The 115,343-nt window shown below is 50.0% G+C and carries 109 protein-coding genes and 2 riboswitches (2 of these 111 cut by a window edge); of the genes, 27 read left to right on the forward strand and 82 right to left on the reverse strand.

The genetic code is table 11. The annotated features are described in order from the left end of the window. From ACQKPA_RS00575 to ACQKPA_RS00600, 6 genes are all read right to left on the reverse strand, one after another. Nucleotides 1–1,772, reverse strand: the 5' portion of a protein-coding gene (locus ACQKPA_RS00575) for an S-layer homology domain-containing protein (RefSeq protein ID WP_427488519.1). Its footprint begins 3,448 nt before the window's first position; 1,772 of the gene's 5,220 nt are visible here — the first part of the coding sequence; it begins with the start codon at nt 1,770–1,772; its stop codon lies beyond the left edge, outside the window. Nucleotides 1,773–2,528: 756 nt separating this feature from the next. Next, nucleotides 2,529–3,092 (reverse strand): DUF1697 domain-containing protein, encoded by a 564-nt coding sequence (locus tag ACQKPA_RS00580; RefSeq protein WP_427488521.1) that lies wholly within the window; start codon nt 3,090–3,092, stop codon nt 2,529–2,531. Beyond that, entirely contained in the window at nt 3,089–4,486 is a 1,398-nt protein-coding gene (locus ACQKPA_RS00585; protein ID WP_427488523.1) for a protoporphyrinogen oxidase, read from the reverse strand. Before ACQKPA_RS00585 ends, ACQKPA_RS00580 begins: the two co-directional genes overlap by 4 nt. Before the next feature lie 535 nt (nt 4,487–5,021). Next, entirely contained in the window at nt 5,022–5,765 is a 744-nt protein-coding gene (locus ACQKPA_RS00590) for a GTP pyrophosphokinase (RefSeq protein WP_100537787.1), read from the reverse strand. 229 nt (nt 5,766–5,994) lie between these two features. Continuing rightward, the gene (locus tag ACQKPA_RS00595; RefSeq protein WP_427488525.1) at nt 5,995–6,897 is read right to left on the reverse strand and encodes an EamA family transporter; all 903 of its coding nucleotides are present in this window, start codon (nt 6,895–6,897) and stop codon (nt 5,995–5,997) included. A gap of 158 nt (nt 6,898–7,055) precedes the next feature. Next, nucleotides 7,056–8,804: an RNA polymerase sigma factor gene (locus tag ACQKPA_RS00600; RefSeq protein WP_427488527.1), complete on the reverse strand. Its 1,749-nt coding sequence runs from the start codon at nt 8,802–8,804 to the stop codon at nt 7,056–7,058. A 338-nt stretch (nt 8,805–9,142) separates the two neighbouring features. Between ACQKPA_RS00600 and ACQKPA_RS00605 the strand changes: the two genes are divergently transcribed. Both ACQKPA_RS00605 and ACQKPA_RS00610 read left to right on the forward strand, forming a co-directional pair. Continuing rightward, the gene (locus ACQKPA_RS00605; RefSeq protein WP_427488529.1) at nt 9,143–9,712 is read left to right on the forward strand and encodes a thymidine kinase; all 570 of its coding nucleotides are present in this window, start codon (nt 9,143–9,145) and stop codon (nt 9,710–9,712) included. Nucleotides 9,713–9,764: 52 nt separating this feature from the next. Next, complete coding sequence (locus tag ACQKPA_RS00610; RefSeq protein WP_071220380.1) at nt 9,765–9,977, forward strand: hypothetical protein; 213 nt, start codon at nt 9,765–9,767, stop codon at nt 9,975–9,977. Between the two features lie 175 nt (nt 9,978–10,152). Here ACQKPA_RS00610 and ACQKPA_RS00615 read toward each other — a convergent pair whose 3' ends face one another. Next, nucleotides 10,153–11,019 (reverse strand): YitT family protein, encoded by an 867-nt coding sequence (locus ACQKPA_RS00615; protein WP_326094496.1) that lies wholly within the window; start codon nt 11,017–11,019, stop codon nt 10,153–10,155. 109 nt (nt 11,020–11,128) lie between these two features. After that, nucleotides 11,129–11,737: a TetR/AcrR family transcriptional regulator gene (locus ACQKPA_RS00620; RefSeq protein WP_427488532.1), complete on the reverse strand. Its 609-nt coding sequence runs from the start codon at nt 11,735–11,737 to the stop codon at nt 11,129–11,131. 340 nt (nt 11,738–12,077) lie between these two features. On the opposite strand from ACQKPA_RS00620, the gene ACQKPA_RS00625 reads away from it, so the two are divergent. Further along, the gene (locus ACQKPA_RS00625) at nt 12,078–12,914 is read left to right on the forward strand and encodes a CPBP family intramembrane glutamic endopeptidase (RefSeq protein ID WP_427488534.1); all 837 of its coding nucleotides are present in this window, start codon (nt 12,078–12,080) and stop codon (nt 12,912–12,914) included. 181 nt (nt 12,915–13,095) lie between these two features. Beyond that, nucleotides 13,096–13,749: a TVP38/TMEM64 family protein gene (locus ACQKPA_RS00630; protein WP_427488536.1), complete on the forward strand. Its 654-nt coding sequence runs from the start codon at nt 13,096–13,098 to the stop codon at nt 13,747–13,749. 388 nt (nt 13,750–14,137) lie between these two features. On the opposite strand, the gene mnhG is transcribed toward ACQKPA_RS00630, so the two are convergent. The 6 genes from mnhG to ACQKPA_RS00660 are packed head-to-tail and all read right to left on the reverse strand — an operon-like array spanning nt 14,138 to nt 19,964. Continuing rightward, nucleotides 14,138–14,533 (reverse strand): monovalent cation/H(+) antiporter subunit G, encoded by a 396-nt coding sequence (gene mnhG / locus ACQKPA_RS00635; protein ID WP_427490205.1) that lies wholly within the window; start codon nt 14,531–14,533, stop codon nt 14,138–14,140. Next, entirely contained in the window at nt 14,517–14,810 is a 294-nt protein-coding gene (locus ACQKPA_RS00640; RefSeq protein ID WP_427488538.1) for a Na(+)/H(+) antiporter subunit F1, read from the reverse strand. The genes mnhG and ACQKPA_RS00640 overlap by 17 nt, the downstream gene beginning before the upstream one ends. Beyond that, nucleotides 14,807–15,286 carry a Na+/H+ antiporter subunit E gene (locus ACQKPA_RS00645; RefSeq protein ID WP_427488540.1) on the reverse strand — a complete coding sequence of 160 codons (480 nt, stop codon included), beginning with the start codon at nt 15,284–15,286 and terminating at the stop codon, nt 14,807–14,809. The genes ACQKPA_RS00640 and ACQKPA_RS00645 overlap by 4 nt, the downstream gene beginning before the upstream one ends. A 4-nt stretch (nt 15,287–15,290) precedes the next feature. Continuing rightward, nucleotides 15,291–16,772: a Na+/H+ antiporter subunit D gene (locus ACQKPA_RS00650; protein WP_427490207.1), complete on the reverse strand. Its 1,482-nt coding sequence runs from the start codon at nt 16,770–16,772 to the stop codon at nt 15,291–15,293. Next, nucleotides 16,765–17,103 (reverse strand): Na(+)/H(+) antiporter subunit C, encoded by a 339-nt coding sequence (locus ACQKPA_RS00655; protein ID WP_071220369.1) that lies wholly within the window; start codon nt 17,101–17,103, stop codon nt 16,765–16,767. The genes ACQKPA_RS00650 and ACQKPA_RS00655 overlap by 8 nt, the downstream gene beginning before the upstream one ends. 2 nt (nt 17,104–17,105) lie before the next feature. After that, on the reverse strand, nt 17,106–19,964 hold the full coding sequence (locus ACQKPA_RS00660) for a Na+/H+ antiporter subunit A (RefSeq protein ID WP_427488542.1): 2,859 nt from the start codon (nt 19,962–19,964) through the stop codon (nt 17,106–17,108). 241 nt (nt 19,965–20,205) lie between these two features. On the opposite strand from ACQKPA_RS00660, the gene ACQKPA_RS00665 reads away from it, so the two are divergent. Then, nucleotides 20,206–20,415, forward strand: a complete 210-nt coding sequence (locus tag ACQKPA_RS00665) for a hypothetical protein (RefSeq protein WP_427488544.1) — start codon at nt 20,206–20,208, stop codon at nt 20,413–20,415. A gap of 17 nt (nt 20,416–20,432) precedes the next feature. Here ACQKPA_RS00665 and ACQKPA_RS00670 read toward each other — a convergent pair whose 3' ends face one another. The 3 genes from ACQKPA_RS00670 to ACQKPA_RS00680 all read right to left on the reverse strand — a co-directional run bounded on the left by ACQKPA_RS00670 (nt 20,433) and on the right by ACQKPA_RS00680 (nt 21,692). Continuing rightward, entirely contained in the window at nt 20,433–21,059 is a 627-nt protein-coding gene (locus tag ACQKPA_RS00670; RefSeq protein WP_427488546.1) for a DedA family protein, read from the reverse strand. A gap of 125 nt (nt 21,060–21,184) precedes the next feature. Next, on the reverse strand, nt 21,185–21,460 hold the full coding sequence (locus ACQKPA_RS00675; RefSeq protein WP_071220365.1) for a hypothetical protein: 276 nt from the start codon (nt 21,458–21,460) through the stop codon (nt 21,185–21,187). Nucleotides 21,461–21,488: 28 nt separating this feature from the next. Further along, nucleotides 21,489–21,692: a hypothetical protein gene (locus ACQKPA_RS00680; RefSeq protein ID WP_427488548.1), complete on the reverse strand. Its 204-nt coding sequence runs from the start codon at nt 21,690–21,692 to the stop codon at nt 21,489–21,491. A gap of 223 nt (nt 21,693–21,915) precedes the next feature. Here ACQKPA_RS00680 and ACQKPA_RS00685 point away from each other — a divergent pair, with 223 nt between their 5' ends. Further along, a complete protein-coding gene (locus ACQKPA_RS00685; protein ID WP_427488550.1) occupies nt 21,916–22,959 on the forward strand; it encodes a hypothetical protein in 1,044 nt (347 codons plus the stop codon). Between the two features lie 461 nt (nt 22,960–23,420). Here ACQKPA_RS00685 and ACQKPA_RS00690 read toward each other — a convergent pair whose 3' ends face one another. The 8 genes from ACQKPA_RS00690 to ACQKPA_RS00725 all read right to left on the reverse strand — a co-directional run bounded on the left by ACQKPA_RS00690 (nt 23,421) and on the right by ACQKPA_RS00725 (nt 32,177). Continuing rightward, entirely contained in the window at nt 23,421–23,900 is a 480-nt protein-coding gene (locus ACQKPA_RS00690) for a hypothetical protein (protein WP_427488552.1), read from the reverse strand. A 251-nt stretch (nt 23,901–24,151) separates the two neighbouring features. Beyond that, nucleotides 24,152–25,168 (reverse strand): hypothetical protein, encoded by a 1,017-nt coding sequence (locus ACQKPA_RS00695; protein ID WP_427488554.1) that lies wholly within the window; start codon nt 25,166–25,168, stop codon nt 24,152–24,154. Then, complete coding sequence (locus ACQKPA_RS00700; protein WP_427488556.1) at nt 25,155–25,517, reverse strand: PadR family transcriptional regulator; 363 nt, start codon at nt 25,515–25,517, stop codon at nt 25,155–25,157. The genes ACQKPA_RS00695 and ACQKPA_RS00700 overlap by 14 nt, the downstream gene beginning before the upstream one ends. 352 nt (nt 25,518–25,869) lie before the next feature. Next, nucleotides 25,870–26,670 (reverse strand): Cof-type HAD-IIB family hydrolase, encoded by an 801-nt coding sequence (locus ACQKPA_RS00705; protein ID WP_427488558.1) that lies wholly within the window; start codon nt 26,668–26,670, stop codon nt 25,870–25,872. A gap of 269 nt (nt 26,671–26,939) precedes the next feature. Then, on the reverse strand, nt 26,940–28,361 hold the full coding sequence (locus ACQKPA_RS00710; RefSeq protein WP_427488560.1) for a sucrose-specific PTS transporter subunit IIBC: 1,422 nt from the start codon (nt 28,359–28,361) through the stop codon (nt 26,940–26,942). Further along, on the reverse strand, nt 28,358–29,860 hold the full coding sequence (locus tag ACQKPA_RS00715) for a glycoside hydrolase family 32 protein (RefSeq protein WP_427488562.1): 1,503 nt from the start codon (nt 29,858–29,860) through the stop codon (nt 28,358–28,360). Before ACQKPA_RS00715 ends, ACQKPA_RS00710 begins: the two co-directional genes overlap by 4 nt. Nucleotides 29,861–30,039: 179 nt before the next feature. After that, entirely contained in the window at nt 30,040–31,032 is a 993-nt protein-coding gene (locus ACQKPA_RS00720; RefSeq protein WP_427488564.1) for a LacI family DNA-binding transcriptional regulator, read from the reverse strand. Between the two features lie 296 nt (nt 31,033–31,328). Then, nucleotides 31,329–32,177 carry a bifunctional 5,10-methylenetetrahydrofolate dehydrogenase/5,10-methenyltetrahydrofolate cyclohydrolase gene (locus tag ACQKPA_RS00725; RefSeq protein ID WP_427488566.1) on the reverse strand — a complete coding sequence of 283 codons (849 nt, stop codon included), beginning with the start codon at nt 32,175–32,177 and terminating at the stop codon, nt 31,329–31,331. Between the two features lie 64 nt (nt 32,178–32,241). Continuing rightward, a riboswitch (ZMP/ZTP riboswitch) is annotated at nt 32,242–32,321 on the reverse strand. Nucleotides 32,322–32,478: 157 nt separating this feature from the next. Between ACQKPA_RS00725 and ACQKPA_RS00730 the strand changes: the two genes are divergently transcribed. The 3 genes from ACQKPA_RS00730 to ACQKPA_RS00740 all read left to right on the forward strand — a co-directional run bounded on the left by ACQKPA_RS00730 (nt 32,479) and on the right by ACQKPA_RS00740 (nt 35,664). Then, the gene (locus tag ACQKPA_RS00730) at nt 32,479–33,489 is read left to right on the forward strand and encodes a permease (protein ID WP_427488568.1); all 1,011 of its coding nucleotides are present in this window, start codon (nt 32,479–32,481) and stop codon (nt 33,487–33,489) included. 97 nt (nt 33,490–33,586) lie between these two features. Continuing rightward, nucleotides 33,587–34,564: a TIGR03943 family putative permease subunit gene (locus tag ACQKPA_RS00735; protein ID WP_427488570.1), complete on the forward strand. Its 978-nt coding sequence runs from the start codon at nt 33,587–33,589 to the stop codon at nt 34,562–34,564. After that, nucleotides 34,561–35,664 carry a CobW family GTP-binding protein gene (locus ACQKPA_RS00740; RefSeq protein WP_427488572.1) on the forward strand — a complete coding sequence of 368 codons (1,104 nt, stop codon included), beginning with the start codon at nt 34,561–34,563 and terminating at the stop codon, nt 35,662–35,664. Before ACQKPA_RS00735 ends, ACQKPA_RS00740 begins: the two co-directional genes overlap by 4 nt. A 79-nt stretch (nt 35,665–35,743) precedes the next feature. Here ACQKPA_RS00740 and ACQKPA_RS00745 read toward each other — a convergent pair whose 3' ends face one another. Beyond that, a complete protein-coding gene (locus ACQKPA_RS00745; protein WP_427488574.1) occupies nt 35,744–35,995 on the reverse strand; it encodes a YolD-like family protein in 252 nt (83 codons plus the stop codon). Nucleotides 35,996–36,192: 197 nt separating this feature from the next. On the opposite strand from ACQKPA_RS00745, the gene ACQKPA_RS00750 reads away from it, so the two are divergent. The 3 genes from ACQKPA_RS00750 to ACQKPA_RS00760 are packed head-to-tail and all read left to right on the forward strand — an operon-like array spanning nt 36,193 to nt 37,624. Next, nucleotides 36,193–36,651, forward strand: a complete 459-nt coding sequence (locus tag ACQKPA_RS00750; protein WP_427488576.1) for a MarR family winged helix-turn-helix transcriptional regulator — start codon at nt 36,193–36,195, stop codon at nt 36,649–36,651. Nucleotides 36,652–36,678: 27 nt separating this feature from the next. Continuing rightward, complete coding sequence (locus ACQKPA_RS00755; RefSeq protein WP_113061100.1) at nt 36,679–37,317, forward strand: nitroreductase family protein; 639 nt, start codon at nt 36,679–36,681, stop codon at nt 37,315–37,317. Between the two features lie 10 nt (nt 37,318–37,327). After that, nucleotides 37,328–37,624, forward strand: a complete 297-nt coding sequence (locus ACQKPA_RS00760) for a putative quinol monooxygenase (protein ID WP_113061099.1) — start codon at nt 37,328–37,330, stop codon at nt 37,622–37,624. 184 nt (nt 37,625–37,808) lie between these two features. On the opposite strand, the gene ACQKPA_RS00765 is transcribed toward ACQKPA_RS00760, so the two are convergent. The 4 genes from ACQKPA_RS00765 to hxlA all read right to left on the reverse strand — a co-directional run bounded on the left by ACQKPA_RS00765 (nt 37,809) and on the right by hxlA (nt 40,922). Beyond that, a complete protein-coding gene (locus ACQKPA_RS00765) occupies nt 37,809–39,017 on the reverse strand; it encodes a GTP-binding protein (protein ID WP_427488578.1) in 1,209 nt (402 codons plus the stop codon). A 202-nt stretch (nt 39,018–39,219) separates the two neighbouring features. Then, nucleotides 39,220–39,636, reverse strand: a complete 417-nt coding sequence (locus tag ACQKPA_RS00770; RefSeq protein WP_427488580.1) for a winged helix-turn-helix transcriptional regulator — start codon at nt 39,634–39,636, stop codon at nt 39,220–39,222. 83 nt (nt 39,637–39,719) lie between these two features. Next, nucleotides 39,720–40,283 carry a 6-phospho-3-hexuloisomerase gene (hxlB, locus tag ACQKPA_RS00775; protein ID WP_427488582.1) on the reverse strand — a complete coding sequence of 188 codons (564 nt, stop codon included), beginning with the start codon at nt 40,281–40,283 and terminating at the stop codon, nt 39,720–39,722. A 6-nt stretch (nt 40,284–40,289) separates the two neighbouring features. After that, nucleotides 40,290–40,922: a 3-hexulose-6-phosphate synthase gene (gene hxlA, locus ACQKPA_RS00780; protein WP_427488584.1), complete on the reverse strand. Its 633-nt coding sequence runs from the start codon at nt 40,920–40,922 to the stop codon at nt 40,290–40,292. 395 nt (nt 40,923–41,317) lie between these two features. Here hxlA and ACQKPA_RS00785 point away from each other — a divergent pair, with 395 nt between their 5' ends. Further along, nucleotides 41,318–41,863, forward strand: a complete 546-nt coding sequence (locus tag ACQKPA_RS00785; RefSeq protein WP_427488586.1) for an AAA family ATPase — start codon at nt 41,318–41,320, stop codon at nt 41,861–41,863. A gap of 223 nt (nt 41,864–42,086) precedes the next feature. Here ACQKPA_RS00785 and ACQKPA_RS00790 read toward each other — a convergent pair whose 3' ends face one another. From ACQKPA_RS00790 to ACQKPA_RS00840, 11 genes are all read right to left on the reverse strand, one after another. Continuing rightward, nucleotides 42,087–43,106, reverse strand: coding sequence for an ABC transporter substrate-binding protein (locus tag ACQKPA_RS00790; RefSeq protein ID WP_427488588.1), 1,020 nt, complete (start codon nt 43,104–43,106; stop codon nt 42,087–42,089). Nucleotides 43,107–43,223: 117 nt separating this feature from the next. After that, complete coding sequence (locus ACQKPA_RS00795; RefSeq protein WP_427488590.1) at nt 43,224–44,192, reverse strand: ABC transporter permease; 969 nt, start codon at nt 44,190–44,192, stop codon at nt 43,224–43,226. Between the two features lie 34 nt (nt 44,193–44,226). Continuing rightward, on the reverse strand, nt 44,227–45,726 hold the full coding sequence (locus ACQKPA_RS00800) for a sugar ABC transporter ATP-binding protein (RefSeq protein WP_427488592.1): 1,500 nt from the start codon (nt 45,724–45,726) through the stop codon (nt 44,227–44,229). A gap of 133 nt (nt 45,727–45,859) precedes the next feature. Next, complete coding sequence (locus tag ACQKPA_RS00805) at nt 45,860–46,840, reverse strand: substrate-binding domain-containing protein (protein ID WP_427488594.1); 981 nt, start codon at nt 46,838–46,840, stop codon at nt 45,860–45,862. After that, a complete protein-coding gene (locus tag ACQKPA_RS00810; protein ID WP_427488595.1) occupies nt 46,837–48,633 on the reverse strand; it encodes a cache domain-containing sensor histidine kinase in 1,797 nt (598 codons plus the stop codon). The genes ACQKPA_RS00805 and ACQKPA_RS00810 overlap by 4 nt, the downstream gene beginning before the upstream one ends. Then, the gene (locus ACQKPA_RS00815) at nt 48,630–50,249 is read right to left on the reverse strand and encodes a response regulator (protein WP_427488597.1); all 1,620 of its coding nucleotides are present in this window, start codon (nt 50,247–50,249) and stop codon (nt 48,630–48,632) included. The genes ACQKPA_RS00810 and ACQKPA_RS00815 overlap by 4 nt, the downstream gene beginning before the upstream one ends. Nucleotides 50,250–50,368: 119 nt before the next feature. Next, a complete protein-coding gene (locus ACQKPA_RS00820) occupies nt 50,369–50,911 on the reverse strand; it encodes an NADPH-dependent FMN reductase (protein WP_427488599.1) in 543 nt (180 codons plus the stop codon). 103 nt (nt 50,912–51,014) lie between these two features. Continuing rightward, a complete protein-coding gene (locus tag ACQKPA_RS00825; RefSeq protein ID WP_427488601.1) occupies nt 51,015–52,727 on the reverse strand; it encodes a VOC family protein in 1,713 nt (570 codons plus the stop codon). After that, on the reverse strand, nt 52,724–53,284 hold the full coding sequence (locus ACQKPA_RS00830; protein WP_427488603.1) for an NADPH-dependent FMN reductase: 561 nt from the start codon (nt 53,282–53,284) through the stop codon (nt 52,724–52,726). Before ACQKPA_RS00830 ends, ACQKPA_RS00825 begins: the two co-directional genes overlap by 4 nt. Nucleotides 53,285–53,464: 180 nt before the next feature. Then, a complete protein-coding gene (locus ACQKPA_RS00835) occupies nt 53,465–54,130 on the reverse strand; it encodes a response regulator (protein WP_427488605.1) in 666 nt (221 codons plus the stop codon). Continuing rightward, entirely contained in the window at nt 54,127–55,827 is a 1,701-nt protein-coding gene (locus ACQKPA_RS00840) for a GAF domain-containing sensor histidine kinase (protein ID WP_427488607.1), read from the reverse strand. Before ACQKPA_RS00840 ends, ACQKPA_RS00835 begins: the two co-directional genes overlap by 4 nt. Before the next feature lie 440 nt (nt 55,828–56,267). Between ACQKPA_RS00840 and ACQKPA_RS00845 the strand changes: the two genes are divergently transcribed. Continuing rightward, nucleotides 56,268–56,549, forward strand: a complete 282-nt coding sequence (locus ACQKPA_RS00845; RefSeq protein ID WP_006211013.1) for a CD3324 family protein — start codon at nt 56,268–56,270, stop codon at nt 56,547–56,549. A gap of 140 nt (nt 56,550–56,689) precedes the next feature. Here ACQKPA_RS00845 and ACQKPA_RS00850 read toward each other — a convergent pair whose 3' ends face one another. The 3 genes from ACQKPA_RS00850 to ACQKPA_RS00860 all read right to left on the reverse strand — a co-directional run bounded on the left by ACQKPA_RS00850 (nt 56,690) and on the right by ACQKPA_RS00860 (nt 59,456). Next, nucleotides 56,690–57,226: a hypothetical protein gene (locus ACQKPA_RS00850; protein ID WP_427488610.1), complete on the reverse strand. Its 537-nt coding sequence runs from the start codon at nt 57,224–57,226 to the stop codon at nt 56,690–56,692. Between the two features lie 20 nt (nt 57,227–57,246). Further along, nucleotides 57,247–58,743: an amidase family protein gene (locus tag ACQKPA_RS00855; RefSeq protein WP_427488612.1), complete on the reverse strand. Its 1,497-nt coding sequence runs from the start codon at nt 58,741–58,743 to the stop codon at nt 57,247–57,249. Nucleotides 58,744–59,042: 299 nt separating this feature from the next. After that, the gene (locus ACQKPA_RS00860; protein WP_427488614.1) at nt 59,043–59,456 is read right to left on the reverse strand and encodes a DUF4183 domain-containing protein; all 414 of its coding nucleotides are present in this window, start codon (nt 59,454–59,456) and stop codon (nt 59,043–59,045) included. 222 nt (nt 59,457–59,678) lie between these two features. On the opposite strand from ACQKPA_RS00860, the gene ACQKPA_RS00865 reads away from it, so the two are divergent. Beyond that, the gene (locus ACQKPA_RS00865) at nt 59,679–60,473 is read left to right on the forward strand and encodes a DUF4183 domain-containing protein (RefSeq protein ID WP_427488616.1); all 795 of its coding nucleotides are present in this window, start codon (nt 59,679–59,681) and stop codon (nt 60,471–60,473) included. A gap of 58 nt (nt 60,474–60,531) precedes the next feature. Here the strand turns inward: ACQKPA_RS00865 and fucU are convergent, their stop codons facing one another. The 4 genes from fucU to ACQKPA_RS00885 form a co-directional block, all read right to left on the reverse strand. Then, a complete protein-coding gene (gene fucU, locus ACQKPA_RS00870; protein WP_427488618.1) occupies nt 60,532–60,960 on the reverse strand; it encodes an L-fucose mutarotase in 429 nt (142 codons plus the stop codon). An 82-nt stretch (nt 60,961–61,042) separates the two neighbouring features. Continuing rightward, the gene (locus ACQKPA_RS00875; RefSeq protein WP_427488620.1) at nt 61,043–62,554 is read right to left on the reverse strand and encodes a rhamnulokinase; all 1,512 of its coding nucleotides are present in this window, start codon (nt 62,552–62,554) and stop codon (nt 61,043–61,045) included. Between the two features lie 73 nt (nt 62,555–62,627). Then, nucleotides 62,628–63,287, reverse strand: a complete 660-nt coding sequence (locus ACQKPA_RS00880) for a class II aldolase/adducin family protein (protein WP_216532032.1) — start codon at nt 63,285–63,287, stop codon at nt 62,628–62,630. A gap of 25 nt (nt 63,288–63,312) precedes the next feature. Beyond that, on the reverse strand, nt 63,313–65,106 hold the full coding sequence (locus tag ACQKPA_RS00885) for an L-fucose isomerase (protein ID WP_427488622.1): 1,794 nt from the start codon (nt 65,104–65,106) through the stop codon (nt 63,313–63,315). Nucleotides 65,107–65,309: 203 nt separating this feature from the next. On the opposite strand from ACQKPA_RS00885, the gene ACQKPA_RS00890 reads away from it, so the two are divergent. Further along, a complete protein-coding gene (locus tag ACQKPA_RS00890; protein ID WP_427488624.1) occupies nt 65,310–66,167 on the forward strand; it encodes an AraC family transcriptional regulator in 858 nt (285 codons plus the stop codon). 96 nt (nt 66,168–66,263) lie between these two features. Here ACQKPA_RS00890 and ACQKPA_RS00895 read toward each other — a convergent pair whose 3' ends face one another. Continuing rightward, nucleotides 66,264–66,653: a 2Fe-2S iron-sulfur cluster-binding protein gene (locus tag ACQKPA_RS00895; RefSeq protein WP_427488626.1), complete on the reverse strand. Its 390-nt coding sequence runs from the start codon at nt 66,651–66,653 to the stop codon at nt 66,264–66,266. A gap of 230 nt (nt 66,654–66,883) precedes the next feature. Here ACQKPA_RS00895 and ACQKPA_RS00900 point away from each other — a divergent pair, with 230 nt between their 5' ends. After that, nucleotides 66,884–68,152 (forward strand): stalk domain-containing protein, encoded by a 1,269-nt coding sequence (locus tag ACQKPA_RS00900; protein WP_427488628.1) that lies wholly within the window; start codon nt 66,884–66,886, stop codon nt 68,150–68,152. Between the two features lie 229 nt (nt 68,153–68,381). Here the strand turns inward: ACQKPA_RS00900 and ACQKPA_RS00905 are convergent, their stop codons facing one another. After that, nucleotides 68,382–68,858 (reverse strand): C40 family peptidase, encoded by a 477-nt coding sequence (locus ACQKPA_RS00905; RefSeq protein WP_071220323.1) that lies wholly within the window; start codon nt 68,856–68,858, stop codon nt 68,382–68,384. Nucleotides 68,859–68,861: 3 nt separating this feature from the next. Next, nucleotides 68,862–68,992, reverse strand: a riboswitch (cyclic di-AMP (ydaO/yuaA leader). A 260-nt stretch (nt 68,993–69,252) separates the two neighbouring features. On the opposite strand from ACQKPA_RS00905, the gene ACQKPA_RS00910 reads away from it, so the two are divergent. Further along, nucleotides 69,253–69,780 (forward strand): hypothetical protein, encoded by a 528-nt coding sequence (locus ACQKPA_RS00910; protein ID WP_427488630.1) that lies wholly within the window; start codon nt 69,253–69,255, stop codon nt 69,778–69,780. Nucleotides 69,781–70,174: 394 nt separating this feature from the next. Here ACQKPA_RS00910 and ACQKPA_RS00915 read toward each other — a convergent pair whose 3' ends face one another. The 11 genes from ACQKPA_RS00915 to ACQKPA_RS00965 form a co-directional block, all read right to left on the reverse strand. Further along, entirely contained in the window at nt 70,175–71,128 is a 954-nt protein-coding gene (locus ACQKPA_RS00915) for an ROK family protein (protein WP_427488632.1), read from the reverse strand. Nucleotides 71,129–71,163: 35 nt separating this feature from the next. Continuing rightward, a complete protein-coding gene (locus ACQKPA_RS00920) occupies nt 71,164–71,850 on the reverse strand; it encodes a copper homeostasis protein CutC (protein ID WP_427490209.1) in 687 nt (228 codons plus the stop codon). Between the two features lie 29 nt (nt 71,851–71,879). Next, nucleotides 71,880–73,340: a leucyl aminopeptidase family protein gene (locus ACQKPA_RS00925; protein ID WP_427488634.1), complete on the reverse strand. Its 1,461-nt coding sequence runs from the start codon at nt 73,338–73,340 to the stop codon at nt 71,880–71,882. Nucleotides 73,341–73,386: 46 nt separating this feature from the next. Then, a complete protein-coding gene (locus tag ACQKPA_RS00930) occupies nt 73,387–74,376 on the reverse strand; it encodes an ABC transporter ATP-binding protein (protein WP_427488636.1) in 990 nt (329 codons plus the stop codon). After that, entirely contained in the window at nt 74,373–75,377 is a 1,005-nt protein-coding gene (locus tag ACQKPA_RS00935; RefSeq protein ID WP_427488638.1) for an ABC transporter ATP-binding protein, read from the reverse strand. The genes ACQKPA_RS00930 and ACQKPA_RS00935 overlap by 4 nt, the downstream gene beginning before the upstream one ends. 15 nt (nt 75,378–75,392) lie before the next feature. Then, entirely contained in the window at nt 75,393–76,301 is a 909-nt protein-coding gene (locus tag ACQKPA_RS00940) for an ABC transporter permease (RefSeq protein ID WP_113058831.1), read from the reverse strand. Between the two features lie 12 nt (nt 76,302–76,313). Next, nucleotides 76,314–77,240: an ABC transporter permease subunit gene (locus tag ACQKPA_RS00945; RefSeq protein ID WP_071220315.1), complete on the reverse strand. Its 927-nt coding sequence runs from the start codon at nt 77,238–77,240 to the stop codon at nt 76,314–76,316. 114 nt (nt 77,241–77,354) lie between these two features. Beyond that, on the reverse strand, nt 77,355–78,944 hold the full coding sequence (locus ACQKPA_RS00950) for a glutathione ABC transporter substrate-binding protein (RefSeq protein WP_427488641.1): 1,590 nt from the start codon (nt 78,942–78,944) through the stop codon (nt 77,355–77,357). 94 nt (nt 78,945–79,038) lie between these two features. Further along, the gene (locus ACQKPA_RS00955) at nt 79,039–80,043 is read right to left on the reverse strand and encodes an asparaginase (RefSeq protein ID WP_427488643.1); all 1,005 of its coding nucleotides are present in this window, start codon (nt 80,041–80,043) and stop codon (nt 79,039–79,041) included. 28 nt (nt 80,044–80,071) lie between these two features. Next, nucleotides 80,072–81,232: an ROK family transcriptional regulator gene (locus ACQKPA_RS00960; RefSeq protein WP_427488645.1), complete on the reverse strand. Its 1,161-nt coding sequence runs from the start codon at nt 81,230–81,232 to the stop codon at nt 80,072–80,074. 863 nt (nt 81,233–82,095) lie between these two features. Further along, nucleotides 82,096–82,332, reverse strand: coding sequence for an indolepyruvate ferredoxin oxidoreductase subunit alpha (locus ACQKPA_RS00965; RefSeq protein ID WP_015736133.1), 237 nt, complete (start codon nt 82,330–82,332; stop codon nt 82,096–82,098). A 288-nt stretch (nt 82,333–82,620) separates the two neighbouring features. On the opposite strand from ACQKPA_RS00965, the gene ACQKPA_RS00970 reads away from it, so the two are divergent. Continuing rightward, entirely contained in the window at nt 82,621–83,268 is a 648-nt protein-coding gene (locus ACQKPA_RS00970; protein WP_071220311.1) for a helix-turn-helix transcriptional regulator, read from the forward strand. A 221-nt stretch (nt 83,269–83,489) separates the two neighbouring features. Here the strand turns inward: ACQKPA_RS00970 and ACQKPA_RS00975 are convergent, their stop codons facing one another. Both ACQKPA_RS00975 and ACQKPA_RS00980 read right to left on the reverse strand, forming a co-directional pair. Then, complete coding sequence (locus ACQKPA_RS00975) at nt 83,490–84,575, reverse strand: PQQ-dependent sugar dehydrogenase (protein ID WP_427488648.1); 1,086 nt, start codon at nt 84,573–84,575, stop codon at nt 83,490–83,492. Between the two features lie 23 nt (nt 84,576–84,598). Continuing rightward, the gene (locus ACQKPA_RS00980; RefSeq protein ID WP_427488650.1) at nt 84,599–86,107 is read right to left on the reverse strand and encodes a UDP-N-acetylmuramoyl-L-alanyl-D-glutamate--2,6-diaminopimelate ligase; all 1,509 of its coding nucleotides are present in this window, start codon (nt 86,105–86,107) and stop codon (nt 84,599–84,601) included. A gap of 295 nt (nt 86,108–86,402) precedes the next feature. Between ACQKPA_RS00980 and ACQKPA_RS00985 the strand changes: the two genes are divergently transcribed. Continuing rightward, nucleotides 86,403–87,257, forward strand: a complete 855-nt coding sequence (locus ACQKPA_RS00985) for an SDR family oxidoreductase (protein WP_427488652.1) — start codon at nt 86,403–86,405, stop codon at nt 87,255–87,257. A gap of 187 nt (nt 87,258–87,444) precedes the next feature. On the opposite strand, the gene ACQKPA_RS00990 is transcribed toward ACQKPA_RS00985, so the two are convergent. The 10 genes from ACQKPA_RS00990 to ACQKPA_RS01035 all read right to left on the reverse strand — a co-directional run bounded on the left by ACQKPA_RS00990 (nt 87,445) and on the right by ACQKPA_RS01035 (nt 97,913). Next, nucleotides 87,445–88,185 (reverse strand): LutC/YkgG family protein, encoded by a 741-nt coding sequence (locus tag ACQKPA_RS00990; protein ID WP_427488654.1) that lies wholly within the window; start codon nt 88,183–88,185, stop codon nt 87,445–87,447. Further along, nucleotides 88,178–89,698 (reverse strand): LutB/LldF family L-lactate oxidation iron-sulfur protein, encoded by a 1,521-nt coding sequence (locus tag ACQKPA_RS00995; RefSeq protein WP_427488656.1) that lies wholly within the window; start codon nt 89,696–89,698, stop codon nt 88,178–88,180. Before ACQKPA_RS00995 ends, ACQKPA_RS00990 begins: the two co-directional genes overlap by 8 nt. Next, a complete protein-coding gene (locus ACQKPA_RS01000) occupies nt 89,685–90,422 on the reverse strand; it encodes a (Fe-S)-binding protein (RefSeq protein ID WP_427490211.1) in 738 nt (245 codons plus the stop codon). The genes ACQKPA_RS00995 and ACQKPA_RS01000 overlap by 14 nt, the downstream gene beginning before the upstream one ends. A gap of 105 nt (nt 90,423–90,527) precedes the next feature. Next, nucleotides 90,528–91,304: a DeoR/GlpR family DNA-binding transcription regulator gene (locus ACQKPA_RS01005; protein ID WP_071220495.1), complete on the reverse strand. Its 777-nt coding sequence runs from the start codon at nt 91,302–91,304 to the stop codon at nt 90,528–90,530. Nucleotides 91,305–91,334: 30 nt separating this feature from the next. Then, the gene (locus ACQKPA_RS01010) at nt 91,335–92,804 is read right to left on the reverse strand and encodes a rhamnulokinase (RefSeq protein WP_427488658.1); all 1,470 of its coding nucleotides are present in this window, start codon (nt 92,802–92,804) and stop codon (nt 91,335–91,337) included. A gap of 70 nt (nt 92,805–92,874) precedes the next feature. Further along, nucleotides 92,875–94,140, reverse strand: coding sequence for an L-rhamnose isomerase (gene rhaA / locus ACQKPA_RS01015; RefSeq protein WP_427488660.1), 1,266 nt, complete (start codon nt 94,138–94,140; stop codon nt 92,875–92,877). A 103-nt stretch (nt 94,141–94,243) separates the two neighbouring features. After that, the gene (locus tag ACQKPA_RS01020; RefSeq protein WP_427488662.1) at nt 94,244–96,313 is read right to left on the reverse strand and encodes a bifunctional aldolase/short-chain dehydrogenase; all 2,070 of its coding nucleotides are present in this window, start codon (nt 96,311–96,313) and stop codon (nt 94,244–94,246) included. A 204-nt stretch (nt 96,314–96,517) separates the two neighbouring features. After that, the gene (locus tag ACQKPA_RS01025) at nt 96,518–96,838 is read right to left on the reverse strand and encodes a DUF4176 domain-containing protein (RefSeq protein WP_427488664.1); all 321 of its coding nucleotides are present in this window, start codon (nt 96,836–96,838) and stop codon (nt 96,518–96,520) included. A 5-nt stretch (nt 96,839–96,843) separates the two neighbouring features. Next, nucleotides 96,844–97,044, reverse strand: coding sequence for a hypothetical protein (locus ACQKPA_RS01030; protein WP_071220301.1), 201 nt, complete (start codon nt 97,042–97,044; stop codon nt 96,844–96,846). 17 nt (nt 97,045–97,061) lie between these two features. Next, nucleotides 97,062–97,913: a WXG100 family type VII secretion target gene (locus ACQKPA_RS01035; RefSeq protein WP_427488667.1), complete on the reverse strand. Its 852-nt coding sequence runs from the start codon at nt 97,911–97,913 to the stop codon at nt 97,062–97,064. 358 nt (nt 97,914–98,271) lie between these two features. Between ACQKPA_RS01035 and ACQKPA_RS01040 the strand changes: the two genes are divergently transcribed. After that, a complete protein-coding gene (locus tag ACQKPA_RS01040; protein ID WP_427488669.1) occupies nt 98,272–99,165 on the forward strand; it encodes a hypothetical protein in 894 nt (297 codons plus the stop codon). 203 nt (nt 99,166–99,368) lie between these two features. Here the strand turns inward: ACQKPA_RS01040 and ACQKPA_RS01045 are convergent, their stop codons facing one another. The 3 genes from ACQKPA_RS01045 to ACQKPA_RS01055 form a co-directional block, all read right to left on the reverse strand. Next, nucleotides 99,369–99,692 carry a hypothetical protein gene (locus ACQKPA_RS01045; RefSeq protein WP_427488671.1) on the reverse strand — a complete coding sequence of 108 codons (324 nt, stop codon included), beginning with the start codon at nt 99,690–99,692 and terminating at the stop codon, nt 99,369–99,371. Nucleotides 99,693–99,793: 101 nt separating this feature from the next. Continuing rightward, complete coding sequence (locus tag ACQKPA_RS01050) at nt 99,794–100,879, reverse strand: redoxin domain-containing protein (protein WP_427488673.1); 1,086 nt, start codon at nt 100,877–100,879, stop codon at nt 99,794–99,796. A gap of 81 nt (nt 100,880–100,960) precedes the next feature. Beyond that, the gene (locus tag ACQKPA_RS01055; RefSeq protein ID WP_427488675.1) at nt 100,961–101,503 is read right to left on the reverse strand and encodes an N-acetyltransferase family protein; all 543 of its coding nucleotides are present in this window, start codon (nt 101,501–101,503) and stop codon (nt 100,961–100,963) included. A gap of 177 nt (nt 101,504–101,680) precedes the next feature. Between ACQKPA_RS01055 and ACQKPA_RS01060 the strand changes: the two genes are divergently transcribed. Beyond that, complete coding sequence (locus ACQKPA_RS01060) at nt 101,681–103,510, forward strand: DUF2334 domain-containing protein (RefSeq protein WP_427488677.1); 1,830 nt, start codon at nt 101,681–101,683, stop codon at nt 103,508–103,510. A gap of 137 nt (nt 103,511–103,647) precedes the next feature. Then, nucleotides 103,648–104,340, forward strand: a complete 693-nt coding sequence (locus ACQKPA_RS01065) for a pentapeptide repeat-containing protein (RefSeq protein WP_427488679.1) — start codon at nt 103,648–103,650, stop codon at nt 104,338–104,340. A 135-nt stretch (nt 104,341–104,475) separates the two neighbouring features. Here the strand turns inward: ACQKPA_RS01065 and ACQKPA_RS01070 are convergent, their stop codons facing one another. The 4 genes from ACQKPA_RS01070 to ACQKPA_RS01085 are packed head-to-tail and all read right to left on the reverse strand — an operon-like array spanning nt 104,476 to nt 108,625. Further along, nucleotides 104,476–105,582 carry a Gfo/Idh/MocA family protein gene (locus ACQKPA_RS01070; RefSeq protein ID WP_427488681.1) on the reverse strand — a complete coding sequence of 369 codons (1,107 nt, stop codon included), beginning with the start codon at nt 105,580–105,582 and terminating at the stop codon, nt 104,476–104,478. A gap of 20 nt (nt 105,583–105,602) precedes the next feature. Next, entirely contained in the window at nt 105,603–106,334 is a 732-nt protein-coding gene (locus ACQKPA_RS01075; RefSeq protein WP_427488683.1) for a ThuA domain-containing protein, read from the reverse strand. A gap of 52 nt (nt 106,335–106,386) precedes the next feature. Continuing rightward, complete coding sequence (locus tag ACQKPA_RS01080; RefSeq protein WP_427488685.1) at nt 106,387–107,547, reverse strand: Gfo/Idh/MocA family protein; 1,161 nt, start codon at nt 107,545–107,547, stop codon at nt 106,387–106,389. Nucleotides 107,548–107,572: 25 nt separating this feature from the next. Then, the gene (locus ACQKPA_RS01085; protein ID WP_427488687.1) at nt 107,573–108,625 is read right to left on the reverse strand and encodes a LacI family DNA-binding transcriptional regulator; all 1,053 of its coding nucleotides are present in this window, start codon (nt 108,623–108,625) and stop codon (nt 107,573–107,575) included. Nucleotides 108,626–108,797: 172 nt separating this feature from the next. Between ACQKPA_RS01085 and ACQKPA_RS01090 the strand changes: the two genes are divergently transcribed. Continuing rightward, nucleotides 108,798–109,841, forward strand: coding sequence for an ROK family protein (locus ACQKPA_RS01090; RefSeq protein ID WP_427488689.1), 1,044 nt, complete (start codon nt 108,798–108,800; stop codon nt 109,839–109,841). A gap of 29 nt (nt 109,842–109,870) precedes the next feature. After that, the gene (locus ACQKPA_RS01095) at nt 109,871–111,124 is read left to right on the forward strand and encodes an MFS transporter (protein ID WP_427488691.1); all 1,254 of its coding nucleotides are present in this window, start codon (nt 109,871–109,873) and stop codon (nt 111,122–111,124) included. Nucleotides 111,125–111,218: 94 nt separating this feature from the next. On the opposite strand, the gene ACQKPA_RS01100 is transcribed toward ACQKPA_RS01095, so the two are convergent. Beyond that, entirely contained in the window at nt 111,219–112,982 is a 1,764-nt protein-coding gene (locus ACQKPA_RS01100) for a glycoside hydrolase family 35 protein (protein WP_427488693.1), read from the reverse strand. A 192-nt stretch (nt 112,983–113,174) separates the two neighbouring features. On the opposite strand from ACQKPA_RS01100, the gene ACQKPA_RS01105 reads away from it, so the two are divergent. Then, nucleotides 113,175–114,089, forward strand: coding sequence for an AraC family transcriptional regulator (locus ACQKPA_RS01105; RefSeq protein ID WP_427488695.1), 915 nt, complete (start codon nt 113,175–113,177; stop codon nt 114,087–114,089). A gap of 130 nt (nt 114,090–114,219) precedes the next feature. Beyond that, entirely contained in the window at nt 114,220–114,612 is a 393-nt protein-coding gene (locus ACQKPA_RS01110) for a DoxX family protein (RefSeq protein WP_427488697.1), read from the forward strand. A 224-nt stretch (nt 114,613–114,836) separates the two neighbouring features. Here ACQKPA_RS01110 and ACQKPA_RS01115 read toward each other — a convergent pair whose 3' ends face one another. After that, nucleotides 114,837–115,343, reverse strand: the final stretch of a protein-coding gene (locus ACQKPA_RS01115; RefSeq protein ID WP_427490213.1) for an MFS transporter. The gene runs 735 nt beyond the window's last position; 507 of the gene's 1,242 nt are visible here — the last part of the coding sequence; its start codon lies beyond the right edge, outside the window — the gene reads right to left on this strand; its stop codon occupies nt 114,837–114,839.

Consider the following 115,343-nt stretch of genomic DNA (forward strand, 5'->3'; position numbering starts at 1 on the left):
GATGAAGTATCGTATGGCACCTGAATGGCTCGACCATCTAGCAGTGCCTCCACCTGTTCAACGCCGGATTCGCTATCCTGTGCAGTCACATCAATGGGAATGCTTCCCTTATAGCTCTTCCCTTCTTCAACGGTCACGTTAATTTCGGGTCCATTGTTATCTACCTGTATGTTGGCAAAGGCTTCAGACTTACCCTTTACATGCAAATCAACCTTGTGCAGACCGTCTGTAACCGTCGTGGTATCCCATGCGTAAGACAGGGCTTTTACCTTATCGGCAGAAATATCGAATTGAAACGCAACAAATGGCAGAAACCGTCCATCGTCCCCTAGGTCGTGAATAAGCGCAGGATCGCTGAATTGCGAATCCCGGATTTCTGTCCCGTCTCCTAACAACAGCCGTACGTTGCGGACATTAAAATCATCCATATTCCCCGTCGGCTTGTCATCCTCGAAATAGGTCTTCTCATTATCGCCGGCCCGCAGGGTAATTTCGTTTGTGCCGCTTGTCAGCCATTGCGGTTCGATGGGGACAACGATGGTTTGATAACCGTCAATATTCGGCTCGGTCTTGAACAGAATGTTCTTGCCAACGGTCACCGTGTTGATCCCATCGTCAATACCATCGCCTTCAAAAACAAAATATGCAGAATGCTCCATAACGGCTGTGCCTTGAACCGGCTGCCCGTCGATATGAAGCTCAAGATCGGCAGGTTCTACCCCATCTGCTGCCCCTCGAATATACGTTATCCCGGTGACGGTCTGTTGATCGTCAACATTCAGGCTGGCGCTGGCACCATCCCCCGTGAGGTCGACTTCATATTTAGGACTCTCTACTTTCTTAAAGGTGTTGGACACCGTGAAAAAGTACTCCAGCTTGGTGTGTCCCAGCAGCTCCAGATAAGAAATCGTATGACGAAGGCCTTGCTTCCCTTCCTGAAGCTGTACAACCTTGTAATCGTTCTGTCCATCGACACGATAAGATAGCGCAAGTGAAGTTACCATACGCTCATCGTGCGCTTCTGCCGTAATCTCCAGATTTTCGCCCGGCTCCACATTCGTTGTTGTCGTCCGGTTGGTGACCGTCGGTTCCTTGGTCACATCAATATGTACCGGCTCCGCAGGCACCTCGGAATGCTGCAGCGAACCCGGCGTAGCCTTATACTCCAGTTGGGAGATCCGCTGCATCTTCAGGCTGCCATCTTCGGGATACTTATAGAAGATCCCCTGATCAGCTTTGTTATGAACCTCCCCGTCATTGTAAAATGCGGACACGATCGGACGGCCGGTATTTGTTACAACCACGAGCTCCCGCATGCGTGAATTGGACATGCCGCCTGAGAATATTTTGACAACATCGGTGTTTTCAATCAGGTTGGTGCCGTAGTTTTTATTAAAATCAGCAATCGTGGATTTGCTGTTCTGAGCATTAATGATCCAGAACACCAGCGTGCCTCTGGATGGAATCATCACCTCATCGGGTACATGAGCCCAAAGGGTATCACTCTCCAAGTAACGATAACGAATTTTGTAATGGCTGAAATCGATGTCTTGATCGGTATTGTTATATACTTCAATAAATTCATATCCATCGGCGGTTCCTACATTCGTGGAATCAGGAACAAGCTCAGTGATCAGGAGTTCAGGCACGTTGTTAGGCGCGGTGGATGACTGGGCTGAAGCCTGTCCTGCGAATCCGGTAAACGAGGCCGACAACACGATACATAGGATCAAGAAGCAGGATATACATCGATTCAGGACGATCTTAGACAATGGAAAACCTCCTAGAAATGATTTTTTGAACAATCAATTCAGTTTCCCAATTCTCCAGGTCTCCATGGGATCTCCAAATTTTAATTAAAGCGCTTTCAACATCAAATCCCTCACGATATCAGATTCAGGCTATCCCCTTGAGAGATTCATTTAGCATCTCACCTCCTATGATCAATAATTGCATATTCCCTTCGTTTTTTAAACCACTTTATGTAAAATCTGATAAATGATACGCAAGTCCCGGCAATCAGCTTGTCATCTAGTAAAATAGGACAATATCTTAACAGACCTTCATCACTATATCTTAAGTAAGCATCCATATCTCAAGGTATGCAAAAAGCATCAGCATGACGTATAAAGATCATTACTTCCGAACTATTCACGTCATATCCGGTTCATCTTTGAGCAAGCAGCTTATTCTGCACAAAAAAAAGACCCCGCGAATGATATCGCAGGATCCTTATCAGTGGGAAGCGATTGGTTATTCATTATGCAGCAATTTTCCAATTGCTAGGGTGCCTTACCTGAAAAGAATCGAAGAAACTTCGCTCTCCTTCTCCTTTTACGAGTGTTCATGGCGAATCAACTGCCTTTCGGAATGACATGATGTTCTTCCGTCCGTCGATTGACAATACCACTTCCCACTTGTTCTATATTTACCCGGTCTTCTGGAAGTGAAACACTTTGACCCGAACTTTCTTTCGAATTTTGAGATCAGCTATGTACCCCTTCATTTGCATAAATGATTGCGGCTGCTCACACACTCTTCATCGTCTGGGACAGTTGTATTAGCTTGTTCATCGTTTTCCAATTCCGCATCGTCATCGGCACGCCGAGCTTCGATAACTGAACCGCCAGCTTGGAATTCCGAACGCTTTCCTTGAACAGTAAGTAAACCTCTTCACCGAGCACCTCGAAGATTTCCTTTTCGTTCACATAAAGCCTTAATTTCTCCATATCTTCAGCAGCAGGCGCTTCCGTCAGCATGGCAACATAAAGACTCTCAAACTCCGATGCTGCCTCCGCTTGACGCAGCGTTTCTTCCGAAAATGGACAGTTCCGAACGATCCCCTCGATTTCCTCGGAGGTTCTAATAATCACCGATATCGGAAAACCGAACGTTTCAAGTATGCCCTGCTCTATTTGAACGCGCAGCGTTTCCTTGGATTCCCCGGATTCAAAGAGCACGTTTCCGCTCTGGATGTAGGTCTGCACACGAGCTAGTGCCATCGATTCAAGCATCTTTCTTAAATCGGCCATCTTGATTTTATTGTGTCCGCCTACGTTGATTCCTCTAAGCAACGCAAAATAGATTGTCATCCAAGCATCCTTTCCAGAATCAGACCTGCCGTCTTCTCCCCGTTCGCGATGCAATCCGGTATACCCACTCCATAATAGGAGCATCCCGCGAGAATAACGTTAGGATACAGGTCATCCATTTTCTGTTCTAATGACTCCACGATTTGCCGGTGCTTCAAATGATAATTCGGCATATTGTCATGCCATTTGGTGACTTCACAAGAGATCGGCTCAGCCTTAATACCAAGGCTTTGGCTGATATCCCCCATCCCGATCTGTTTCAATTCTTCATCGGATAATCGGATCAGCTCCTCATAATGCGGATTGGAGCTCTTGTAGAATAATCGCATCAACAACCGCTTGTTCACGGAAGTATGCTCCCATTTCCGGCTCGTCCAGGTGCAAGCATCGCACTTCAACCGGGTTCCCTTAGCCGTAATGAATCCCGTTCCATCATAGGGAAGCTCTTCGTCTTGAATATCATAGGCAAGATACACGCTGATGAGCGATTTGGTATACAGCTGATCAAAGTCCTCATTAAGCAGCCGATCTTGCAGCAGATTCTTCGCGGCGGATCCCAGCGTGCTTAAAACAACAAAATCAGCTTCAAGCTTTTCGCCATTTGCCAACGTCACCTCGTAGCCGCTGGCTGTTTTCTCCAGCTTCTCTGCGGCAACGCCTTTGTATATCTTCGCACCTGCTTCTGTCAGTCTCTGTGCCAGTGCGTCAATCACAACCGAGACTCCGTCTTTGAAGGATAGAAATTTCTTATTGCCCGAGCTAAGGAATTTCTGTTTATTCTCGGCCAAACCACCCATGATGCTGCCGTACGTATTTTTGTACTCCAGCAAATAGGGAAACGTAGACGCAATGGTCAGGTCATGAAGCTCTCCGGAATAGACGCCCGATATGACCGGAGCGATCTGATTCTGAATGATTTCCTTACCAAGGAAGGCTTCAAGGAACTCCCCCAGAGAATCATCCTTGGTAAATGTCTCATTCGGCGTGTAGTAATCCTTGAGCGCCTCCACCTTCCCCTCGGAAGACACCAGCTCGCTTTCCGCCAAGGATTTCAGGCTAAGCGGTATGCCGAATACGCTCTCATCCGGGATTCTTTTCAAACCTGCAGTCGTATATATAAAAGAAGTCCCCGTAGCGTTATACACAACCTGGTCTGTTAACTGAAGCTCCTCCAGAAGTGGTGCCACATTCGTTTTCCGGGATACGATCGAATCCGCTCCGGTTTCCATAATAAATTCACCGTTCTGAACGGTTCGGATTTTGCCTCCCAGCGTTTCACTTGCCTCGATAAGCACCAGTTCCATATCCTGTTGATGGCGATTCAACTCTTTTTGCAGATAGTATAAGGTCGAAAGTCCGGTAATGCCGCCGCCGATGACTACGGTAGTTGTCACTGTACATACACCTCTATTATGTAGGTTCATAACCTCTTAATCATGATTGTTACCATTGTATCCAATTTCTAAGTATATCATAGAGCCCGTTCTTCCGAGGGACGCCATTCCCTCAATATTGTGAACAGAATCGTTCACCTAACTACCGACTTCCCGCCCCCCGGGAAAACACCATTAGTACATCAACGTACTGCCCCCTTTGTGCACGTGCGGGTTCCAGGGCATGCATGGATGGCTGTCGACAGCAAAAAACTCCGCGAGATCACTCGCAGAGTTTTTTTCGTGGGAAGCGGTCTTTCCTATTCTAACGCAATCGTTCCATTGCTTAAGGTGTACTTTGGAATAATTCAGATTGTGTCGTCCTTATTCCTCGTCATGTTGTACATGGGTATCAAATCCTTTCGGTAATTTCGACTTAACGTCTGATTATCCGTCTGGTGTTGATGTGTTTCCACTTCCCACTTAGGATATATATACCCGGTGCACGGTTGATGAAACAGGTGCGGCTATTCTTTTTCCAGCCACGGCGAGAACTTTATTTATCCTCGGTCAACACTTCAAGCAAGCCTGCCGGAAGCTCATACTTGCGGTTGTTGATCTGAATGCTCTTCAGTTCCTCCAGCAGCGAATCGTCGCTTTCCGAATCCTTAATGGCCTGCACTTCGTGGTGCAATTGCTCCATCTGACGGTCCAGCGCGTTAGCCGTATCCGCAGCCTTCTTAAGCTCTTCCAGCAGATGCTGAGGAACGGACTTATTATATTTGTAGAAAATTTTATGCTCCAGACTCGCCCAGAAATCCATGGCAATGGTTCGAATCTGGACTTCAACGCATACCTTCTCCACCCGGTCGGAGAAAAACACAGGCACTTCGACTAAGAGATGCAGGCTTTGGTATCCGTTCGGCTTCGGATTCTTAATATAATCTTTGACGTTTAACACCGTTAAATCGCTCTGCTTCTGCAGCATGTCGCTGATTTTATAGATGTCGGTAATGAATGAGCAGGTGATTCTTAGACCCGCGATGTCTTTAATATTATCTTCTATGGAACTGAGAGAGATGTTTCCGCCTTTTCGAAGCAACTTCTTCATGATGCTCTCCGGCGATTTCAGGCGGGATTTCGTATGTTCGATCGGGCTATAATCATGAAGAGCCTGGAACTCCTCTTTTAATATTTCCATTTTGGTTTCGATCTCATCTAAGGCGAATTTGTATTTCATCATGAATCGGGTTATTTCATTCCGAATGATTTTGAGCTGTTCGATTTGCAAAGAATTCATGGGATACTTCCTTTCGATTGTGTGATTCAGAGCCGTGATGACTCGAGTAGTAAATAAAAACAAAACACGCTGCTAACATTCTAGAAGTTCTGTTCCCTCTTTAAATAGTAGTTGATATTGAGGTGCAACTGCAACTTTAGTGCTATAACGTCAAAAAGACGCTGCACCCGAAGGTCGCAACGTCCTTTATCTTATGCCAGCATCGTGCTGCTTGATATCGTTGTTCGACCTACTGCTGTACCGCTGGCACACCGCCCCGCTTCTGCGCCGCCATCTGCGGATACGCAATGCCCAGCAGGATCACGATAACCCCGATCCACTGCAACGAAGTCACCTGCTCGCTCAGCACCAGCACCGAAGCGATAACGGCAACGGGCAGCTCTCCGGCACCAAGGATGGTTGCCAGTCCCGTGCTGATTTTAGGTGCTCCCAGTGCGAATAGCAATACTGGAAGAACAACACCGAATACGCCTAAGATTAAGCCGAACAGCCATAAGCCGTTGTCAAACAGGGATATCTTCGTGTACACTTTTGGCGTAAACAGGATCGTCAGCAGAATAAGACCACCCGTTGAGATATAAAAGCTCCGGGTAATGGGTGACATCTGCGTCTCGACCCGGCCGCTGAAGAAGACAAACAAAGCCATCATCAAAGCCGCGGTCAGTCCCAATAATGTCCCTTTCCAATTCAATTGAATCTCGCCTGCACCCATGATCCCCCCAGCCATAATCGTCCCGACGAATAGAATGATAACGGAGATGACGGTGGGTTTATCCGGCCATTGCCGTTTCACAATAGCTTCGATAATGACGCCGATCCAGGTGAATTGAAATAGAAGCACGACGGCGATCGATGCCGGAATGCTCTGAAGGGCAAGGTAATACGTGACGCCTGTAAGACATGTACATAACCCCACCCCAGCTAGCCTTAGGAATTGCTTGCCCGTGACCTTTTGTCGTCCAAAAAACAGCATCAGCAACAGCAGAATGAGCCAGCCTGTCCCGAATTGGCTGATCATCACCTCCTGAAACAGGAACCCTTCCTGGTAAGCGAGCTTTACAACCGTTGACAGAATTCCGAAACAGCAGGCTCCCAAAAATACGAAGAATGAATTTTTCAACAAATGCAACAACGTGAAACTCCCCCTTACGCAACAAAAAACCCCACTTTCACCTGTTTTGGAATCCAGAAAACAGTAAAAAGTGGGGTTGAATCTGTTTGATATTGAATTATGGTCTTATCTTAAGACAAAACCCCAACATTGTAAATACCAAATGGGTTAGTTTGTATTTAAGAAGACAACTTTGCAAAAATCTCTTTCAATTTAGCAACAGCCTCGATCTCCAGAGCCTTAATATCCTCTACCAGCGATATCGCCGTAGTTGCTTGATTCACCAAATTAGGCTCTCCGCCTACAGGAAATGGGAACATCTGCTGCAGGGCACAGTACTTCTCACACATTCCCGAATATAACACGCTGGCTTCTTTAAACTGCTGCGTGAGTTCCGGTCCTTCCGTATTCGCCTCCGGCCATGCTGCTATCAGTTCCTTGAAGAACTCAGCAGCGTAATACCGGGCATCTCTTAATACCTCGATGTTGTATGCATGGCCGTTCGGTTCAATCTTCCGCCCCTGCAGCGATTCGATCCAAGCATCATATGCAGCAATCCCCTTCACCGCCGTCGGTACCACGCTTTCTTTCCCCTCATATTGTTCGATGGCGGTTTCAAGCGCAAGTCGAAGCTGCTGCTGAAGCGTTAAATCGACCGATCCCTCAATGGCCAGAACGAACAGCTCTTCCATTACACTCCTTCCGAGATTCTCATAAGGGAGCGTATCCGCTTTTCCGCATACTTCCCCATAGAGGGTTCTGGTCTCATCGTCATAGCCATACAGCGTACCAAATTCAGGAAGGGAAATATCCCATGCCAGCACAGGGTATCCGCGGTCCAGCGAGCTATGAATCAAATCAAGGGCCCTTGGCAGCTCCTGATGAATGCTGCGCTTGCCCATGGCACTCTTCTCCAAGGCAGATGGATCCAGCAGATTGGCATTGGTACCGATACCGTCCGACATGCCGTCGATGCATTTGGAATGGAAGCCGATATTATGAAGACCGCGTGATAATACTTCACCAAAAAAATACGCGGTCGGACCTGCAATGTGAACCTGATCCGGAATGATGTTGATTCGGAATGCATGACCTGTAAGCCCCATAACCATCGGCAGGGATAGCTTCCGATCCGTAAATTGCAGCATTTTATACGTGGCATCCGCAGCGGTTGTCCAAGTTTTGATTTCTTTCAACGATCCTTCGTACTGTAGAATCTTCTTATTCATAATTCCCAAGTCCCTTCTCGTCTTAATATAAGAGTCAACGGTGACACGGATTTTTTCTTGGATCACTTTCTTCCGTGATCTCGAAATAATCTGATACACATTGGCCGAAGAGAGCTGAAACAAGTCAGCAATTTCTTGCGGGGACAGCTGATCGAAAAAATGGGATTCGAAAATAAGCCGTTCGCGTGGCTTCAGGCGTTGAATGATGTCCGTTAAAACTCGCAGCGTCTCTTGCTGGACGATTCGTTCCTCCGGCACGTTGAATCCTGCGGCCGCTTCGGCTGAAGAATGATGGAGCCTTCCCAGAATGCTGTCCAGATTATTCCACTGGTCTGCACTTCCGGCACTATCAAACCTTCCCCTGCCTTCAAGCTCGGTGAATGTCTGCTCTTTCATCGCGGAGCTTCCCTTAAGCCGGGTATAGGCCTGATTCCGTACGATCCGCTGCACCCAAGGCAGGAAACGCCGGGTATCGACCAGTTTGCCCAAGTGCAAAAATGCCCGGACCAATGCATCCTGTACAACGTCCTCTGCCAGGTAGGACTCCCGGGTTATAGCTCTGGCATAGCCATAAACCTTGGACCGATGACGCCGAACAAGCTCCCCGAATGCTTCCCGCTCCCCTGCCTGGGCATATTTCACCAACTCCTGATCTTCCATCTCATCCCACTGGACCGTTCTGTCCGCTGTCGTTTCCAATTGCTCAAACCCTCTTTCGTATCGTTGACTACTTATATGACCAGAGAAGTTCGTCATTTCTGACAAAGTAATTAAAAAATATTATACCTTTTTTTGATTAGCCTGGTGCCATGATGCGAAGATAACGTCGCCATATTGCGCGGAGTAGTCCTGTCCTTTTTTTCATTCCGCGCCTAAGTTATATATGTCAGAATATAGTCCTTACAGGCAATGGACAAATGCCGTCCAATAATGCGACAATATACTCTGCATGTCATATCTTATATAGTAAGAATAACGAATTTTGCACCACGACACTCAAAGAAGCAACATTGCACTTATAGGAAGGGAACGAAAGCATGGCTCAATTATTTTTCAAGTACGGCTCCATGAACAGTGGTAAATCCATCGAGATATTGAAAGTCGCCCATAACTACGAAGAACAGAACAAACCGGTGCTCCTCTTTACGTCCGCTATCGATGACCGGGATGCCGTTGGTTATGTATCCTCACGAATCGGCCTGCGCCGCGAAGCCATACCTATATCCGATACGACCGACATCTACGGGATCGTGAAGGATCATCAGCCTAAGCCATACTGCGTTCTTGTTGACGAGTGCCAGTTCCTGTCCAAGGACAGCATCCTGCAGCTCGTTCGGATCGTAGATGAGCTTAACGTGCCTGTCATGGGCTTCGGACTAAAAAATGATTTTCGCAACGAGCTGTTTGAAGGCAGCCGCTGGATGCTGATTTACGCCGATAAAATCGAGGAAATGAAGACGATCTGCTGGTTCTGCGAGCGCAAAGCGATCATGAACCTTCGCGTCATTGACGGTAAGCCCGTGTATGCCGGCGAGCAGATCCTGATCGGAGGGAATGATACCTACTTCCCTGTTTGCCGCAAATGTCATACCAATCCTCCTTTATAATAGGACGTTTTTACGAACAATCTACCATTCAATCGTAAGGAGTAGGTGATCCATGCCGATAGTCAGACCGCTATTAACCGACCAGGACTTTCAGGAAGTTATGGAGCAGCAGATCCGTATACGCATCTTCAAGGATAATCATCTGATTGATTCCGGCAGTCTCGTCATCCGCTTCACCGACGAAACCGTCATTACGCAATCCAGCGTCAGTTCGCTCGGCTATCATAAGCGGGACGAATGCGAATTTTTTGAAGTGCGAAAATGATAGATGGATTGCCTGAATGCTTTTAGATTGACGGCTTTCATAGAGCTTCGATCAGACACTCAGGCAATCCGATTTTTTCCCCACTATAAAAAAACAGCGGCCTTCTGCAGAACAAGATCTGCAAAAAACCGCCGTTCGTTAATCAACCTATTTCATCAATAAGGTGTGCTTGCACCTAGTGAATATCGGACTTCGCCATGCTCCCACCCAGCACATCCGCGACATTTTGAATCGAAATAAATGCGTTCTTATCAATCTCCTGCACAACCGTCTTCAGCTTCGCAATCTCCAGCCGGGTGATGACGCAATAAATCATCTGCGTATCCTCTTTCGAATATCCGCCCTTGGCATAGATCATCGTCGTGCTGCGACCCAGACGCTGCATGATGGCACTTGAGATTTCTTCATATTCATTGGATATTATCGTAACGGATTTGGACTCGTCCAAGCCCTCTACCACAATATCCATCACTTTCGCCGCTATGTAGTATGAAAAAATCGAATACATGGCCGAATCTGCACCGAATACAAACCCTGCCGTAATGAAAATAAACACGTTGATAATCATGATGATCTGCCCGACCGGCATGCGCAGCTTTTTGGACAGCAGGATAGCAACGATCTCCGTACCATCAAGAGCTCCGCCGTAGCGGATGACAAGACCTACCCCAAGACCCAGGATCAAGCCGCCAAACAGCACCGCCAAAATTTTCTCGTTCGTAAACGGGTCTACATGATGCAGGAAGGTTGTCGCCACCGACAATACCACGATCCCGTACAATGTGGAAAATGCGAACGTTTTGCCGATCTGCTTATAACCGATGAACAGAAACGGCAAGTTGATAATGAAGAGGAACACACCCAGTTTGATGGGCGTAATCGATGATAATACGATGGAAATACCGGTAATACCCCCGTCGATAATTTCGTTGGGCACCAGGAATATCTCAAGCGCCACGGCCATCAGAACTGCACCGATGGTAATAAAGATGAACCGTTTCAGAATTTCGCCGACTGTCAGATTTTTGTGTTTTTTGACCATGCCATTCTCCTTTTTGTATCTTTTTTCACACGAAGTGCCTGTCGAAGAACCATTGTATTAAAAAAAGGAATGACATGTCAATGTTGACACGCAAAGTGACATGGGTCTTTTAGGCCATTGTCTTGTCGTCCAAACATAAGGAACGCAGATGCTGATCGATAATCCTCTCGATCTTTTCTTTGGCGAGTTGCTGCGGCCTCATGATATGATGAATCGCTAATCCATCCACCAATGCGTATATTCGCTCCTTTTCATATTCAAGATCCAGCTCCGGTTTAGCCAGCTTATGGGCAACCAAGGTATCCACCACATAATGGCACGCCTTAATTAAGCCATCATACATATGATCGGTCATTATTCTTAACTCGGGATAGACGAGCGCTTTGGCAACAAACGACATCCACACCTCCATTTCCATCGTCCTATCCTCATCCATCGGCAGAAATTGCATCAACACTTGCTTTACATCCTCAAACACGGGTCCCTTCAAGGACAGAGTAGAAAAGCGTTCTTCAATCCTCTCGATAATCAGGTTCATACAGAAAGCCAATAGCTCAGCCTGGCTGGTAAAATAGTGTCTCAGCGAACCTACGGATAAACCCGCCTCTTCCGCGATATTGCGTACCGTCGCTTTTTCGAGTCCACCCCTCTGAATCACCCGCAGGGCAGCCTCAGCGACCCGTTGTCTTTGTTTATCATGATCTACGATTTTCGGCATAATCCCATTATACACTTCCGGTTTTTTTTAATACAACGTACTATAAACAACATTTCAGCATCTTTAGTTTGCTTCTTTACTGCCTACCTTCGTAAAAATAGGTTCTCTCTATGGAACACCTTGGTAGAAACAATACTATATATATTAATGTCAAAAAGAATAGGGAACACGGGCAGCGTGTTCTTAGGAGAGGAGCGAGTTCGTCATTCGCACATTAACTGAATCGAAGGCTAGGCACGGTGTCTCTCGGGCATTCCGTGATCGGGAGGGCCGTTTACACCTGTTCTGGCGTGTAGTCCTTGGGTGGCTGGCTTTTGTTACAGGGCTTGGACTAGCGGTTGTGATAGCCACGGTAGCGGGTTCCTACGGGATCCCCACACTCGGGCTGCAAATCCTCCTTGCGGTCGTAACAACAAGCGTATCCGTACCGCTGATTTATCTGCTTAGACGTTATGTCGACCAGCGTCCCTGGAGCGGACTTGGTCTTAGTTCTCCTCCTTCCGGTTTTCGTTATTTCCTTCTCGGCATCGGCTTCCTTGCCCTGGTCACGGCAGCAGCCTTGCTGATCGGCAGCGCCGCCGGATGGATCCAGATCGTGGCATTCCACTTCCCTGTAGTTACGATGCTCGTTATCCTAATCAACGTTCCCATCGCATTTTTTTATGAAGCCTTTCCAGAAGAAATCACCTTCCGCGGTTATGTATACCGGAACTTAAACACCCGTTTTCCGCGCTGGCTTGCTTTGATCCTTCAGGTCGTGTTATTCGTACTAGCACCTATTGCCGTCACGGGATTCATGGTAGCGATAGGAATAGGTACATGGGACCTGATTACGGTGGAGTATATCGTTAATTTAATCGCGTTCGGTACGGTTTTGCAGCTATGCCGCATCGTATCCAACAATCTATGGATGAGCATCGGCTTTCACCTTGCTTGGCTGGAGATGGTGCGATATGTCGTGGTGCCTTCGAGTTATGCATTCATCGAGATCGAATACCTTTCGGTCTGGGGCAATTATATGGTAACGATCGGTTCGGTCATCATCGGAATCATTCTCTTGGTCGTGTGGTCCCTGCGGAGCAAGAATCGAATCGATTGGAATGGGATCGAGCCGGATCTCCCCTCTGATTCGAAATCTGAAAGCAAGGGAGCTGCGCTGCCCCCCCATTCTGTATAACAGCAGTTAACGGTTAAAGCACAAACTCACCACTGTTTTCGGGGAGTTTGTGCTTTACTTGTATTCACCCATCATACTTGCGATTTATAATATTGGTTTCTGTTATGCTATAATATATTCCATCCGCGATCGACCGGAAAATACATAATTTTACCTAGGCATGGGAGAGGATTTATTCATCATGTTGGAATGGCTTCAGAATGTATGGACCCATATGAAAGAAATTGACATGGATCAAGTGCAGGAATGGCTTCAGCAGTACTCGCAGCTGGGTCCCATCCCGGGTATTTTGCTTCCATTTATAGAGGCGTTCCTTCCCTTTCTGCCCCTTATCGTGCTGGTGATGGGGAACTCCGCGGCCTATGGATTATGGTGGGGATTCTTGCTGTCGTGGATCGGCGTTTGCCTTGGATCCGTTACGGTATTCTGGATTGTTCGTAAGTTGGGAGGCAAGCTTGGATTGCTTATCCAAAAAAGAATGCCGGGATCCCAACGCTTCTTCCATTGGATTGAAGAAAAGGGCTTTACGCCGATCTTCATCCTGTACTGCTTCCCCTTCACGCCTTCCTCACTGATCAATATCGCATCCGGCATCAGCACGATATCGGCAACGACGTTCACGATAGCCGTTATGGCAGGTAAATCCGTGATGATCTTTATGGTGGCATTCATTGGACATGACTGGCAAGCCTTTATCCAGCAGCCTTGGCGCATTCTTATCGCGGCCGTCGTTCTCTGGCTGCTGTGGCTGGCTGGAAAAAAGATGGAAAACCGTTATCATCATGAAGATCAGCCGGGAAGTGTCGTGATCAGCGGCAAAAAGACGAAGCGTTAAATTGATAACAAGACCCGCCAGTCCCGTCTTCAGGGATAGGCGGGTTTTGTTAATAATTATACCGGAAATGTTCGAATACCGCGATGTATACCATGCTGCCTTCCTTGAACTCGGTCTTTCCTTCCACATAAACATATCCAAGAAAGGAAGATAGCTCTTTCATTTTATTTGAGCTTTATCCAACTTCATCTGTACCTATTCTCCTGTTCTGGATCCGCTATGTCTAGCGTTCATGTCCAAGCGTTTTGCGAACTCGTGTTGAGTAATTCTACCACAGTAAGCTGACACCCGCGAGCCATGCATGAAAAAAGAAAATGGGCTTCCCAAGTACATGGAAAGCCCCGCTTGTCATTCCTCTATATGTCAGTCTGGAACTCCCTGTTCACGGTTATCCTTCCTCGGAATGCTCCCGATTCCGGGAAGCGCGCATCCGCTCACGCTCGCGCTTCAGTTCAGGCTTAAGGTCATCGTGAACGCTGTTCTCCCACATGGACACGCCTGATCGATACGCCGCCCTCCCGTTCAAGTGACCCGCTACCGGCCCCGTAATGAATACGAACACGATGCCCAGCAGCAGTTTGGCACTGACATGCTCCAGATAGAAGGTGAAATACAGAAATGCGCCTGCAAGGATCAAGAGGACGCCCAGCGTAGCACTTTTAGTAGCTGCATGGGACCTCATGTAAACATCCGGCAGACGAATAAGGCCAAATGCACTCAATGCACCCAGCAAAGCTCCGAGCAGCACCATCAGCGCGATCAGAAACTCACCGATCTGACTCATCGTTTGTGCGTTCAATGACATCACCCCTCTCGATATATCTGGCAAGCGCAGTCGTTCCGATAAACGTAAGAATCCCAATCAGCAGAATGATATCGAAATAGACGGTTGTCCGGAACAGCATGCACAAGACAGCGATCATGGATAACAGTACAATTCCGATCGTATCCAGCGACATGATCCGGTCGTTCATGGAAGGTCCCTTGATTAATCGGTATAAGCAGCCCAGTATAGCAAGCGACAAAATCACCAAAGAAGCAATCAGGATGCCATCGATCATGTGCGTGTCACCTCCTTGATCGCGCGTTCGAAGGTGCCGCGGATCTGATTCGACAACTCCTCGACATCTTCAATATCCATCGCATGAATATACAGCGTCTGACTATCGCGAGACACTTCCAGGGTAAGCGTTCCTGGCGTCAAGCAGATCAGGCACGATAACACCGTAATCTCCCAGTCGGATTTCAGTTCGGTGGAATAGGCGAAGATGCCGGGACGAACATTCAGCTTCGGTCTTAGGATCTGTCCGATTACGGTGAAACTTGATTTTAACAGTTCCCTTAGGAACAATAGCAGCAGCAGAATGATGGACCACAGCTTGCGCAAATAGAAATCGTGCGGCCAGAAGCGTCGCAACAGATAAATCAGCAAGATACCAATCAGATAGCCGACTATCAATTGCTGGGGGGACCAGTTATTGTTCAGGAACATCCAGACAACGGCAATGATGATATTTAACAGGATTTGATGGCCCATACCACTACTCCTTTAGTACAGCATTAATATATAGTGATGGATCGGATAATACGGCGCCTGCTTGAGAGGTATAGGAATAAATCCACTCCGAACCCACCCCAAGGACAAACACCATAACCGTTAGCCCAATCGCTGCAGCATAAGCTGTCTTGTGGATTCTAACCGGTTTCGATTCTGGTAGTCCAGGTGATTCGCCCCAGAATGCCCCCATAAATACTTTGATCAAGGAATACAATACCGCCAAGCTTGATGCCAGTGCCAGTCCCGTTAGCACATAATGACCCTCGCTCAATCCGCCCCGAACGATTAGGACTTTGCCAAGAAAACCGCTTAGGGGCGGGATGCCGACCAGAGCAAGTGCAACGATAAAGAACATCCATCCCACCAAGGGATGGCGCTTCATCAGCCCGCCCATTTCGCTCAGCTTGTTCGCCCCTGCACTGGCCATGATGATACCGCCCAGAATAAAGAGCAGCGCCTTGGCAATCATGTCATGCATCAAGTAGAATACTGCCCCGTTCAAGGAGTCGGAAGAAGCCGACGCTATCCCGAAGGCGATAAAGCCGACGCTGATAATAATGTTATAATTCAGGATTCGTCCAAGATCCTTGTACGCAACCGCGCCCAAACTACCCAGAATCATCGTGGCCGCGGCCATCCAGCCGATGACGGCGTGGATGCCGCCGGTATCGTGATGGAAGATCAGCGTAAAGGTACGGATAATCGCATATAACCCAACCTTCGTAAGCAGTGCGCCGAATAGGGCCGTAACGGCCGCCGGAGGTGCACTGTAGGAACCGGGCAGCCAGAAGAACAGGAACAAGCCCGCCTTCAAGGCAAATACAATCAGGAACAACAGGCCGATGACCGATAATATTCCATCCTGCTGTACTTCTGCCACCCGCAGGGACAGATGTGCCATATTCAATGTCCCTACCGTCCCGTACAAATAAGCAACGGCTGCAACAAACAAGGTGGATGAAATAATATTAATCAGCATGTACTTTAAGGTTTCTCTCAGCTGACGCTTGGTGCCGCCCAGCACGATCAGCGCATAGGAAGCGATCAGCATGACCTCAAAACAGACAAACAGGTTAAACAAATCTCCTGTCAGGAATGATCCGATCACACCAGCTAGCAAAAATTGAAAAAAGGCATAAAAGTAATGCTTCTCTCTCTCTTCCCCGATGCTCCGAAAGGAATAGAACAGACAGGCAGCCGCCACAATCAACGTCGTGAGCACCAGAAGTGCCGCGAGCATATCGGCTACAAACACAATTCCGTACGGCGGCATCCATCCGCCCATGTGAAGCGTCTGAATGCCTTCGCTGTTTACCTGATTCACAATGAACAACGCCACAAGCAGGTTTAGTATGACACTGACCACACTGATCCAGCGCTGCGCGCGGATGAACTTGGAGCAGAAAATAAGAATAACCGCGGTAACCAGCGGAATAAGAAGGGGCAGAACAATTACATTATTCATCATCCATCCCCCTTAGCTCCTCCATGTTATCCGTCCCCAAGCGTTGATACGCCTTATAAGCCAGAACAAAGAAGAACGATGTAACCCCAAAGCTGATGACAATGGATGTGAGAATCAACGCCTGCGGAACGGGGTCAACATAGGATGAAGCCTTCTCGCCAAGCAGCGGAGCAGCACCGGTCTTCAGCCGCGACATGGTGAGCAGCAGCAGATGGACGCCATGGGTTAGCAGTGAAGTGCCTAGAATGATCCGCAGCAAGCTTTTGGATAGGATCTGGTAAATACCAACCGCGAATATAATTCCAATGGCTAGCGACATATATAGTTCCATGGTCAGTTATCCCTCCCAATCGAATTGATGATGGTCATCGTCACACCGACGACGGCTAAATAGACGCCGAGGTCGAAAAGAACCGCAGTAGCCAGCTCGGTTTTCCCGAGCAACGGCAGGGTGAAGTAATCGAAGGAATGACTTAAGAACGGTGTGTCAAAGGCAAAGGAGCCGATCCCTGTAAGCAGTGCAATGGCAAGTCCTGCAGCCGTAACCTTTCGGAATTCGAAGGGCACGATTTTCCGGGTCATGTCCATGCCGAAAGCCATCGATAACAGAACCAGTGCGGCTGAAGTCATCAGCCCCCCGATAAATCCTCCGCCCGGTTCATGATGTCCCGAGTTGAACAGGAACCATGAGAACGTTACGACGATAAAGACGACCACCTTGGAGATGGTTCGCAGAATAACATCATTGCTGTTGGGCAGATACGCGCCTTCATAACGATCCCCTTCACCTATAATCCCTTCACCCAAATCAACTTTTATCAAAGCATAGATTCCGAGGGACGCAATGCCGAGAACCATAATTTCCAGCAAGGTATCAAATCCGCGGAAGTCCACCAATATGACGTTGACGATATTCTTACCGCCTGCCAAGTGGTAGCTCTCTTTAATGAAGTAATCCGCAATGGAGTCGAAGGATCTGCCGCTGCTTGCGGCCAGCGCGATCAAGGTTACAACAGCACCGACGCCGACCGAGATGAGCAGATTTTTCCACTTCAGGCTCATCGGCACCTTCTCCCGCTTCAGCTTCGGCAGATGATAGAAACAGAGCAGGAACAGCATGACGGAAACCGTCTCGACAACCATCTGGGTCAACGCCAAATCCGGAGCTCGGAACAGGACGAAGAACAAGGTCACCATATAACCCGCGGCCCCGGTTAATATAATCGCCATCAATCGTGTCCGTACGAACGGGAGCACAATGACCGGGATGACCAGACCGAGTATGGCAACGGCCTCATAGAAGGACATCGGTGCGTACTCCGTCATATCGAATCCGATATGATCAACCAGTAGCAGTCCTCCGCCAAGAACGGCTATGAAAAATACAAAGATATAGATCACATAGTGACGCAGCGAACCTGTCATGTAGGTTGAGGTTAGGGATTTGCCGCCTCTTTCGAGAACGCGCAATCCCCCGTCATACAGATTGTTCAATGTAAATCGCTTGAAAAGCGTTGTGTTCAAGATGCGCACTCTGCTGTGAAGTTTATACAGAACAGTACCGAGAACAATGATTCCGATGGTCATAAAAATTTCCGTTGTCCAGCCGTGCCACATCTCGATATGCACGTGGAAACGATCCTCTGACGCGAGCAGACCCGGATGAATGGCGGCCATTGCCGGTTCAATGAGTGCATGAGACAGCAGGTTCGGAAACAGACCGAACACGATGGCCAGCGATGCCAGAATAACCGGGGGAATCAGCATCCCCAGCGGTGCTTCGTGCGGCTTCTTCTCCAGCTTCTCAGGCTGGTAGCGTCCGGTGAAGGTTTTGAAAACCAGGATCATGCTGTAAAGGAACGTAAACACGCTGGCGATCCAGGCAACGACCGGGATCAGCACACCCCAGGTCTCGGCATTCCAGAAATTCATCTGAGACGCTTGAAGGACCGCCGTAAAGAACATTTCTTTACTCAGGAATCCGTTAAACGGAGGCAGACCGGCCATGGAAAATGCGCCTATGACGGCCACGGTGAACGTGATCGGCATGAGCGACATTAAACCTCCGAGTTTGCGCAGATCGCGGGTGCCCGTCTCATGATCAACGATGCCGACGACCATAAACAAAGCGCCCTTAAATATCGCATGATTCATCAGATGAAAGATGGCCGCTGTCGTTGCTTTTGTATAGAGCAGCGTGTCCACGCCGCCTCCATAATAAGCCGCTGCAGAGCCAAGACCGAGCAAGCTCATGATCAACCCCAATTGGCTGATCGTGGAGAACGCGAGCAGTGCCTTCAGATCTGTTTGCTTGATCGCACGGATCGAAGCATAGATCAGCGTGGTCAAGCCCGTAATCGCAACGATCCAGAACCAGGAAGCTTGACCGGCAAACACCGGACTAAAACGGGCAACCAGATAGATTCCGGCCTTAACCATCGTAGCGGAGTGAAGATAAGCACTAACCGGAGTCGGTGCTTCCATCGCATCCGGCAGCCAGATGTGGAACGGGAACTGAGCGGATTTGGTGAATGCTCCCAGCAGGATCAGAATCATGGCCGGAATAAACAGCGCGTCTCCCGAAATGCTCCCCACATTAGCTACAATCTCCCGCACGCTAAAGGTGCCAGTCATGACATAAAGGAGAATAAACCCTGCAAACATGGCAAGTCCGCCGAATACGGTGATCAGCATGGATTTCAAAGCTCCGTATCTGGAGCGGTCGCGATGATGCCAGAATGCAATCAGCAGGAAAGACGAGATACTTGTCAGTTCCCAAAAACCGTACAGCACCATCAGGTTATCGGAGAGCACGACACCAAGCATGGCGCCCATGAACAGAAGCAGATAAATGTAGAATTTATGGACGGCTTCCTTGCTCTTATCCATATAGAAGATGGAGTACAGTACGACGAGTGAACCAATACCAGATATTAATAGTGCAAAAATCAAACTTAATCCATCCAAATAAACGGTAAAGTTTATTCCCACGCTCGGAATCCATTCCAGGACCGCTTGAAGCTGTTCACCTCCCTGAATGGTTGGGATAAGTCCTAAAAAATAGGCGAACAGGACAACCGGTACCGGCAAAATGACCCATCCGGTGTGGACACGGCCAATGAGCTTGTAGGTCAACATAACCACAAGCGCTACAATAAAAGGTGCCATTACGGCGATGTGCAGCAAAGACAAAGTCTACTCCTCCTATAGTCCGATTTTTCCTTCATTAGTAGTATTTCCCCATTATTTAGGTATAAGTCCAAAAAAACACAAAAAGAGCCCGTTGATGGCAGGCTCCTCCAGGTAAAACCATATGGTATTTTTTCGAATCACACTGAAAATCAGTATATCTTGAGATCAAAGCTTTGTCAAAGGTATCTTGGAATGAAAAGAGGTCTATTGGGAAATCACTGTATGTAAAGGAGTGGTTCCCATGATGATCAAAAAAGCGGCTGTTTGCGCTTTCATCTTTCTCGCGATTTTGGCAGCCGCCATCTTAACGAATATTCGTACACATCCCGGCTATCAACAGGACAACAAGTCAACCAGAGTTTATCAAATTCAAGAAACCCCATGGTTCTTACCCCGAGAATACGTAAAAATCATTCGAACGTCACCCGACCCCCTACCGGATGAACCCTAATTCACGGGATGCGGCATTTATCCGTGAATCTGAATTTCATTATTCTCCTTGCTTCGTTTATTTCTTCGAATCACCCATGAAATGATCAGAATGATAGCCAGCACCGCGACAATTCCCGCCGCATAATATCCATACCGGTCAATCAGGGCTCCAATATGATCGACGACCTGATCTCCGACAAACATGCCCAAAGAGAAATAACCGATGGTCCATACAAAGGACGCGGAATAAGAATACACCGCAAATCTGCGATACGGCATCCCCTTCATGCCAACCGCATAGGGAGTAACGTTGCGCAGGATGGGCAAAAAAGCGCTTATGCATATGGCGTAATTGCCATATTGACGGGTCAGCCGTTCGGATACATCGAGAAACTGGCGGATCTTTGACTTTTCCTGGGCGCGGTTTAACAGCTTGCTCGCGGTAAAGCGGCTAAGCATGTAACCTACCGTCGATCCCGAACACACGCCAAGAAACGTCATGATAAAAGACGGAACCGGCGTTAAAATCTCGGATGCCGCTAACGCTCCGCCTGTCATTGCCACAACTTCATTAGGCACAGGAAGACCGACCAATCCAAGGCACAATACGAGGAATAATGCGTAGTGCCCGATCTGTTCAATAAAATCTAAAAGCGTATCCACTCCTGTCCCCCTAATCCGTCCCTAGAATATAGTATCAGCTTATATGACAACGTGGCTTTCGCAAACGTGCTGTAGGCGAGGATATGAACTGGACCTGAGACCAGTTTTATTTATGGATCATGCCATTAGAGATTTTTAAATGCCGATATGAAAGAACCCGGATCATCCTTCACCGTGTACGAATACACTCCTTGCTGGGTATGCAAGTATAAGAAACCACCGCCGTCTCCCATAGGCCGGTACGACAGATCAAAGACCTGCTTGATCGGGAACTCCCGGTATTTCGTTACGATTCGATCCTCGTACAGGAACATCTCCCGCCCCTGCTCTTCCGTCCGTTGTTCGATACCATCCACCACTCGGTTGATTTTGTAGTACGGCTGTACGGCTACCCAATTCACAAGCTCCCTCCTTGCTGCCTTTGCATTTTTATTTGGAAGATCGCACTTCCCCCTTCTTCTTTCTGCGGCTCTTGATTCGTTCCAGCAGCTCCAGCGCCCCAATAAATAGTACGAATGCAACGAAAAGCGCTATCGCCCGACCGGGCTCGATCAGACCGGTAATAGACGCAACGATGCCGGTAATGCCTACAACAAGAATACCTAATACGGATAGTTTCCAACCTGTTAACATATGTATGCTCCTAAAGTAAACGTAATTGCCATCCATCGAGATCATGGCTCCATGATCAAACACTCGCTTGACACACACGGAATGTATCATAAAGAAGCCCCTAAATTCAAGTTATGATCTTCTCCAATTTCAATTGCCAACACGCATCACATTTGCCATAATTTACTCAGGAGTGAAATAATAAGCCGACCTCCGAACACTAAAAAGACAGGAGGAACATGTAATGAACTCAACAACCTGGATACTGATTATTTTATTTGTTGCGGTGGATGTATGGATTATTTCTTATTTCGTGAAACGCTCGTTACGCAAACACAGCAGTCAGCAGCTCCCTAAAGGCAATAAGCTCCGACGCAGGAAAATACCCGAGCTGCCGCCGATCGTCAAGGCAGGAAGCCCGGCGAGTGAGCTTGTCGGAAGACTTGAGGCTGCGCTGCCCTACACCTATCAGAACATGCTGAAGCAACGAGTAATGAGTGAGCATCCGAATCTGTCCGAACAGGAGTATGAATGGAGATGGCAGGAGCTTAAACGGTTCTTTATCATGTGCGCCGTGCTGGATCGTGTCCCGATGTTCAGCAAAGACGTGGATGAAATATGGCATGAAATGCTGATGTATACATACGAATACCAACAATTCTCGGAACGCTTTCTTGGCAAAATGCTTCACCACGCTCCAAACACCGGAAGCGAGCATGTGCCTATTCCGAATGAACGTGCGTGGTTTGATACGGTATATGTACAATTATTCGGCTGGCATGAATACAGCGCGAAGCTATGGGGAGCTTTCTTCCGCGTCCCGCTGCCACGCGAAGAACTGGAGGCCTGCACTTCCCGCCACTTCACCGTGAATCATGGACAGAAGCGCTTTAATGCCTGGACCTATGAGAAGATTCCTGCAGCACGTACGGCGATTGATGCGATCATCCAGGATCTGCAGGATCGGGTTCGAACCGCCCAAGAGAAGCCGGCGCGTCAAGATAAGTCGGTCAATTTCCAAAATAGCGATGTGCTCCTGGCAGCGGCCGTCTATTTTGCCTGGAACGCACCGGAACAATTTGGTGACCACATGATCCCTGATGAGCGCGAGCTTCATAAAAATAACAGCAGCTCCTCATGCACCTACGCCTCGGCATGCGGGTCCGGCGGATCCGATTCGGGTGATGGATCCTCAGGCGACGGATCTGGATCCTCTTGCAGCAGCGGCTCATCCTGCAGCAGCGGATCCTCTTGCGGGAGTGGCTGTGGCGGCGGCTGCAGCAGCTAAGTTACAAAATGAACAAGAACGCCTGCTTATTAATGAATCGAACAAAAAGCATGTACCTGAGAATTCAGGCCCATGCTTTTTGTTTTATCCGGCGCTCAAACCCCGCTATATACAACATGGCCTCGTCTTAACTTGATATCGCCAAGCCAGTTAATATTCCTTCACGCACACTGATCCCTGCTTTAAATGTGCATATAGGCTGTTCTCGATACCTACCACCTTCCCGCGGGCAGCAGCAAGAATCTCCTCTCCAAACGCGAAGTAACACTCATTCTTGGCTGTATATCTGACGAAATTAACCTGTATTTAAACAGGATCTTAACATTGGTTTAACTTTCAGTTCCTATAGGTACAGATGCCCGGAAAAACACTCTTCCTCTACAACTACAACAAAGAAGCACCTGAACCCATTCTTCAAGGTTCAGATGCTTCTATTCATAATAAAATTTAAATTCGGCCAATTAGTGGTTAGATGTGAGTACCAACCCGGAACGGGTTTGCGGTCCGACCTTACGCACGGAAACCTGGTTCCGCTCGGCCCAACGCGTAAGACTCCGAATCCCTTCACAATTCTTCTCTTCAAATTTAAAGCAGCAATACATCGGATTCACGTTCTTGTTCTTGAGGTTTATTTGGAATGCGGCTTTATGGCATCCGGAAACCTTGATCTCACGAATCTGATCGGCATGAATCTCTACGCCATGGATTGTTATCGTATCCGAATTCTCCTGAATATTCACTTCCCGTTTCACCAATCGGGCATACCCTTCAATCGCTAGTGCCGCAACAACAACGACATTCACCGCCATCTGCATATAGAATAGGACAGGATAGGAATATTGGGTCAAGGTAGCTACCTGAAACAGGATAATGCTAATGACAAAGGAAAATAAAATAACGTCTTTCATTCTCGTAGAGTAATGGATTGCGTATTTCATCATAATCAGCTCCGTTCATTCTGTAAGGGTTTTCATTTAACTCTTACCTTATTATAACACCATTGTACATAATTTTGACACATATCATTCACATTTTTGTCAAAAAATTATTTGCTATGTTCCTTATCCTATGCTTATCCAACAAGCTGCGTGTCGTTCATGGGAACAATTCGTATACGGAGTGTCTCCTAATAGCAAAAAAAGAGCATCCCTCCAGATCCAAGATCTTTTGGGACACCCTATGCTTCAAGTCTTTACTTGGTTAACGCTGTATTTCCTTCCTTCCGCCGAAACCGCTTCATCAGAACGGACACGGTATCAATAAGGGTAATGATCACAATGACGTAAATAAGACCATCTCTGGAGCGATCCCAAATTGATTTCACAGTCTCATACGCTTCATCTCCCGGTGTTACGAGCCTCGCTTGAACGAGCTGATCCATGAATGTCGGATTCCAAATCGTCATATCGGAGAACAGGATCACCGCAACAATAACGGAAGCAACGTTAAATATGACATGCATGACGGCAATCTGCGGCGTCCACTTTCTTGTGATTAATTTCCTGGCTTCATTGAATATGCTGAAGGCGGTAAGAAGCCATATCAGCGGCAAATACTTGGCAAAGGCAGCCTGTTCAAACACCGGAATGGCGATCGAGCTTTTATCGAATCGATGAACACCGATCAGGTCAATGGAAAACGTAAATAGCACAAAGAACAGCACGGAAAATAGAATGCCCAGCACCGGCTCGATCGGCTTAATCCGAACCGCTGGTTCCGGAATTACAGGCAAATCGGATGGTTTCCAAGCGTCTTTAGAAACTTGTCGAGCACCGCGATATTCGATATAGGCAAAAATAACGGTAACCCATGCGAACCCGTGAATAGCCACACTCAGCAATGAGACAAAGTACTCCAGAAGCTTCTCGGCGGTAGGATCCGAGCTTGTAAAGAAATCAACCATATACGCGATGCCAAGAGCGACGACAACCGAGTACAATACAATCCGCAGGACAGACCAATAACTGTCGATCAAACCGGGTCCAATGAGATACCGTTCTCTTCCTCTATATCTAGCTGCCATGTCCCCCGGTGGACCGAGCTCGAGCAGCACCTGTTCCACATCTTCAGTGCTTGCAATCCCGACGCCTGCTCCCCTGTCTTCCAGCATATCTTCGATGAGTCCATGAAGTTCCTTTTCAATATCGGCTCTTTGTGATTCGGGCAGCTTCTGCGTCACTGCATAAATATACCTGTTAATCAGATCCATTACTAAACATCCCCTTGTCAGCAACAAGCCCTTCAAGACTTGTCATCATATCTTTCCATTCATGGTAAAGCTGGCGATATATTTCTTTCCCTGTCTGACTTATGATGTAATATTTCCTCGGACGAGCTTCATTCGTATCCCACTCGCTATCCAGCAAGCCTTGTTTCTCCAACCGCCGCAGCAAGGGATACAGGGTACCCGCTTCCACGCTGATCCCCTTCTCCTGCAATATGGTCACCAATGAGTATCCATACTGAGGTTCCGACAATTGGCTGAGGACACCAAGTATGATGGTTCCTCGCCGAAGCTCCTGCACCAAACTGTTCAGAATATCTTGATCCTCTGACATATCATCAACTCCTGGTAATCATTATACTGTACGCCACACACTAATGTATATAGACAATTAATAATTATTTACAATTATTTTTTTGCTTATACTTGTTGCAAGGCTGCTAATCCAGGAAGTAGGCCAAGTGAAGACCTGCACTTTCATCTAAAAAAGGTTATCCTACGGCCGGGACTGTCCCAGGTCATAAGATAACCTTCTTAAATGCTCTCATCTCACAGCGATGTTGTTCCTTCGTTCCATCGTTAAAACTGCGCTTCTCGAAATGCACTTCAAACCGAAAACATGTCAGTCCTTATCGTCCCGCTGGAACGAAGACTGACACGCTGCATGACTTTCATCGTAAAAATAACTACACGATTTCCTGCGGTTCCTTGCCCAGTAGACCCAACATACGAAGGCCGTACTGTATACCGTCTTGATCAACATCCCTGGTTATATGCCTGGCCGCCTTCTTGACGATTTCCGGCGCATTGCCCATCGCCACACCGTGGCCCACGTACGACAGCATCTCCAAATCATTCAGATAATCGCCAAAGGCGATAGTATCTTCCAGATCGATGCGCAGCAGCTGAATCAATTGTTTGATCCCTTCGGCTTTGGATCCCCCGGACGGCAACACATCGATCCCATAAGGACCCCATCGAACGAAATCGAACCGGCCCTCGAATTTGTTCACGTAAGCTGCTTCCTCATCCTCCGTGCAGAATACAATGGCCTGATAAATATCTCTGCCCAAGTAGTATTCCGGATCATATTCAGGGATCGTGAGCTTTAGTTCCCCCCAGCTGGAATCGATATGAACATGCTCGGTTACGTTCATCTTCATGGCTTCACTGCCGGCATATATGATCGGATGATCAAACTCAACGGCCTGCTCCGTCAGCTTCTGCAAGGCATCTTGCGCCAATGGATTTCCATATATCGGTTTGCCTTCATGAACCACATACTGACCGTTCAAACAAACATAGGAATTGATACCAAGCTCCTCCCGCAGCTCTTCAAAATGATAGGGAGCGCGCCCTGTCGCTATGGCGACGATGTGCCCGGCACCCTTTAACTCCCGAATGGACTCCTTCGTTGTAGCCGGAACTTTCTTTTCATGATCCAGCAGCGTCCCGTCAATATCAAAAAATATGATTTTCTTATTCAATGAAACTCGCCTCTCTTCCGTATATTCTAGCCAGTAACCATATTGTAAATGATGAAAAGCATTTCAGAGCAAGCCATTATTTCAGCAAGGTCGTTCGGACACATCCCGATAACGCATAAAAAACCGCGCAGGAGCACGGTTTTTATGGTATTTAATATCGATGAATTCAAGATAACCCTCTACAATAACATTAGCGCAAGTTACCGTAATTTTCTTATCTAACGACAACAAAAGAGTCCGCCTTATGCAGACGGACTTCTTCTGTGGGCTTATTTCGCTTCCGAGCGAACATCATCGAGCATTTTATCATTGAATCCGAACAACCAAGTCAGCACAAAAGTTAGAGCCATCGCGGTTACGTTGCACAAAATATAGAGAGGAAGCTGGCTGTTCAAGTATAAGAGCGTACCAGGAATTACGGTAATCGCCATGCCTGTGGCCTCGAGCTGGAAGAGGGAAGCCATAAAACCGCCCACGCCACCGCCGATCAAGGCGATAACAAACGGTCTGACGTAGCGGAGGTTGACCCCGAAAATCGCCGGCTCCGAGATTCCCAGCATGGCCGAGAACGCGGATGGCAGGGATAATGCCTTCAGTTTTTTGTTTCTCGTCTTGAGCCCGACGGCCAGACATGCTGCCCCTTGTGCTGCCATGGCGCTAGTCACAATCGCATTGAACGGATTACTTCCCGTCTTCTCAAGAAGCTGAATTTCCAGGAAGTTGAAAATATGATGAACGCCGGTGACCACAATGATCTGGTTGAAGAAGCCGATCACAAGACCCGCAATGCCGAACGGAAGCTCCAGCAAGAAGGTCGTCGCGTTCAGAACCACCTCTTCCAGGGAGTGGAACACGGGTCCGATGGCGAACAGCCCGAGCGTAATCATTACAAGCAAGGTTAAGAATGGCGTAACGATCAAATCGATGGCTTCAGGAATGCGTTTTCGCAAAAATCTCTCGAATTTCGCGCCCAGTAGTCCAATGAAGAAGGCTGGCAGAACCGAGCCCTGATATCCAACAACCGGAATGAAATCGAAGAGCATGAGGGCTTCGGCCGAACCGTTCGCCACGCTATAAGCGTTGGGAAGAGCCGGGTTAACCAGCATCAAACCCAGCACGATACCAAGCACAGGGCTGCCCCCGAACACCCTGAATGCGGACCAGGCCACCAATGCCGGCAAGAAAGCAAAAGCCGTATCCGTTAGTACCTGGGTGTAGAGCAGAAAATTAGGCGAGATATCATCCGGTGCCGCTCCAAACCAGGCAAGCACGGTGTCCTGGGTCAGCAATCCCCGTAATCCCATGAACAAGCCAGTGGCGACCAGTACCGGGATAATCGGCACAAACACATCACCGAATGTACGAATCGCCCGCTGAAACGGATTCCCCGACTTTTTCGCCTGAGATTTCAGTTCTTCCTTGCTTGTGCTCTCCATTCCCAGGGATTCGACCGCTTCAAAAATCTGATTGACGGTTCCTGTTCCGAAAATGATCTGATATTGGCCGGAGTTGAAAAAAGCGCCTTTGACCTTATCAATATTCTCGACCTTCTTCTGGTCAATCTTCTTCTGATCGTGTACCATAATTCGCAGTCTCGTAGCACAGTGAGCAAAGGAAGCGATGTTCTCCCTGCCACCGATGGCTTCCACTACCTGCCTTGCAATTTTCCGATTATCCGCTGCCATGTTCATTCATCCCCTTCTATATCTTTTACGGCTTGGGCAAGATCCCACTTCTTGACCTTCAAGCCGACGCTGCCGTTTGTTGCGAAAAATCGTATATGACGGCTGTCCCGCTTTGGAAATATCCGACTCGAAAATACCTCTTCGCCATCATTAACGAACACCTCTACCGAAGAAATATCCACAAAAAGATGGAATTTGATCGAGTTTACTTTGGCATGCAGCATGCAGGTTCGTGTCGTTCCGTAATCACTCACAATCGTTGCACCCGATGATGAGCGATCCAGTGTAACCTTTTGCCTGAGAGCGTCATACCAGATGACCGTCCGCTCCGTTTCGCCGGCTCGAAACTCAATGCCAACAGCGTCCGCTTCGATCGCATGGAACTCGCATATCATCTCGAATACGGTCCCCTCAACTCCTGCATAACTCTTCACTTCGCTGTAAAGTGTATCCGCTGCTTCCATGGCCTTATCGCGGAGCACTTCCAACTCGGGGACCGGCTCCTGGATCAGCTTGCTCTCACGGAACGAGAGCGCACGCGGAATAGTCAAACAATGCGCCCAGCCATGCGAGTCGGTTGGATAGACGACCTCCGGCAAACCCATCCAGCCTACCATGATGCGCCGATCTTGCTCGTCCAGCATGGTCTGCGGTGCGTAGAAATCAAAACCTCTGTCCAGCTCGTAAAACGAGCCGTGTTTAAACTCCAGCGTGTCCCGATCCAGCGGCTTGCCCAAGATGTAGCCGGATTGGTAAATGTTCCGGTATTCGTCGTCTTGCGGACTCAGCCCCTGCGGCGAAAACAGCAGCACGCCCCGTCCTTCCAGTTCAAAATAATCGGGGCATTCCCACATATAACCGAAATGTTCAAGACGGGTTTGGATTTCCCCTTTGCATGTCCAATCCAGCAAATCCGGTGATTCATATACGACAGCCGTTCCTGTCTGATCGCCCCTTTGGGCGCCGATGACGAACCGGTACTTGTCTTCGTCTTTCCATACCTTCGGATCCCGAAAATGCTCGGTGTATCCGTCCGGTACACGGCCGATTAGCGGCTTATCGAGCTTCGTGATCAATCCATCGCGATTCATCACGGCCATGCATTGATAAGATTGCCTGTTCCATTCCTCATCCCGGGCATTTCCGGTATACATCAGATACAGTTTGTCGTCTTTCACGATTCCGCTGCCCGAATAAGCGCCATAAGCATCCTGCGGGTGGCCAGGTTCAATGGCGATGCCTTGGTTTTTCCAATGCACCAGGTCTTTCGAGGATGTATGGTACCAGTATTTCAAGCCGTGATACGTACCCAGCGGAAACCATTGATAAAATAAGTGATACTCCCCGTTATAATAAGAAAACCCGTTAGGGTCATTCAGCAAGCCCATGATGGGCTGTATGTGAAACCTCTGCCTCCATTCGCTTAATTTCACTTTCTCCTTTAAGGAGGAAAGCTCTTCGGGAGAAGCCTGATCCAGGCGTCGGTATTTCAGTTCTCTGTCCATATCTCTTCTCCTTATAAATGGGCTTACTAAAAAATCAAACTGATCATGCTATGCGTGAACATCTGCCTAATCCACCTGTAGTGGAACCGGTTCCAATCAGGAGTAAAAATAATGAACTCAGCTCCAATACCTATCAAAGGCAGTATTGGAACCGGTTCCGTTTTTTCAGTATAGAATACCTATTTTAGATTGTCAACGCTTTCCCGATGAATCATATCGCAACTCATGACCGTCAGGATATTCACAGGCTCGTCGTTGACCAGCTTCATTATATGCTGAGCGGCGAGATGGCCCGCTTGGGAATATCCATATTTAACCGTTGTCAATCCAGGATGAATCACCTCGGTTACGTCGTATCCGCCAAATCCGGTGACGGAGAGTTCGTTAGGAATTTGAATGCCCTTCATATTAGCCGCTTTCATAACGCCTAACGCGATGTTGTCAGTAGCGCAGACCACGGCAGTTGGCAGCGTTCGGTTCGACTCAAAAATGGACCATGCGGTCTTTACACCATCCGACATCTTAAATCCGCTCTCATAGAGATCCGCTTCCGCCTCACTATCCTCGCTTACTGCTTTCAGAAACCCTTCCTTCCGCTGAACTCCGACAGCAACGTCTTGTTCCGTCACCCCGATATAGGCAATATGGCGATGTCCCTTGGACAGCACATATCGGCCCATGTCATAGCCTGCGGCATAGTCGTTATAAATCATGCTGTGAACATCCTTATGCTGCTGTCCTAACAGGATGACAGGGATGCCGATCTCTTTAATCGCGGCAAGATGGGTTTCCGTCACTTGAGTGGCAAATAAAATAATGCCAGATATTTTTTGCCTAGCGAGATCATACAGCGCTTCAATCTCCCTGGATAAGTCCTGGCTTGCATTGATTATGAGAAGCTGATAACCGTGTTTCCTTAATTCTTCATCCATGCCGGCAACGGTCTGCGATGCTGAGAATGAATCCAGACGCGGTACAATGGTGCCGATCATGCTGGTTTTCTTCGCTTTCAAGCTCTGTGCAAACGAATTCGGAATATAGCCGGTTTCCTGAATGACCAGCTCAATTTTTTGGCGTGTTACATTGCTGACGGAACCTCCGTTTAAGAAACGGGAGACCGTGCTTTTGGCAACTCCGGCTTTTTTGGCAATATCTGCAATCGTGTTCTTCATTCGGTGCTCCCGGGAGCCGCTTGCGGCGCTGCAACGAACAGATTGTCCTCCACAGCTCCTAGTTGGGCAGCACAATTGATCATGTTTCGTTTGTGCATGAATCTCTCCCCTTCGTTTTCGCTTTTTCCTAACTATACCATGACGTCCAGGGATCCGTGAAATGGAGACTCCAAGCCTATCATTGCATGAGCCATATCTTTTCCATGTTCCAGACTCTTACTAGAAATGAAACGATTCGAAGGGGATTCTTCATGGGCGCACCCTTAATTCATATGCAAATGGTCTATGGCTTTCCTTTAGGCTTGCACGGTTCGCTCGGCCGATTCGACGGTATGCTTCAGCAATGTAGCAATCGTAACGGGGCCGACACCAGCCGGTACCGGTGTAATCGCAGATGCCACCTTCGCGCAGGCTTCATAATCGCAGTCGCCGATATTCCCTTTATTGTAGCCGGCATCCAATACAACGGCTCCCGGCTTAATCCAGTGCCCTTGAATGAAATTAGGCTTGCCTACGGCCGCAACCACGATATCCGCCTGGGACACAAGCTCCCCGAGGTTCTTGGTTCTCGAGTGGCAGATCGTAACGGTAGCATTGCGATTGAGCAGCATCATCGATACCGGCTTACCCAGAATCGGACTGCGTCCGACCACCACGGCATGCTTCCCTTCGATCGGCAGATCATAATAATCCATAATCGCAATAATCGCGGCAGGCGTACAAGACGGATAATCGGCAAAACCAAACGCATTTTGCGAGAAACCGAGCGTGGTTACTCCATCCACATCTTTTTCAATGGCAATGGCATCAAAAGCCGCCCGTTCATCGATATGATGCGGCACCGGATGCTGCAGCAGAATACCGTGGACATTCGGATCCTCGTTCAGCTCTTGTATCGCGGCGATCAGCTCCTCAGTCGAGGTCGATGTCTCCAGCACCACTTTCTTGGATATGATGCCAAGCCGCTCGCAAGCATTTCCCTTCATCCGCACATAGGTCGCCGAAGCTGGATCATCGCCAACTAGAATCGTTGCCAAACAAGGCGTTATCCCGTGCTGCTTCAATTCCTGTACCTTCACCGCCAGCTTTGCCTTAATATCATCGGATACCTTTTTTCCATCCAAAATTACGGGTTCCTTACTCATGCTAATCCGCTCCTTCGCCATTGTATTAAAAACATAAAGAGGCAAGGCGACTAATCGTCTCCTTACCTCTTGCCCAGGCGTACGGCATATGATCCTATGTGCTCCCTCTTGGTACCCCAAGCTACGCCAGTAACACACAGATAACTTTTTTTAAATATACCACGACTTTGGACTTCGCGCTACCGTTCATGAAGTTGACGTATCAAATCGTAATCTTTTTGATTAATTTGCAAGAATCTAGTATGTTGCCGATGGTACAAGCATAGAATGTCCTAAGAACAATTCGCTCCAGGAGGCCCGAATGAAATATCCGGTAATCTTCAAAATGCTGCCCTTCATGATTCCGCTTGTCTTCGTGATACCGGTCTTGACGATATGGCTGCAGAACGATTCAAGTCTAATATCAAGCCGTGACATACAGCAGGTAAAAACGGTTTTTACGGGCATTTTCCTTGAGGCGCTTCCTTTTGTGCTGCTTGGGGTGCTAATTTCGTCCCTCTTACAAATGTTTGTTAAAGAACAGTGGGTGCGTCGGATCACGCCCAAAAATCCGGTCATCGGCGTCCTGTTCGCTTCCATGTTGGGGATCGTGTTTCCCATCTGTGAATGCGGGATGATTCCGGTCGTCCGAAGGCTGATGCTTAAGGGGATGCCTGCCTACATCGCTGTAACCTTTATTCTCAGCGGACCTATCCTGAACCCCATTGTGTTCGCTGCAACGATCATGGCCTTCCGTTCGCATCCCGAAGTAACGATCGGCCGGATGGGACTGGCTTTTGCAGTCGCGGTAACGGTAGGTTTGCTCGTCTATGTTTTTTCAAAAAACAACCCGCTCAAGCGTTCCTTACAAGAGTTTACCGAACAAGATTCCGCCATTGGTGAACGCAAGCTGCACGAGCATCCCAAAACTTGGAGAAGCCTGTTTGTCCACGCCGGAGACGAATTGATCGAAATGGGCAAATACCTGGTTCTTGGCGCATTCCTGACAGCCTGCATCCAATCCTTCATCCCTAGAGAAGAGCTGCTGGCATTGGGGAACGGTCCCACCGCTTCTTACCTGTTCATGATGGGGTTTGCTTTCATTCTGTCCCTTTGCTCGACTTCGGATGCCTTTGTGGCATCGGCGTTCACTCACACCTTTACCGTAGGTCCGCTCGTATCCTTCCTCGTGCTCGGCCCGATGCTGGATTTCAAAAGCTTGCTCATGCTGTCGGCTACCTTCAAGACCAAATTCGTAATTGGTTTAAGCCTGCTGGTGATGACGCTTGTCTTTATCGGCTCTGTAGCCGTCAACGCTCTTTTGGGTGGATAGCTGCCTAAGGATGAAAGATTGACGAAATACCAAACGAGATTACCGGGACCGTTTAGGATCATCAGGTATCCGCTTGAGATTGGAGGTGATTGGGAGGATGAAGTCCAGTTTGAGGATACGGATTCACTATACGCTCCGGTCGCTGCTTGTTGCGGCTCTCGCCGCTTATATCATGCATCTGAATGCTTCAGATTCGCTCGAATATTACCTAGCGCCTCATATGCAGACCCTGCTGCTTCTCTGCCCGGTTCCGTTGTTGTTCATTGCATTCGGGATGATGTGGCATTCCCTTGCGGGCGATTCCGGAGAGGTGTGTGATTGCGAGCACCCCCTGCCTACCGGCCTTGTCAAAAACGTAACGGTATACGGGTTATTCACAGTGCCGCTGCTGTTTGGCCTGCTCCTGCCGGACCAGGCCCTGGGCAGCGATATGGCAGCCAAAAAAGGAATGATCTACACCTATCCGAATCCCGATGTACGGCGTAAAACCGAAGACCGCAACACTTCCGCCTTTTCAGGCACAAATAAGCGATTACCCGGCATTGATCAAGGAGCAGCAGCAGACATCGCATTGAACGAACGATTCGTTGCCAAGGACATCTATAGTGTGGAGTTTGCAGAGCTTGCCAAGCGCTTATATACACTGCCCGTCATTAAGGTAGAACCGGACATTTTCTCAGAAACCGTCGGGGCTATGGATATGTACAAAGAGCATTTTCAAGGAAAAACCATCACGGTGCAAGGTTTCGTCTTCCGCGACGTACATATGAATGAGGATACCTTTGCCGTCAGCCGATTCCTCGTGATGTGCTGCACGGCAGACGCCGTACCGTTCGGGGTTCTTGTGCGCGGCACGAATGCTGCGTCGTTCACTAATGATACGTGGGTCCAGATTGATGGCACGATCCAGGTCGCCACCTTGAATGGTAAAGAGACTCTGCAAATTCAGGCGGAGCAGATTCAGCCGATCGAACAGCCGGCATCCCCTTACATTTTCACGAATCTGGACTCCGTCGCGGAGTTTGACGAGCTGTATTCGAATGATAACGAGACCAAGGAGGTAACAAATAAATGAACAAGATACCCGTTGTACTGATTAGCGGATTTTTGGGGAGCGGCAAAACCACGCTGCTGCTCAGACTGCTAGAATATGCCGCCAAGCGGCAGTGGAGAACCGCTGTGCTTATGAATGAGATGGGCGAACAAGATGTGGATGGCGATACGGTTTCCGGCCAAATCCCCGATCTTCCGATTGAGAAACTGCTCGACGGATGTATCTGCTGCACCAGGCGAGACGAGCTGGGTCAAGCATTACAAACCCTATTAGATCAGAAGCCGGATCTCATATTCATCGAAACGACCGGCGTGGCGAATCCTGAACAGATTCTTGAGGATCTGCAGGATCCGTCCCTGGCTGATCGAATCTCGATCCAGCGCAAAATTGCCTTGGCCGACTGCGGCAAATTTCTCGAGTACAACAGCTTCTTTGCATCCAGTCGTGAACTGGTGCGTACCCTGCGGGGACAAATCAGCTTCGCGGATATGATCATCCTTAACAAGGCGGGGGACTGCGACGTTAAACAGATCAACAAAGTCATGAGCTCCATTAGAAAAATAAACACGACGGCAAGTCTGGCCGTAACCGACTACAGCCGTTTGGATGAAAATGAAGTGTTTTCGACGCTTCAGCTTCAGCTTGAGCCCTCTAAGGACCCGAGCCATTCGTTTCCAACTTCGCAAGGGAAGCCAGGAAATCCTGCGGATCGTACGCAAGACAAACCGTTGACTGATGATCACAGCAAGCATGCGCACCACCAACCAGAGAGATCTGTCAATGACCACCATAGTCATCTGCACGGAGAAGAGTCCGGACACAGCAGCACATCCTTCACGGGCTTGGATACCTTGACCTTATCTGCTCCATCCCCCTTCCCGCTTCAGTTGAGCGTGATCGAAACGTTTCTCGCTGCACTTGGCTCCAGCCTGATTCGGGCCAAAGGTTACATCCATCTCTCGACGGGTCCCTCTCTAGTTCAGTGGGCGGGTTCAGAGCTTGAATGTAAGCCAAGCACGCTGCAGCTGCAACGCGGATATCTTACGCTGATCGGCCATCGTCTGGACAAAAATCGCATGGTTCAGGAGTGGGAAGGCTTGCTCAGTGGCGTGGTACAATGACAGCTGGATGGATGGTTAGTTAGACAGAGATAAAGTAAAGGAGATCCTCGCAGGATCTCCTTTTTCGATATAATTCTGATTAGTCCCTTGGATAATTCACTTCCATAATGTCCATAAAGGGAACCTTCGTAATGACGCCATTCACTTTCATGTGCACCTTCCCTGTGCGAGAGTCCATTTGATCGATTTGTCCGCGGACTGCCTCTTCCCATCCCCAGACCGTCAGTACGATGACCGATTCCTCCTGGTAAGCTTCCGTAAGCTGATTTCCGAGCTCTTCCAGTACAAACTCATCTCTAGTGGGTCTCTTTGGAACTTTTGCTTTTGCCATAACCTTGTCCTCCTGATTTATGTTGTTCATGCGTTAGCATTACATTCTCCATGAAAACAAATCTTTCCTCAAATCTATGAATTAGGAATCTACTTCCTATTATACATGAAATCCGATTCAGTTTTTTATGCAAAAGACTTGATTTTCAGAAAACAAAGGTATATAGTTGACCCATCAAACATTGAGGAGTCAATGAATTGAAGGGGGTCTTTATAATCTCTACGTGCCATACGGAAGACCTGCTGTACTTGCTAATGCATTTAAACAAGCATATTTCGACCCGGTTTGAACGATGTGCTGGAGTTAGTCCCAATCGGCTCGAACTCCTATGCAAACTGACGGGGGGCCAAATTAGCCAATCGGATTTGCAGAAGGCAGTGTCTATTGATCCAGCTGCGGTGACCCGTCATGTTCAGCAGTTGGAAGCGGAAGGAATACTTCTCCGTACCAGATGTGAGAATGACAACCGGATTACGTTGGTTCAGCTAACTGAAGTGGGCAAAAGTAAAGTAGCAGCGTTTAAGGCGGAGAAAGATCGCTTTATGGAGGAACTGCAGGCAGACCTCACGGAATCAGAACGACTTGCGTTTGTTCAAACTCTACAGAAACTGAACAGCCAGATTCAACAAATGAAAGAACCAAGTAAGACCAATTAACTTATAGAGATTAAAGGAGAGAATATCATGACTGTAACTTCCCTAAACAATAATTATAAAGAAATTATTACTTCCCGGCGCTCTGTGCGGGTATACGACCCATCGGTCAAAATCAGCCGTGAAGAAATGACTGAAATTTTGGAAGAAGCGACTTTGGCTCCGTCATCCGTTAATCTTCAGCCTTGGAGATTTCTTGTCGTTGATAGCCCAGAAGGTAAAGCGACGCTTGAAGAGCTTGCACCAGGGAACAAAACGCAAGTTTCAACTTCTTCCGCAGTCATTGCTGTATTTGGAGATATGAACGCATTCGACAATGCAGATGAAATTATGGGTAGCGCTGTGGAACGTGGTTATCTGCCACAAGAGATTAAAGATCAGATGATGGCAAACTATACCGATCTGTTCGGACGTATTCCGGCACAGTCTTTCCGTGAAATGATCCTTATAGATAGCGGCTTGGTTTCCATGCAGCTTATGCTTTCTGCTCGTGCCCGTGGATATGACACTAACCCCATTGGCGGATATGACAAATCCCGAATTGCAGAGGCATTTGGTATGGAGAAAGAACGTTATGTGCCGGTAATGCTCATCTCTGTAGGTAAAGCTGCCAAAGAAGCGCGTTTGACGACCCGTCTTCCTATTGATCGTATTGCAGAGTGGAAGTGAGGTCATAGCGATGATTATTATTCATGCAGAAATGAAAGTAAACAGTGAACTAGAGGCAGAATTTCTGGAATCCGTAAAAGAACTTATTGAGGCATCCCGCGCGGAACAAGGAAATGAATCTTATAAGCTGCTTAAAGATACGGAGCAGGATAACACGTATCTCATGGTTGAACAGTGGAAAGACCAGGAAGCTGTGGGGCTCCACAATGCGAGCAGCCATTTTCAGGCATTTGTAGCTAAAGCTCCAAAATACCTGACAGCTCCGCTAAATGTCCAAGCATATGCAGGCCAACCGATAAACAAATAATTAACAGACTGCAGTCACTATTAAAAAGCCAACTCGTTCAGACGAGTTTGGCTTTTTTTATTAAATGATTATATCCCTATTATTTCGGATTCTTCTTTATAAACTTTCCATAAAAAAGTCCCCTTTAAGTAAACTGTAGCGCTCTTCTTCAGCACTGTCTACAAAGGGGAACATATCCTAAGCCTTACAGCGATAGCTCTTCGATTGCCATCCATGGCAGCGGATTGTTAAAGGTCGACCAATCCAGCTGCATTTCCTGATCAGTCAACAAACATTCGTCCAGCTCCCGCTCGATTCGTGACTGCTCCATCCGTATCCCGATCATCACAAGCTCGGTCATCCGATCTCCCCAGACGCCATCCCATTTTCGCTGCACATCCGGCTCACTCTGAAGCAGCTCCTGCTGCTCCTGCTCGGTTAAAGCAGCCACCCAATAACCTGCAGGCCCAAACTGAATGGAAGGTCCCGCCTGACTTAGACTTGCCGCAACATCCTCACGCACAGCCAGCCAAGCGATCCCTTTCGCGCGTACGACCTCTTCCGGCCAATCACTCATGAAATCAGCCAGCCGCTCCGGATGGAACGGTCTTCTTCTCCGATATACAAAAGAGCTGATGCCGTATTCATCCGTTTCCGGCACATGCTCTTCCTTCTGAAGCTCCTGAATCCAGCCGGGGGACTGACTGGCTTTTTCAAAATCGAATAAACCGGTATTCAGAATTTCCGCTGGGGCGACTTGTCCCTTCACAGTGCGTATGATTTTTGCGCTGGGCTGAAGCTTACGAAGTATGCCTTCCACTTTGGCCAATTCGTCTTCGCTTACCAAATCGCATTTGTTCAATAGTAGTACATCACACATTTCAATCTGATCAATCAACAGATCCACGACTTCCCGTGTATCCTCTTCGCCCAGCGCTTCCTTCCGATCGAGCAGGCTTTGACCCGAAGAGAAGTCTTTCCAGAAACGGTTCGCGTCCACAACCGTCACCATGCAATCCAGCCGGGCTAGGTCGGACAACTGGACACCGGACACCTCATCCGGATAGACAAAAGTCTGCGCAACGGGCACGGGCTCGCTAATACCCGTCGATTCAATGAGAATATAATCAAACCGTTTCTCCTGCACCAGCTTCTGAACTTCCTGCACCAGATCTTCCCGGAGCGTGCAGCAGATGCAGCCGTTAGACATTTCAACCAGCTTCTCATCGGTTCGGGACAGGCTTCCTTCCCCTCGAACCAAATCCGCATCAATATTCACTTCGCTCATGTCGTTCACAATGACCGCAACCTTCAATCCATCACGATTATGAAGCACATGATTGAGGACCGTCGTCTTGCCTGATCCGAGGTACCCGCTGAGTACTGTAACCGGAATCCTATTGTTACTATTCATCTATTGAACTTCCTCCATTCCTTAATCGTAATTATTACGATTTATACGGTATGATATTATATCTCCTCACTTAAATTGTCAATCCTTCCATTCAAAATAACTTTTCTTTTAAACAAAAAATAAACCTCCGGCATCTGTGTACCGGAGGTTTATTTTTAAGATGCTGCGCCCATACATTCACAACCATTATTCAAAAAAATCACTACTTCTGTGCGACTGGTTGCTCCGCTGCCTGTCCATCGTCTTTATGCTCAGGCAGCTCGCCGTCTTTCCAGATGACCTGTTCGCCGTAATCTTTTCCCCAATCGTACATCAGCTTCAAGATCGGCATTAGGCTTTCCCCGTAAGGCGTGAGTGAATATTCGACTCGAGGCGGAACCTCGGGGTAAACCACACGATGAACGAGCTGATCTTCCTCCAATTCCCGGAGCTGGTTGGTCAGCATTTTTTGCGTGATATGAGGAATCATTCGATTCAGCTCACCGAAGCGCTTAACGCCCTCTAAACCAAGATGCCATAGGATGATCAGCTTCCATTTGCCGCCGATGACCGCCAGGGTTAACTCCTTATGGCAGTTTATTTCCTTCAGATTGATTCGCTGCTTGACTTCACTTGCCATAATGCATCACCCCTTCTTCCCTACAGTATACAACGGTCGCGGTTATATCATCAAAGCGGCAACTTTACCCACACCTTGACCTCTTATTCCAAATTGGCGTGCAGCCCAAACATATTTTCCGAGTGAAGTTCCTTCATCTCCATTAATCTCAAGATAACGGCATCCAAGACGATCAGCATCGTTTGCTCAAATAAAGAGGCCATCGGTTGAACGGTGACAAGGGATTCTTGATTCTGCTCCTTCGTTGTGCCCGGAAGCCGAACGATCGCATCCGAAAGCTTACCGATACGAGATTCGGGGTTTACGGTTACCACCGCTACGGCAGAGCCTATACCCTTGGCCTTCTGAGCCATAGACACCAAGCTCTGCGTTTCGCCGGAGCCTGAACCGATAAGTAGTAAATCCCGCGAGCCGATGGCCGGAGTTACCGTATCGCCCACGACATGAACCTTATACCCCATCTGCATTAATCGCATGGCAAAAGCTCGGATCATCAGACCGGATCTGCCGCCCCCCGCTAAGAAAATGGCATCAGATTGCACGATCCGTGCAATCAATTCCTCAATCTGATCAGCATTGATCTGCTGCACGGATGCTGAGATCTCCTCGGCAATGACCGCTGCATGATGAAATATCTTTTTACTCATCGGAACTTAAACCTGTTTAACAAGCTGGTTCATTTGGGCCGCAACGGCTTTCTTATCGGATTGACCTGTGATTCCCCCTCCGACAATCACGAGATCAGGATTCGCTTGGATCACCTCAGGGAGTGTCTCCATTTTGATTCCTCCCGCAACCGCCGTCTTGGCATGTTTCACGACACGTTTGATCGCAGCCAATTCCTCGAATGAATTCTTGCCTTCCGCTTGGTGGTCGTAGCCGGAATGAACGCAAATGTAATCCACGCCCAAAGCGTCAATCTCCATTGCTCTACTCTCAATGTCCTTCACATTGATCATGTCGACCATCACTTGCTTGCCTTGCTTGAGGGCTTCCGCTACCGCGCCTTTGATCGTAGCATCGTCGGATACGCCTAACACCGTAATAATGTCCGCGCCGGCTTCGGATGCCTTCGCCACTTCATAACCGCCCGCATCCATAATTTTTAGATCGGCCAGCACGCGCAGCTGCGGGAAAGCCTCTTTAATTGCTTTTACGGCATGAAGTCCTTCGTTAATGACAACCGGCGTTCCGATCTCCACGATGTCGATAAACTCGGCTACCTCAGCCACCACTTGTTTTGCTTCCGGAATATTTACTAAATCCAATGCCAATTGAAGCTCCATATTGTTATTCTCTCCTTATGAACGTATTGGTTAATGACTACACGCCCATTGTAGAGCAGACAGTTTACTTTCCGGAAGTACGTACTTAGAAGTGAGATACTTACGTGGAAGTAAGTAATACGGCGGGACAAGGGTTTATGGGCTCCGTTTAATTAGCAATGTATACTGTCTCCAAGACGCTGGTAAAAAACAATTAAGCCCGTTTATTCACTGTTCGGCTCGCATCCCGCTGTGGTTTAATATAGTTGTCGGGCCGGACAAAATGATCGGAAAGGAGGCTGAACGAATTGATTCAGAATATGGAGGTGGCATCCGCATAAGCGGGTGTCACGTTTAGGGGAGCCCGTTATAGGGCTCCCTTTCATTTACAATCCGATAGAATTGGAGATATGATTATGTCACATTCACGTAAACCAGCCGTTATCGTTGTCACGGGCGTCATGGCTTCCGGTAAGTCGACGGTAGCCCAGCTGCTGGCCGAGAAGTTTGAACGCGGAGTCCATTTGCGGGGAGACTCGTTTCGGAGAATGATTGTCAGGGGAAGGGAAGAAATGCTTCCGGATGCTTCTGACGAAGCGGTAAGACAGCTTGCCTTGCGCTACAGGTTATCCGCCTCCACTGCCAGAACCTATGCCGAAGCCGGTTTTCATGTCGTTCTGCAGGACGTCATTCTCGGCCCGGCGCTGCAACAAATAACCGAAATGCTAAACGACCTTCCCGTCTTCGTTGTTGTGCTGAACCCATCCGAGAATGCCATCAGCGCACGCGAGTTGATTCGTGACAAAAAAGGCTACGGGGTATGGACCATCCATGAGCTGAATCGGCAGTTGACCGACGAGACGCCGAGAATTGGCCTGTGGCTGGACACCTCCGATTTATCTCCTGAAGAAACCGTTGAAGAGATTTGGAAGCGGATGTGGGACGAGGGGCAGATCCGTTAACATAAACCCGGTATCATTCTTGACAAGGCTTCCTGGTAAAAAACAATTAAGCCTGTTTATTCACTTCATTCCCAGCGCCAGCCATGGTTTAATATAGATGTCCGGCTGGACCAAATGCTCGGAAAGGAGGCTGAACGAATTGATTCAGAATATGGAGGTGGCATCTGCGTAAGCGGATGTCACGTTAAGGGGAGCCCCGTATAGGGCTCCCCTTCATTTCATTTTACTCATAGATCACGGCTTTGATCTCGTCGCTATCGATATTGTTTTTGTCGTACCAGTAGAATCCCGTATCGATCTGCGGCTCGACCTTCTCCCCTTTGACGGCCGCTACGGCGGCTTTTACCGTCTCATATCCGATGCCGACCGGATTTTGCGTGATGGCTCCCGCCATGGTTCCGTTCTTGATCGCGTCAATCTGCGCTTTTCCGGAATCGAACCCGACCACGATAATCTGGCCTTCCTTCTTCATCTCCGTTACCGCATTAATGACGCCGACTGCGGAGCCTTCATTCGCCCCGAATATCCCCTTCAAATCCGGATGTGCCTGCATCATGGCTTTGGCCAGGTCCGTCGATTTCAGATGATCGCCACCGCCATATTGAATGTCTACGATCTCGATATTCGGATACTTCTCTTCGATCTGCTTCTTAAAACCGTCGTGGCGGCTAACCCCGGTTACGCTGGTCTGATCATGGACCACCATCGCGATTTTACCTTCATTCCCGATGAGCTCCGCCATTTTGTCTGCCGCAAGCGCGGATGCAGCCATATTGTCCGTTGATGCCGTCGTGACCGGAATGTCGCTTTCCACGCCCGAATCGAAGGCGATGACCGGTATGTTGTTTTCTTGGGCTTTTTTCAGATAAGGTATGGAGGCCTGGCTATCCAGTGCGGCAAAGCCGATCGCGCTTGGTTTCTTGTCGAGTGCTGCCTGCAGCATTTCGATCTGCTTATCCACCTGGGATTCCGTCTCCGGTCCTTCAAAGGTAATCCGTACGCCAAGCTCTTCCCCAGCTTGCTCGGCACCGGCTTTTACCGCCTGCCAGAACTGGTGCTGAAAGCCTTTGGAAATGATCGGGATGTAGATTTCTCCTTCGGCTGCAGAACTGGAACCTGAACCCGATCCGCCCTCGCTTGGATTGTCGGTTCCTCCGGCAGCGTTATTGCCCGATGAACCGCAAGCGGCCAGCATACTTGCAGTCAGCATGAGAATCAGAGCCAATACGGATAGCTTTTTCATAATCTTAATCTCCCCTTGTTTATCAAAATAGTACATCTATAGAACTTCCATCCAAGGAAGCTTCTAACCCGTTAACATTCGGCTAACTTAGCGCGGAACGCAGCTCTAACAAAGGGCTTACGCTTTGCGTCTGCGCAAAATATCCGCATACACCGCGAGTATGATAACGAACCCTACGACAACGGTTTGCCACTCCTGCGGCACGGACAGAATGCGTAATCCATTCGTCAGCACGCTCATGATCAAAGCGCCGATCACCGTACCGATGATGGTCCCCTTCCCTCCGCTGAGCGAAGTTCCCCCGATCACGACCGCCGCGATGGCTTCCAGCTCATACCCGGCACCCAGGGCCGGATTGGCCGAATTCAGCCTCGATGCCATCATGACACCGGCCAAGCCGGTAAAGGCGCCGGTTAGGGTGTAAATGACGATTTTCCAGAAGCCCACATTGACGCCGGACAATCGGGTCGCCTCCTCGTTGCTGCCCAGTGCAAAGTTATATCGGCCGATGATGGTCTTCGATAAGATGAGGTAACCCACAACCGCCGCAATGAAGAAAATAACGACCGCATTCGGAATATCAAGGCCCGGTATCATCCAGCCCAGCACACTGCCTTGGGACACCTCGGCAAAGCTTTCAGCGTCGTTGAAATAGACCGGCTTGGCTCCGGAGATAATCAGTGCCAGCCCTTTGGCGATCATCATCATCGCCAGCGTTGCGATAAATGGCGGGATCTTCATCTTCGCCACCGCCGTACCGGATAGCAGCCCGCACAGCGCGCCCGTCAAGATCCCCCCAAGGATACCGACCGGAACCGGCAAACCCCAGAAGGTGATGCAGACGCCGGTCATAACGCCGCTCAGTGTCATGACCGTTCCGACAGACAGATCGATGCCGCCGGTAATGATGACAAAAGTAGATCCTAAGGCAAGAACGCCGATCACCGCGGTCGAGAGAAGAATGCCCACGATATTGGAGAATTGAAAGAAATTGCTGGATGAGAATGTAAAGAATAGTATGAGAACAACCAAGCTGGCTAAGGCCAGCACTTGCTGAAGTGCGCCCGATTTGATTTGAATGTTCATCTGTTTACTCCTCCTAACGTGTATGGATAACGGCTTACATCCTTGCTGTAGCCAGATGCATAATGCTTTCTTGGGTCGCCTCTGCTTGATCCAGCTCGCCCGTAATCCGGCCTTCACACATCACGAGAACCCGATGACTCATCCGTAAAATTTCAGGTAGCTCTGAGGAGATCATGATGATCGATTTGCCCTGTGCCGTAAGATCGTTCAGCAAGCGATAGATTTCGCTCTTGGCCCCTACATCGATCCCGCGCGTCGGTTCATCGAAGATCAGAATGTCGCAATCGCGGGTCAGCCATTTGCCGATAACGACTTTCTGCTGATTACCGCCGGAGAGGAATTTCACCTCTTGGTCCACATGAGGTGTTTTGATCTTCAATCGTTCAACCATATTCTCCGCCTGCTTGCGAATCCTGGTCGTATTCATCCAGCCGGCGGGGCCCAGGAAGTTACGGTATGAGGCGATAGCCACATTGCTCTTCACATCCAGATCGACGACACATCCATAGCGCTTGCGATCCTCGGATAAATAACCGATCCCTTGGCGCACCGCATCGTGGGGGCCCTTGATCGTTATCTTGCGGCCATGAACATGGATCTCGCCGGATTGAATGCGGTCGGCACCGAAGATCGCTCGGGCAAGCTCGGTCCGCCCCGCGCCAACCAGGCCTGCAATGCCAAGGATTTCTCCCTTTTTCAGAGTAAAGTTAATGTCCTTCAAAGCTCGGCCTTGATTCAGTCCTTTAACCTCCAATACCGTCTCACGTTCACCTGCGCTCTTCTCCGGTTTCGAGGTCTCGTAGATCTGACGGCCAACCATTTTGGAAATAATGTCCTGTGTGGTGACTTCATCCGTTGAAACCGTATCGATGTACTGTCCGTCACGCATCACCGTAATGCGATCCGTAATTCGCTTGATCTCATCCATCCGATGGGAAATGTAAACGATTCCAACTCCGCCTTCTCGAAGCTGACGAATGATGCGGAACAAATCCTCAATCTCGGTTTCGCTTAAAGCTGCAGTAGGCTCATCCATGACCAGCACGTCGGCGTTATAAGACAATGCCTTGGCAATCTCCACCATCTGCTGCTTGGCAACCGTTAGTTCCGAAACCTTGATGGATGGATCCATGTCCAGCCCCATCCGCTCGAACAGTTCCTTCACCTGTCGATTTAGCGCCTGATTGTCCAGAAACAACCTGAGCTTTCTGCGCGGCTCCCGCCCGATGAATATATTCTGAGCAACCGTCAGATCAGGCGCCAAGTTCAGTTCCTGATGGATCATGCTGATCCCTGCGTCTTGTGCCGCTTTCGGATTCGTTAACTCTACGGGCTGCCCTTTGTACCTGATCGTACCTTCGTCCTTCTGGTATACGCCGGTCAATATTTTCATCATCGTTGACTTGCCGGCCCCGTTCTCACCCATTAGCGCATGGACTTCACCGCGCAGCAGCTCGAATCGGCAATGATTTAATGCAAGCACGCCCGGAAATTCCTTCGTGATTCCTTCCATTTGTATCAATACTTCGCTCAAAGACCCTCACCTCTCTAGCTGGCACCTTTTATGAATCATTGTACAAATCGGTCTCCGATGGAGGAATGGAATATTCTCTGATCCGTGTTGAATAAACTATGATCTGTTAACAGGACCCCCATAAAGGAAGAAGCTACTCTTCCACAAAGGGAAAGAGCAGCTTCTGGTTCTCCTCGGTATACATATTGTCCTTGTTGATGACAACGGAATCGGTGTACACGTTGCGTAACACCTTGTCTCCTTCGATGATGGATATGGCTGTTTTGATGCCCAAATAGCCGATGTTGAAGGGCTTCTGAACAATGGTGGATTGAAGAACCCCCTCTTCGAGCAGCTTGACTTCCTTCACCGAGCTGTCGAATCCGACCAGCTTAACCTTGCCCGCCAGCCCCAGTTCTCGGATCGCTCTTCCTGCCCCGACTGTAGAAGGCTCATTCAGTCCCACGATTCCATTCAGGTCAGGTCTTTCCGACAGCAGCTTCTTCGTGATTTCATAGGCACGCTCCTCCTTGCCCTCGCTGTAGTAAGTGCCCACGATTTCCGTGCCGCTGCGCTGCTCCAGAATGCTTCGAACCCCTTGTTCCCTCTCGATCTGCGTAGAGGCCCCCCGTACGAAACTGATAATGGCGACCTCCGCATTTGCGGAGAGCAACGAAGAGAGCTCCTTGCCTGCCTTCTGTCCGGCATTCACATTGTCGGTCGCGATCAAGCTCTGCGCGTAATCGCCGTTCACGGCGGAATCAATCATGATAAGCGGGATGTCAGCCTTGCGAATGGACTCCGCTACAGGAACAAGGCGGTTATAATCACCTGCTGCCATGACAATCGCATCCGGCTTCTGCTTGATGGCTTCCTCCAGCAATTGAATCTGCAAGTCCACTTCGATTTCCTGAGTGGGACCTACCACCGAGACATCCACACCGAATTCACGAGAAGCCGTGTTCACCCCTTCAATCAGTACCCGCCAGAATTCATTCTCATCCAGCGCTTTAACACCCACGATAATCTTCTTGGGTCCGGGTTCTTCTTTGGACCATTGAAGGGCGATATAACCCAGGATGAATACCGGAATCAGCAGCAGTAAAATATATCGCAGTCTCATGTACGACTTCAAGGCACATCCCCCTCCATGCTCCGCCATTCATCCGGATGAACGGCCGGAATAAGCACCTTTACGTTTGTCCCCGCTCCGGGTTCGCTCGTATAGCTAAGACCATATTCCGCTCCAAAATATAACTGAATCCGCTGGTGGACATTCGCAATTCCAACGCTGTTCCTCGAATGTTGGCTCCCTGTAGAGATTAATAATGTCTCAACCTTGGACCGATCCATGCCGATGCCGTCATCCATGACTTGAAACCGAATCCGATCATCCTGAAGTCTCCCCGTAATCGTGATCGTGCCCGCCCCTTCCTTGTTCTTGATGCCATGATAAATGGCATTCTCCACCAGAGGCTGCAGCAGCACCTTCAACGTCAGATACGGATAAAGCTCGCGATCCATATCCAGAGTAAACCGGATTTTATCCTGGTATCGCATTTGTTGTATTTTTAAATAATTCGTTATATGTTCCACCTCGGTAGCAATCGGGATCATTTCCCTCCCTTTGCTGAGCGAAGCTCGAAACAGCCTTGCTAGAGCCGATGTCATCAGAATCACCTCATCATGCTTCTTGCTCTCGGCCATCCATATAATGGAATCCAGCGTATTGTAGAGGAAGTGGGGATTGATTTGGGCTTGCAAGGCATTCAATTCGCTTTTCCTCTTAATTTCCTGTTCTATCACGATCTGATCCATCAATTCCTTGACCTTCAGCACCATCACATTGAAGCTGCGGGCCAGGCCGGAGATTTCCCTGGAATGCCCTACAGGAACCCGGATATCGAAATTCCCCTTCTCCACTTCCATCATTTTTTCCTGGAGCTTCTTGATGGGACGCGTCAGGTTGCGGGAGATAACAACGGAGAACAGCACGCCGACGCCAAGGCATAACAACCCCGCTATAGCAAAAGAAAGCTGCATCTGCTTCTTATTGTCTACCAGCTCATTCTCGTAAAAGACGCCGACGATTTTCCAGCCGAAATCCGTGTCCTTGATGCTGTAAATCCGGCTTGCTCCGCCCTCCTTCACGACAAAACCTCCTTGCTTGTCCTGAAGCACCTGCTCTAATCTCTCCGTCTTCAAATTGCTGTAGAGCAGCTGCTGCTGCGGGTGATACACAATCCGGCCTTGACGGTCAATCACGAACACGTAACCCCGGTTCCCCAGATCGAGCTTGCTGAGCATATCGTTAATCACCTTGAAGTTGAGATCGATCAACAGGATGCCGAGCCCGTTAGAAGAATTCACGCCGCTGAGCTCGCGGCTCAGTGATACGACCCAGCGGTACTCTCCCTGGATAACCGGCTGTACATGCGACGAGGAGATCACCGTCTGCCCCTTGTTTTCCTTCGCCTGCCGATACCAGGGCTGCTCCGATAACACAATATAGGAATTCAGTTCGGCGTCCGTCCGATCGGAGATAAAGGTGTCGCCGGCTCCAAAAATATTAATCGACGCAATATCTTTGCGCGAAACCCGAATCGAGTGGAAATATTCCGATATCTTCGCTTTCAATATAGCCAGTTCCGCAGGCTGCAGTTCATCGGCCGAGGCGAGGTATTCCCTCACGTTCGGGTTGTTCATCGTCGCCAGCGAGATGTCTTTCATCCCGGTGATGTAGGTTTGGATATTCGCATTCACTTGATTGATCAGCTCGGAGGTATAACTCTCCGCCGTTTCGCGAACAGCCGATTCGGACAGCCGATAGGAGATGAAGATTAGCAGCAGCGCCGTAAACAATACAAGCATCACGAATGAGCTGGCAATGCGGGACTGAATGCTTTTGATCCGCTGCGGAGCCATCATGGCCTTACCCCGCCTGACGTCATTTTATTCCGGTACTCCGTCGGGGTATCTCCGGTATGTTTCTTAAACAGCACACTAAAATATTGAGGATCCTGGTAACCGGTTTTCGCCGCAATTTCATAGGTTTTCAACAAGGAATGCTTCAGAAGTTCCTTCGCTTTCTCCATGCGGACTTCCGTTACGTATTCAACGAAGGTCTTCCCGGTATGCGACTTGAACAAGGCGCTGAAATAACTCGTGCTCATGAAGATCCGGCTGCATACGGTCTTAATCGATAACTCGGCATCCTCATAATGCCGCTGGATGAAATCGACCGCCTCCAGCATCTGGGTGCGGGTAATATCCTTTCTCGTCTTGGCAACATCCCTTAACGCCTGCTCGCACACCTCGTTTAACCAGCGCTCGATCTCTTCCAAGGACCGAAAAGAATACAGATCGGACAGCAGCCTCTTTTCCTTGCCGATCAGCTCGTTCCCATTGCTGCCGATTTCCATCAAGGTTTGAAGCACGGCAAGCATGACCCTAAGGACCCGCACGTAACAGAGCTCGATTGAAATTGAAGCGCTTCCAAGTTCACTGATCAGCCGCCGGATGCACGCCTTTACCTCTAAGTCCATACCGGCCCGAATTGCGGAGATTAGCGCTGACTCGGTTTCAATCCCATCCTGGAGAGGAGCGTCCCCCCGCTTTTCAAGATCCGTGATATGAACCACCTGATCGCGGCCGATCAAAAGCCGGTATTCCAGTGCAGCTTCCGAAGCCCTGCAGGAATAACGGATTTCCTGAAGCTCGCGGCAAATCGTTCCGATGCCGAGCGTGACCGTGAATTTCATGAACTGCTTCGTAGATCTGCGAATGTCCTCCGCCAGCTCCTGCGCCCGAGCGTGCAGCTCCTCCTCGCCGGAGCCCGACAGGATGGTCATTACTTTGTTCTCCTTGTACCTAAAAATAGCTGTACCGGGCTCACCCGCCAATATCTCCTGCATGATATTGTATAAAGCAAAAGCATAGAGCTCATTATCGACATGCTGTTCATCCGTACGAAGCTCATCCATATCCGCTGCCATCGCGATATAAAGAGGCCCCGGAAGCCGAATATCAAAATATGCAAGCTTGCTCTCGATCTCGGATCGCTTCATCGGCGATGACGCCAGTCGTTCAAGAAATCGTTCCTTCAGCAGGACCAAGCTCTCATTCAACTGGTGTTTGAGCCTTTTCAAGTGCTCCGTATGTCCGCGCTCCTCATCCATTTCCAGCTTGAGTTTACCAAGCATCTCCCTTAACTCCGCCGAAGTAACCGGTTTCAAAATAAAATCCGTGACCTGGAGCTTCACCGCCTGCTGGGCATATTCGAAATCGTCAAAACCGGTCAGGATGATGATCTTCGTCTTGGGAAAACGTTCCGTAATATGGCGTGACAACTCTAGGCCATCCATGTACGGCATGTTGATATCCGTTAGCACCACATCGGGTTGATGGCGAGTTACAGCCTCCAATGCATCCCTGCCGTTCTCGCAATCCCCGATGCATTCAAAGCCATGATCTGCCCACTGAATCCGGTTTCGGATCCCTTCTCTTACAATCGGTTCGTCGTCCACAATAAGAATCGTATACAATTAAAGCCTCCCCCGTTCAAAAGCAATTCCCATTTGCTTAGGTTATACCGTGTTACGAGGTGAATATACAGGAAAAGCCCTTTGGCAGGCAACTGCCAAAGGGCTCCATGACTTTATATTTATTTACGGGTGTTCATCCACGTAATGAAATTGTTCACTACGATATCGAGAAAACCGATCGTCGGCTCATGAATCAGCTTGCCGGACTCATCCAGCTTCTCATGTACCGCGCCGATATATACCTCATTGTTAGGGAGCAGCGGCGAAGTAATGCCGACAGAAAACAGAATATCCCGGAGATGCTCTTGAGCTCGAACCGTTCCAAGCTGTCCCATCGACGCTCCCATGATCCATGAAGGCTTCCCGTTCATAACCTTATCAACGCGCGATAACCAATCGAGTGCGTTCTTGAGCACGCCCGGTATGGAGTAATTATACTCCGGCGTAATCCACAATACCGCATCAGCGGCTGCTACCCGCTCCTTGAAAACCTTGACGGTCGCGGGCGGATCCAATTCAATGTCTTGATCGTAGAACGGAAGATCGCGAAGCCCCAAGATTTCAAACGTGATCTGATCCGAGTACCGCTGCTTCAAATATTGCGCCAGTTTCATATTGTACGACTCTTTTCTAATGCTTCCTACTACGATTGCTACTTTCATGATACCCTCCAGTTTTATGCTTTCTTAGCACTTTTTAATCTATCATTGACAACTAATCTTTAGCCTAACACCATATTTTACCAATGTCAAAATATCGTGTGTCCTACTTCATCAACGAGAGCAGTTTACACACATCGCGCTCCATGTCTTCTCTCTGTTCAGGCGGCACATATTGGAGCAGAGCCAGTGCGGCATAAGGCACTTTGATGGCATGCGGATCTTCATACAGCTTATTCCAATAGGCCGAATCCGTTATCGATGCATCTTCTGCTGCCCGAACCCCCTGGTTCGAAAGCGTTTGAGGCTTTAAACGGTTGAGTTTCATTTGCAGCCGGTGATTGCCTTGACCAAGCTTGGCAAGCTGAACATATCCGAGCCGTTCCAGCTCAATCAGCGCGTGAGCGTGGGTAATGCCATGCTCGAGCTCACCGGCAAAAAAGTAATACTTGCCGTCTACGTGTTGATCCGGAAGCACGAGATCCAGCTCGGAAAGGGCGCGGAATGCCAAATCGGATGCATCCCGGTACAGCGGCAGGTCAGAGAGCGAGATTTCCGACCGATCCAGCTTGGTATAATCCTCGATTCCATAATACCTTGCAAGCTTATGTTCAACTGCTGCATCTTCCATCAACTTGAGTAAGCCTTGCACGATGGACGGAGTCAGTAAGTCCGGACGGTCCCGTAATGCTTTTAGTCCCAAGACGGCCAGGGTTACCCCGTGTCCGGAGGTGCTCAGATTCGTCAGGTTAGGCAGCAGCCCTTCAATGAGTTGATTCATTAATTCAGGCTGCGCAGACTCGGGAGGATAGGGTTCAAACCAATCTTCATGCTGACTACGCAAATGCCGACAATTGGCGACCAGGCCCTGCAGTACATCTTGCGGCAAATCAAACTCCTTCTGCATGTAATAAGCCGCTAAATACGCTCCGCCAACATGTCCTTCAAACCAGCCAACCTCGCCGCCGCGGCTCAATGCCGTAAGACCATCCCCCAAATACCGGTCACTAATGACCGAGTTCACCTCCTTCCCTTCGTTCGCACTCGGCAGATTCAGCCTGGCTGCAATGTCTTTGGGGAAGCTCGTTATCTTCATTCGGATGCTGTAACCATACATTCTAAAATGCAAGCCATCCTCGTTATCCGAAACCATCATCCGCCGATCCAGAGTGGACCGAACCCGGTCCAGAAACCGTTCGTCCGTTACTCCGTAAGTGATCTCCAAGGATGGTGCCAGCGCATTCATCGAAATCGGGATCCATTTGCGCTTCGTTGATACAACAACGGCATGAGCCGTTCCTCCAATGACAAAAGCGAATTGCTCCGAATCCTTGGCGATCGTTAATCCGAGGGTCCGCTGCATCCATAATCTTGCGGCTACCGGATCCTCCACAGGCAATCCCACCTCACGCAAATACAGGACGCCATAGGTGCCGTTCGGCGCCAATACCCCATCCTTCAGATCATCATGCGCGATAAACTCAAGCAAGTTTCCATCGCCATCCTTGAAGTACACGTTCACGCCGGAATCAAAGCGCTCAACCACTTCGCCATCAGGCCATTTCAACAGAGGTACCTGCTCTGCAAGCTTCTGGATCAAGGATTCAAACTGGGAAAAAGGCACCTCAAAGGCGATATGGGCAGGAGCTATTGGTTCATACGCTTCTTCAAAGGCGAGCGTGAAATCCGGTGTAGGCTGAAATACGATCTCAACCTCGCTTTCGCTAGCAATCGGGAAATGAAGTAACTCGTGGTAGAATTGTTTCACGCCCTGAATGGATACCGTTTTTAATTTCAGTCCGGCAAAATGAGTGATCATGAGGTTTCAACCTCCTCTTTACTGCTGATCTGCTTGACCAGTTCCAGAAAGATGGATAGCGCCTCTTTAGCCCGGTAATCCAGCACCATCGTGCCTTCTGCCGCTTCGGATTCATAGATGGCACGCTGAGAACCGCCAATTGAGATCCATTCCGGACTATTAATCCCGTGCAAATTGCGTATGGTAGCCTGCATTTGCTGCAGTGAGCTCACGCCGACAGCGCCTCCCGCCGAGCTTACCGATAGAACCGGTTTACCTGAGAAATGCATCTGACCCATATGATCCAGAGCATTTTTCAGAACTCCGCTCATCCCTCCGTGGTACTCCGGTGTCGTCAAAATAATGCCATCCGCCTCCATTAACAGACGCTGCAGCTCGCGCACGCCATCATGACGGTTGAATATTTCGTCTGGCGAATAGAACGGGAGCGATGTTTCATACAAGTTAAACAGCTTCACTTCCACGAACAACCGGTTCATTTGTGCTTCCAAGGCTTTGGCCAGTATGGTGCTTGTTGCTTCCTTGCGATTGCTGCCAGCTATAATCACGATCTTCATGGTACTGCCTCCCTTATTGGTATCGAATGTTTTGTTATGTACATTGTAGGGGAAGCAAGCCATGGAAATCGTCAACATTTAGAGTGATTTTACGTGCAAAAGCTCTCATGCCTTCGGCTGAGAGCTTCTACAACTTTAGTCTTAGATATGATCGTTATGTACGCCAAATACAGCAAATCCTTATACGATTCCATGCTTGAGCGCATAAATGGCCGCCTGGGTCCGGTCGGCAACCCCCAGCTTATCGAGCAGATGGCTGACATGCGTTTTGACCGTCTTCTCGGTGATGTAAAGCGCTTCGCTAATTTCCCTGTTGTTCATGCCCGATGCAATCAGCTGCAGTACCTCCTGCTCCCGGCGGGTAAGTTTATCAAGCTGCGCAGTCTCTTCCTGATGACCGGACCCGCTGGTCTCATCTGCCCCCACCGGCGATGTAACATGCGTCATGAGCAGGCCTGCCGCATCCGGATGCAGTTCGACCTGTCCTTCATACACGCGCCTGATCGCAGCTACCAAATCCTCCGGCTCAATATCCTTAAGAAGATAGCCGCGTGCGCCCGCCCGAATGGCGGGCAGAACATGGTCATAATCAATAAACGAGGTCAGCACGATGACTTTAATGTGAGGTTGTTCTTTTTTTAATCGTGCGGTCGTATCGATTCCATTGAGGATCGGCATATTCAGATCCATTAACACGACATCAGGATTTAGATGTTTGGCTGTCTCTAACGTTTCCTCGCCATTGGCGGCTTCGCCAACCATCTCGATATCCGGCTGCGTAGCCAGAAAAACCTGCAATCCCCGTCGTACCATGGCATGATCGTCAGCGATCAACAATCGGATCATCGGTTTATCCCCCCATTCTCTATTGATCTCACCCTTAAGGGCAGCGAAACCTCAATGATGGTTCCCTCTCTGTACACACTGTAGAGACGGAATTGTCCTCCGAGCGATTCCGCTCGTTCCCGCATGCTGGACAGCCCAATCGAATGTCTTGTCAGCTCGTTCAATCTTTGTTTGGTAATCCCTCGGCCATGATCTTCAATCCGAAGTTCAACTTCATTTTCCTGCAAGGTTAATACTACCGTTACTTCCTTTGTATCCGCATGCTTGCTTACATTGTTCAGCGCCTCTTGGCCGATCCTCCACAAGGTTTCTTCCACGATCCGGGGCAGCTCCTGCATCCCGCTGATATGTGAAGTCACATGAAGCTTCAATCGTTCGCCGTATTGTTTCAGGCCAGTCATAAGCCCCTCCTCAAGTCCGGGTGGGCGAAGCTGCATGATCAGTTCCCGCATTTCCTTAAGCGCGCTTTGCGATAAGGACTGTATATCATGGATGGTGTCCTGCAGCATGTTGGTATGCTCATGCGGCTCCGCGGCAAGCATTCCCCCCACCCCCTTGGACATCATGACTAGCGAGAACAAGGTTTGGCTTACCGAGTCGTGCAGGTCCCGGGCGAGACGATTTCGTTCATCCATTCTTGCGAGCTCCCGCCGGTTCTCCTCCAGGCGGATACGCTGAAGCGTCATGCCGATATGTTCAGCCAGTGCCTCGATCACATCCATATCCGCTCGGTACGAATCCCTGTAATGATCATACCCTACCATAAGCAGTCCGGATGCGGAGTCCCCGGCAACCGCCAGCGGAACAGCAACCGCGCGGGTGATGGATGATATCCATCCCTGTTCAACCAATTGATCAGCAAGCCGCTGAGCATCTTCGGCACTGATCGGATCCCCAGGGACCTTTCCCTTGCCAGAACGGGTTCGCGCGGCTTTAGCAAGCGGAAATTTGGCATGGGGCAGCGTCGTCTGCCCTCTGCTGTAAAGGGCACGCAGCGTCATTTCGCTGCCGATAGGTTCCAGCAACGCTGCAACCGGCCAGTCAAAGTAACGCCCCATTAAACTCATGACTTGCTTCGTTAATTCGGCCCGGTTAACCGCTTGGGAAGCATAAGCACCGAGTGCGCTGCTATATTCCCCAAGCCGGGCAAACAAATCCGCCCGGCGCTGCTCGGCTGCGTATAGCCGCATGCGCTCAATGGCGCTGCCTATTTGGTAGGCAACCGATTCCAGCAGCGCCAGTTCCTCTTTGGTGAAATGCAGCTTCCCGGGTGCAGCCACATTCAGTACGCCGAACCTGCGGCTGCCGGATCGCAGCGGAACGGTTGCATGGTGGGTTATGCCTTCCGTATCCCCCCAATGATACCGAACGGCATTATCCAGACGTTTGCAATTCAATATGTTCACGGCATTTTTCAGACGTCCGTCATCGTAACGCTCCAGGCACCAGCAGCTGCCGCATCTCATGGGCTCGTTATCATTCCGGCTCAGGGCAGGCGGCAAATTCCGGCTCGCTACGAATTCATGCGTTCCCCGATCTTCCACCAGGAACAGCCAACCGGTCGTAAGTCCGGTTAGCTCCAGCAGCTTGGCAATAACAACGTCCAGCATGGGGCCAAGCTCATTGGACTCGTTCAATGTTTCTGCGATCGTCTTCAGCGTAATTAACTCCTGAATATGCGGATCGTGATTGGACATACACGAAAGCTCCTTCTTTTTTTGCATTCTGAAGTAACTATATTATATAATCCTGTCACACACCATCCAAATCCCTGTGGAGCCCTTCAGACTTTTCTCAAATCATTCACCCCATGAATTTTGGTAAAAAACAATTAATATTGTTTTATCTCTTGCAAATTCCCACCTACATATGGCTTAATATAGAAGTCGGGGCCGACGAAATGAGCTGAAAGGAGGCTGATTGCAATGATTCAGATCCGTGAGGTGGTATTCGCGTAAAGCGAATATCCGTTAAAATGGGAGCCCGCTGCGGGCTCCCTATATCTATTTTTAAATCCAAAAATCTAAAAATCCAAAAAAAACCAATATCACGAAAGGAGGAGGGCAAGCATGATCAATGCAATTGTTTTGAAACTCAGCGATAGCTTAAATATGTATACAGAAAGAGGAGGGCATCGATGGGCCATTACAAGAACGGAAGAGAAGTGCTTCCCCCCGAGCTGCTGCAGCAAATTCAACAGTATATAGACGGAGAATTACTCTACATACCGAAACAGAGCGAGCAAAGAGCCGGCTGGGGAGAGTTAAGCGGTTCCAAACAACGCATCGAAAGTCGAAATAAAGAAATGTATCGCGCTTATTGCAAAGGACGGTCCATTGAGGAATTGGAACGGACCTACTTCCTGTCTGGAGAAAGCGTGCGCAAGATCATAAGTAAACTTACCCGCGTAGGGACCTGAATCAATGAGATGTAACGGTCTGCACACGGATTAACATAGGACTGTTCCCTTGGGGCGCAGTCCTTTCCATTTTATATGAACGCTAATAATAAGAAAATGCCCGACTGTAGATTCGCCTACAGTCGGGCGTTTTTTATACCCTAGCGACCTTCCGGTTTCTCCCCCGCGACATCCCAACGATGGCGAAACTTCTCCAAGCGCGGGTGCAGGTACGGCGGCTCGGACAAGAGGATTAACCTCAGCTTCACTATCCATTCCTCGAAGGAAGAAAAAGAGGCAAACACATTTGCCATCTCAGGTGTCAGAATAAGAAAATGGGGACCTCCGTATTTCTCTACCAGATGACGAAGCGCGGTATCGATCGGCGTGTATTTTTTCCGTTTCGACTCGAAGGGTTCAATCACGACCGAAGATCTTCCATGCTCTTCGACCCATTCCTGAAGCTGTTTCTCCCGCTTGTAATACGGGCTTACCGGCTCCTTGAACATCCGCCTGGCTGTCTCTTCATGCAGCGGATACAACACCAATTTTACAAATGACCGTTCTTCTAAAATGGCGGCAGCCTGCTCCACATCCTCCTGAACCTGCTCGAAGAGGTCATAGAATATTAAGGTTCCTTTGGTTGTCGGCTTCGGGGGCTCGTAACCGTAAGGAACATACTCCAAATTGCGCGGCATGATGGAACTTCACCTCTCTTTTACTCTGATGACGGGGATGAAAGCCTCGGTGGCACGCGATGCTGGGTAGCCTGCTCAAAGCCGTAGGCTAATTGGATCAGCACGGGCTCGCTATATGCCGTCCCGATGAACGTAATGCCCTGTGGCCCCTTCGTAATATATCCTCCCGGCGCAATGACGCCATTCTCGGCATAGCCGCCGGGAACGGTTACCGATGGATAACCTGCCCGGGCAGCCAAATCCGTTCCATATTCATTACCCAGAAACAGCAGGGCGTCCAGCTGATACGCCTGCAAAACATGGTCAATCCCTCTCGCTCCCGCCATTTCTTTATTCTTCTGCTTGCTCTTAAGATACTCTGTTTCGGTCAGCGTGCCGCTCGTTTCCTCGGCCCAAATCAATGTGCCCTGTCCATATTTCAAAGCAACATCGGCGTGTGCCTCATTATAAGCGATAACCTCGGCCAACGAATGAACAGGCAGAGACGCATCTACGTTCGCCAAATAATCATTGACATATTTTTTGAACTCATAGCGAAGGACATTGGCATCCCACTTGGTATCCTGGCAAGGCAGCTCCACCGGATCAATAATGGTAGCTCCTTGATTCCGCAGCACTTCAATGGCGGACTCTACAATATCTAGTCTATCCCGATCCAGGTGCTTATAGTAGTATCGGGGGATCCCGATTCGGGCTTTCTTCAAATAACTCGAATCCAGATACTCCGTGTAGTCCTCCACCCTTTTTTGAGGATCGATCTTGGTCACTTCGTCCAGATCGTCAGCTCCCGCGATCGCGCTAAGCAGAATCGCTGCATCTTCCACCGTTCTGGTCATTGGACCTGCCGTATCCTGTGTGTGAGTGATAGGTATGATACCTGACCGGCTTACCAGTCCAATCGTCGCCTTAATGCCAACCAGACTGTTCTGGCTGGAAGGACTGATAATCGATCCTGATGTTTCCGTCCCGATGGCCGCTGCGGCCAAATTCGCCGCCACCGCAGCACCGGAGCCTGAGCTTGAACCTCCAATAAACATTTCCCCAGGGCCGTAGGGATTTAACGTAAGTCCATGTCTTGACGAATATCCTGCCCACATCGTCGATGACATGAAATTCGCCCACTCGGTCATGTTGCTCTTGCCCAAAATAACAACACCCGCTTTACGCAGCTTCGCAGCAACAAAGGAATCTTTGGCGGCAAACGAATCCGCAAGGGTGATGGAGCCGGCGCTCGTATGCAGCCGATCCCCGGTGTCGATATTGTCCTTAAGCAGGATGGGAATTCCATGAAGCAATCCTCTTGCACCCTGGTCCTTGCGCTCCCGATCCAGCTCCTCGGCAATTTGCAGCGCTTCAGGGTTCACCTCAAGAATCGAGCGGAGAGTACCATCGTATAACCCGATCCGCTCCAGGTACAATTGAACCAGCTCTACTGAAGTCATCCAACCCTCTGCCATCGCATGCTGCATATCCAAAATGATTGCTTCCACAATCCATGCTTTTTTATCCATGATCATATATAGTCCCCCTGACTAATCTTTCTGAACTTACGGTAGATGGTGGGGATTAATGTTTCATATTTTAGCCTCCAAACGATTCAGGTATTTAATCTAATTCGGGAATTAGGAACAAAATTCCTCTTATTGCCCGTGATCCCGAGCGTCACCTGAATGGCTCAACTTTCCTGATTCTGTTTGCTCTCATCTAATCGCCAACATAAACGCAAAAAGCGGACCAAGAATGACTTCTTGATCCGTTCTTTAAATGAAAAAGATTGCCCTAATCCTATTGATCAGGGCAACCCTCTCCTTAACGATTAACTGATGATCGTAATGACCGGTGCCGATATTGTCGGCTGTGTCGTGATCGCGGATGTTGTGTTCGTGAAACTGGCGATTTCCAATAAAACCGGTATCCCCGCCGGAACGTCCGTCGTATCGAGTACCAAACTCGCGGTTGTTAATGTCGATAAGGCAAGTTGTTGAAGCATGCCGTTGATATACACATTAAAGTATTCTGTACCTGTCAATGCGGGGAATGCCGTCACGGCTGCCTCAGCATCATCAACAAAGCTTGTTGCCGGCATGGTAATGGAGTCTGCTCCGATCATAGCTTCGGTAATCAGCGCAAAGTAACGGGTTACAGTTGGCGTTACCGTTGTGGTGATCGTTCCCCCGGTTGCAACAGGGGGCGTTGCGACAGCTATAATGATAGGTTTGATAACTGGCATGTAATCACTCCTCTCTGCTGCAAGATAACAAAAAGTATGGCTGAGCCATAATATCATTAAATGATAGATTTCTAGTTTTGATCCTGGCATTCTCCCATTTATAGTAAAAATAAACCAGGAAACTACCAGCGTACCGGTCAATATATCATTGAAAAAAGGACAAATGTCCATTCCACTGCCCTTCCGATGACATAAACTAAATACATACATTCATCCGGGGCGGTGATAAGACTGAAAAATCCCGTGATTAAACGGAAGCGGTATTCTGTACTAAAGGCTGCTGGGCATCGAAAACGCAGGAACTTCAAGAAGCAGCGCAAATGCAAGCAAGTCGTGTCACCAAGCAACAAAAGAAGGATCTGGCCATGCAAATCCGGCTCCGATCCTTCGGGTAACATTCCATCTGAATGGTCGGAACGTCAAGGAACACAGAGATCGGAAGGTTTGCTCGGATTGCCTGGTCTGCCAGGTTCCCAGGGGCTCCAAGGTGATCAAGGCATACAAGGTCCCAGTGGCCTGCAAGGTCCTCCGGGTTCCAACGGACCATCTGGCTTGCCTGGACCAGTAGGTCCCCAAGGGCTGCCGGGGATTCAAGGCATTCCCGGGGTGCAAGGCATCCCAGGTTCTCAAGGTCCTCCGGGTCCTCCGGGTCCTCCCGGTCCCCCTGGTCCACAGGGCATCCAAGGATTACCGGGAAGCGTGATAGTGCCGGAGATCATTGTACTGCCGACCACGCTTCGTTACTTTTATGTATTGATGTCCGAGGTTAATCTGGATGCTCCCTTCGTCATATCTGCCGATCAATTTACGGATGATGACGGAAATCATACATTTCAGAGCATTGCGGTCGGTCCGAACACCTCCTCAACGGTTTATATCAACGGCATGATTCAGGAAGGCCGAATATACACCCTCACGCCGGAAGCACTAACCTTGCATTCTCCTGGTGATATGCTCCTGCCCGGCACACCGATCTTACTGGAGGTTTTGTATCTCACCGTTCAGGTGGTGGCTTAGAACAAACAAAGAACCCCACTCAGCCGGGAAGCAGGGTGGGGTTCTTTTCATTCCTTATTTAAACGACAACGCCTTTTTTGAGGATGACATTTGCGTACAGCGCTTTTTCGCCGGTCGACACGACGGCATAAGCATTCTTCGCCCGCTCATAGAACGAGAATCGCTCTACCTCATCAAATTGCACGGGAACGGGATGAAACTGCTGCACGATCTCACGGTATTCATCCCAGATCGGAGTTTCTACGGTATCCCCCGGCGTCACAGCCATCAGAGCTACCGGGGACTCAACATACGTATCCAACGGAAATAACGGCAATATCGCGTTTAATAACGCAGGAATTCCGTGTCCGTCTGCCCGGACCAACCGCTGGGCATGACTGGCTGCCGGAAAATTGGCATCGCCGAGCACAATTTCATCCGCGTGCCCCATCTCCATCAGAATCTTCAGCAGCTCAGGCGAGAGCACATGAGATATGCCTTTTAGCATGATATGACATCCTTCTCTATCGAATTTAGATGTAAGGCTTGGATATGTTAGGAGACTGCCATTCTCTAAGAATTCCTTAACCTTACTGTTGTACCTGTTGTTGTCCGACAATGGACTTGTAATGCTGGAATGCTGCCTCCCAATCCTCGTTGGACTCAGGCTCGTACCAGGCAAGCGGAAAAGACCGCTTGACGAGTTCCACTCCCTCTTCTCGATTGCGCAATGTGCCATTCACCACAAATTGGACCAGCATGTTCCCGATGGCACTAGCCTCAATCGGTCCGGCCCACACCGTACGGCCCATGGCATTGGCCGTATAACGGCACAACAGCTCGTTTTGAATGCCGCCGCCAACCATATGGAGCCCATCGTAATGGTGCCCTGTCAGAACCTCCATCCGCTCAAGCACTTCCCGGTATCTCAGGGCCAAGCTCTGCAGTATGCACTGGACATACTCTCCGGTGCTATGAGGAATGGGCTGCCCTGTCTCCCGGCAATAATCCCGGATTTCAGCCGGCATATCCGCCGGATTCATGAAGCGCAGGTCATCCGGGTTTATGAAGCTGCGGAACGATTCCGCGTCCTGAGCGAGTTCGACCAGCTCCGCAAATGAATACGTCAATCCTTGATTCTCCCATTGCCGCTTGCACTCCTGAAGAATCCAAAGACCCATAATATTCTTCAGCAATTGGAAGGTTTGATAAGCTCCACCCTCATTGGAGAAGTCTTCTTCCAGCACGTCCGTATGGACAAGCGGCTCCGGAAGCTCGGTTCCGAGAAGCGACCAGGTACCGCATACAAGATAGGCAAATCGGAATGTGTTCGCAGGAACGGCTACCACGGCGGATTCCGTATCATGCGATGCCACGGCAATCGCTTTAATCGCCGGAACGCCCAGCTCTTGCGCCACGGCATCCTGCAGCCTTCCAATCACGGTTCCCGGCTGTACGGGTTCAATGAACAGGGATGCGGAAAGCCCCAGCTCCTCCATTAAGGGTTCATTCCACTTGCCTTCTGTAACATGATAGAGCTGAGTCGTGGTGGCCATGGTGAATTCGCACGCCTGAACCCCCGTCAGATAATAGTTCAGAAGATCCGGAGTGAGTAGGAACTTATCTGCAATATCAAGCATCGGAGATTTTGACTTTAGCATTGCATTTAACTGGAAAATCGTGTTAAACGGCATGAATTGCAGACCGCTTTCTTGAAACAGACGTTCTCTCCCGACCTGCTCGCAGGTTTCCTCCACCATGCCTTCCGTCCGCAGATCCCGGTAATGATAAGGAACTCCGATGAGCTCCCCGTTACGGTCAATCAGTCCATAATCGACGCCCCATGAATCGATGCCATAACTGACCGGTTGATAGCCGGCTTGGAACGCTTTGCGGATGCCATGCTTAACCTCCTGCAGCAGCATCGGGAAATTCCAGTGCAAATGCTGTCCCATCTGAACGGGTATATTGGCAAAGCGGTGAATCTCGGTAATCTTCAGCATGCCGGGCGATTCATGATCAGAAGCGGTGATCTCGCCCAGCAGCGCCCGGCCGCTGCTGGCTCCCAAGTCAAACGCAAGCACCGCGGATGAATTGCTCATAAGCCGCATCCTTTCTCACCTTTAGTACTATATCGATCCGAGTTTGAACAACCGGATCTGATCCACAATCTTTCTATTTCATCTTCTGAAGGAGCTGAATACGATAATCTTCGCTCTCAAGTGCAGCGATATCATCCACTTCCTGATCTGTCAGCGGCACCGGTGTGCCGGCAGCCTTGGCGCTCAGATAAATTTTGGCGCTCTCTTCAACTACCTGGGTTCGGTAATACGCTTCACGCAGATTCCGGCCGGTTGTGACCAGTCCATGGTTACCGAGCAGGATGGAACTGGCCGTCGTTACTTTCTCCGCGACGGCATCTGCCAGCAAATCTGTCGTAGGAATGATGTAAGGGATGTATGCCGTACGCCCAACCAATGCCGCCTGGTCCGGAAACATCACCGGCAGCTCCTTCTCAACCAACGTAAAGGCAATGCAGTGGGATGGATGTGTATGCACCATCGCCCCGATATCGGGGTTGCTCCGGTATCCATACAGGTGCATCAGCACTTCGGACGAAGGCCGTAATCCTATATCGGTAATATCGCCGGTCGGGATATCCACTTCGATCCATTGCTCCGGTTCAATCTCCTCCAGCGCAAAACCGCTCGGGGACAAATACATTTTGTCCCCGGCTCTCGCGCTAATGTTTCCTCCCGGTCCTACAACGAGTCCGCTGTCGACGATTTTTTTGGCATACTTGCAGAGCTCATTTCTCGTTTCGATGTTCAGCATGTTCTCCTACTCCTCTCGATTGACCTTATTTATATAGAGGACCGAAGTTCTGACAAGCGCGGAAATCGGCGCTCTCCGGGTCGGTCGTTCCGAACATCCCCCATGCACGTGGACGGAACACCTCTTCGGCTGGCACATTATGCATGTTGACCGGAATACGCAGGACCGAGGCCAGGGTGATGAGATCCGCTCCGATATGTCCGTAACTGATCACGCCATGGTTAGCGCCCCACTGGTTCATGACCTCATAAACGCTTGAGAACGCACCCTGTCCCGTAAGGTTCGGCACAAACCAGGTCGTTGGCCATGTTGGGTCTGTACGCTTGTCGAGCGTGTCGTGTACCTCCGCCGGCAAATCCACGGAATAGCCTTCAGCGATTTGCAGCACGGGACCAAGCCCTTTGACCAGGTTAAGACGGAACATCGTCATCGGCATGCCGCCGCGCGTCAAGTAGTCGGTCGAGTAACCGCCGCCCCGGAAATACTCCAAGTTAGCCGGTCTCCACTGCGTGGCCTTCAGCGTGCGATCGACCTCTTCATCCGTGATATCCCAGAACGGCTTCATGGCCGGTTTGCCGTCAATTTCCTGCTCGCCCGTTCCATCCAGTGCAGCCGAGCCGGAATTGATCAAATGCAGGATGCCATTCTCCGCTTTGCCTTCGAGCTTATAACCGGTAACCCGTTCAACTGAAGCCGGACTCCAATACGTCCGCACATCTGCGAAAATCTGTGCCGTATTGGTTAACAGGTAACCGAACAGCATGCCGACTCCGTTCAGGCTGTCATTCTCCGTTGCCACGATATACGGCGAACGTCTGCCGTTCCAATCGAAGGAGGAGTTAAGGATGGTCTCCAGGAAGTCTCCGTTAGGGGAATGATCCGTCCACTGGCGCTGACCTTGGAATCCGGAAGCGATTGCACTGTGGCCCTGAGCTTCCTCTTCGAAGCCGAGCTCCTTCAGACGCGGATTACCGATCATCAAATCGCGGGTGATCAGCGTCATTTTGACGACGGTTTCCCACTCCAGATCCTTGCGCTCCCGGCTGTTCTGGAGATGATCCGGATTGTTATCCGGTCCTTCCGTACAGTTCTCCTTCACCCAAGCAAGCGCCTGTTCATATTCTTCAGGATCATAAATGCCTTCTTCCAAGCGGCGCGTAAACTCGCTCATGTCCACATATTCATTACGCATGCCCAGATATTCCTGGAAGAAGCTGTCGTCCACGATCGAGCCGGCGATGCCCATCGACACCGAGCCCATGGACAAATACGATTGTCCGCGCATGTACGCTGCAGCCAAGCCGCTCCGAGCAAAACGCAGAAGCTTCTCTTGAACGTCATCCGGAATACGGGTATCCCCTTCATCCTGAACGTCTTCGCCATAGATGCCGAAAGCAGGAAGCCCCTTCTGGGCATGGGCCGACAATACGGCGGCCAGGTAAACCGCGCCTGGACGTCCTGTTCCGTTGAAACCCCATACCGCCTTCGGTCGCGAAGGATCGACATCCATCGTCTCGGTGCCGTAACACCAGCAAGGCGTAACGGTTATGGTTAGGCCGACTTCGGCATTTTTGAATTTTTTGGCGGCTGCAGCCGCTTCGGCCACTCCGCCGATGCACGTATCCGCAATCACGCATTCAACCGGCTCGCCATTCGGATATTTGAGCTCCTTCGTCAACATCTCGGCGACGGCCTTGGCCAGATTCATGGTCTGTTCCTCGAGAGATTCGCGAACCCCTCTCCGTCTTCCATCTATCGTAGGGCGAATCCCGATTCTCGGAAACCCGTCCCGCCATCTGTAATCGTTTTCAATTGTCATGTATGTCACGCCTCCCTATAAGGATTATGACATCATTGTAAGATTATTTGGTGCAAGAGATAACCCACTATTTTGTTATATCGGATCCTAATTTCAGCAAGACAGTGAACCATCCCGAATAGCAGATGTAAACGATTTCCGCATGAAAGGGCGTTTTGCATTATAATAGGTAGAGGATGTTGCTTTCCAGGAGGGACAAGACCGTGCCAAAGATCGAAATCTCGCATAGCAAAAGCGATCACTTCCGCTTCATCAAAAATCCCCAGCTGCTCTTTGCCGGGCAGGTCGTGGACGAGGACTTCTTTTATGGACCGCCGCAAATTCATGATTTCTGCGAGATCATCTATGTAGTAGAAGGACGCGGAGAATTCACAATTGCAGGAAAAATATACGAACTCCACAAAGGCGATGTCGCGATTTATAACCCCGGCATTCCTCACGAGGAGAGATCCATCACGGACGGACCTTTCAAGGTGATCTACTGCGGCGTGGATTCGCTTCACATCGAAGGGGTTCCCCAGGGGATGCTGCTCCCGGCCTACGTGGAGCCTGTCATATCCTGCGAGAAATACGCTTATAAGGTGGAGAGCTATCTTTCCGAGATCCTCCGTGAATGCGATTCGCAGGTGCTGGGATATGAAACGCTGAGCACCAACCTGCTGATGTCATTGATTACCGTAATCTATCGCATTGTGGACGTTAAACACCAATTCGAGTCCTTGAAAGGCAAGAATGAAATCGCGCTGCGGACCAAACACTTTATCGACACCAACTATACCCAGAGCATCAGTCTCAAGGACATTGCCGATACGATGTATGTCAGTCAGCATTATTTATCCCATCTGTTCAAAAAAGAAGTCGGCGATTCCCCCTTCAATTACTTGATATCCCGCCGGATTGAAGAGGCCAAGCGCCTGCTGGCGGATTCCGAAATGCCGGTACATGAGGTTGCTTCTCAAGTCGGTTACGGCAATGATAAGTACTTCTCCATGTTATTCAAAAAAATTACCGGTCAAACGCCGAGCTCGTTCCGGGAACAGAGCAGAATGGCCGTGGAGTGAAGGGATTTAAGTTTGTTTTCCTATCAACAAAGCAGGCAGCCGCGATCATACGGCTGCCTGCTTTTAAATATTTCTGTTATTTGTCCTTCTATGTCGTCAAAAGTATGGGGCATGCTTGATTTTGATGGGACCGACCGCTTCGATCTTGCTCTGGCATCCCAGACGATAGCCTTCTTCGATCTCTTCCGGATCCAGGCGGCGTTCTTCGGCCAGATTAGGTTCGGACAAATACTCGATTCCCTCCACTACCATACAGCGGCAGCGCGCACAAGTTCCTCTTTTGCAAAAAGAGTTCCAGTCCACATCATTCCGCTCGGCCAGATCAAGCACCGTCATGCCAAGAACAGGCGCCACGCTGCGGCGAACCTCGCGGCCTGCAAGCTCAATGATCGGATCCGGTACGGCTTCCATTATCTCTTCCGCTGCAGGGATCGAGGCTTTGTCTCCGCTATCCCTGCCCTTTTTCTTTTTCCAGAATTTAAACACGCGCGTTATCCCCCTATGCATGTCATCATCAGGTTATGTATCAAATCCTTCATTTATTATACTGGAAAGTTTAAAAAATCAACATGCTTACTCTTATCTATTCTATGACATTGACATCATGGAATTGGAACTCTATGAAAATTTTGCTATACTAGCGTATGCTAGAGCACTTTCCAAATTCTATAAAAATCATTCTATTATTTTATGATGTTGGAGGGAAAACAAAAAGCATGCTGCATAAACGAATAGGTAAAACAGCTGTCGCTGCCGTCCTTGCCTTATCCTTAACCACACCGCATATCAGCCAGGTACAGGCTGCGCCTGCCATTTCGGTAAAGCTGGATGACGTTGCGCTTACCTTCGATGCGGCTCCACGGGTAGACAAAGGGGTTACCTACGTCCCATTCCGGACGGTTGGAGAAGCACTGGGCATTCAAATCACGTGGAATAGCAAGACGCAAACCGTGAAGGCCATTGGCAGTGTGAAAGGCCAATCGACAGAAGTGTTACTTCAAGTTGGGAGCACGAGCGCAACCGTCAATGGAAAAAAAGTGAAGCTTGCAGCTCCGCCGATGGAGCGGGAAGGCCGTGTGCTGATCCCGCTCAGCTCGTTCAGCAGCCAATTCGGCGTTGATGTCGGCTGGAACCAGTCGACTCGTACAGTCTCCCTCGTATCGCCGCAGCGCGAAATGCATTTGAGAGCTTTCTATGCATTACAATCTTTCCAAGAACGGGATCTCGTGGGATCCATGAATTCTGTCGCCTTTGGCTGGAGCCGCATCGATCGCGAGGGTCAGTTCACGCTTCAAGGGGATGAGTACCGCCTTCCCGCTTCGGCTGGAGACGTTACGCCGCAATCGATTGTTGCCGATGCTGCGGACCAGGAGATTAAACCGTACCTTATGGTCTATGCCTTGGATGGAAACGGCGAATTAACCAAAGTCCTGAGCGACGGCAACCTCCGCCAAAAGTCCATTGAAGGCATCACAGCCGCGGTAGCGGAGAACGGATTCGGCGGCGTTGTGCTTGATTTTGAAGGGCTCGGATTTAAACTGGATGCCGTGAAGCAGCAGAAGCTGCTCAATGATTATGTCAAGCAATTGAAAGCGGCATTGCCGAATGACGTTGCCCTGTCTTTAGCGGTGCCGCCATTGAACAGCGCCTATAAAGGATATGATTACAAGACGCTGGCCTCCATCGCTGATGACCTGATTGTTATGGCTTATCAGTACAATCCGGTCGGAACCAAATCTCAGGTTCCCGAACCGAACAGCCTGGTAGACCAAGCGATCCAGTTGGCACTCCAAGCAGGCGTCCCGAAGCACAAGCTCCTGCTTGGCATCAGTTTAAGCAGCGAAACCGCCACTTCCGTGGACGATAAACTCGGCTTGGCCAAACGTTACGACCTGAAAGGTGCTGCTTTCTGGCGCCTAGGCTTGTTCCGTCTCTATGATAATGGAATGGAAGCTGCCGTGAATGCCTCTGTTGTTAAGGAGTAACCGAACACCCCCATGTGGGATGATAGACTTATAGTAAGAAAAACGTCTATCGACGTACTTTCACAGATGACAGACCGCAGTTAGTAGAAGTTTTTCTTGCGATATCAGGAAGTCACAAGCTTCGAAGTTTATACTTTCTGATATCTAAAAAAAGAAAGCCTGACAAGGTCATCCCTTTGTCAGGCTTTCTGATTATGTATGTCGTACCCTAAACGGCTGCGTAATCCAATTAGCTTGCGCTTCCTACCAGCTTTGCATAGTTTTCTTGACTCAAAACACGACGTGCCGTGACATAACGCGGCTCGTAATAGGAATCGCTAAGCTTGCTGATTCTGACTCCCTTGCTGCTGGAAGCATGCGCAAATTGTCCGTCACCAATGTAAACGCCTGCATGGGAAATTCCGCTGCCGCTCGTATTGAAGAATACCAAATCTCCAACCCGCAGATCTTCGCGATCCACATGTTCGCCCGCTTTAGCCTGGCTTTGGGAAGTGCGCGGAAGATCAATATCGAAATTTCTAAACATGTACAGTATAAATCCGGAGCAATCAAACCCGCTGGTGGTCGTTCCGCCCCATTTGTATGGAGTTCCTACCAATTGCTTCACTTGATACTGAAAATTCGGTTGTTGATCAGCAAATGCTGAAACGGCACCAGAAGAAAAAATAATTGCAGACCCTAGCAAAGTGATGACAAACTTCTTCAAAATATGTTCTCTCCTTCGATGCCTACGGAGTTAGCTAAGGGTTCGGTTGAAGGTTCCCTATACTCTCTATACAAGAGTAATTCACCCAAGACGGTTCCCCCGTTTTCACAAACGAAATTCGGCAAAATTCATTAACGTTTTGTAACCTTCTCTTAATATAGTATACAAGCAAGGATGCTGTCAATCATATCCTAAAAATCTATCGTTTTATGTTTGGAGCTGTCGTAAAGATGAAGAATTTTGGCCGGATATTGGTTAACCGTCTCACTCAGTCATGACAATTATGTAACTCTGTTTACCTTCTCGCGCTGCTTTTTTAAATAATCTAGCAACTTTTTACAACTCTATGCGTTTACACAATCAGAAATGAAATTAAAGAGGTGATCTATCACTTATGAGTCAAATTACGATGGCAGAAGCACTAGCTGTCCGGGCAGCAATTAACCGTCTCATCAATCAGTTGATGTCGGAACGCTTGAACAACAGCAGCACGATCATTGAAAAAGGGGAGACGGCGGAATACCCTACGCGCAGCGTGGATGCCATTACAGAAGAAATCGAAGCGGCCGCGGCGGATTATAGGAAGCTGGATTTGCTGATGGCAATCTCCAATACCACGCAGACTATTCCCTGGGACGGCTCCGACATTACGATCATGGAAGCGATCGAGCTGGCCAAACAAATACGCAGCGATATCGGACAGCTTGCCCATCTCGGCTCCCGCAAGAAGCTGGAGCGCCAGAGCAGCCGTGGCAGCGGAGACGGTGCCATAACGCTGTTCAACGTCGCCTTATATGATCCGGAGGCTTATCAGGCGCAAGCCCGCAAGAAGGAACGCGAAGTAACCAAGCTCTCTTCGCTGATTGAACATGCCAATCATACGTCCCTGATTACGTTTGACGCATCCAAGTACATGGAATAGCGAAAGCCGCCGGCTCCAAGCCTGCAGGTCACCCCACGTGCGGGTTTGGAGCCGGCGGTTTCCGCCGGCGGGCGGGAAAGTGCGAGCAACCGTTTATTGTTTGTCGGATACAAACAAACCTAACCAGGAACCAAAAAAATCGACTCCAGCACAAACGGATGACGGCTTACGGTTCACGCCTATCACTTGTTACATGTTACGGACTTATGACGCAAAAAAATGATCGCTCCGTTTCCCGCTCTCTATGAATAATTGGAAAGCCGCCCTCAGAAGGGCGGCTTTTGTCTAATTCTCTTTAGCTCGGTAACATGATACTACGTCGTCATTCCGAGCGCTCTCTGTCTAGTATCTATTCATCATTGATCCTATCCGTATCATTCTCTTTACGCCTATGCTACTGGAACAAAGCCGCAGCTCCAACCAGACCAACATCGTCCCGAAGTCCTGCCGGAACGATCTCGTACGTTCCTAAATAGGATGGCATGACCAGCTTATCCGTCATTTCCCGCAGCTGCGGGAACAACAGCTCACCTGCTCTGCTCACACCCCCGCCAATGACGATGCGATCGGGGTTAAAGCTGTGAATGACGTTAACCAATCCAAGCGCCATGTAATAAATAGCACGGTCGATGACCTCGACGGCTACAGGATCATGAAGACGTTTTGCCTCAAACACATGCTTGGCATTCACCCCCGAATCGGCTGCAGCCAGTTCTGTTATGACGCTCGGTTGGGAGAGCATCCGGCGGGAAGCCTCAAGACCGATGGCCGTTCCTGAAGCAAACACCTCCCAGCAGCCGTGGCTGCCGCAATTGCACTGCGGACCGCTGGGATCAATGATATGGTGTCCCAGTTCCCCAGCAAAGGAACTGCTGCCCAGGAACAGCTTCCCATCCAGCACGATGCCTGAACCGATACCGGTGCTTAGCGTCACGTACACCATGTTCGTCGCCCCTCTTCCAGCACCTCTTACATACTCTCCCCATGCGGCTGCATTAGCATCATTCAGCACCTGAACTTCCGTATGCAGCTCACGTTCCATCCATGCTTTGAGGGGAACATTCGTCCATTCCGGCAGATTCGTCCCATGAATGACAATGCCCTCCCGGCTGTTAACCGTTCCCGGCGAAGCCATGCCAACCCCTCGGAGCGATTGGCCGCCCGAGACGCTGCGAATCATATTCGTAATTCTCGTGACCACTTCCTCGGCCGTACGCGCGCCTGCCGTCTCCATTTGCTCCCGGTACAGCAGCTGTCCTTCGGAATCAAAGAGCGCTGCCGCGATCTTCGTACCCCCAAGGTCAACGCCAACCACAAATTCTTGCTGTTTATTCAATACGGTTTGCAATTTTTGTTCACCTGTTTCCGATAGGTTTGCTACTTCTATTGATGTAAGCTGTCAGCCAATGATCGCAGCTCAACCGGATCAATGGGCTTCAGCCCTGATCGGCCATACCGGACAGCGGAGCCGAAATGCACCTCGATCACGCCGGTCTGGTCGATAAATTCATGTATGATTTCCCACTTCAGGCCATTGCCTGCCAATATTTTAAGCTCGCTTCCTGCCGTATGTTCTACGAGCTCCCGAATTCTTGGGATGGCTTGCGGTGCAGGCTGCGGTCCTCCCGACGTAAGGACGCGGGTAACTGACGGGTATTTCTGCAATGTACGCAGCCCTTCGAACTGATCCTCCAATTCATCAAAAGCCCGGTGGAACGTGACCTGCATATCACCTGTCCATTCCAGCATTTTGACTAAGGAGACCTCGTCAATCTTTCCTTCCGGAGTCAGCATGCCGATTACTACGCCAGCTGCGCCTGCCTTGCGGATCGCCTTCACCTCCGCAATCATGGTAGCTATATCATGTTCGTTGTACACAAAGGATCTGCTATGAGGTCTGACCATGACATGAACAGGAATCTGAACGGCTTTCACAACCTCTTCAACGAGCCCGATTCCCGGCGTAAGCCCGCCTTCGGTGATCGCCGTGATCAATTCCAGACGGTCTGCGCCATTCTGCTCTGCTGTGATGGCATCATCCACGCATGTTGCGATAATTTCTAGCAGCATCATCGTCACTCCTTATTGAAGTTGATTCTTTATGCTTGGAGAAACTGCTTCTCCACATAATCCGCGAGCAATCTCGCGCCATATCCGGTAGCCCCCGCTGCGGAATGAGGGAAATCCCGTTTGTACTGGACCGTGCCCGCCATATCGATGTGCACCCATTCCATGGAATCCGCCACAAAATGACGGATAAACAGCGCAGCCGTTATAGCGCCAGCCAAAGTGGACGTACCGACATTTTTCAGATCGGCATAATCGCTTCTAAGCTCTGATTCGTACTCGTCCATCAGCGGCATAGGCCATACGCGCTCTCCATTACGCTCCCCGATCTCAACCAAATCGGCCGTAATCTGTGGATCGCCCCAGATGCCCGCAATCTCCAAGCCCAATGCGGCTCCGACATTACCGGTGAGGGTTGCGATATCAATCACTTTATCTGCGCCAAGATTCGCTGCATGCAGCAGCGCATCCGCAATGATCAATCTGCCCTCCCCATCCGTATTGGCGACCTGAACGCTTAGACCATTCGGATAATGAATAACGGAAGAAGGAAGCATCGCATCCGGTCCCGATAAATTATCCGCAACGGCGATCAGCGCCGTTACACGTACCGAAGCTTTTTGCGATACCAGAATATCCATGGCACCCACGACCGCTGCAGCGCCTCCCATATCCATACGAGCATCGCTGATGTCTCGGCCGATTTTAACGTTCATGCCGCCCATATCAAAGGTTACGCCTTTGCCGATGAGTACAATATGAGGGCTCTCCTTCTCGGAACCCACCCCATTATAGGTAATCTCAATCATGGCAGGCTCATATTTGCTGCCGGCACCAACGGCGATCAGACCGTTCATCCGCCGATCATGAAGCTCTTGTCCGCGATACACATGTAGCTGAACGGGTGCCTTCTTGAAACGGTCCTCAACAACCGCTACGAACGCTTCCGGATTTAACGTTTCTGGAGACTCATTCACCAAGTCTCGGGTGAACTGCGTCCCTTCGATCCGGATTTCTGCCGTCTGTATGATGGCTTCCAGATCTTCACGGGAAAGCCCCTCCCAATCTTCTAGTCGAAGATGAAGAGACAGGGATTGCAGATTCGCCGTAACCCCGCGATGCTTATTGAATTGATATAGTCCATACATCCAGCCTTCAACCCACGCCTGGAGTTCTTCCTCTATCGAAATCCGGGAAGATGCACCGACGCCGCGGACTGTGGGGCGAATCAGCGCTGCGCTTGTTTTATTCTCCTTGAGCAATGCTCTCGCAGCTGATGCGCCTGTTCTGCGCACTTGCTCCAACGTCAGCTTCGAACGCTGCCCCATGCCGACAACGAGATCATCCGCTTCTTGATCGGAGCGACCATAGAACCACGTCAGCGTCATGCGCTGCTTTCGAGATTCCGTTAAACGAAAATGAGACTCCTCGCCCTCATAAACCACATAAATCGAAGTATCTGCCAGGTGAGCTTCATCTATTGTGATGTTCATCGAGCCTTCCCTCCTCTATAAGAGAATCATCGCTGTTAAGCGTTTGTTAAGCGTTTTTCATGATTTCTTCGTCATATAAATGGCATGCCACCTGATGGCCCGGCTCAACCTCACGATATACCGGCGTAATCTGTTTGCACACTTCCATGCAGGAAGGACAGCGTGTATGGAAGCGGCAGCCTGTCGGAGGATTCACGGGACTAGGCAGATCACCCTTCAGAATGATCCGTTCCTTCTTCTGCTTCGGATCCGGAACGGGTACCGAGGATAGCAGCGCTTGAGTGTAAGGATGCAGCGGGCGGTCATACAGCGTATCTTTATCGGCGGTCTCCACGAGAGCTCCCAAATACATGACGCCGATCCGGTCGCTGATATGCTCAACCACGCTGAGATCATGGGAGATGAACAGATAAGTCAAGCCGTATTCCTCTTGGAGATCCTGCAGCAGGTTCAGCACCTGCGATTGGATGGAGACATCCAGCGCAGACACTGGCTCGTCGGCTACAATTAGATTCGGACGCACAGACAGCGCTCTGGCAATGCCGATCCGCTGCCGCTGACCGCCGCTGAACTCATGAGCAAAACGCTCGGCATGGAAACTGTTTAATCCGACCGTTTCCAGAAGCTCGCAGGCCAGTTTGTCCCGCTCTTTGGTGCTCAGCTTGGTATGAATCAGCAAGGGCTCTGCTACCAGTTCTTTGACCTTCATCCTTGGATTAAGAGAAGCGTATGGATCCTGAAAGACCATCTGCATGTCTTTGCGCAGCGGGCGCATCTGATTCTCATTGTATCCGCTAATATCCGTTCCGTTAAACAGCACCTCGCCGCTATTCGGCTCAAGCAGACGGGTCACCAGGCGGCCGGTCGTCGATTTGCCGCAGCCGCTTTCGCCAACCAGACTGAAGGTCTCACCCTTATGGATCGAGAAGGAGATTCCATCCACGGCACGAAGCTGCTTGGATGTACCGAAGAATCCTTTTTTCACCGTGAATGATTTCTGCAAATTCTTTACTTCTAATAGAGGTGTTTCTTTCATGCGGTTTCTCCTCCCTTCGTGTGACCTTCCTGTGTCAGCCAGCAGCGGCTCTTACGATGTTCTTCATGTGCGACAGGGAGAAGCTCCGGCTCCTGTGAGAGGCACTGCTCCATTACGAACGGGCATCGCGGAGCAAACTTGCAGCCTTTCGGCATGTTCCGCAGATCCGGCACATTCCCTGGAATGGATTCCAAACGGCGTACCTTTTGTCTAAGCTTGGGCACTGAATTAATGAGCCCTTTGGTGTATGGATGCTGAGGATTCTCGAACAGCTCTTCAACCGTTGCCTCTTCCACGACTCTGCCTGCGTACATGACAACCACCCGGTCGCACATTTCGGCCACGACGCCAAGGTCATGGGTAATGAGCAGCATGCCCATTTCCTGCTCGGTCTTGAGTCGGTTCATCAGATCTAGGATCTGAGCTTGAATCGTGACATCAAGGGCCGTGGTCGGCTCATCGGCAATCAACAGCTTCGGATTGCAGGACATCGCCATCGCAATCATGACCCGCTGCCGCATACCGCCGGACAATTGGTGCGGATAGTCATCCACGACCTCGTCCGCCCGCGGAATGCCGACAAGTTTGAGCGAGTCGATGGCATGCTGCCGCGCTTTCTTGCGATTATATCCCAAGTGCAGCATGATGGATTCCTCCAGCTGTTTCCCGATACGAAGGACGGGATTCAGGGATGTCATCGGTTCCTGGAAGATCATGGCCAGCTCGTTTCCGCGATAGCGGCGCATTTCTTTTTCCGACATTTGTACGAGATCCTTGCCCTCAAAACTTACCGAGCCCCCGGATATTCGGCCGGGCGTATCCTTAAGAAGTCTCATGATGGACAGGGAGGTCACGCTTTTGCCGCATCCGGATTCACCCACGAGTCCAAGCACTTCGCCTTTATTGATGTGAAAATCGACCCCTGCTACGGCAAGCACCGATGAGCCATCGCGTTTGAATTCGGTTTTGAGACCCTTTACTTCAAGCAATGTTTGCGTCACGATCTATCCCCCCTATTAGTTTTTTGTCTTCGGATCAAGGGCATCATTCAGTCCGTCACCGATCAGATTGAATGCAAGCACAGTCAGGAATATAAGAAGTCCCGGGTAGTACACGATATGCGGTGCAATGCTTAAGTAATCGCGTCCCATACTAAGCATAGCGCCCCAGTCCGGTTCCGTCGGCTTGGCCCCGAGTCCGAGGAAGCTTAACGAAGAAGCTGCCAGAATGGCGCCGCCGATTCTCATCGACACGTTGACGATGATGCTGGGAACCGTCTCGGGAAAAATATGCTTCCATATAATCCGGTTATGCTTGGCACCCATCGATCTTGCCGCCTCTACATATAAAGACTCCTTCGCGGAGAGTGTTACACTTCGGATGATTCTGGCAAACGACGGTGTGCCAAAGACCGCCACCGCGATCACCACATTGGATAATCCCGGCCCCAAAATCGCTACGATTCCAATGGCAAGCAGCAGGTCAGGAAAGGAGAACATGACGTCACTGCCCCGCATAATGAGACGGTCGATCCAGCCTCCATAGTAGCCGCTGATCAGGCCGAGAATCGTGCCGAGAACTGCGGATATAAATACCGCGCTTAAGCTGACCGCCATGGTCAACCGGGTTCCGTCAATCAAGCGGCTCAGAATATCGCGGCCGTACTCATCCGTACCCGCCCAGTGGGCAGCCGACGGGCCTTGCATCATCGCATCGTAGTTGGGCTCATTCGGAGGATACGGAACGATATGCGGACCGATCACCGCCAGCACAAGTAGTAACAAGATAAATCCGCTTGATATTACGGCAAGCTTTTGCTTCATGAATTTAGATGTAAACGCTCTGAATTTGCCAGTTGCCTGGCTCTTTGCAAGCATATCCTCCGGCGCGGAGGAATGGACCGTCACTGTTGAATTGTCGCTCATGAGTTCCCCCTCCTATTTCGATGCATACCGGATTTTTGGATTCAGTACACCGTACAATAAATCAACAATCAGGTTAATTAGGATAAATTCGGCTGCAAACAGCAGTAAAAGCGCTTGAATGACGGTATAATCCCGGAACGCGATCGAGTCTACCAAGAGACGCCCCATGCCCGGAATACTGAATACGGTCTCAACCATAACCGAACCGCCCAGCAAAAATCCGAACTGCAGTCCTGCAACGGTTACGACCTGAATCAAGGAGTTGCGAAGCGCATGCCTTCCGACAACGACGAATTCCCGCAGACCCTTCGCGCGTCCGGTCCGCACATAATCCTCGCGCATCGTTTCGAGCATCGACGTACGGGAGTATCTTGCCAGCATGGACATAATCCCGGCCCCTAGCGTAAAAGAAGGCAGAATATAGGATTGCCAGCTGTCGACACCGCCTGTTGGGAACCAACCCAGCTCAACGGAGAAAATTTGAATCAGTACAAGGCCAAGCCAGAATCCGGGCAAGGAAATACCGGATATCGCAGTCAACATTCCGATATAGTCCGGCCATTTTCCGCGATTAACGGCAGATATGATACCAATGATCAGACCAATAACCAATGCCCAGCCAAGGCTGGTAAAGGTCAGGACTATGGTCGGGAAAAACCGGCTTTCCAACATGTCCGTTACCGGCAGATTGGAAGTAACGGATACACCCAAGTCACCCTTCAACAGATCACTCATGTAGTTCACATACTGCTGCCATAGCGGCAAGTTTAAGCCTAGCTGCTCTCGAATCCCGTTGATCTCCTCAAGGGTGGCATCCTTACCTGCAACAAGTCGTGCCGGATCTCCAGGAATAAGGTGAATGAACATAAATACAAGAATGGATACAACGAACAACAGCGGGATAACACCCAGCAGCCTCTGAATTGCATATCTTCCCAAAGGATGTGCCTCCTTTCAACATGCCTGCTTTTAAAATACGATGGGCCGCTTCCTTATTGATTCAAGAGGCGGCCCACCACAAGGTATACGTTTAGCAAGCTCTTCGCTGCCTGATTATTTGACTTCTGCGTTGATCACGCTGATCGATCCGTCCGGAAGGGCTTTAACGCCTTCAAGATAAGCTCTCTTGCCGGTAATGACCTGATCGACCCCGAGGAATGCCCAAGGAGCGTCTTCCCAGATTTGTTTTTGGATGTTGGCATAGATTTCTTTGGCATCCTCAGCTTTGACGGATGCATTGGCATCCTTGATCCATTGGTCTACATTGTCGTTCTTGTAATAAGCGGTATTGGAACCAGCCGGCGGGAAAAACTCGCTGCTGAACAGACCTTTGGTTGCACCGTCAGCATCACCGGACGAAGGTGACCAGCTTACATACCACATTTGAATTTTTGCATTTTCCGGTGTAGCCGAGTTAATCTGATCGGACAGGGTTGCACCTTCCATCGGTTTCGGTTCAACTTTGATTCCGACAAGAGCCAGCTGCTGCTGAATGAACTGCATGCCTTTTACCGTTTCGGAATCATTCTCTCCCCAGAGCTCTGCTTCGAATCCGTCCGGATAGCCGGCTTCGGCCAAGAGAGATTTTGCTTTCTCCAGATCGTAATCATAACCGGATTGCTCGGAATAGTGCTGTGTCATGGAAGACATGGAAGACTTCAACTTCGAGCCCAGTCCGGATTTCACTACTTTAATGTAAGCATCTTTATCAATGGCATAGTTGATGGCTTGACGAACTTTCAGATCGTCATAAGGCTTCTTCATGGTGTTAAGGGTAATATACCGAACGATCGTGGAATCGATCTTGTCAATGACGATATTGGAATCGCCTTCTACTTCGGACACCTGCTCAGTCGGCATAGGATAGATGAAGTCCGCTTCGCCCGTTTTCAGCATCGCGATCCGGGAACCGTTCTCCGGTACCGGTTTGAACGTAATGCTGTCTACCTTCGGGAGACCTTCTTGCCAGTAATCCTCATTCTTTACAACAACAAGGCGGTCACCTTGAATCCATTCCTTGAACTTGTATGCTGCCGTACCTACAGGATTCTTCGTGATGTCAGCACTTTCTTTGAGCGCTTTCGGGCTGATCATCAGCGCCATCGCGGTCTTGTTTAAGAAAGCGTTGTACGGCTGGCTAAGGGTGATGACAACCGTGTGGTCATCCGGAGTTTGAACATCGGCGACGGCAGAGAAGCTTTTACGCATTCTAAGGTTGTTCTTCTCATCCATGATGCGATCCAGGTTGGCTTTTACGGCTTCTGCGTTGAAATCCGTTCCATCATGGAACTTCACATTCTGGCGCAGATTGAATGTGTACGTCAGACCGTCTTCACTGATCTTGTAGTCTTCAGCCAGTACAGGAACGAGTTCCATCTTCTCGTTAAAGCCCATCAAACCTTCGTACATCGTGCGTGCACCGGAAATGGAGTGCGTGTCTCCGGCATTGTGAGGGTCAAGCGTAATGAAGTTGGCGTTAATCGCAATGACAACATCTTTGTTATCTTTTGTCACCGGCTTGCTTTCGCCGCCGCCTTCACTTGCCCCTTTGCCGCTTCCGCTGTTTCCGCCGCAGCCTGCCGCAACAATCGTAAATGCGAGCAGCAGCATGAGCAGTGACCATGTTCTACCTTTGAATCTCATTGTTTTACTCCCCCTTTGATGTAGTGAATATCTATAGATTCACTCGCCGCTTCGGCATTTAACATCCTGCCGATCGCCTTGAGTTCCTCACGGCTTAAACATTCCATTCGTACACCGCGCGTCGCTTTCCAACCAGCGTACCGCCATCATTGAAAATCTCATTCGGAACCAGCGCATACAAGCGGTCGATCGTAGCCTGATCGCTGTAACCCAGGCGCTCCAGGATGGAAGCGATGATGCATGGCCATACTTGCTCAGAGCCATCGGACACTTTAAGCGAGATCGCCAAGCGTTCTTTCCGAAGACCGATGCCGTACACGCCTTTGGCGCCGCCCTTGGCAGTCAGATTGTGGTCCCGGAGCAAGGCTGAGCACACAAACTTGGTGTCTGCAATGATATCCGGATACTCATTCATCCGTTTTGCCATTCTGGCAGCTGCTTCGGCAGTCTCCGCATTTTCGATCAAATCCGGGCAAGCCAGCTTAAGGAAGGCGTATCCGATACGGTCCAGCGGAAGCGCGAAGATGGGAAGGCCACAGCCGTCAATGCCTTGCGGGATCGAGGAAACCGGAACCTCGGCAAAATAGGCCAGCGTCTCAATGATCTCTTGCTGAACCGGATGCTCCGGCTTGTAATACGTGCTCTCGTCCCAGCCCATATGCTTACACAAAGCGATCAAGCCGCTGTGCTTGCCCGAGCAGTTATGGAAGATCCGACGTTTGTCCTCATGATCCCGATGGCGCTGCGCCTTGGCATCCTCGTTCAGTGGATAAGTTGCGCAGCAGTGAAGCGCTTCTTCCTGAATCCCGGTTTTCTTCAAAATAGATTCCAAAGCATCAATGTGGAAGCGTTCACCCCTGTGGGAAGCGGCAAACAATGCCGTTTCTTCCCCAGTTAGTCCGTACACTTCGTCAATCCGGCGTTTCATCACAGGTATGGCTTGGAACGGCTTAGCCGCCGATCTCAGAAAAGTCATATGATGCGGATCACCCGCTGCGTAAACCACATTACCGTTCTCGTCTACAACACTGATCGCTCCGTAATGGACGTTCTCCAGTACGTTTCCGCGATATTCCTCTACCAATGGCACAAATCCCATGATTTTGCTCCCCCGATCTCCAGATGAATTAATTCAATTGAAAGTAACGATCCTGTGCGACAAGTCCAGACCCGATGATGACCCCATGCTCGTGAAGCTCGGAGCGGACAATCGTAAAGGAATCCTGAAGCGGTTCCCAGATATACTGCGAGTAGCACAAATCGGTGATCTCTTCGTAAACTTCAGGGAACTTGTCCAAAATCTCGCCGCTCAAAATGACGCTGTCCGGATTATACATGCTGACGACGTTATTAATTGTAATGGCCATATACGCAAGGGCTCTATCGATTAAATAGGTCGCCCATCGTGTTCCAGCTCGCCTCTCCGCGAACAGTTCTTCAATCGTGCGAACAGGTTTTATTTTGCTGGCTTCAGACAATAAGGAAGGTATATTGATATAAGTTTGGAGGCAACCGGCTTTTCCGCAGTCACACATCATACCTTCAGGGTCCACGGTCGTGTGCCCGATTTCACCCGCGCTGTTCGTCACCCCGCGGTAAATTTCCCCTTCCAGGATCAGCGCTGAGCCTACGCCATTACCGAACCCAAGGAGAACCGTCCGGTTAGAGCCGTAAGCCGAACCCTTAAGCTGCTCCGCCAATGCCTTTACCTTCAGCTCATTGTCTACCACCGCTTGAAGCCCGGTTAATTCCTTGAGCCTCTCGGCAAGCCTCACATTCTTCCAACCAAGCTGTACCGAGAAATTGACCACGCCGGCATCAACATCGATGATGCCCGGCAGTCCCACGCCAATCCCCACCACCCGTCTGCGATCGATATCGCATTCCGAGATGAGTTCTTCAATGGTGTCCGCGATTCGGACTACCGTGGCTTCTGCCGTATCCTCCGGCGATCTCGGAAAACTGCCGCTGCACAATACACTTCCCTGAACATCGATGAATCCGATGTTGGCTTGATGGCGATCAAGCTCAACGCCGATCGAGATGACCGCCGTATCCAGCAGTCTTATTAAGGAGGATTTTCTTCCACGTCCGGCCGAGGCTTGTTCTTCTGTTTCGTGAACATACCCTTCTTCCGTCAGCTCCGATACGATCCTGCTGACCGTTGTCGGACTCATTCCCGTCTGTTTGGCAATAGCTGCTCTTGAAATCGGCTGTTCGTTCTTGATGATTTGGAATACTGTGAGTCTGTTCTGCCGCTTCATAAAGTCTTGATCATGCTTTTTCATGAAGACATCCCCTATTTAATTTCACCAGTAGATTAATAAGATCATTTTTCCAAATAAAACGATCTGAAATCATCAAAAAACCGTGATTATTATCAAATTTATTATTTTTATTCTCCAGTGATATTAATAATAAAACGTGTTTTGTAAATGTGTCAATATATATGACACATTTAAATTATTATTTTTTTGTTTCTGGAAATGTAAGTGTTTCATCAATTTGCGAAAGAAATTCAATCTCGTGTATACATACAAATGACCACGCTGCGCGCACAATATGACATCAACTTGACGCAGAACCTTCTAAATATAGATAACACCGCCCTTCAACTCATGAATAAAGCCACCCAAGAAGAGAATGATTGGAACATTCTTCATCCCGGATGGCTTCAAAAGGAGGAAATATTTCGTATTTTCGGTATGGTCCTAGGTCTTTAAGTGCTTCTTTACATGATCCGCCCATAACGAATTAAACCACCCGAGAAATTAATTCGAGGGGGCCTCGAATGATCCCGGATGGCTTATGTATTTAGAACAGTTTTGTTTTCATTATGACCCTAACCTAATATGTTCATGATTCCGTTGATTTATATCTTCTTTAATTGATCTCGAAGCGTTTATTATTTGCAATCCTAGTCTTCTATTTACTCTTTTAATCTTTAATCTCTAAGTCCCTTAGTCTCTTATCTTTAGTCTTTTGATCTTTTCTTTTGATCTTTACCCACCCAGCGGAGGTTTGAGGATAGCCGATCCTTTGGGAGTCCGTTTCTACCCCACCTATTTCCAATCCGGAAACGGGCGGACAACAGAGCGGATAGCCTCAAACCGGAGCGTCTGATAGCCTCAAACCGGAGCGCCCGAGCGCCCTACTTGTTCTTGTAATATTCAACCGCTTTATCGAAATAATGCTTTTGGTCTTCCGGTAGATCCTCAAAATAGAAAATGGCCGCCACCGGACAAGCCGCTTCGCAAGCCCCGCAGGAGATACAAATATCGGTATCGATGTAGAACTGGTCATCTCCCTCTTCTATACAATCCACAGGGCAAACGTCAACGCATTCTCCCGCTTTCTCTTCGATACAAGCTGAGCCAATAACATACATCCGTCATTCCACCTTCCAGAGTGTAATAATCTTTCAATCTTTCGACCGTCTATCATTGCAAAAGCTCAATCTTCATCCATTCCTTGGTTTCTATACTTTTTATACTAAAATATATCATAATTATGTGGTTAATCATGCCAATTGTCAATAAACCGCGTGATGATAGCCTCAAAAACTGCCAATTCCGGTTGACTTATAGATGGTAAAGACATAAGATGAGACATATTGCTTTTTAACCTTTTTAGTTGAAAAAGAAAGCATTCATCGAGAAACAAGGCGGTGATAATAGTGGATCAAGAAGTCGCATACAGTACCCGCGAGTATATCATGCAAATGTTAAAAATAAATGGTGAACTCAGCACAAAATCCATAACCGAGGCATTGGGTATAACAGGCATGGCCGTCCGGCGCCATCTGGAAAGCTTGAAGAGTGAGGGTTACATCACCTATCGAACCGTGAAACAGCCGATGGGAAGACCCGTCTCCTTATACAGTCTTACTGAATCCGCAGAGGATTTTTTCCCTAAGAACTATCATGCGCTTGCACTCGATCTGCTGAACGAGCTGCAGGATGAGGCCGGTGACGAAATGATTTCACGGCTGTTCGACAAGCGTAAGGATACATTGCTGAACAAGTATACGCCTACGGTGAAAGCCGATGCTCTCGAAGATCGGGTTGCTGCCCTTGCTCAGATTCAGAATGACAACGGATATATGGTGGATTACAAAAAAGTCACCGAGGAAGAATATCTCCTCGAGGAACTGAATTGCCCTATATCCCAGGTAGCCAACCGGTTCCAACACGCATGCCGCTGTGAGCTTGACCTGTTTCAATCCTTGCTGGAAGCGGATGTGGAACGTACCGAGTGCCTTGCCAAGGGCGACAAAAAATGTGTATACCGTATTCGAAAACAAACCGAAGCCAAGCAAACATAATATCTGTTATTGCCACATCAGGCTCCTTCCATACGGGAAGGGGCCTTTTTTGTTAAGAGATAAGAAAGTATAAACTTCAGAGGCTTACCCACCTTGTCTTGCAAGAAAAACTTCCGCTATATGCGGTCTGTCTTCTGAGAATGTACGTCGATAGACGTTTTTCTTAATGTACTTGTTCTATTCTATTCTTTTAAATCGCAAGACATGTACAATTCTTTGAATTATTTCAGCACCAGCAGGCGATCATCCTGTTCGGAAGGCACACCCCGGCCATCCGTATTGTTGGTAATGACATAGGTTTTGCCGTCATGGACTTTGACGTCTCTTAATCTGCCTTCACCCTCCAATACGACCTCAAGCGAGGCGTTCTCTGGCCGAAGTTGGTACAACATCTGGCCGCGAAGAGTCGCCACGTACAAGCGGTCCTGCTCATCAAAAGCGATGCCGGAAGGTGCGATTGCCGTTTCGCCGCTATGGTAAATCGGGAGCTCCATGCCTTCCAACCTATTATCGCCATAGATCTCGGGCCAGCCGTAATTGCTGCCAGCCGTGATCTCATTAATCTCATCGTGTCCGCCAGGCGTACCTGACGGTCCATGCTCTGAGCTGTACAATTCACCTTCCGAATTCCAAGCCAAGCCCTGCGAATTCCGATGGCCTAGCGTATAGACATAAGAGCCTGCGGTCGGATTATCCGCCGGGACCTTGCCTTCCAGCGTCAATCGCAAGATTTTGCCTGCTAGACTTTCCTGGTTTTGCGCAAGCTCTCCTTCTCCCGAATCTCCTGTCGTTACGTAGAGCATATCGTCGGGTCCGATCGCAATTCTGCCTCCGTTATGCACATTAGAGCCGGGAATACGCTCCAGGAAGACTTGCGACTCCGTCCATTGGCTTCCCTTCAACTCCAGCAGAACCAGCCGGTTCATAATCTTTCCATCCTGATCATAGGTGTGGTAGGCAAAGGCATGGCCGGAATCCTGAAAATCCGGGGCTAACGCAAAGCCCAGAAATCCGCCTTCTCCTTGATGGGCGACCGGCTTCTCCGTTTGTACCGACTGCCTGGTTAATGTGCCGCCCTTGATCTGAACGATATTCCCTTCCCGCTCGCTGACATAAATCGTATCGCCGTCAAAATCGATCGACCAAGGTGTCCTCAACTGCTCTGCAAGCACATGATAAGAGGAATCGATTTTCTCTTCCCGATGGTCTTCCTGCCCCCCTTCTTCCTTAGCAGGGGGGGACTGTGTACAAGCAGCGAGAAGCAGTATAACCGCGGTTATCGCAGCGCCAAGCCCCTTTTGTTTCAAAATCCAGCACCTCCCGGGTAATTTTATAGCTCCGGTGTCATCATCTGGATGCCTTGCTCCATGTCCTGTAATGAACTCATCACAATATCCTCATCGCTAAACGATTCGATCTGGCTGCCTGCTACATAACGGGTCTCATGTCCTCGTCCGGTAATAATGATTCTGTCCTCATCACCAGCCAATTCCACAGCTCGTTGAATGGCTTCTTTACGGTTCAGGATAACCTCCCAATTCCCTGCCTCATGCGAGGTTAAGCCTCCCAGCATCTCAGCCATAATCTGCTCAGGATCCTCTGAGAACGGATTGTCCGTCGTGAACAACACATAATCCGAATATGAAGCTGCAATGTCCGCCATGATCGGACGTTTCAACCGATCTCTTTCGCCCCGACAGCCCATCACGCATATCATTTTGCCCGCCGTAATTTCCTTGGCCGATTGCAATGTTGCCTTAAGCCCATCCGGATTATGCGCATAATCCACAACCACGCGAAATCTTCGTCCCGTCTCTATTTCTTGAAATCGTCCATGAACCCCTGCAAATTGTTGTAGACTTCTGCAGATTTCTTCAAGCGGTATCCCTTCCAGCAAGCAAGTGGTCATGGCGGCCAGCGCGTTATACACGTTGTGAACACCATGCACCTTCAGACTGAAGTCGCCGTGTCCCCATGGCGTTTCTACATGAAACTTGCAGCCCTCCGGCATGTTTTGAATATGCGTTGCCCGAACATCAGCCTCGTTACGAATGCCATAGGTTACAATCTGTGCGGATGTACGTTTTGCATAATAGGACGATGCTTCATCATCCGCATTCAGGATCGCCTTCTTTAGCATGTCACGGTTACTATTGCCCAACTGGGCGAACAACAGCTCCTTCGTATTGCGATAGCTCTCCATATTCTGATGAAAGTCCAGATGATCATGCGACAAATTCGTAAAGACCACGGTTTGAAAATCGCATCCGCGCACTCTCCCCATGTCCAATCCGTGCGAGGACACCTCCAACACGGCATAGGCCCCGCCATGGGTGACCATCGTATGAAAATAACGCTGCAGCTGGATCGTATCCGGCGTGGTATTCAGCGTTTTCTCTATATGATCTCCGATCTTCATATACAGTGTGCCAATAATGCCCGTTTTGCGGTGAGCGTCGTTCAGTATCTTTTCTACCATGTGGGTTGTCGTTGTCTTGCCGTTTGTCCCGGTAATTCCGATCAGTTTCAATCGCTGCGTGGGATCTCCAAAAAAGGCGTTTGCAAGAATCGGCAGAATTCTTCTGGTATCCGGTACCGTTATATGTGTAACGTCTCCTGGAAGTCCCGGCAGCTCCCGTTCAGCCACAATGGCAACAGCGCCGTTACGTATCGCATGCCGGGCATAGTCATGACCGTCAACGTGAAAGCCTGGAACACAGACGAACAAGCCGCCAGGCCGGATCTCTCTTGAATCTGTATCCAGGTTCGTGATATCTACAGAAGTACTGCCCGTTATCGTCTTAAGAATCAGCCGCTCCGTCAGTGATTTCAGAATCATGTCAGGTTCCTCATCTCGTGATGTAATCAAAATCCCAGGGTCAGGTGGCAGTGTGATATATAAGATGTAGAATTTACGACTATGTATCGTTTTAACCAGCATTTCTTATTAACCTAACCAAGCAAGGGCATTCTGAAACAAGAATGTGATGACTGGAAGTGTTAACCATGTTACGCTGGAAGTAAGCGGTTGCATTTTCGATATTAAAAAAGTGGTTGATGCAGCCTGCTGAATATAGGACGCGTTACGAGAATCCGCTTCGTTATTCCATATCTGCTTGAAAGGAGAACCATCGATGGGACCGTTCACGGACGATTTGCTTCAAAATAAAGTCGTATTGATCACGGGAGGCGCAACTGGCCTTGGTCGGGCCATGGGAGAGAAGTTCGCGCAGCTTGGCGCTAAACTCGCCATATGCGGACGTCGGGAGGAAGTTCTACAGCAGACCGCTGAAGAATTAAAACAGCAAGGCTGCGAGGTATGGTACAAAAGCTGCGACGTTCGAGACCCTGCGCAGATTTCGGCTCTTGTTGATGCAGCAGAGCAGCATTATGGAGGTATTGATGTGCTTGTCAACAATGCAGCCGGGAACTTCATCAGCCCCACCGAGCGCCTCTCTCCTCGGGCTGTAGATGCCGTGCTGAACATCGTGCTGCACGGCACCTTCTACGCAACCCTTGAAGTCGGCAAACGCTGGATTGAGCAGGGCAAAAGCGGAACGATGCTCAACATCGTCACAACATATGCTTCAACAGGCTCTGGCTATGTGGTCCCTTCTGCAGCCGCAAAAGCGGGCGTGCTTGCGCTGACGCGTTCCCTCGCGGTGGAGTGGGCCCGTTACGGGATCCGTCAAGTCGCGATCGCCCCGGGTCCATTCCCGACCGAAGGCGCATGGTCAAGATTATCGCCCACGCCGGACCTGGAGCAAAAGATGATCGACCGCATCCCCCTAAAGCGCGTAGGGGATGCAGAGGAATTAGCTAATCTCGCCGCGTATCTCATCTCCGATTATGCCGGTTATATTAATGGTGACGTGATCACCATCGATGGCGGCGAATGGCTGCAGGGTGCGGGACAATTCAACGACCTGGCGGAAGTGACCCATGAGCAATGGGACCGGCTGGCCGAACTGACACGCAGGGGCAAATAACCGCATACTTAAGAAAAACATCTATCGACGTGCTTCCACAGTTGACAGACTGCATTCAGAGGAAACTTATCGATTATCAGTGTTCTACTGCAAACTTATACATTCCCTTATCTTAAATTAGCCCCAAGCCAATGAGCATGTCGTAACTGCTCTTGCTTGGGGCTAATCCTGTAACCTGTGTTATTCGTTAATTCTCATAGCAATCGACCAGCAGGGCGTACACAATGCCTGGCCCGTGAACGCCAATCGTAAGATCGTTCTCGATATCCGCGGAACGGCTCGGGCCCGAGATGAAATGGATTCCCGCCGGCAGCTGCTCGCGTCCGGCCTGATCAAACTGAACCAGAATCTCGCCTAGTCGGGTAACCATTCGCTCTATTGGTATGATTGCTATCAACACGGTCGGCAGCAGGCTGACCGAACGTCCTTTATACGGAGCCGATTTCACCGTAATCGAACCGGTGTAAGCCGCAGCATAATCCGCCATGACGACACCAAAATCGGCTCTGGCAGCGACAGCCCTCCAGTCCGTGTCCGCTGCCTCATTCCAGGAGAGAACAAGCGCCTCCGGCAAGCTCTCTTCCAGCCCCAGGCGGTCCAGCGCGTCTTCCTGCTGACGAAGAATCGTAGCCGCACTCATCTCCATCGCTTTGTCCCTAATAAACCGGCTGACCTCTTCGCGGTGGCTCAGCCTTACCACATGGCCTCCTGCCGCTTCAAAGTTGGCGGTAAACTGCGTAATCCTCTCCTCGAGCGGCCACTCAAACTCATTCCAGAAATCGGGGGCACCGCGGAAAGGATGCTCCGGAGCGGTGCGAACCCGGCTTCTGCCCAGCTTCGCGGCAATTCCATCCATGAACTGCTCCTGCTTCTTGCGAGACTGTTCTTCAAGACGGCTCAGCCAGCTGCGATCGGTTTCGTTAGTCATGGGCTTTCTCCCCCTTTCCGAACTTCTGCTGCTGAAGCCGCTCCTTCAATCGGTTTGCGATTTCAGCGTCCATTGTCCCGGAGGTTCCGCGAATATCCTGCTCCATCTCCGGCCATTGATCACGGAAGGATTGCTTGGGGAGACTTGGGGTTACCCTGTATGAATTCCACCCCTTCAAAGGTCCGATCCGCGTTCGAATCTCACCGCCTCGAACCACCAATTTCTGGCCCCACTTTCCGAGGGATACCACGCTGCGATAACGCTTGGCATTCCCCATGATCGCCGAGAAGCCCTTCATTCCCATCGCTTCCAGCTTGTCACCGCGCCCGGCCTCAATCTTCCGGCGGCGCAGGGATACCAGCATATCATGCAGCGGAATTTTCACGGGGCACGCTTCATAACAGGCGCCGCACAGGCTGGATGCGTTGGCAATATCGTCCCATTCCGCGACGTTCTTGTTTAAGGCAGGCGTTAATACGGCACCGATTGGGCCGCTATACGTGCCCCCATAGGCGTGCCCGCCTATATGGCGATATACGGGACAGGCATTCAGGCAGGCGCCGCAGCGTATGCAGTTAAGCAGCTCCTGAAATTCGGGGTCGCCGAGCTGGAGAGAACGTCCGTTATCAATGATGATAATATGCATTTCGTCCGGTCCATCGGCATCCAGTTCTCTTTTCGGACCACTGATACCGGACATGTATACCGTCAGTTTCTGACCGGTCGCCGAACGCGGCAGCAAGGTAGCCATGACTTCGAGATCCGCCCATGACGGAATAATCCGCTCCATGCCCATCAGGGTAATTTGTGTCTTTGGCACCGTTGTCACCATGCGTGCATTGCCTTCATTCTCGAACAACACCATCGAGCCCGTCTCGGCGATCGCAAAATTACACCCCGTCATGCCAATGTCCGCTTCAAGGAATTTCTCTCGCAGCTTCATGCGGACAAAACCTGCCATAATCGCCGTATCGGGCGGCAGCGGTTCGCCTGCCTCTGCGGACAACAGCTCCGCGATCTGGTAACGGTTCTTATGGATGGCGGGAATGATGATATGAGAAGGCGTTTCATCCGCGAGCTGAATAATATACTCGCCGAGATCCGTTTCGACGGCCTCCACTCCGATCGAGTCGAGCGCCTTGTTCAGATGCAGCTCCTCGGACACCATTGATTTTGATTTCACGACAGACTTTGCCGACTTATGCTCCGCAATCTCAAGGGAGATCGCGACTGCTTCTTCCGCCGTCTCCGCAAAATGGACATAGGCTCCGTTCGCCCTGGCCTGCTCAGCAAACTCATTCAAATAATAATCCAAGTGAGCGATAGTATGGAGCCGAATTTGGCGTCCCCGTTCCCTCCATGCATCCCAGTTGCCATGCTCCTCCGACGCAAGCTTTTTGCCGAGCCGCAGCCGCTCTGTCGTAAACTTCACCGCATTGCGCAGAAAATCATTATTGAGGGCGTAACCTGCTCGTTCCTTAACCGTTTGCACTTTCGATTCAGCTGTGCTCATGCACGCTCACCCCCTCATACAAAAGCTCGGCCAAATGCTTGACCTGAACCTTCTCGCCCCGGTGGCGCAGATTGCCGGCAATATTCATAAGGCAGGCCATATCGAGACCGACAAGCACGGACGCCTCGGTCTCCAGCACATGATCGCTTTTCTCTGTGACCATCGCCCCCGAAATGTCCGCCATTTTCACGGCAAACGTTCCGCCGAACCCGCAGCAATCCTCGGCGAATGGCAAGGGAACAAGTTCCAGTCCCTTGACTTGACTAAGCAGTTTCATTGGCTGCTCCTTAACCCCGAGCAGGCGGCTTCCGTGACAGGATGGATGATAGGTTACCTTTTGCGGATAAACGGCACCTACATCGGTCACGCCCAGCACGTCAACCAGGAATTGCGTAAACTCATAGCATTTGGATTGAAGCGCTTTCGCTTTATCCAAGTATAAGGGATCGTCCTTAAACAAATCCGGATAATGATGAATCATATACGTGCAGGAGCCGGAAGGGGACACAACAAAGTCGCTGTCGTCAAAAGCGTCCAGTATCGTCTTGGCACTGATGCGAGCATCATCCCAATAACCACTGTTGTAGGCCGGTTGGCCGCAGCAAGTCTGGATTTCCGGAAATTCCAGCTGCACGCCGTATCTTGCCAGCAATCTTGCCATCGATTCAGCTACCCGCGGGAACAAGGCATCGCTGAGACAAGTGACAAATAATGAAATCTTCAACATCTTCACCCCGCTAATCATCAGGATATGGACCGGAAAATCGGCCTCTAGCAAGAACCCCCCGGAACGGGGGGATTCCATGTTGATATGTTATAGAAGCTTGCTCTATACAGATTCGATCTTGATGCCCAAAGCTCGATAAGGTGCCGCTTCCTCTTCCGTCAATCTGCGATCGGTAATGATCAGATTCACTTGGGATAGATCGGCAACCTGCGCAAAAGCCTGCGTGCCGAATTTGCTGGCATCGGCGAGCAGAATGGTCTCATCTGTCATTCCGATCATTTTATGTTTGATTCTCGCCTGAAGCTCATTGGATTCGCTAAGGCCCCGCTCGATATGCACACCCTTGCATGATAGAAAGGCTTTATCCACGTAGTAAGCATCCAGCGAGCGTTCCGCAAGCGGACCGACAAAGGACAGGGAACGATGAGCCAGAATGCCGCCTGTGGAGATCACCTGAACCCTCTCCTTGGTGCTCAGCTCAGCAGCCACCTTAATCGAATTTGTCAGCACGGTAATCGGAATATCCGGTATGATTTTTGCCATGTACCAAGCCGTAGAGCTTGCATCCAGCAGGATGCGATCATTCGGATGGATTCGCTTGACCGCTTCCTCCGCGATCCGCTGCTTCTCCAGCGCATGCATGATTTCCCGCTCAGCATACGGTATTTCCGGCTGCGACCGCTGAATTTCCGGTTGATCCTTCACGCTAACCGCTCCGCCATGGGAACGGCGCAGGCGCCCTGCTTGCTCCAGCCTGTCAAGATCGCGGCGAATCGTTTCTTCCGTTACACCGCAGAGCTGACTCAGCTCGGAGACTCGGATGCTCCCTCTTTCGTTGACCAACTGTACTATTTTCTCATATCGTTCTGCAACCAGCATCATACCGCCCATCCTTACTGTTCGTATATTCTATCTCTTCCCGGTTCGCTGACCGAACACCCCGTAAGCCTCCTCCCATAAGGAAGTTTCCTTCGGCTCGTAGGTCTTGACCGGGAAGGACTCTCTAATGACTGCGCGTGCTTCCCATATATCGGACAGCTCGCCTTGTGCGATCCACTGCACGACCATATTGCCGATGGCACTGCCCTCCGCAGGTCCAGCCCATACGGGTTTCCCTATCGCATTCGCAGTCCACTGGCATAATGTTTCATTATGAATGCCACCGCCCACCATATGCAAGCCCTGAAATTTTTGCCCCGACAATTCCTCGGTCAGCTCCAGCACATAACGGTATTGCATGGCCAGGCTCTCCATAATGCAGCGTACAAGAGCGCCTACATCCTGCGGAACGCTCTGGTTTGTGCGCGCCGCATATTCCACTACCCGCTTCGGCATATCTCCGGCTGGGAGGAATACGGGATCATTGGGATCAATAAAACATGCAAATGCAGGCGCCGCATCCGCCATCTTAACCAATTCGGGATAGGAGTACGTTAACCCTTCTCGTCCCCAGGTCCGCTGACATTCCTGCAGAATCCAAAGTCCCATGATATTCTTGAGCAGTCGGTACGTGCCGTAGGCTCCTCCCTCATTCGTGAAGTTCAGCTCTCTGGCCCGTTCATGAATGACAGGCTGATCGACTTCAGTTCCCATCAGCGACCAGGTACCGCAGCTTAAGTAAGCAAACGAACGCTCCAGAGCCGGAACCGCGACCACGGCGGAAGCCGTATCATGCTCTGCAACCGTATAGAGCGGAATCGGCGGGATCCCCAGTTCCTCCGTAATGGATGATCTCAGAGCCCCAACATGCGTACCGGGTTGAGCAACAGGATGAAATAACTTATGAGGAATATTCAATGATTTCAAGAGATGATCATCCCAGCTCGCCGAAAGCGGGTTATAGAGCTGCGTTGTGGTAGCGTTCGTAAATTCATTCGCCATCTCGCCGGTCAAGAAGTAGCGCAGCAAATCGGGAATCATAAGAAAACGCTCGGCTTCTTGAAGCAGGTAGGGCTTCTGCCGCTGCAAGGAAGCCAGCTGATAGATCGTGTTGAATGAGAGGAACTGAATCCCCGTCCGATCAAAGATCTCGGCAGGCGGCACCTCCCGGAAGACTTGTTCCATCACGCCATCCGTGTGCGTGTCCCGATAATGATACGGATTCATGAGCAGCTCCCCACTCCGATCCAGAAGTCCGAAATCCACCGCCCAGGAATCAATACCGATGCTCGTCGGCGGGCTATGCTGTCCCTTCAATCGGAGCAAGCCCTGCTTCATCTCGTGGTAGATCCGCAATATATCCCATTGGAAACGGTCGCCGATTCGAACCGGATCGTTCGGGAACCGGTGAATTTCCGTTACGTCGATGGTTCGGCCGTTCCATTGGCCCAGCATGGCCCTGCCACTGCTTGCTCCCAAATCAAATGCAAGAACGCTCAAGGCTCCCAGCCTCCTTGTCAGATCATTATCAACGATTCAGGCACGAGCCCGGGTGATACTCCGTCTCTTCTCATGCTTGCGTACGCTTCAGCAATACATCCTGTTCATACTGTTTCACTTCGGACAGCCACTCTTCTCTAACAGGTACGCCCATACGTTCGCAGTAATAATCCCACACCGCTCCAAACGGATAAGATTTAAACTCTTCCGTTAACGCCAGGCGGGTCGTGTAATCGCCTTCAAGTTCGGCCTGCTTCAGCCGATCGACAGGCTCCAGCTTGGCACGCAGCAGCGCCTTTATCGTATTTCGTGTCCCGATAACCCACGCGGCGATACGGTTAATGCTGGCATCAAAAAAGTCCAGTCCAATATGGGTAACATCCAGCAGGTTATTGCGCACCAGCTCGCGTCCAATCTCGGTCAGTTCATCATCCATGATGACGACATGATCGCTGTCCCAGCGCATCGGCCGGCTGACATGAAGGAGAAGTCCATCGGTGAAAAGGGCAAGCGATGACAGTTTGCCGGCAATGCTCTCGGTTGGATGGAAGTGACCCGCATCCAGGCAGATCAGCTTGTTGTTCCGAATGCCGTATCCCATGTAGAACTCGTGCGAACCCACAACGTAAGCCTCAGAGCCCAGTCCGAACAGTTTACTCTCGACGGCATCGAGGTTCCATTGCGGATTAATATCTTCAGCAAAAATCTCATCCAGCGCATCCTTCAGCCGCTGCCTCGGCGCCATTCGGTCTACCGGCATATCCTTGTAACCATCCGGAACCCAGATATTCGTCACGCAGGTATGACCCAGCTGTTCGCCGAAGTAAGCCCCGATTCTTCGCGATGCCTTGCAATGCTCAATCCAGAATTGACGGATTGCCGGATCGGCATGACTCAGCGTAAACCCATCTTTCGATTTGTCGTGGGAGAAGCAGGTCGGATTAAAATCGAGTCCGATTCCTTGCTCTTTGGCCCAATCCACCCAAGATTGGAAGTGCCTCGGCTCCAGCTGATCCAGATCAACAGTCTCGTCGGTATCCGCGTAGATTGCGTGGAGGTTCACCTTGTGAGAACCTGGAATGAGCGACATCGCTTTTTCCAGATCGGCCCGCAGCTGTTCCGGCGTACCTGCAGCACCTGGATATTCCCCGGTCACGGAGATGCCCCCGGACAGCTCCTGATCGCGGAACAGGAATCCCCGGACATCATCTCCTTGCCAGCAGTGAATGGAGATTTTGATGCGTTCAAGTTCCGTCAAAATTTCGTCCACGTTGATTCCATGCTGCCCATAGAGCTTTTTCGCTTCTTCAAAGTTCCTTGCAACATCCTGCCTCATCCCATTTCCTCCCGTATGATGAAGATGGCTAGGTCATCTCTGACCCAGCTTCCCATCTTAATAAGAAATCTTGATTTCTTGCGGTAGATGCGTCATATCTTCATTAACGAGTAAACGCAGCAGGCACTCCGCCGTCAATTGTCAGCATGCAGCCGGTTGTCTTCGAAGATCTTGATGATGCAAAGTAAGCGATGCCTTCGGCAATATCCTGCGGATAGATGTTGACAAGAAGCGTCGTGCGTTTACGATAGTGCTCTTCAAGCTGATCCGGTTCAATCCCGTAAGCTGCTGCCCGCTCGTTTCTCCAGTTCGAATTCCAGATCGCGGAGCCTTGCAGAATGGCATCCGGAAGAATGGTGTTGACTCGAATGCCGTATTCTCCGCCTTCCGCAGCAATGCAGCGAGCCAGATGAGCCTCCAGTGCTTTTGCGGAGCTGTATGCAGTCACGTTCTTGCCGGCATAGACCGAATTTTTCGATCCGACAAACACCATGCTTCCGCCAATGCCCTGTGTCTTCATCAACGAGAAGGCTTCCCGCGCAACCAGGAAATAACCTGTGCCCAGCACGTTCATGTTCAGGTTCCATTCCTTCAGCGATGTCTCGTCAAACGGGCTGGATGTCGCAAGGCCCGCATTGTTGACGATAATGTCAACACCGCCATAAGAGATGGAGGTTTCTCGATAGGCGCGTTTCACGGCCTCTTCGTCGGTTACATCCATTTTAACAGCAAATGCCCGATTCTCCCCGTATTTTGCATTGATCTCCTCGGCTACCTGCTGCGCGCCTTCCAGGTTCAAATCCGCCAAAACGACATGCGCGCCTTCAGCTACCAGCCTGCGGGCCGTGGCACTTCCGATACCGCCTGCTCCCCCGGTGATAAAAGCGATCTGGCGCGAAAACTCCGCTTCGGCCGGTGCGAGACTCAATTTATACAGCTCCAGCGGCCAATACTCCACGTTGTAGGATTCATTTTCACTCAGGGATACAAAATCGCCCAGGGCCGTCGCACCGCGCATGACCGCAATCGCCCGATGATACAGGGCGCCGCTGACTTGCGACATCGCCCAGCTCTTGCCCGTGTTGATCATGCCGATGCCCGGAATAAGAATGACGCGCGGAGCCGCCTCGAACATGATGTCGCCTTCATGATGGTTGCGTTCAAAATAAGCTTGATACTGCTCTTTGTACGCTGCAATGCCTTCGATCAGCTTTGCCTTAAGGCCTTCGACATCTTCAGCATCAGGTGTCCAGTCGATGAAGAGAGGAACTACCTTGGTATGAACCAGATGATCAGGGCAGGCTGCGCCTACTTGGGACAGCTTCGGCGAATCGATACCGCCGACAAAGTCCAGCACATCCTCTTGATCGTCGAAGGACAGGATCATCTTCTTCACATCGCTGACGGCACCGCGGACCGCGGGCATCACTTCGGCGGCAATGCTGCGGCGCACTTCCGAGGCCAGTGGCGCAAACTTCCGGCCACCGAACAGCTTGTCGTTATTCACTCGTGCTTCGATGAAGGCCTCCGCTTCACTAATGATACGAATCGTTTGTGCGTAACAGGCTTCCGATGTATCGCCCCAAGTGACAAGCCCGTGCTTCTCCATAAGCACAAGCTCGGCTTTCGGATTAGCCAACACCCCTTCGGCAATCATCTTAGACAGCGTAAATCCAGGGCGAACGTATGGCACCCACACAAATCGGTCGCCAAAAATCTCCCGGGCTAATTCTTTGCCATTATGGGCGCAGCATAAGCTGATAATGGCATCCGGATGCGTATGGTCCACATGCGGAAACGGCAAGAACGCGTGCAGCAGCGTTTCAATGGATGCGCGCGGGTGCTTCGCATCGACCATGCAGTGACCCAAGTAAGCCACCATCTCTTCATCCGACATCGAATCCCTTTCGAATAATGGCCGGATGTCCTCCATCCGCAAGCCTGTGAAATTGCCCGCTTTCATGGTAGCCAGATCCGATCCGCTGCCTTTTACGTACATAACCTCTATGTCTTTGCCGCGAAAATCCTGAATCGTTGTTTTGCTGGATGTATTGCCGCCGCCCCAGTTGCATACACGCCGGTCGGAACCGATTAAATTCGAACGGTAGACCAGCTCATCCAATGTATTTTGTGCCTGCTGTGCCTTTGACTGTTCCCATAAGCTTTGAACCATGAAGTTTCCCCTCCGATTGACCATATGAATTTGCTTTCACTTGTTTCTCATAATATCACGCCCGTTTATCTTTGAATAGTATATTTTCAAAAATAAACACAGATTTATATGTGTTTATTTAGGATTACGCATTGTGAATCTGTTACAAACAAAAAAAGCAGCCCTGTCAGAGTTGCCTCTGAACAGAGCTGCTATATGTTGAAACTATGATTTGTTCGGGACTGCGGCTGCCATTTGATCCGCCTTCGCAATTCCTTCGATCAATGCATCACGAAACGCAATTTCTTCCTCATTGACGTAACCCATAAATACAATTTCCGAAATGTCTTTATGGTTGAAAAAGATATTGGAATCCGCGGTCAGATTCCCGTGAGGGTAGAAGCAGGCCACGTAATCCCAACGCTTCAACGTCTTGGAGTCGTTCTGCATTCGACCATAGATCATCAGCGTCTGGTCCCATTCCTTGAACTTGACTACAGATCCGATTGGCAGCAGCTTCTGTTCCGTTTGCTCATGCTGTTCCATGTTGATCAACCCTTCAATATTTTTTTACCGATCCAATATACAATCGACACAACGAGCGGTACTCCAATGAGAAAGGATAGGCAAATGACTGCTTTTTCCGCAGCTGCGTAACTTGTGTCAAGCAGGTTGGGAATCACGGTGCCCAGTACACCGACAACAGCAATGATCACCATTATGTATTTGAACCGTTTTTGTTTATCGCTCATCGGCGGTGCTCCCCTTTCTATTTTACCGTAATCGCTCCTCCGAGCCCGACAAGGCTTGCTCCAGGTCCTAACGGCACGTGGAACTTCAAACCGCTCTTACCCACCTCAGCGGATGCGCCGAGTACGCCGAGTGAAGCGGAGCCTCCGATATGCAGCTCCTTATCCGTCCATGGAAGCGGAATATTCACGCCGCCTTCATACTTGTTTAATGTAGCTTCAGCCCCGACACTGAGCGTGCCATCCTTGACGGCTGCCTCAACCTCGGCTTTAACCAGGCTAACCGATCCTTCGACATGATCATTGGCATAGCCTGCTTCTACAACAGCCCCGCTGGCATGCGCTCCTTCGGTAAGGCTGGCCCCTGCGCTGCCTGTTATGGCTTTGGCAAATAACCCATTCTCTTCATGCTTGATTACGCTGCCTTCCACACTTACTCCTTTAAGTGCTGCATCCAGCGGGTTACTTGATGATTTTGCAGAAACACCGGAAGCCATGGTTGCAGAGCCTGCTGCAGCTGCCGTGGCGATTCCGGCTCCGGAGGCTGCACCAGCCAGAATACCTGCACCGGCAACTGCTCCTCCAGCGGAAGCACCGTTCACCATCTCATCTGTGGAACGGAATTTGACGGAAATTTGCTTCAGTTCGGTGGATATCGATTGTAAGCACTCTACGAACTTGATCATGGTTGCCCTGGCTTGCTGGTAATCCCCGAAAAACCGCTCACGGGTCATCCCCTGCCACTGGCCTTCCATTTCATGAATGCTTCGCTGGAGCCGCTCCACCATATCGCTGCTAAGTTGCCCTGACTGCGCAAATTGCGTGGATACCTGCTCCAACTGCTCGGGTGTAACTAAAATTCGATTGGACATAAACGGACGCCCCTTCTGTCTTTTTGCCTCTGCTCTTCAGGCAGTCTAAATGCAAATTTCAATTCCATAAACCTATTAACCGGTCAATCTCGTGAATAACCACATTTTTCAATTTTAGTAGGTATACAGGAAAGGAGCAATCAAGCGAGAGGTTCATTTCTTAGTGGCTAATCTAGTAAAAAAGAACTGGCTCCGTTTCTCTCCCGTCCTGATTAACACTCGCTTCATCCCCGGCTTTAGTCCAGCCTTGAAATCATTCCGGGGTACAGGGTCCCCTTACATCCTCAGCCCGTTAAAGTCACCCCCATTCTCCTGTAAATTATAAACAATTCATCATTACGGAGAGGGTGTCGTTCATATGAATCAACTTGCACGTGAAGCGACGAACCGGGCGATCAAGCTGTATAAGCAGGAGACTTGGCTTTTGCTGACGGGGCTGCTCGGGTTTTTGTTAGCCGGAATATGCGGGATATGGGTATTGGTGAATGGAGGACCTGTCTCGCCTGATGGAGATATCTCCAAAGCGTTTTCCTTCAACGCGGCCCTGGGGATCTTCATCGTATCAACCGCCATCATATTACCGGTTTCCGGTATGAGGCCTCGAAGCAAATCGATCTACCGCTGGTGCTATATTCCGCTCGTTCTGTTCTCCTATTTCGCCGAAACCGTTCAAAATTTCCGCGGTGTCGATCCCCGGTTTGTACAGAACGGTTCGACCTTTGATCATGTCATCTCGGCTATTTTTCCTGCTGTTGCGATTCTGCTTATCGTATTCTACCTGATCCTTGGCGCCCAGTACTTCCGCAAGCGTGTAATGCAAGCCCATCCGGAACTCGGGCTCGGCATTCGTTATGCCATGATCGCGGTGCTGGTATCTTTTGCAGCCGGCATATGGATCTCCATCAATTCGGGACGCTTTACCGGGATCGACGGTAATATCATCTGGCTGCACGGACTAGGGTTCCATGCTCTGCAAGCGATCCCTTTTGTGGCGTGGCTGTCCATGAGAAAATCCGTCAATCCTGCGGTTAAACCAATACTGATCCATATTAGCGGCTTGGCGTATTTGCTCGGATTAATCGCCATCGGATGGCAGACATTCCTTGGATACTCCATCGCCGAATGGTCCTTGCTTCCGATTCTGGCGGGCAGCTGTTTTCTTGTCTCATTCACACCGGTTATATGGCTGCTTAGTCAATCGAATTCATCCGTTGAACCCATCCACAATGCCCACTCTACTCGTAATGTATAAGACTTGCATAAGAAAAACGTCTATCGACGAACTTTCTCAGAAGACAGACCGCGTTTATAGGATGTTTTTCTTGCGATATCAGGAAGGCCCATGCTTCGAAGTTTATACTTTCTGATATCTAAAAAAAAGAGACAGTGCCGGGGAATTCCCCGCCTGTCTCTTCTATAAAAACACTGCGCCCGTAATCTAAAGCCTGTGACCGCTTAAATAAACAAAAACGGAATGAGGAACAACAGCGCTATGGCTTCCCAAGCAAGCACATTGGCTCCCCAGCCGTATCCGCCGTAACCGTAAGGTCCAAATGCGGACGTGTGCGCACCGCCTTTAGTAGACTTCGAAGATTTTTTGCCCTTCTTGCCTTTTGCGGACAATATATATGCGGATGGGTTCGCAAATTCGAGTTCAAGGCCTCGATCATTTACACCGCGTATGGTCCCCACGACTTCCGTTCCATCACGCATGACAGCGCAAACGGTTTTGCCGACGTAACCTTTGCATCCTTCTGCCGAAATTGGTATTGGCTGCACTCTATCTCCCCCTCCCCAGCGTTTGTGTATTATATTCCCCCTGGGGAGAAGGCGGCAGAGATAGATGTCCACGTCACCAAAAATCCGCAATTGAACCTAACTTAATCACTAGCCTTACGGTAGGCCCTAACCATTAAATCTTCGTCGATTGCGCCTTGAAACCGCTCTGATATCACACCGTCCGGCTTAATGACGTAGGTGGTCGGATAGGCCACCACCTCATATTGTCTCGTGCTTGCTCCGCTCTGGTCGTATAGGACAGGGAAGGTTAAGCTATTTTTCTCGACGAAAGTTTGCACCTCACTCATGCTATTTTCCAAATGCGTCATATTAACAGCCAGAATGATCACATTCTCATCCTGATATTTATCGTAAAAATCCTGCATATAGGGCATTTCTATCTTGCAAGGCGGGCACCAGGAGGCCCAGAAGTTCAGAAGAACGGTTTGCCCCCGATAATCGGACAGTTTGACCTCCTGCCCTTCCCGATTCATCAGCGAAAAATCCGGTGCGCGAAGCCCGGGCTTCAACCCTTCAGCAATGGTATCCGGATTGCCTTCCACATTCGGAGATACGATGGCTCCTCGCTCGCTGGCCGAGGTGAAAGCAAAGTCATAGATGACCCACACGAAGAGAGCCCCCATGATGAGCAGCACCGCTCCATTTCTTCCTAATCCCAGGGTAAGAAAACGGGATAGCGGAGAATGGAATTGAAGCCAGCTCATCGTCAGCAATATGCCGAATAATAGCATATAGAATAATGAAGAGTTTACACCGGCCCCGTCGGCCCACAACCACTGAAATCCATACCCGGCCCATCCGCTCGCGAATGCCGACAACAGTGCGGACTTCAGCAGCAGGCCTGAATTCTCCCTTTTTTTGTTCCAGCGCAGAGCTGCGTAGAACAGGGCTAGAACGGCCCCAAGCCATATTCCCTTCGTTCCGCCGGTCATGTAAATAAGCGAGGTCGGATGCTGAACGGTGCGGATCGGATCGAACACCAGCATCCCGAATTTCCATGAAATAAAACCAATGATAAGTACAGATAAATAAGTGTCCAGGATCCATTCCCGCTGCGGCATCTGACGCAAACGAATTCGAAGCGCAGCAAATCCGGCCGCCGCACAGATCAGAAAAATCACGATGTCGGCCCTCATCATAAAAGGACCTATCGGAATTATACTCAAATGAGAACCTCCTCAGGTCGGCACAACCATTACCCACCGGGGTATATCCCCATCATAGTAGATTCCCTCTCTAATGTAAACTCAAGCGAAGCATTTTTTAGGAGAAGGACCCAATCCGGTCAATGGACTCCACAGCAGAGCCATTTCCGTATGTGTTTTTCCGCCGATTACAATCTCTTTTCGTCTCAGTTCCTGGCCGCCCATCTGTTTATAAAAATGTTCAGCCGAATTACCTTCCAGCACCCAGACCAGTAAAGAACGATACCCTCTCTTTTGCAGAAACTCCTTCAGCCTCGCAAATAGCTCCCGTCCCCAGCCCTTCCCTTGAATCTCTTCCAGGAGATAGATCGCGTAGAGTTCTCCTTCATCAGAAATCTTCTGCTCTCGCTCCGTGCCGTAAGACATGAACCCGTAAACCTTGCCATCTTCATCGGCAATGACCAGAAGTTGTTCGTCCTCCGGCATATTGGCAAGCTTCCGGCGCCAGCCTTCAATCCGATCCGCAGCAGACAAATTTTCTAAAAAGCTATCATCCACGATCCCCTTATACGTCGTTTTCCAGCTGTTCACATGGACACTAGCGATGCCTGCTGCATCCTGTTCATTTGCGTGTCTAATCTGCATGAAACTTCCTCTTCCTCCTGCCCATATCTTAATCCCTATGTATTCGCGGACATGATCCGCGATCCTCTTTTTTCTTCGTGAACGCTTCATCCCCGATGACGCAATGCCCATTCCCGGCATAAATATATCGGGATATCGCTATCTCGAAAACAGCTGGCATTGGAAGGAGCGCATCTGATGAATAAGTCATTGATACGGCTTGAAGATATCGGTCCGGGCGGCTGGTATGAGACGGAAGAACAACAGGCGAAGCTGCTGGTAATCGCAAAGTTCCTGCATCAGTTGCAGATTCCCTTTCATGTGGCCGTCATTCCGCGATATATCGATCCGGCACATCATGTGGATCGGTCGATAGATGATCAGCATGATGAAGCCTCCCTTCGGTTTGTCCGGCTGCTACAAACGATGGTAACCCTTGGCGCCTCGCTTGGTATTCATGGATATACGCATCAGTTCGGGGAAGCGGTAAGCGGCGACGGATTCGAATTTGCTTATCCCGAATGCAGCGCCGACTGTCCTCCGGATGATCCTCCCGAAACGGTCCATTCGCTCCCCCAGCTGCAGCAATCTTATGCTTATCAGCGGGTACAGCGGGCTCATAAGATGTTTCAATCAGCTGGTCTTCCGGCGGTCTGGTATGAAACTCCTCATTATACCGCTTCATCTGTCCAGCGGCATATTATCGAGATCTGTAACGGCATCCTCTATGAATCTCCGCCTTCCAGCCCGGTTGCAAGGACAGCCGCACTTCAGCACATCCCGGACGATCCGTTAACGAACGGAACGATCTACGTTCCCACTCCGCTTTATTATGTAGCAGGTGATAAGATCGAGGAAGAAGTCACTCGGATGGAACGGACATTGCAGGATTTCACAGGCGCACGCGAGCTGGCTTCATTCTTTTACCACCCCTATCTCGAATTTCCCTATATCCGCTTCCTTGCTGACGGCACTGTACATTATGATGAGCATTCACCGCTCAGAAGAATCATTCAAGCCTTCAAGAGGGAGCATAAATCGTTTGTGTCCATAACCTCGATCATGCCCTTCATACCGGATTTCAGGGAAACCCGATTGCTGGACAGGATGACCATGAAGCACCCTAAGTTTCTGCACGCCAAGAAACAAGGGCTGCCGGATCGATGGATCGTCCGGGACGAGACCAACAACCTATGGTACGACGCTGCTCTTGAGGTCGGGTTCCCCATGAAAATCCATAATGGCATACGATATATACGCCCCATGTTGGCAGACTGGCCGCTATACCCGGGTGGGACTCCGATGGTTGGCGATTATGATGGAGATGGCAGCGTCGATGCGGCTGTATGGAATGCGGAGCTTGGGATATGTGAGGTTGCCTTGGGCTCAGGCAGACGTTTAGTACCTTCGGGTCATTGGCTCTGTGTATCTGGAGCCATGGACTGGAAAGCTCTTACGGGAGATTTTGACGGGGACGGCAGACATGATTTGTTATTATGGGACCCTGTCACAGGGAAAGCCGCCATTGCTTTTAGCTCCGGGCGTGATTTTTATTCTCCCCTAATTCAGCATGAGGTTTCCGTACGTGGTGAAGGCATGATACCCTCCATAGGAGATGTGAATGGTGATGGGCTGGATGATCTGGTTGTGTGGAACTCCGACTCGGGCACATGCCATGTCTGGTTAAGCACCGGGAAAGAGCTTGTGAACGCTGGAGATTGGTATTCCGCCAAGAGTCCAATAGGTTCGTCCATATCCATGATGCTTGGCGACGTGGATGGCGATGGGCTGGAAGATTTGATTCTCGTTGAACAAACCGCAGGGAACTGGTTCGTCCTATATGGCTCGGGGACCGCCTTCGGGCGGCAGGAAGAACGGTTTGGTCCCTGGGTTGCCGGAGAACGGATGACACCTTTCATTGGCGACCTGACGGGCAATGGCCGTGTCAGTCTGCTGGCATGGTCTCCGAATCGGCTTGGCGGTATCTTGGACGCCGCCATCAATTCCAGGGACCGGACAATCGGATAAGGACATGATATACTTCTATACAACTAAACCGGGTCATTTCAAAACTCCCGCTATTCGCGGTCTGTCATCTGAGAAAGAACGTCGATAGACTCTATAGGATCATCTCTATACTTATTTCTATATTTGGAGGAGAATTCATGTCATCCAATAGCAAAAGCAATTCTAACAACAATACAGCCGGTCCATCATCCCCAGTCAAAATCGTGAAACCCAAGCTCCCCAAGCAGCTTGAGCCTATGATTCTATCCGATACTGGCGTTGACGATGAATCCTCATTTATTCAATCCACTTGTCAGGACGAGACCCTGTCTTATATTTCAGCCGACAAGGTTCAATTCGATCAAATGATATTCCATAATGTTATGTTCCAGCACGTCACGCTCCACCATGCCGAACTAACGGATCTTGTGTTTAACCACTGCGACTTGGCTAACGTCGATCTCAGTGAGGCCATTATGTACCGCGTGCAATTCAATCATTGCAAAATTCTGGGGCTCGACTTGACGGCAGCCACCATCCGAAATGTCGTATTCGATCATTGTACGGGCGACTACGCTACGTTCCGTTTTGCTAACATGAAGCAGGTATCCTTCCAAGCCACCTCGCTCGTAAAATCGGATTTTTATCATTCCGAATTAACCAAGGTGGAATTTGTGGATTGCCAGATCGACCAGTCGCAGTTCTCCGGCACGAAGCTTGCGGGAATCGACTTAAGCCGAACGGACTTTCATAACATTGGCGTGACCCTGGAAGATCTTCAAGGATGCATCATATCGCCTCATCAAGCCATCCCGTTAACCAAAATATTCGGTCTTGTCGTGAAAGATTGAGCGTGTGTTATGCTTGGCCCTTATAATCAAGATCGTTCGTTTACATTGGAACGTATATACATGCACAGCATAAAGCGGCTTACTCCGTGGTCCGCTTGGACCTTTCGGGTTAAGCCGCTTTCTTAGATCATCCTATTATTGATCAAGGGTGTATTTCTGCAAATCAAGCGGGAGCGGCGCCGGGATGTCACAGGTGCTGACCATCTCATAGCGCTTGCCTTCATCGGAAGCATCATGGAAGCCCCACATGGCTTCAAGCACATGATAGGCAAGCTCGCCGCTCGCACGATGAGCTCTTCCGCTGCGGATGGCGTAGGCCATATCCGCCGGGCCGATCCCTCTTGTATTCTCGTTATACCCGGGAAGCAGCGGCTCTTCCGTCCACTCGGTGTCTCCGGTCAATCGATATTGAACGGAGCCGCCAAAGCCGTTGGGATCCGGGACGAGCATCGTGCCCTTGGTGCCGTAAATTTCAATATTAGGAAGCGTGCTGCCTCCAAATACATCAAAACTCGTAATCAGCGTGCCAATCGCACCGTTATGAAACTCCATAAGTCCAGCCACGTGAGTAGGAATGTCTACTTGAATCTTCTGACCCTGTTTTTTCTCACTCGTAATGGTCCGCTCCGTAAGGGCCGTTCCGGTCATGCCGCTAATACGGCGGATCGGTCCCAGCAGCTGAACCAGCGCCGTCAGGTAGTAAGGCCCCATATCGAACATCGGACCACCGCCGGCGGCATAATAAAATTCCGGATCGGGATGCCAATGCTCATGTCCACGACTCATCATAAATGCGGTCGCTGCAATCGGCTTGCCGATGCGCCCGTCTTCAATCAGCTTCAGTGCCGTTTGAATACCGGCTCCAAGAAATGTCTCGGGAGCACATCCAACGAGCAGTCCTTTGGACGCAGCCATATCCAGCACCGCCTTACCCTCTTCACGGGTTACGCCAAGGGGCTTTTCCACGTACACATGCTTGCCGGCTTGCAGTGCATCCAGCATAATTTGTGCGTGTAGTGCAGGTATCGTCAGATTAATGACCAGCTCAATCTCCGGATCTGCAAGCAGCTCCTCGGTGGTGTATACATTCGGAATATGATACTTGGCAGCCTGTTCCTCGGCACGGGCACGATCGATATCTGCACACGCCGTCAGCTCCAGGATATCGAACTTATGGCAGTTTTCCATATAGATGCCGCTGATTTTTCCGCAGCCGATGATGCCAACCTTTACTTTCTTCATGATCCAAGTCTCCTTCTGCCTTATTGGCTGTCTCCCATGCCTGTGTAGCCTTGACCTTCCGTAAACACACTCATGTCTGAACCCGAATATAATGCTTTTCCTTCAGCAGCCCAGAGCAGTCCCCTGCGCATCATTTCCTTCACCTGCGGCATATCGACGATATCGGCATGATGGCCGAGGGAATTGTAATAGACCCGTCCATATCCCCAGCGCTTCGTCCATACTACCGGCATATCAACCGCTTTGTTCAGCAGATGCGGTCCGGCCACAACCGGAAAGCGAGTGGTTGCCAGCACTTCAACGGCCGGATCCACATGCAGATAATACTGCTCGGAGACCACCGTGAAATCCTGCATCCCTTCCACCAGCGGGCTGGAGCTCGATTTAATCTCTACCTGGTACTTCACGCCATCGTTGCCCGGATGCGCAACCCATTGACCGCCGGTCATGAACTGCCAATCCACATTGTTGCGGAACGAATCGCACATGCCGCCGTGACAGCCCGCCAAGCCGGTTCCCTTCTGCACGGCAAGCGATACGTTGCTCACCTGCTCCTTCGATATTTCTCCCATCGTCCATACCGGCACGATCAGATCCAAGGCCTGAAGCTTCTCTGCATCATTAAAAGCATCCAGCGTATCGGATACCTCAACCTCATATTGCTCAGCCCGAAGCAATTCCGTGAAAATGCCGGCAACCTGCTCAGGTTCATGTCCGTCCCAGCCGCCCCGTACGATCAAAGCCTTTTTCATGCATAGCACTCCTTCTTTTATGTGTCCGGCCAAGATTGGCCGGATGACTTGATTACATTTCCGACAGCCGCACCCAGCGGCGTTCTTCAATGGATTTATCCACGGCTTCCAGCACAGCCTGACATTTCACGCCATCCTCGAAATTCGGCACAGGCTGCCTTCCCTCGGAAATAGCGGTCGACAGCTCCAGGATTTCATGCGTAAAGGTGTGCTCGAAACCGATCGTATGTCCCGGCGGCCACCACGCCTCCATATAATCGTGAACGGGATCGGTTGCCAGTACGCGGCGGAAGCCCTGAACATCCTCATCGTCGGACGTAAAGTAAACCTCCAGCTCATTCATCCGTTCAAAATCGAATTTGACGCTGCCCAAGCTGCCGTTGATCTCAAAGGAATTGGTGCTGCGGTGCCCTGCGGCAAAGCGCGTCGCCTCAAAGCTGCCCAGCGCCCCGTTCTCGAAGCGGGTCATGAACAACGTGGCGTCATCTACCGTCACTTTCCCCATGGGACCGCCTGTGCTTCCTTTTGCGCTTAACCCGGTCATCTCGCTGGCAATGGGACGCTCCTTGATAAAGGTCTCGCTCATTCCGATCACTTCCTGCATATCACCGACCAGATAATGCGCGAGATCGATCAGGTGGGCACCAAGATCCCCGTGCGATCCGGAACCGGCCACTTCCTTCTGCAATCTCCATACCAGCGGGAATTGCGGGTCCATGATCCAATCCTGCAAAAACCAGGCGCGGAAATGATAAATCTGACCCAATCTTCCACTCTCAACCAGCTTCTTGGCCAGTCTTACGGCTGGCGAAAATCTATAATTAAACCCGACCATATGGGTGACTCCCGCTTCTTCCGCCGCCTGCAGCATCTCTCTGGCATCCGCCAATGTCAAAGCAAGCGGCTTCTCGCAAAATATATGCTTGCCCGCCTTGGCTGCGGCAATGGCAATCTCCTTATGGGCATCGCTCGGCGCGTTGATATCGATCAGATCGATATCTTCCCGATTGACAAGCTCCTTCCAATCGGAAACGCTTTCACTCCAGCCCAATTGATCCGCAGCTGCTTGCACGGCCGACACATTGCGGCCGCAGATCGCCACCATTTCAGGCTTCAGCGCCTCCGGGAAAAACATCGGCAGGCTCCGGTAAGCATTGCTGTGGGCTTTACCCATAAATTTATAACCAATCATGCCGACACGTAATTGTTTCATCCTTCATTCCTCCTTGAATAAGAGTTCATTCATTTCGATGAAGCGAAGATGCACGGATTATCAGGCGAGTTGGCAGCTGGCGATGGAGCACTGCGTTCGTTTCGTTGCCTTCTGGCAGATCGGAGGCGTCCAGCATACGGAGCACATGATCCGCTGCAAGGCATCCCAGTTCATAGAACGGAACCCTCACGCTGGTAAGCGGCGGCGTGCACAGCTCGGCGGCTTCCGAATCGTCATACCCGACAAAGGCAGGCATTCGCTCCTCTGAAATGCCTAGCGAACGCAGCCCCTGCTGAAGTCCAATCGCCATGCGGTCATTGGCGGCAAATACGGCTTCAATCCGGTCCAGCTTCCCGGCGACTTGCTCGGCAGCGGCATAACCGCTTTTACGGCTGAAGTTACCTTCGAACAGCAAAGTTTCATCCAGCACGATTCCCGCTTCATTCAGTGCCCGGCTGTACCCCTTCAACCGATCGCGACTGTTGGAATACTGAGGCGGCCCATTAAGAAAAGCAATGTTCCGAAATCCCTGCTGCGTCAAGTGATGAACAGCTTGATAGCTGCCATCCACATGATCGGCATCCATAACGTGAAACGCCTCGCCGTCAAAGTATTGATTAATCAGGCAATAAGGGTGATCCGCTTCGCTCAGCTGTTTGATGGCCGCACGTTCGCCTTCATCATCCCGGGCACCAAGAATAATGCACGCGTCTACCTTCTGGGTGCGGAACAGATTCAAGTAGTCCATTGAACCGCCGGGCTCACGGAACAGCATCAATAGGTCATATTGGCTTTCCAGCGCCTTACTGCCAATCCCGCTTAATATTTCGGAAAAATAATAAGCGGAGAATATGCGGGCTTTCGGCAGGTAGGGCATGACAACGCCCAGGTTACCGCTTCTTCGGCGGGCAAAACTTCGGGCAAGCGCACTCGGGGTATACCCAAGCCGATCCGCCGCTTCCAGCACCCGCTGCTTGGTCTCTTCCTTGATAGGTCCGACCCCGTTCAGTACACGGGATACCGTCGCTTCCGAAACGCCGGCAAGCTGTGCTACCTCTTTACGACTAGCGATATTCATCAAGCCTCCTGCAATTTATGTACGCGCGTACATTTTCTCATGGAGCCTCGCTGTTGTCAACTGCTTTAACCGAAATGCATGCCGCAAAATTGTTCTTGCACCCTTATTTCAGATGTGCAATAATCTTCTCCAGATACTTATTAAACCCGTTTAAAAAGAAAGGGGAGTGGTGATGACTACGCGCAAAGAACCTTTACCCACACCGCAATCCATGAAATACGCCGTGCGGCGAGCGCTCCGCGCTTCCCTGCTAGAGCTCGGTAGCGGAACCAAAGCGGAGCTGAGTGACAGGCTCGGCATCAGCTTTCCAACGGTGAGCAAAGTTTTGGAACAAATGGCGCAGGAAGGCGAAGTTACCCTGCTCGGACTGGATGAGTCCAGCGGCGGGAGACGTGCAAACCGCTACGCTTTTAACCCGAATTATATGCTCGGTCTCGCCGTTTATTATGAGAAGGAGCGGAGCGTATACACCATTTTTAACTGGAACGGTGATCTGGTCGAACGACAAGCTGAAGACGGCATACTCCAGCTTGGACCGGAAGCGCTGGCTTCCCAGCTAAGAAGCTGGATCCACCGTTATCCGAAGATCCGCTCGATCGCCGTTGGCATGCCGGCTGCGGTTCGTGATGGCGTCGTTTTTCACGTGCCGTTGTACGGGACATTCCAGGATTACGACCTCAAATCTTACCTGGAGAACCTGTTCTCCATTCCAGTCATCGTGGAGAATGACATGAATGCGGCCGTGCTTGGCTTTCAGAATCTGAGCCGCACGGAGGAGGCTTCTCTTGTATACGTGTATCTCGGACACAATGGACCGGGGGCGGGGCTTCTGATCAATGGAAACGTCGTTCGGGGCAAGTCGTTCTTCACGGGTGAGATCGGCTACGTACCGATGAGCAAAGACAACAATTTTCATGATGTATTGGAGCGTAAAAGTTCCGTCATGAGCAGTCTTATCGAGCCGGATGAGGAGCAAATTGATGCGTTGAGCCGATTAAGCGCCGCCTTCACCGCGATTCTCAATCCGGATGCCATTCTGTGGTGTGAGCATAATCTCCTGCCCTCCACCCTGCTCTCCATAAAAGACCGCGCTTCCGCCTACGTACCGGAGCGCCATCTGCCCGAAATGCTGCTTCGCGAGTGGGAGCATGACTATATAGCCGGCCTGCAGCGGCTTGCTCTGGATATGATGATATCCGATACAAGTGCAATGTAAAATTCAACGATGACGATTGGGGAATAACCGTGAATACAGACCTTCAAACGAAAGCAAAACCTAAATTCAGCAAAGACTACACCCTTCATCTGGCAACCATCTTTCTGGGCTTTATCATATTTGGAATATCGGAAAACATTAAGGGACCCGCCATTCCAAGGATTCAATTCGATTTCCACCTGGATGAAAAGCAGATCGGCACCTTGCTATCGCTGAACGCGCTCGGGTACTTGATTGCCTGCTCTTTCACCGCGCTGTTAACCCGGAAGATCGGGATCAAGTGGGTCAGTATGGCCGCCTTCGGTTCGATGGCCATCTCGGGTGTGTTGATCTTTCTGTCGCACAGCTACCCGATGTTTACCGCATCCTATTTCTTTATGTACATTGGAAACGGTATGCTGGAGATCGGTCTCGCCATATTGGCTGCCCGGATCTTTGTGCGAAACACAGGCACAATGATGAACCTGTCCCATTTCTTCTACGGAATCAGCTCAACGGTGGCACCGATGATTGCATCCGGCCTTATGACCGTAACCGTGTTTAATTACACGCTGGACTGGCGGGGCATGTATCTGGCCATGCTGATGTTATCCGTGCTGCCGATGATCCCGGCACTCATGAGCAAGTTTCCCGGGGACGATCTATCCGAAACGGAACGAACCCCGCTCAAGTTGTTAGTTAAAGATCCTGCACTGTGGCTGGTCGTCATGATTCTATCCTTCGGTGTCGTATCGGAGATGGCAGTTGGCGGTTGGCTCGTAAACTTCCTTGAAAAATCGTACAAATGGGAACCTACGGCTGCTGCCGGAATGCTGTCCGCCTTCTTCCTCTGCTTCTCGGCGGCACGCCTGCTGCTCGGCCCGATAACGGACCGGATCGGCTTCACGCTGTCTATCATCATCCTGTCCGCGTTGACCGGCGTATGCACGTTTATTGCAATCTTTGGCGGAGAATCCTATGCGTTCCTGTTCGCGGCAGCAGGCATTGGAATTGCTCCGATATATCCGACGGTCATGGCGCTCATTGCCAAAAGATATCCGAAAGAGAGTGACACCGCGATTACGTTCATCGTCACCATGATGGGAATCGGGAGCGTTATCGGCAATTACGCGATCGGAGCGATCACGAACGGATTCAAGCAAATGTACGGCAGCGGAACAGAGCTCGGGCTGCTGCGCGGGCTTCAAGCCGGCTATGGCTTCATCGGATTGTGTGCCATCCTATGCTCGCTCTTTGGTATCCTTCTGTTCCGATATTTAAAAGTCCGTAAGCAATTGGTCTAATCCTATGATTCCTTGAACACTAAAGGGAGCCCTCTTATAAGTACAAGAGGGCTCCCTTTTATTGATTATTATCGTTTCCCTACCCACACCCTAATTAGCCCAAGTCGGGTTGATCAACAAGTTCGATGCTTGCCGTTTCGGTATGATGCAGCTCAAACACCAAGATTTCATTGCGGCCCTGCTTCAGCAGGGGTCCAGGCAGGTAAAGCGCCGCTTGCGGTCCTTGTTCCCAGTAACGCCCCAGGTTGAAGCCATTGACCCAGACAACCCCTTTTCCCCATCCGTCCAAACGGATAAACGTATCTCCAATGTCATCCACCGAGAATTCACCCCGATAGAAGGTAGGGCGATCCTTCTGTTCAAACGGACCCGTAAGCGGTTGAAACGGTACCGCATTCGGATTGTCAAGCGGCACAGGATAGATGCTCCAGTCATACAGGAACTGGTTGTTCATCCGGACTCCCTCAGTGATTCCTTTATAGTCCTTCAGCTTCGGGCCGTAATTGATACGCCCCATATTCTCGACTACGATCTCCAGCTTGGCGCCGGCTGCCGGAACATCGAACTGGAGGGCTTGGGGATTCCAGCGTTCAACCGTCCCCTGATACTTACCGTCCAGGAATACCTGTGCCCGGTCATGCACCTCTTGCAGATGCAACGATTCTCCCTGGCGAGGTCCGGAAATATCCGTTGCATAAACGATGAAGCCATAGCTTTGACCCAGCAGTTCCATCGGTACAGGTGTCGTACGTTTCACCGCCTCGGATAGCGTCGGCAGATGCTCCAGCAAGTCGGCATAATGCGTCATGCGAACCGAACCATAGCTTTTTTTCTTGACGGGCTGAGGCAGACTTGGATAATCAGAGAGCTCTTTTCCCTGATGCTTCGCAATCGTGCTGCGAATAGCCTCGTACTTAGCTGTTACATCCCCGCACTCCGAGAGTGGGGCATCATAATCATAGCTGGTGATCGTCGGCTCATACTTCTCGTGAAAATTCGCCCCGTTATAAAATCCGAAATTTGTTCCCCCATGAAACATGTAGAAGTTCACGGATGCATTCAAGTCCAGCATCTCTTTGAACACGGCGGCAGCATCTTCCGCGTCCCGGGTATGATGCGGTTTCAGCCAATGATCAAACCATCCATTCCAGTATTCCATGCACATCAGAGGGTCTTCCGTCCGATATTCCCGCAGTTTGGCAAAAGCCTCCTCGGTTCTTGAACCAAAATTGACGGTGGCAAGCACGCCTGGAACGGTTCCTCCTTGCAGCATCCCGTCGGTGGGACCATCCGAAGTGAACAGCAATACATCTACGCCCCGCTTGATCAAGCCATCCTTCAAATACTCCAGATATGCCGTATCATTTCCGTAGCTCCCGTACTCATTCTCGATTTGCATTGCAATCACCGGGCCTCCATTGGAGGTTAATAACGGAACCAGCCGCGGAATCAGTTCATCATAATAATGGTCAACCTTCTCCAGATACAACGGATCCATGCATCGCAGATGGATATCTGGATACTGCAGCAGCCAGGACGGCAGCCCGCCAAATTCCCATTCTGCGCATATGTAAGGGCTTGGCCGAAGGATCACATGCAGCCCGAGATCACCGGCGATTTGGGCGAATCTCTCCAAGTCGGCGATGCCATCAAACGTAAATTGTCCTTCCTTGGGTTCATGCAAATTCCAGGGAATATAGGTTTCCACGGTGTTTAATCCACAACTTTTCAGCTTCATTAGTCTGTCTTCCCAATACTCCGGCACGATCCGAAAATAATGTACGGCACCCGACAGAATCTGGATCGAATCATCCCCGAGCACGAACTGTTGATTAACCGCTTTCAATTGAGCTTTCATTTCCTGTTTCCTCCCTGCTCGTATCATTTTGCTTGCTATTGCCATCATCTATCAAAAGCTCGTGCTGCTCAATCTCCAAATGGAGCATTCTTTATACCTTTTGTGCCGAATTTTCAGAATCGCAAGAGCCTATTATGATACAATATATGGCATAATCACTGGAATTTTCGAAGCTAAAGGAGCATGACCATTATGGATATCGCTTTTCGCTTTCCCAATATGATTCACACGCTTCAAGTAACGGGATGCCATTTTGATTCCCAGCCCCCCGGCTGGAGTTATCCGAGGCATCATCATCACCTGTTCGAGCTGCTGTACTGTCTGGAAGGCGAGGTCCTGCAGGAAATTCATCGGGAGTCCTTTATGCTGCGGCAAGGAGAATGGCTTCTGATCAAATCCGGAGTCCCCCATCAAACCACGAATCTGGCCAACGGGTCGTATGGATACTTTAATGTTCATTTTGATCTCGATGATCAGGAAATTCGGAGCTCGTTGTCCGCTGCCCCTTACCGCCACATTCGCCAGCAGGAAAGCGAGCACAGCAAACTAAAGGCATACGTTCAAGAGCTGGAGGGAATCGTTCGACGCAGTCAGCCGGCAGCCCATTCGCTTCACCCTGAGAGCCCGAGGGCTGAATACAATCTCACTTTTGAAGATAGGCTGCTCCTTCAATCCTATACATTGCTCATCATCCACGATGTGCTCTCTCTCCTGAAGGTGCAGGACGAAGTCAAGCCGTCTTCGTCGAAACAGGTAGTATCAGGATCCCACAAACCGCCTTCCTTGCTTGCTGCCGATGCGGCGCATGCCATTGAAGAGAAACTGTCATCAGGGCTCACAGAGGAGATCTCTGTCGCAGCCGTATCCAAAGAGCTGAATTTAAGCCGCAGCCAATGCAGCAAGTTGTTTCGCCAAGTTTACGGGATATCGCCAAGACAATATATCAGTCGACAAAAGCTCACCCTAGCCAAAGAGCTGCTGGTCACGACCCATCTGCCAATGACGGCGATTGCTGACAAACTCGGTTTTCGCTCAGCCAGCCATTTTTCAAGGCAATTCCGCCGCTGGACCGGGCAGTCGCCGACAGAATACCGTCCCAGACACTAAATAGTGGAACTTGATTATTTTAGTAAGTTACTTGACAATCAATAGCATTATTGAGTATGATACAATCTATAGTTTCAGCTATACAAAAGTTAGTTGATAACCATTTAAAAATAAGGAGCTGTTACCATTCATGCGTAGTTATTCTTCTGCGGGTACTTTCATTATTCGGGTTATTCTGGGTGTCATCTTTTTGGCTCACGGTTTGGATAAATTCCAGAGCGGCATCGGCAACATCGAGGGCTTTTTCGCCAGTTTGGGAATCCCCGCTTTCATGGCGACCGTTGTGGCCATTATCGAAATTGTGGGTGGTATTGCATTGATTATCGGTTTGGGAACGAGAATTGCCTCCCTTGTACTTGGCGTTGTGCTTGTCGTGGCTATTTTTCAGGCCAAGCTGGGCATGGGCTTCCTGGGTGGCTATGAATTGGATATCGCCCTGCTGGCCATGGCCGTTCATCTTGCCCTTAGCGGCAGCAGCCTGCTCTCGGTCGATTCGTTGTTTAGCAAGAAGAACAAAGCCTAAAATAACGCAAAGGTTGACCGGTAATCCGTAACGACGGCCTGATGAAAGAAAAATGTCTATCATCGTACTCTCAAAGAAGACAGACCGCGTTTAGCCGTAGTTTTTCTAGCGATATCAGGCAGCAGATCCTCCGAAGTTTATACTTTCTGATATCTAAAAAAAGCCGTACCTGACGATCAGTCTCTCATGATCCTGATCCAGGTACGGCTCTTTTTTATAACATGTTATGAAAAGTTGCTGCCGCCCGTTTCTGCCGGTAAAGCCGAATTCCTCTGCAATTTCAGGAGCGTGAACGACAACCCTGCGGATATCGCAATACAGATTGAACCTGCAATGTACACCATGCGAATGCCGAGTGTATCCGCAATTAGACCCATGACGGCAATCGATAAACTCGTTACCGTGGACAGCAAGATATCACGCGAAGCGTAAATTTTCGGCAGCAGCTCTTGATCTACACTGGATTGGAGCGCGGTTTGCTGCGCCACATCCCGCAGTTGATAGGCTGGTCCCATCGAAATGCATAGGATCAATGCCATGATCGGGATACTGTTTAAGCCATACCACAGTGTAAGCAAACTGAACACCGCTGATCCTACGGCCATGCATGGAATCAGATTTTTCTGGATAAAGGAAGACAGGAGCAGCATCAGTAACCCTCCCGCAATGGCGCCTACATAATAACTGGCGTTAATAAATCCCCACCAAGCTTCGCCTTGATGCAGCACTTC

The sequence above is a fragment of the Paenibacillus sp. NPDC093718 genome (assembly GCF_050279985.1).
Taxonomy (GTDB): domain Bacteria; phylum Bacillota; class Bacilli; order Paenibacillales; family Paenibacillaceae; genus Paenibacillus_AQ.

Bases quoted from the DNA above. Each gene is read 5' to 3' on its own strand.
- ACQKPA_RS00580 (WP_427488521.1), bottom strand. From the start codon at position 3,092: ATGACAATCTATTTTGCGTTGCTTAGAGGAATCAACGTAGGCGGACAC.
- ACQKPA_RS00590 (WP_100537787.1), bottom strand. From the start codon at position 5,765: ATGAATTCTTTGCAAATCGAACAGCTCAAAATCATTCGGAATGAAATA.
- ACQKPA_RS00605 (WP_427488529.1), top strand. From the start codon at position 9,143: ATGGCTCAATTATTTTTCAAGTACGGCTCCATGAACAGTGGTAAATCC.
- ACQKPA_RS00610 (WP_071220380.1), top strand. From the start codon at position 9,765: ATGCCGATAGTCAGACCGCTATTAACCGACCAGGACTTTCAGGAAGTT.
- ACQKPA_RS00615 (WP_326094496.1), bottom strand. From the start codon at position 11,019: ATGGTCAAAAAACACAAAAATCTGACAGTCGGCGAAATTCTGAAACGG.
- ACQKPA_RS00620 (WP_427488532.1), bottom strand. From the start codon at position 11,737: ATGCCGAAAATCGTAGATCATGATAAACAAAGACAACGGGTCGCTGAG.
- ACQKPA_RS00630 (WP_427488536.1), top strand. From the start codon at position 13,096: ATGTTGGAATGGCTTCAGAATGTATGGACCCATATGAAAGAAATTGAC.
- mnhG (WP_427490205.1), bottom strand. From the start codon at position 14,533: ATGAGTCAGATCGGTGAGTTTCTGATCGCGCTGATGGTGCTGCTCGGA.
- ACQKPA_RS00640 (WP_427488538.1), bottom strand. From the start codon at position 14,810: ATGATCGATGGCATCCTGATTGCTTCTTTGGTGATTTTGTCGCTTGCT.
- ACQKPA_RS00645 (WP_427488540.1), bottom strand. From the start codon at position 15,286: ATGGGCCATCAAATCCTGTTAAATATCATCATTGCCGTTGTCTGGATG.
- ACQKPA_RS00650 (WP_427490207.1), bottom strand. From the start codon at position 16,772: ATGAATAATGTAATTGTTCTGCCCCTTCTTATTCCGCTGGTTACCGCG.
- ACQKPA_RS00655 (WP_071220369.1), bottom strand. From the start codon at position 17,103: ATGGAACTATATATGTCGCTAGCCATTGGAATTATATTCGCGGTTGGT.
- ACQKPA_RS00665 (WP_427488544.1), top strand. From the start codon at position 20,206: ATGATGATCAAAAAAGCGGCTGTTTGCGCTTTCATCTTTCTCGCGATT.
- ACQKPA_RS00680 (WP_427488548.1), bottom strand. From the start codon at position 21,692: ATGTTAACAGGTTGGAAACTATCCGTATTAGGTATTCTTGTTGTAGGC.
- ACQKPA_RS00685 (WP_427488550.1), top strand. From the start codon at position 21,916: ATGAACTCAACAACCTGGATACTGATTATTTTATTTGTTGCGGTGGAT.
- ACQKPA_RS00690 (WP_427488552.1), bottom strand. From the start codon at position 23,900: ATGATGAAATACGCAATCCATTACTCTACGAGAATGAAAGACGTTATT.
- ACQKPA_RS00695 (WP_427488554.1), bottom strand. From the start codon at position 25,168: ATGGATCTGATTAACAGGTATATTTATGCAGTGACGCAGAAGCTGCCC.
- ACQKPA_RS00700 (WP_427488556.1), bottom strand. From the start codon at position 25,517: ATGTCAGAGGATCAAGATATTCTGAACAGTTTGGTGCAGGAGCTTCGG.
- ACQKPA_RS00710 (WP_427488560.1), bottom strand. From the start codon at position 28,361: ATGAACATGGCAGCGGATAATCGGAAAATTGCAAGGCAGGTAGTGGAA.
- ACQKPA_RS00715 (WP_427488562.1), bottom strand. From the start codon at position 29,860: ATGGACAGAGAACTGAAATACCGACGCCTGGATCAGGCTTCTCCCGAA.
- ACQKPA_RS00720 (WP_427488564.1), bottom strand. From the start codon at position 31,032: ATGAAGAACACGATTGCAGATATTGCCAAAAAAGCCGGAGTTGCCAAA.
- ACQKPA_RS00725 (WP_427488566.1), bottom strand. From the start codon at position 32,177: ATGAGTAAGGAACCCGTAATTTTGGATGGAAAAAAGGTATCCGATGAT.
- ACQKPA_RS00730 (WP_427488568.1), top strand. From the start codon at position 32,479: ATGAAATATCCGGTAATCTTCAAAATGCTGCCCTTCATGATTCCGCTT.
- ACQKPA_RS00735 (WP_427488570.1), top strand. From the start codon at position 33,587: ATGAAGTCCAGTTTGAGGATACGGATTCACTATACGCTCCGGTCGCTG.
- ACQKPA_RS00740 (WP_427488572.1), top strand. From the start codon at position 34,561: ATGAACAAGATACCCGTTGTACTGATTAGCGGATTTTTGGGGAGCGGC.
- ACQKPA_RS00745 (WP_427488574.1), bottom strand. From the start codon at position 35,995: ATGGCAAAAGCAAAAGTTCCAAAGAGACCCACTAGAGATGAGTTTGTA.
- ACQKPA_RS00755 (WP_113061100.1), top strand. From the start codon at position 36,679: ATGACTGTAACTTCCCTAAACAATAATTATAAAGAAATTATTACTTCC.
- ACQKPA_RS00760 (WP_113061099.1), top strand. From the start codon at position 37,328: ATGATTATTATTCATGCAGAAATGAAAGTAAACAGTGAACTAGAGGCA.
- ACQKPA_RS00765 (WP_427488578.1), bottom strand. From the start codon at position 39,017: ATGAATAGTAACAATAGGATTCCGGTTACAGTACTCAGCGGGTACCTC.
- ACQKPA_RS00770 (WP_427488580.1), bottom strand. From the start codon at position 39,636: ATGGCAAGTGAAGTCAAGCAGCGAATCAATCTGAAGGAAATAAACTGC.
- hxlB (WP_427488582.1), bottom strand. From the start codon at position 40,283: ATGAGTAAAAAGATATTTCATCATGCAGCGGTCATTGCCGAGGAGATC.
- hxlA (WP_427488584.1), bottom strand. From the start codon at position 40,922: ATGGAGCTTCAATTGGCATTGGATTTAGTAAATATTCCGGAAGCAAAA.
- ACQKPA_RS00785 (WP_427488586.1), top strand. From the start codon at position 41,318: ATGTCACATTCACGTAAACCAGCCGTTATCGTTGTCACGGGCGTCATG.
- ACQKPA_RS00790 (WP_427488588.1), bottom strand. From the start codon at position 43,106: ATGAAAAAGCTATCCGTATTGGCTCTGATTCTCATGCTGACTGCAAGT.
- ACQKPA_RS00795 (WP_427488590.1), bottom strand. From the start codon at position 44,192: ATGAACATTCAAATCAAATCGGGCGCACTTCAGCAAGTGCTGGCCTTA.
- ACQKPA_RS00810 (WP_427488595.1), bottom strand. From the start codon at position 48,633: ATGATGGCTCCGCAGCGGATCAAAAGCATTCAGTCCCGCATTGCCAGC.
- ACQKPA_RS00820 (WP_427488599.1), bottom strand. From the start codon at position 50,911: ATGAAAGTAGCAATCGTAGTAGGAAGCATTAGAAAAGAGTCGTACAAT.
- ACQKPA_RS00825 (WP_427488601.1), bottom strand. From the start codon at position 52,727: ATGATCACTCATTTTGCCGGACTGAAATTAAAAACGGTATCCATTCAG.
- ACQKPA_RS00830 (WP_427488603.1), bottom strand. From the start codon at position 53,284: ATGAAGATCGTGATTATAGCTGGCAGCAATCGCAAGGAAGCAACAAGC.
- ACQKPA_RS00835 (WP_427488605.1), bottom strand. From the start codon at position 54,130: ATGATCCGATTGTTGATCGCTGACGATCATGCCATGGTACGACGGGGA.
- ACQKPA_RS00840 (WP_427488607.1), bottom strand. From the start codon at position 55,827: ATGTCCAATCACGATCCGCATATTCAGGAGTTAATTACGCTGAAGACG.
- ACQKPA_RS00845 (WP_006211013.1), top strand. From the start codon at position 56,268: ATGGGCCATTACAAGAACGGAAGAGAAGTGCTTCCCCCCGAGCTGCTG.
- ACQKPA_RS00850 (WP_427488610.1), bottom strand. From the start codon at position 57,226: ATGCCGCGCAATTTGGAGTATGTTCCTTACGGTTACGAGCCCCCGAAG.
- ACQKPA_RS00855 (WP_427488612.1), bottom strand. From the start codon at position 58,743: ATGATCATGGATAAAAAAGCATGGATTGTGGAAGCAATCATTTTGGAT.
- ACQKPA_RS00860 (WP_427488614.1), bottom strand. From the start codon at position 59,456: ATGCCAGTTATCAAACCTATCATTATAGCTGTCGCAACGCCCCCTGTT.
- fucU (WP_427488618.1), bottom strand. From the start codon at position 60,960: ATGCTAAAAGGCATATCTCATGTGCTCTCGCCTGAGCTGCTGAAGATT.
- ACQKPA_RS00875 (WP_427488620.1), bottom strand. From the start codon at position 62,554: ATGAGCAATTCATCCGCGGTGCTTGCGTTTGACTTGGGAGCCAGCAGC.
- ACQKPA_RS00880 (WP_216532032.1), bottom strand. From the start codon at position 63,287: ATGCTGAACATCGAAACGAGAAATGAGCTCTGCAAGTATGCCAAAAAA.
- ACQKPA_RS00885 (WP_427488622.1), bottom strand. From the start codon at position 65,106: ATGACAATTGAAAACGATTACAGATGGCGGGACGGGTTTCCGAGAATC.
- ACQKPA_RS00900 (WP_427488628.1), top strand. From the start codon at position 66,884: ATGCTGCATAAACGAATAGGTAAAACAGCTGTCGCTGCCGTCCTTGCC.
- ACQKPA_RS00910 (WP_427488630.1), top strand. From the start codon at position 69,253: ATGAGTCAAATTACGATGGCAGAAGCACTAGCTGTCCGGGCAGCAATT.
- ACQKPA_RS00920 (WP_427490209.1), bottom strand. From the start codon at position 71,850: ATGCTGCTAGAAATTATCGCAACATGCGTGGATGATGCCATCACAGCA.
- ACQKPA_RS00925 (WP_427488634.1), bottom strand. From the start codon at position 73,340: ATGAACATCACAATAGATGAAGCTCACCTGGCAGATACTTCGATTTAT.
- ACQKPA_RS00930 (WP_427488636.1), bottom strand. From the start codon at position 74,376: ATGAAAGAAACACCTCTATTAGAAGTAAAGAATTTGCAGAAATCATTC.
- ACQKPA_RS00940 (WP_113058831.1), bottom strand. From the start codon at position 76,301: ATGAGCGACAATTCAACAGTGACGGTCCATTCCTCCGCGCCGGAGGAT.
- ACQKPA_RS00950 (WP_427488641.1), bottom strand. From the start codon at position 78,944: ATGAGATTCAAAGGTAGAACATGGTCACTGCTCATGCTGCTGCTCGCA.
- ACQKPA_RS00955 (WP_427488643.1), bottom strand. From the start codon at position 80,043: ATGGGATTTGTGCCATTGGTAGAGGAATATCGCGGAAACGTACTGGAG.
- ACQKPA_RS00960 (WP_427488645.1), bottom strand. From the start codon at position 81,232: ATGAAAAAGCATGATCAAGACTTTATGAAGCGGCAGAACAGACTCACA.
- ACQKPA_RS00965 (WP_015736133.1), bottom strand. From the start codon at position 82,332: ATGTATGTTATTGGCTCAGCTTGTATCGAAGAGAAAGCGGGAGAATGC.
- ACQKPA_RS00980 (WP_427488650.1), bottom strand. From the start codon at position 86,107: ATGATTCTGAAATCACTGACGGAGCGGCTGATTCTTAAGACGATAACG.
- ACQKPA_RS00985 (WP_427488652.1), top strand. From the start codon at position 86,403: ATGGGACCGTTCACGGACGATTTGCTTCAAAATAAAGTCGTATTGATC.
- ACQKPA_RS00990 (WP_427488654.1), bottom strand. From the start codon at position 88,185: ATGACTAACGAAACCGATCGCAGCTGGCTGAGCCGTCTTGAAGAACAG.
- ACQKPA_RS00995 (WP_427488656.1), bottom strand. From the start codon at position 89,698: ATGAGCACAGCTGAATCGAAAGTGCAAACGGTTAAGGAACGAGCAGGT.
- ACQKPA_RS01005 (WP_071220495.1), bottom strand. From the start codon at position 91,304: ATGCTGGTTGCAGAACGATATGAGAAAATAGTACAGTTGGTCAACGAA.
- rhaA (WP_427488660.1), bottom strand. From the start codon at position 94,140: ATGAGGCAGGATGTTGCAAGGAACTTTGAAGAAGCGAAAAAGCTCTAT.
- ACQKPA_RS01020 (WP_427488662.1), bottom strand. From the start codon at position 96,313: ATGGTTCAAAGCTTATGGGAACAGTCAAAGGCACAGCAGGCACAAAAT.
- ACQKPA_RS01025 (WP_427488664.1), bottom strand. From the start codon at position 96,838: ATGGAACAGCATGAGCAAACGGAACAGAAGCTGCTGCCAATCGGATCT.
- ACQKPA_RS01030 (WP_071220301.1), bottom strand. From the start codon at position 97,044: ATGAGCGATAAACAAAAACGGTTCAAATACATAATGGTGATCATTGCT.
- ACQKPA_RS01035 (WP_427488667.1), bottom strand. From the start codon at position 97,913: ATGTCCAATCGAATTTTAGTTACACCCGAGCAGTTGGAGCAGGTATCC.
- ACQKPA_RS01040 (WP_427488669.1), top strand. From the start codon at position 98,272: ATGAATCAACTTGCACGTGAAGCGACGAACCGGGCGATCAAGCTGTAT.
- ACQKPA_RS01055 (WP_427488675.1), bottom strand. From the start codon at position 101,503: ATGCAGATTAGACACGCAAATGAACAGGATGCAGCAGGCATCGCTAGT.
- ACQKPA_RS01060 (WP_427488677.1), top strand. From the start codon at position 101,681: ATGAATAAGTCATTGATACGGCTTGAAGATATCGGTCCGGGCGGCTGG.
- ACQKPA_RS01065 (WP_427488679.1), top strand. From the start codon at position 103,648: ATGTCATCCAATAGCAAAAGCAATTCTAACAACAATACAGCCGGTCCA.
- ACQKPA_RS01070 (WP_427488681.1), bottom strand. From the start codon at position 105,582: ATGAAGAAAGTAAAGGTTGGCATCATCGGCTGCGGAAAAATCAGCGGC.
- ACQKPA_RS01075 (WP_427488683.1), bottom strand. From the start codon at position 106,334: ATGAAAAAGGCTTTGATCGTACGGGGCGGCTGGGACGGACATGAACCT.
- ACQKPA_RS01080 (WP_427488685.1), bottom strand. From the start codon at position 107,547: ATGAAACAATTACGTGTCGGCATGATTGGTTATAAATTTATGGGTAAA.
- ACQKPA_RS01085 (WP_427488687.1), bottom strand. From the start codon at position 108,625: ATGAATATCGCTAGTCGTAAAGAGGTAGCACAGCTTGCCGGCGTTTCG.
- ACQKPA_RS01090 (WP_427488689.1), top strand. From the start codon at position 108,798: ATGACTACGCGCAAAGAACCTTTACCCACACCGCAATCCATGAAATAC.
- ACQKPA_RS01100 (WP_427488693.1), bottom strand. From the start codon at position 112,982: ATGAAAGCTCAATTGAAAGCGGTTAATCAACAGTTCGTGCTCGGGGAT.
- ACQKPA_RS01105 (WP_427488695.1), top strand. From the start codon at position 113,175: ATGGATATCGCTTTTCGCTTTCCCAATATGATTCACACGCTTCAAGTA.
- ACQKPA_RS01110 (WP_427488697.1), top strand. From the start codon at position 114,220: ATGCGTAGTTATTCTTCTGCGGGTACTTTCATTATTCGGGTTATTCTG.